The following is a 113,631-nucleotide window of genomic DNA, read 5'->3' on the forward strand; positions in this document are numbered from 1 at the left end:
GACCGGGACGTTCCCCCTAGAAGAGCGGCGACGGCCATCGGCCGATACCCTCAAGCTGTGACCGGATGCCAAGAATGACCTTTCTCCGCCTTGGGATCATCTGCTGCTTTGCCGGTTCGTTGCCGGGGGGTGGCTGGGCCTTGCTGGCACGCCGTGCGCACCCGGCTCAGGGACGCGCCTCGAACAGCAGCTCGCAGCCGGGGAACGGGTCCGATGCTTCGGGATCGTAGTCGAGCCGCGTGATGTCCGGGCGGATCCAGTGGCGCTTGAACGCGCGGTGCACCTCGTCCACCGACAGCGCCGAGGCCGCCATGGCGCGGGCGGCCTGCTCCGGATCGGTGTGGTCCATGACCCCGACGAGGCAGAGCGGATCGCCGGGACAGAGATGCCAGGCCTCGTGCCGGACCCCCTCGCGGCGCAGCGACTCCGCCACCTCGTCCATATGCGCCAGCATGTAGCCGGCCCAGCGGCGGATCTCGGCTTCCCCGCAGGAGAGCGGAATTCTGACGGCACGGTATCCCATGGCCGCATGCTTCGGCCAAAGTGCCGACCGCGGCAAGACGTCTTTCGCGGAACTTGCGGGCGGTGACGGCGTGGCGGCAGTCGGAGGCGCGCCGGAGAGCGGCCAATTTCCGGGCGGCGGGGTGTCCGCTTTCCGCGGCGCGCGTTCCGGCGCCGCCAGGACAGAGCGGGCATCCGAGATGTCTCACCTTTGCGGCCAAAGGCGACGCGGCGTTGCAGGAAATCGCCCTTCCATCCGCCACAGGGTGGCGAAGCCTGTGCGCAGGATCGCCGAGATGATCGGTCCGCCATCCGTCCGAGCCCTGACGGGGCTCGCCGGAGCCGGACGAAATGGCGACCGAAGATGCGCAACGGTCGTCAAGCGCCTAGTCCAGTGCCATCCGCCCGATGATCGCGCTGGGAACCGGGCGGTCGCGCCGCCGCCTTCCCTCCCGGGCTTCACGGCAAGAGCAGAGGCACGGGATCTCTTGGTTCAGCAAATCGTCGCCGGAGCAGCCTCGCGACCTGACGCGGACGGCTTCGCGTCTAATATGTACATATATGTCTGGAAAATGGCCTTCGATGTCCATTTCCCTTGCGGCGATCCGGGGGAGCCCCTAGGCTCCGGCCCCGGATCCGCTGCATCACGACGGAAGGAATGCCCAGATGTCCGACCCGCTCATCGCCCTTGCCGGGGCCTCCGGCTGGCTCGGCCGTGCCATCGGTCCCGCCCTTCTGCGCCAGGGGATCGCCGCGCCGGAGCGGCTGGTCTGCGTCAACCGCTCCGGCCCCGCGCCCGCCTATGGCGACTGGCCGGGGCTGAGCTGGCAGGCCGGCCTGCCCGCCGGTGCGGACGTAGTCATCCTCTCGGTCCGGCCGCAGGATTTCCGCGACGGCGCGTGGGACTGTCCGGGGGCGCTGGTGATCTCGCTGATGGCGGGCGTTCCGGCGGAGGAGATTGCGCGGCGCACCGGCTCGGCGCGGATCGTGCGGGCCATGCCGAATGCCGCGGTGGAGATCGGCCGCAGCTACGCGCCCTGGACCGCCAGCGCGGCGGTGACGGCGGAGGACCGGGCGATGGCGGCGCGGATCCTCGGGGCCACGGGCGGCCAGGACGAGATCGAAAGCGAGGCGCAGCTTGACGTGCTGACCGCGCTCGCGGGCTCCGGCCCGGCCTGGAGCGCGCTTCTGGCGAACGCGCTGAGCACGGCGGCGCTGCAGGCCGGGCTGCCCGAGCGGATCGCGCATCGCGCGGCCGAGGCGGTGGTCTGCGATGCGTCCCAGATGCTGGCGGGCGATATCGGCCAGGCCGGCGCGCTGGTGCAGGAATTCATCGACTATGCCGGAACGACGGCGGCGGCCATGCAGGCCGCGCGCGGGGCCGGGTTCGACGACGCCGTGAAGGAGGCGCTCGACGCGGCAACGGCGAAGGCGCGGGAGATGTCCCGCGCCTCCTGAGGGTCAGTCGATGTCGAAGACCACGCCCTGCGCCAGCGGCAGTTCGCTGGAGTAGTTGATCGTGTTGGTGGCGCGGCGCATATAGGCGCGCCAGGCGTCCGAGCCGGACTCGCGCCCGCCGCCGGTTTCCTTCTCGCCGCCGAAGGCCCCGCCGATCTCGGCGCCCGAGGTGCCGATATTGACGTTGGCGATGCCGCAATCCGAGCCGCGGGCCGACAGGAACGTCTCCATCTCGCGCAGGTCGGTGGTGAAGATCGACGAGCTGAGCCCGCCGCCCACCGCATTGTGCATCTCGATCGCATCGTCGAGATCGGCGTATTTCATCACGTAGAGGATCGGCGCGAAGGTCTCGCGCAGCACCGGGCCGTCATGGACCGGCATCTCGACGATCGCGGGCTTCACGTAGTAGGAGCTGTCCGGCCCCACCGCCTCGCGGCCGCCCTCATGGACGATCCCGCCCAGGGCGGCGGCTTCTTCCAGCGCCTTGGCCATTCCGTCGAAGGCGGCTTTGTCGATCAGCGGGCCGACCAGCGCCGAGGTCTCCAGCGGGTTGCCGACGGTGACCGAGGAATAGGCCTTCTTCAGCGCGGGCACGATCTGGTCGTAGACGCTTTCATGCACGAAGAGGCGGCGCATGGTGGTGCAGCGCTGGCCCGCGGTGCCCATCGCGCCGAAGGCGATGGCGCGCAGGGCCATGTCCATGTCGGCCGAGGGGCAGACGATGCCCGCATTGTTGCCGCCGAGCTCCAGGATGCAGCGGCCGAAGCGCGCGGCGACCTTCGGGCCGACGATCCGGCCCATCCGGGTCGAGCCGGTGGCGGAGATCAGCGCGACCTTGTCGCTCTCGACCAGCACCTCGCCCAGCTCCGGGCCGCCGACCAGCACCTGGCTCAGTCCCTCGGGCGCCTCTGCGCCGAAGCGCGCGATGGCGCGGTCCAGCACCGCCTGGCAGGCCAGCGCGGTCAGCGGGGTCTTCTCGGAGGGCTTCCAGATCACCGGATCGCCGCAGACCAGCGCCAGCGCCGAGTTCCAGCACCAGGGCGCGCAGGGGAAGTTGAAGGCGGTGATGATGCCGACGACGCCCAGCGGGTGCCAGGTCTCCATCATGCGGTGGCCGGGGCGCTCGGTGGCGATGGTCAGGCCGTAGAGCTGGCGCGACAGGCCGACGGCGAAATCGCAGATGTCGATCATCTCCTGCACTTCGCCCAGGCCTTCGGAAGGCGACTTGCCGGCCTCGATCGACACCATGCGGCCGAGGTCCTCCTTGGCCTTGCGCAGCTCCTCGGCATAGAGCCGCACCAGCTCGCCGCGGCGCGGCGCGGGCACCATGCGCCACTTGCGGAAGGCGTCCTGGGCCTTGGCGACCATCGCGGCGGCCTCGTCGGCGGAATGCGTGGCCAGGGTCGCGACCGGCTCGCCGGTGACCGGCGAGATCACCGCCATGCCGCCCTGGGCGTCCAGCGCCGCGGCGACGCCGCAGGCCTCCATGGTCTCGCGGGTGACGGTCGAGAGGGGTTTCGTCAGCATGGTCAGGTCCTTGTTCCTAAGGGGGTCAGGCCGCGGCCCGGGCCAGGTCGGCGCGGGCGCGGGCCAGCGAGGCGGCTTCCGCCTCGGCATAGAGCTGGTGAAGATCGGTGACCGGCGCGCCGAGATCGGCCTCGAACCGCGCGCGGTTGGGCGTGGCGGCAAAGCCCTGCCCGGCCTCGTCGCCCAGATTGGACTGGAAGATCCCCGCGGCCGAGACCGGCAGGAAATCCTCGTAGACGATCGGGTCGGCGCGCAGGTAGCCGGCCGCGACCAGATCGGCGGCGCTGGCCGTCAGGTCGGCCCCGTCTGCGGCCTTCTCCGTGGGGCTGTAGCGGAAATAGCCGTAGCCGCCGGTGCGCAGCGCCTCGGCATCGTCGGGGAACTCGGCAAAGGCCGCTTCCAGCGCCGCCACGTACTCCGCCGCGTTCGAGCCGTCGGGCTTCGGCGTGACCGTCGCGCGGGTCTCCGCCAGCAGCCGGTCATAGAGCGCCTGCCCCTTCGGCGTCAGCGCCAGGCCGCGCTGCTCGATCTCGCCGAAGCGCGCGGTGTGGCTGCCCGGCGCATTGGTGCCGTCGGAGCGGAAGTCGACCGCCTCCTCCAGCGCCTTGAACGAGGTCTGGCGCAGCAGGATCGGCACCTTGCGGGCCGGCGGGCCCTCGATCACCGCCTTGGGCGCGATCCCCTCGGCGGGCATCCGCGCCTGCACCGTGTCGATATCGAGCGTGCGCGGCGTCAGGTGGTTGATATGCGGGCCCTTGAAGCTGACCACGTCGGCGACCAGCCGGTGCGCGTCATGCAACCGGCGGTAGAGCCCGGCGGTGACATTGGCCTCTGCATGCCAGCGGAAGGTCTCCAGCGCCTCGGCGACGAAGGCCGCGGCATCGGCCTCGCCCAGCCCGCCCTCTGCCTCGGCCCTGGCGATCAGCGCCAGGCAGCCTCGGGTGAAGATCTGCCGCGCGGCCAGCACCGCCTCGGCCTCGGCGCGCAGGGCGGCATCGGCGATCAGGTCGAGCCTGAGGAGCGAGGTGAAGACCCGGAACGGGTTCTTCGCCAGCGCGGCCGGATCAACCGGGCGGAAGGCGGTGGAATGGACCGGCACGCCCGCGACCGAGAGGTCGTAATAGCCGACCGGCACCATCCCCATCACCGCGAAAAGCCGCCGCATGGTGGCCAGCTCATCTGCCGTGCCGAGCCGGATCGCGCCATGGCGCTCCTCGCTGATCCGCTCGTATTCGCCGAGGGCATCCAGACGCGCCTTCTCGGCGGGGTCCGCCGACAGCGTTTCGGCATTCACGGCCTCGACCAGCTCGGTCAGCGTGCCATAGGCGGGCACCTCGGCGCGGTACATGCCCGACATGGCGCGGGCGAAGCGGGCCCGGATCTCGTCGGGCGAAACGGGGGAAAGGGTCATGGCGGTCCTGCGGTCCTCTGCCGGTTGGCCTGATCCTAGCGCTGCCCGGGCCCCGCGCACCAACGATGTTTGCAACTCGACCCATTCCCGATTGTCATGGTCCAGGCAAAATGCCATGCCGGGTTAACATGCCCTGCCCGACCGGAAAGGATCCCGCCCATGGTGCTGGAGCGCCGCCACCTGCCCGACCTGAAGCTCCTGCAGACCTTCGAATGCGCCGCGCGGCACCGCAATTTCACCCGCGCCGGCGAAGAGCTCAGCCTGACCCAGAGCGCCGTCAGCCGCCAGATCCGCGAGCTCGAGGCGCAGCTCGGCCGGACGCTCTTCGAGCGGATCCGCGGCCGCGTCGTGCCCACCCCCTCGGGCGAGGTGCTGCGCGGCCAGGCGGCGCGGCTCCTGCAGCTCGCCGAGTCGACCCTGCGCCATGCCAGCGCCGAGCCCGAGCCCGGGCGGATGCTGCGGCTGAACGCGCCGGCGACCTTCGCGACGCGCTGGCTGATGCCGCGGCTGGCGGGGTTCCTCGGCGAGCGTCCGGGGCTGCGCATCGACCTCTCCACGCGCGGGGGCGTCTTCGACATGGGCGATGCCGGCTGCGATCTGGCGGTGCATTTCGGCCATCCGGTCTGGCCCGGCGGGCGCTGCACATATCTGTGCAGCGAGGTGGTGCTGCCGGTCGCCGGGGGCGCGCTGGCGCGGACCGCGCTGCGCGGCCCGGCCGATCTGGCCGAGGCGCCGAAGCTCCATGTCGGCGAGCGCCCCGATCTCTGGCCCGGCTGGTTCGCCCGCGCCGATGTCGAGCCCGCCCATCCGCGCGAGGGCCACTGGTTCGACCAGTTCGCCCCGGCGATCGAGGCGGCCCGCGCCGGGCTCGGCCATGCGCTGCTGCCGCGCTACCTGATCGAGGAGGAGCTCGCCCAGGGCGCGCTCTCGGTGATGCTCGACATGCCGATGGCCACCGAGATGGCCTATTACATCGTCGCCCCCGAGGGCCGGCCCGAGGCCGGGGCCGAGCTGCGCCAGTGGCTGCTCTCGCAGGTCAGCTTCCGGCCGCTGGCGCGCTGACCCGGCCTGCCGCCCCGCGGACCGCCGCGGCGCCCGCGCTGGCCCGATCCGGCGGCGTGCGGGCCTCCGGGCGCGCGGGTCGCCGAGTCGGGCCTTCTGTCGCTCAGGGCAGCAGCACGCCCGGGTTCATCAGCCCTCGCGGGTCGAACCCGGCCTTGACCGCTTTCAGCAGCTCCAGCCGCACCGGATCGACCAGCCGCCGCATCTCCGAGGTCAGCTTGCGCCCCACCCCGTGCTCGGCCGAGAAGCTGCCGCCATGGCGGATCACCACGTCGTGGATCGCCTCCTCGACCTCGATCTCCCGGGCCAGCGGATCGGCATGGCGGTCCCAGGCCTCGCGCGGGAACATCGCGATGTAATGGACATTGCCGTCGCCGATATGGGCGGTGATGGCGCGTTCCGCCTCGGGGAAGCGCGAGGCCAGCACCGCATCGGCCTCGGCAATGAACTGCGCGATCCGGCCCGGCCGCACCGAGGTGTCCATCACCACGCCCACGCCCTCGCGGGCATTGGCCTCGGTGACCGAATGGCGGAAATGCCAGATCTCCTCGCCCTGCCCCTCGTTCTGGGCAATCACCGCGTCCGCGATCAGCCCGTCTTCGAAGGCGGCCTCCAGCGTCGCTTCCAGCAGCTCCTGCATGCCGGCGCCCGCGCGCGCGGAGGCCAGCTCGACCAGCAGCGACCAGGTCGGGATCTCGCCGAAGGGCATCCGCGTGCCGGGAATGTGGCGCACCACGTAGGAGACCTGCGCGCGGTCGAGAAGCTCCACCGCCTCCAGCACGTCGCCCGCCGCATCGCGCAGCCGCTGCGCCAGCGCCAGCCCCGCCTCGACCGTTTCGACCGCCAGCCAGGCATGGGCGCGGTCCTGCATCTTCGGGCTCAGCCGCAGCGTCGCCGCCGTCACCAGTCCCAGCGTGCCCTCCGCGCCCGCCACCAGATGGCGCAGCGGATAGCCGCGATTGTCCTTCGGCAGCGCCGCCAGGTCGTCGAGCACCCGGCCGTCGGCCAGCACCAGCTCCACCCCGGCCACAAGGTCGCGCATCGCGCCGTAGCGCAGCACGCCGGTCCCGCCGGCATTCGTCGAGATCAGCCCGCCGATCTGCGCCGTGCCCTCGCTGCCCAGATGCAGCGGGAACTGCATGCCCTCGGCCGCCGCCAGGTCATGCACCTCCGACAGCGTCAGCCCGGCCTCGACGGTCAGCAGCCCCGAGGCGCGGTCGAAGCCGCGGACGGCGCGCATCCGCGACATCGCCACGACCAGCCCGTCCTCGGGCACCGCGCCGTAGCACAGCCCGGTATTGCCGCCCTGGGGAAAGACCGGCAGGCCGCGTGCCGTCGCCGCGCGCACGGCGGCGGCGGCTTCGGCGGTGGAGGCGGGCAGTGCCACCGCCTCCGCGCGGCCGGTCCGGCGGCCGCGGAAATCGGTCAGCCAGGGCGCCATTCCGGCGCCCGTCCGCACCCCCTTCGGCCCGAGCTGGCCGAGGAGGTCGTCAGAGAGGCTGCGCTCCAGCACGCCGGTCATGCCGCGGCGCGGTCCGCCGCGCCGAAGTCCGCGAAGGCCGCCTCGAGCGCCTCGAGCGTCTCCGCCGAGGGCGCGGTCAGCGGCAGCCGCACCGGGCCGGCCGCGATGCCGCATTTCTCCATGTAGACCTTCAGCGGCCCCGGATTTGTCTCGCGGAAGACCGAGGAGATCACCGGGCCGAGCGCGTTCGACAGCTTCACCGCCGCCTTCAGCTCGCCGAATTTCGCCAGTTCGAAGACCTTCAGCCAGTGGCCGGGATACATGTTCGCCGTCGCCAGCACGCCGCCGGTCGCGCCAAGCGCGACATGGGTGGCGAAAAGCGGCTCCTCGCCGGAGAGGATCGCCATCTTGTCGCCCGCCAGATCGACCGCCCGGATGAATTCCGGCAGGTCGTAGGAAGAGTACTTCATGCCGATGATCGCGCCTTCCTCGGCCAGCGTGGCGAGGGTCTCGGCCTTGAAGGCGACGCCGGTGCGGCGCGGGATCTCGTAGGCCATGACGGGCAGGTCGACCTTGCCGCGATAGGCGCGGAAATAGTCGATCATGCCCTCCTGCGGGCCCGGCGCGTAATAGGGGGTGACCAGCATGACGCCCGCCGCGCCCTCGCGGGCGAAGTCGGTGCCCGCCTCGACGGCATCCTCGAAGCCGGTGGCCAGCACGCCCGGCATCACCGGACGGCCATCCGCGGCCTCGACGCAGCTGGCGACGATGGCGGCGCGTTCGGCACGCGACAGTGCCGGGTACTCGCCGGTGCCGCCGATCGGCACCACGCCCGAGGCGCCGGCCTCGATCTGCAGGCGGACGAGGGCCTTCAGCGCGCCGTGATCCACCGCGCCGCCGGCGTCGAAGGGAGTGACGATGGCCGTGAAGAGCCCGTTGAGATCGTCCTTGGTCAGCATGGGAAGTGTCCTTGAAGTGTCAGATGCGGCGTCACAGGAAGCCCAGGAGCCGCGGGAGGGTGAGGGAGATGGCCGGCACGTAGGTCACGAGCAGCAGCACCACGAGGTTGGAGATCAGGAAGGGCACCGCGGCGCGCACGATCCGCCCGAGCGGCACGCCCGAGATCGACGAGCCGAGATAGAGCGCCAGCCCGTAGGGCGGCGTGATCAGCCCGATCATCACGTTGACGACCATGATGACGCCGAAATGCACCGGATCGACGCCCATCGAGGCGAGAAGCGGCGTGAAGAGCGGCGCGAAGAGCAGGAGCTGTACCGAGTCCGAGACCCAGAGCCCGTTCACCAGGAAGAACAGGTTCAGCACCAGGAGCAGCATCCAGGGCTGCAGGTTCGCGGCCTCGACCATCGCCTGCAGCTCGGAGGGCACGCGCTCGTTCGCCAGCACCCAGGAGATGATCGTTGCGAAGCCGACGATCAGGTAGACCGAGGCCGAGGTCCGCGCCGAGCGGTCGAGGATCGCCCAGAGCTCCTTCAGCGACAGGTTGCGGTAGGCCAGCGCGCCGATCACCAGCCCGTAGGCCACCGCGATGGCCGCGGCCTCGGTCGCGGTGAAGATGCCGCCGACGATGCCGCCGATGATGATGAGCGGCATGAAGATCGCCCAGAAGGCATGCAGGACGATGCCGGCGGCGACCTTCAGGTTCAGCCCCTGGATCGGGTTGCGGGCGAAGTTGCGGCGCTTGGCGATCACGTAGATCACCGCCATCTGGAAGAGCCCCAGCATCATGCCGGGCACGGCGCCCGCCAGGAACAGCGCGGCGATCGAGGTATTGGTCAGCGCCGAGAACATGATGAGCGGGATCGAGGGCGGGATGATCGGCCCCTGGATCGCCGAGGAGACGGTGACGGCGGCGGCGAAGTCCTTCTCGTAGCCGTCCTTCTCCATCATCTTCATCTCGACCGGTCCCAGCGCCGAGATGTCGGCCAGCGCCGAGCCCGAGACGCCCGAGAACATCATCGAGCCGACGACGTTCACATAGGCCAGCCCGCCGCGCAGGCGGCCGACCATCAGCCGCGACAGGTTCACCAGCCGGTCGGTCATGCCGATCGCGGTCATGATCTCGCCGGCGATGATGAAGAGCGGGATGGACAGCCAGATGAACACGTCCATGCCGGTGAAGAACTTGTGGGCATAGACGTCGAGCATGGCGGTCATGCCCGGCTTGACGAAGAAATAGGCCAGGCCCGCAAAGCCGATGGCGAAGATCACCGGGCTGCCCAGCACCATGAGGCCGAGCATTAGCCCCAGGGTAATCAGTAGCGGATGCTCCATGTCAGACCTCGGCGTTCAGGATGGAGGGGCCGGTCCGCGGCGTGCCGCGCACCAGGTCGCGGATCGCCAGCACGACCATGTGGAACATCATCAGCGCGCCGCCCACCGGCACCGCGAGGTAGATCCAGAAGAAGGAGATGCCGAGCGTCACGGAGGTGCGGCGCTGGCCGAAGAGGGCGTTTTCCCAGCCTTTCCAGACCAGCACGAAGAGCAGCCCGGCCAGCAGCAGGCGGAACAGCGCGTTGCGGATCGACAGCGCCCGCTCGGGCCAGAAATGGTCGAAGAAATCGACGCGCACCAGCTGCTCGTCCTTCACCAGCAGGCTGCCGGCCAGCATCACCGTCCAGATCATCAGGTAGCGCGCGGCCTCCTCGGGCCAGGGCAGCGAGGCGTTGAAGACATAGCGCAGCACGACCTGGAGGATCAGGCAGAAGGCGACGCCGACGAGGGTCAGCCGCGAGATGGCCGACGTGACGAGCCCGAGCCCGTCCGCCAGCCGTTCGAGGGTGTTCAGCATGGATTTCTCCGCATCTGGCCGCGGACGGCCGGGTCGAAGGGGAAAGGCGCGCCCCGCGCCGGACCGGGAAGAGAGCGACCGGCGGCGCGGGACGCGCGGGGCATCGGCCTTACTCGGCCTGGGCGTCGGCCACGGCCGATTTCAGCGCGTCGATCATGTCCTGGCCGACGATGTCGGCGAGGATCGCCTCCACCGGGGCCTGCACCTTGTCGACGAACATCTGGAACTCTTCCGGAGTCGGCTGGTAGATCTCGACGCCGGCATCCTCGATCACGGCGAGGTCCTGGGATTCCTTGGCCTTGACGATGCCGAGCAGCGCGAAGGCCGCCTCGTCCGCCGCCTCGTCGATCGTCGCCTTCACGCTGTCGGGCAGCGACTGATAGTAGTCCTCGTTCATCGCCACGATCGGCATGTTGATGAGGTGATGGTCGAGCGTGTAGTACTTCTGCACTTCCTGCAGGTTCGCCATCAGCATGGTGTAGGGCGCGTTCTCCTGGCCGTCGACCACGCCGGTCTGCAGCGAGGAATAGAGCTCGGACCAGGCGATCGGGGTCGGGTTGGCGCCGAGCGCCTCGACCATCGCGACATGGATCGGGATCTGCTGGGTGCGCACCTTCATGCCGACCATGTCCTCGGGCGTCTTGATCAGCTTGGTCGAGCTGGAGAAGTTGCGGAAGGCGGAGGGCAGGTAGCTGATGATGCGGACGCCGGAATCCTCGGCGATGCGGTCGGCCAGCATGTCGCCGAAGGGCCCGTCCATCACCTTGCGCGCGATCTGCGTGTTCGGGAAGACATAGGGCATTTCCAGCACGGCGGCGACGTCGGTATAGGCCTGCAGGTGACCGGCGCTGATCCCGGCCACGACCTGCAGCGAGCCGCGGGCGGTCTGCTCCAGCAGCGACTCCAGGTCGCCGAGCTGGCCGTTGGGGAACACCTGCAGCTCGTACTCGCCGCCGGTCTGCGCCTTCAGGATGGAGTTGAAGACCTCGGTATAGGCCCAGTAGACATTCTCGAGCAGGTCGCCTTCGCCGTCGACGGTGGCGAAGCGGATGGTATCGGCCTGCGCCGGGACGACGGCGCCCGCCAGCGCGATCCCTGCGGCGAACGTGCCGGCCTTGAGGGTGTTGAGAAGCATGGGTCGGTCCTTCCTGTTGTCGGATCGGCGTATCGGTTCGGCCTCGGCCCCGTGGCGGGCTTGGCCTGTTCTTGTCCTTGCCTCTCCAATGCGCGGGGCTTCGGCATTTTCGTCAATGATTTTTCGCAAAGGAAATGGTTTTCCATGATAGTACCTCGATTGGAGGCTAAAATATGGGCAGATGCCGCGGAAGAACGCCCAGAATGCCAGCTTTTCGGCAGGTTCCAGGCAGAATCTGCAATATGCGCTGTTTCGGATAGTGGAATTCCTTTCGCCATCCTCGCTAGTCTCGGAGCAGGCAGGCAGGAAAGGACGCGCTGATGGAGACCAACGGGAACGAGCTGATGGGAGTGGCCGAGCCGGCCCCGGCCGCCCTGCGACGGCGCTCCGGCGGGCCCGAGGACGGGCTGGCGCGGCAGATCGAGACGCTGCGGCGCGACCGCGCGATGTCGCTGCAGGCGCTGGCCAAGGCCTCGGGCGTGGCGGCGTCCACCCTGTCGAAGATCGAGCGCAACGAGCTGTCACCCACGGTCGCCACGCTGCAGAAGATCGTCGCCGGGCTCGATATCGAGATGTCCCAGCTCTTCGAGGAGGTGCCGAAGACCGAGCCGGTGCAGGGCCGCCGCGTAGTGACCCGTGCGGGCCAGGGCACGCCGCATACCTCGCAGAGCTGTGCCAACGTGCTGCTCTGCGCGGAGATGAAGAACAAGAAGATGGTGCCGATACTGACCCGGGTGACGGCGCGCGACCTCGAGGCCGACTACCCTGCCCTGCCGCGCTCGGATGACGAGGTCTTCCTGATGGTGCTGAAGGGGCGGATGCTGCTGCATTCGGGCGCCTACCAGCCGCTGGAGATGGGGCCGGGCGACTCGGTCTACTACGACGCCTCCGCCGGCCATGCCTGGACCTCGATCGGGCCCGAGGATGCCGAGGTCGTCTGGGTCATGACCGCATGACACCGGCGCCGGGCCCGGCGCTGCGCAGCTTCGAGGCCTGGCGCCGCCAGGCCCGCCGCCGCCTGCCGCGGGGCCTTTTCGACTATATCGACCGCGGCGTCGGTGCCGAGATCGCGCTGGCGCGCGACCGCGCCCGGCTGGACGCGGCGACGATTACCCCGCGGATGCTGCAGGGCGACCGGCCGGTCGAGACCGGCTGCGAGATCCTCGGAACGCCGATGGCCGCGCCGGTCGTGATCGCCCCGACTGCCATGGCCGGGCTCGTCGCCCGCGACGGCGAGATCGCGCTGGCGCGTGCTGCGGCAGGGGCCGGCCTGCCCTTCTGCCTCTCCACCCAGTCGATCACCCCGATCGGCGCGATCCGGGCCGCGGTGCCCGAGGCGCGGATCTGGTTCCAGCTCTATTGCTGGGCCGAGATGGACCTGACTTATGCGCTGATGCGCCAGGCCGCGGATCATGGCGCCGAGGTGCTGGTGCCGACGGTCGACACGCCGGTCGCCTCGCGCAAGGACTGGAACATCCGCCGCGGCTTCGGCATGCCCTTCCGCTGGCGCGCGCCGACGGTGATCGACATCGCGCTGCACCTGCCCTGGGCCTGCCGGGTGATCCTGCCGGAGCTGCTGCGCGGCGGCATGCCGGCCTATGGCCACTATCCCGAGGGCAGCCGCCCCACCCTGACCCGCAGCGCCGCCGATCCGCGCGTCGCGCTGCGCCCGGCGCTGAGCTGGGAGGACATCGCCCGGATCCGCGAGCGCTGGCCCGGCCGGCTGCTGCTGAAGGGCATCTGCCATCCCGAGGACGCCGAACGCGCTGCGGCGCTCGGGGCCGACGGGATCGTCGTCTCCTCCCATGGCGGGCGGAATTTCGACCCCTGCCCCGCGCCGATCGACCTGCTGCCGGAGATCCGCGCCGCGGCGGGCTCCCGGCTGGAAGTCATGGCCGATAGCGGCGTGCGCCGTGGCAGCGACGTGCTGAAATACCTCCACGCCGGGGCCGCTGGGGTGATGACCGGGCGGCTGCCTCTCTGGGGACTGGCTGCGGCCGGCGCGCCCGGTGCCGCGGCCGCGCTGGCCGGGCTCCTGCAGGAGCTGGAGGAGGCGATGGCGCTCTCGGGGCTGCGCCGCGAGGATCTGCCAGGGCTCGTGCCGTCGGCCCCGGAGCCGGCCGCCTAAGAAAGCTGCCCCGAAGGCGGCCGCCTGAGAAAGCGGCCCCGGAGGCCGCCGCCTGAAAAAGCAGCGCGCAGGGTCGGGTATTGCCTAAAGGCAACGAAAATTTCCGATCCGACACAGTTTCCCCTTTGCGCCTGCCCCCGGCGGGCGCAGAACGGGGCTAGGACAACAGGAAGGACTGCCGCCATGCTGAGACTCTCCGGCATCATCACCGCCACGCCGACGCCGCTTCTGGCGGATGGCCGCATCGACCGCGCCGCCGCGGCGCGGCTGGCCGAGCGGCTGGTCGCCGCGGGCGCGCAAGGCATCGCCCCGATCGGCGGCACTGGCGAGGCGACCGCGCTGACGCCGGACCAGCGGCTGGAAATGCTGGAGGCGACGCTCGAGGCCGTGGCGGGCCGCGTGCCGGTGATCGCGGGCATCCTGACCCCGGGGATCGGCGAGACGCTGGCCGCGGCGCGCGCCTATGAGGCGGCCGGCGCCGACATGCTGATGGTGGTCACGCCCTATTACGCGCGCCCGACCCAGGCGGGGATCCTCGACTACTACAAGGCCGTCTCGGACGCCTCGGTCCTGCCGCAGATGCTCTATGAAATCCCCTACCGCACCGGCATCGACCTGGAGGCGGAGACCGTCGCCGCGCTGGGGCGCGAGACCCGCGTCACCGCGATGAAGGCGTGCTCGCCCAGCCTGCCGCACCAGATGCGCACGGTCGCGCTGGCCGGGGCCGATATCGACATCCTCTCGGGCGAGGAGAACGTCTATCCGGTCCATGTCGCGATGGGCGCCAAGGGCGGGCTGCTGGCGACCTCCTGCCTCTTCCCGCGGGCCTGGGCGCGGATCCACGCGCTGGCCTCTTCGGGGCAGATGGCGGAGGCCACCGCGCTGCACCGGCGGCTGATGCCCTATGTCGGGACGCTTTTCAGCGAGCACAATCCCGTGCCGCTGCGCGCCGCGATGGAGATCCTGGGCGAGCCGCAGGGCGATCCGCTGCCGCCCCTTCGCCCGGCCTCGGAGGCGACCCGCGCGCGGCTGCGCGCCGAGCTGCCCGAGGCGCTGGCGCTGGAGGAAGACTGCGCCGCGGCGGCGCTGGCCGGAGCAGCTGCATGACCCCGTTCGACGCGCGGCTCGCCGCCATTCCGGATGTCACCGTGCTGACCGGCGAAGAGGAGATGGCGCCGCATTTCACCGACTGGCGCCGCCGCTATTCCGGCCGCGCCCGCGCGGTGGCCTTTCCCGGCACGGTCGAGGCGGTGGCGGCGGTGGTCCGGCTCTGCCACGAGACCGGCACCCCGGTCTGGCCGCAGGGCGGCAATACCGGCATCTGCGGCGGCTCGGTGCCGGGCGGCGACGGGGCGGGGATCGTGCTGTGCCTCGGGCGGCTGAACCGCATCCGCGACGTCTCGCCCGGCGATGACAGCATCACCGTCGATGCCGGGGTCACGCTGCAGGCGGTGCAGGAGGCGGCGGAAGGCATCGGCCGGCTCTTTCCGCTGTCGCTCGGCGCCGAGGGCAGCTGCCAGATCGGCGGCAATATCGCGACCAATGCCGGCGGCACCGCGGTGGTGCGCTACGGCACGATGCGCGACCTGGTGCTGGGGGTCGAGGCGGTGCTGGCCGACGGCACGGTCTGGAACGGGCTGCGGTCGCTGCGCAAGAACAATACCGGGCTCGACCTGAAGCAGCTGATGATCGGCACCGAAGGGACGCTCGGGATCGTCACCGGCGCGACGCTGCGGCTGTTCCCGCGACCGGTCTCGCGGGTGACGGCGCTTCTGCATTTCACCTCGGCCGCGGAGGTGCTGGAGACCGCGCAGGCGATGCGCGCCGCCTTCCCCGGCGAGGTCGATGCGCTGGAACTGCTGTCGGCCAGCCAGGTGGAGATCGTCGCCCGGCATTTTCCGCAGCTCGCCCTGCCCCTGCCCGGGGGCGCGGCCTGGTCGCTGCTGGTCGAGATCGCGGGCGGGCGCGCGGAAGAGGAGATGCTCGACGGGCTGGCCGCGGCGCTGGAGCCGATGCTGGAGGCGGGCACGCTGGTCGATGCGGTGATCGGCCAGAACGCCCGCCAGCGCGAGGCGATCTGGGCGCAGCGCCATACCGTGACCGAGGCGAATGTCCGCGAGGGGATGGGGCTGACCCATGACATCGCGGTGCCGATCGCGCGGATCGGCGATTTCCTGGCGGAAGCGGAGGCGATGCTGGCCGAGCACTATCCGCAGGCCCGCCAGGTGGTGGTCAGCCATGTCGGCGACGGCAACCTGCACTGGATCGCGATGTTCTCGCACGAAGACTGGGCCGGGATTCCCGATCCGGAGGCGGTGCAGGCCGATCTGGACCGGCGCGCCTATGACATCGCCCATGCGATGGGCGGCACCTTCAGTGCCGAGCATGGCGTGGGGTCGATCCATATCGGCGAGATGCGCCGCTACAAGGACCCTGCCGAGCTGGCGCTGATGCGCACGGTGAAGGCGGCGCTCGACCCGGCGGGCATCCTCAATCCCGGGCGGGTGGTCCCGGCCTGAGCCGCGGAGGCCCCGGCTCTGCGGCCGGGGCGGGACGGCTCAGGTGACCCACTGGCCGCCCTCCACCGAGATGTCCTGGCCGGTGACGAAGCAGGGCTCGGAGAGCGCCAGGAAGCTGACCACCTGGGCGACATCGCCGGGCGTGCCGAGGCGGCCGAGGCTGATCCCCGCGGCCAGCTCGGCCTCGCGCGCGCCGATCATCGCGCCGGTCAGCTCCGTGCGGATCACGCCGGGGCAGACGGCGTTGACGAGGATGCGCGGCGCCAGCTCCTTGGCCAGCGCCCGGGTCATGCCGAGGAGCCCGGCCTTGGCGGTGGTATAGGCGAAGCGGCTGACCGCGCTCGTCACCCCGCCGGTATGGGCGTTCAGGCTCGACATCATCACGATCCGGCCCTCGGCCATGACGGGCAGCACCGCCTGCGTCCAGTTGAAGGCGCCCTTGAGATTGACCGCGATGGTGCGGTCGAATTCCTCTTCGGTGATCTCGGCGATGCCCTTCGGCTGGGATTTCCCGGCATTGCAGACCAGGATGTCGAGCCGCCCCCAATGCGCCTGCACCTCGCCCGCGATGCGGGCAGCGGCGGCGTGGTCGGCGACATCGGCCTCGTAGGTCAGCACGCGGGCGCCGAGCGCGGCGATCTCGGCGGCGGTGCGGGTGAGGTCCCCGGGGATCAGGTCGACCAGCACGATATCCGCGCCCTTCGCCGCCAGATCGAGCGCGCAGCCCCGGCCGATGCCGCGGCCGCCGCCGGTGACGATGGCGACTTTCCTCTCAGACCGCATGGTCGCGCGCCCAGGCGGCGATCTCGGCATGGGGGGCGAACCAGCAGTCGCCTTTCGCCTTGATCAGCTTGACCAGCTCCTCGAGGATCCAGATCCGCGAGCGGTAGCCGATGACATGGGGATGCATGGTCAGCTGGAAGATCCCGCCCTCGGCATGGGCCGCCTCGAATTCGCGGCGGAAGATGTCGAGCACGGCCTCGGGCGGCGTGTAGGGGCGCAGCGCCGAGAAGCGGTTCATGTTGAAATAGACCGCGTCGTCGCGGATCCATTCGACCGGCAGCTCGACGACGCCGCAGTCCTCGCCGTCGAGGAGCAGCGCGTGGCAGTCGACATCGGCCATCAGCGAGCTGTCGTAGAGCAGCCCCATGTCGCGGGTGATCTCCAGCGTGTGATGCGAGAAGTCCCAGCTCGGCGTGCGGATGCCGACGGGGCGGATGCCCGCGATCTTCTCCAGCGTGTCGGCGGCGCGCATCTGCAGGTCCCGCTCGGCGGCATGGGGCAGGACCGAGTTGCGCTCGTGGATCCAGCCGTGGATGCCGACCTCGTGGCCCTCGGCGGCGAACATCCGCGTCTCGTCCGGGTAGAGCAGCGCGACCACGGCGGGGACGTAGAAGGTCGCGCGCAGGTCGTGGCGGCGGATCAGGTCCATGATCCGCGGGATGCCCTGGCGGTTGCCGTACTGGCCGCGGCTCATCGCGCCGATCGACTCGCCGCCGTCGCGCAGCTCGTTGGTGTCATGGTCGACATCGAAGCTGAGCGCCACGGCGCAGCGTTTCCCGTCCGGCCAGGCGGCGGGCTTCAGCGGGCGGCCTGCGCGGACCCGCTCCACCTTGCCCCGCCAGATGCTCTCGTCCCATTGCCAGGGTTCCTGCGCGGTCATTCCGCCGCCTCCTTGTGCTTGCCGAAATCGATCTCCGCCAGCCGGCCCAGATAGCGCGTCCAGGCGACCAGCCCCTCCTCCATCCGCGCCAGGCGGAAGAATTCGTTCGGCGCGTGGTAGTCCTCGTCGGCGGTGGAGAAGGAGAAGAAGACGGTGCCCATGCCGAGGACGCGCTGCGCCATCTCGGCGATCGGGATGGTGGCGCCCATGCGGACGCAGCGCGCGGTCTGGCCCGACGTCTCGCCGAGGATGTCGAGCGCGAGCTTCACGCCGGGATGGTCCTCGGCGATGAGCGAGGGATGCGCGCCGCCGGGCTTTTCCTCGAAGCGCATCTCTACGCTGTCCGGGCAGTGGCGGCGCAGATGGTCCTTGAGCAGCCCCAGGACGCGCTCCGGCGTCTGGCCGGGGACGAGCCGGCAGGACAGCTTGGCCTCGGCCTCCGCGCCGATCACGGTCTTGAAGCCGGTGCCGGTATAGCCCGCCTTCAGCCCGTTCACCTCCAGCGTGGGCCTGAGCCAGTTGCGCTCGAGAAAGCCGTAGCCCGCCTCGCCCGCGGGCGCCTTGACGCCCAGCCCGGCCAGGAAGCCCGGTTCGTCGAAGGGCAGCGCGGACAGTGCCGCGCGCTGCGCCGCATCGGGCGGGGTCACGCCGTCGTAGAAGCCCGCCACCGCGACGCGGCCCTGGTCGTCATGCAGCGTCGCGCAGAGCCGGGTGAGCACCTGCGCGGCATTCGGCACGCCGCCGCCATAGCGGCCGGAATGCAGGTCCTTGGCGGCGCCCGTGAGATGGACGTTCAGCGCGCACATGCCGCGGCTCGCCACCGTGACGCTGGGCAGGTCGGCCCGCCACATCGCGCCATCGGCCGAGAGCAGGAAATCGGCGGCCAGTGCATCGGCGCGGGCCTCGACGAATTCCTCCAGATGGGCGCTGCCCATCTCCTCGGAACCCTCGACCAGCAGCTTGACATTGACCGGCAGCCCGCCCGCGGCAAGCCAGGCCTCCATCGCGCCGAGCGCGACGAGGAGCGGCCCCTTGTCGTCCGAGACGCCGCGGCCATAGAGCCGCCCGTCGCGGACCGAGGGCTCGAAGGGCGGGGTCAGCCAGGCCTCCAGCGGATCGGGCGGCTGCACGTCGTAATGGCCGTAGACCAGCACGGTCGGCGCGCCGGGCGCGCCCATCCACTCGGCGGTGACGATCGGATGGCCCGGGGTCTCGTTGACGGTCACCGCGCCGAAGCCGATCTCGCGCAGGTAGCCGGTCAGGAACTCCACCGCCTGGCGCATGAAGGGCGCGTAGACCGGGTCGGTCGAGACGCTGGGAATGGCGGCGAAGCGGGCGATGCGGTCCTGCACGGCCGCCTTCATCGCGGTGGCGGCGGCCTCTGTCTGTTCTGTCTGCGCGCCCATCACTTGCCCCCGTCCACGCGGATGATCTGGCCGGTGATCCACTCGGCCTGCGCGCTGGCGAGAAACAGCACCATGGAAGAGATGTCCTCCGCCCGTCCGGTGCGGCGCATGGCGATGCCCTCGACCAGCCGCGCCTGGCCCTCGGCGCCGTAGGCCTCCCACTGCCTCTCGGTGGTGGGGTTCGAGCGGACGAAGCCCGGCGCGACCGAATTCACGGTGATGCCGTGGGGGCCCAGCTCATGGGCGAGCTGCCGGGTCAGGCCGACCTCGCCATGCTTGGCCGACGCATAGGCCTGGATGCCGGTCAGGCTCGGCCCCAGCCCCGCGCCGGAGGTGATCGTCACGATCCGGCCTGTTCCCTTCGCCTTCATCGCCGGGATCGCCGCCTGGGCGCAGAGGAAGGCGCCGGTCAGGTTCACGTCGAGGATCGCCTGCCAGTCCGCAAGGCTGATCTCCTCCACCGGGCGGCCCGCCTGCCCCTTCACCCCGCCAGCCGAATGCACCAGCACATCGGCCGGGAAACCCGCGAAAAGCGCGGCCACGGCGGCCGGGTCGGTCACGTCGAGCACGGCCGTGGCGATGCCGGGCCCGGCGGTTTCGGCCAGCCCCGCCTCGTTGATGTCGAGCGCCAGCACCTCGGCCCCGTCGCGGGCGAAGTCCTGCGCGATCTGGCGGCCGATGCCGTGGCCCGCGCCGGTGACGGCGACTTTGAGACCGTCGAAACGAATGTCCATGTCTTCTCTTACTCCGCGAAATGGCAGGCGGCCCAGTGGCGCGGGCGGATCTCGCGCAGATCTGGCCGGGTTTCGGCGCAGGCTGCCTCCGCCCGCCAGCAGCGGGTGCGGAACGGGCAGCCCGAAGGCGGGTTCCTCGGGCTCGGCACGTCGCCCTTGAGGATGATGCGCGCCTCGCCGGTCTCGGCCTCGCGGTCCGGGATCGCCGACAAGAGCGCCTGGGTATAGGGCATCAGCGGATTGGCATAGAGATCCGCCGTGTCGGCCAGCTCCACGAGGCGGCCGAGATACATCACGCCGACCCGGTCGGAGATGTATTCCACCACCGAGAGGTCATGCGCGATGAACAGATAGGTCAGGCCGAAGCTGTCCTGCAGGTCCGACAGAAGGTTCAGCACCTGGCTCTGGATCGAGACGTCGAGCGCCGAGACCGGCTCGTCCGCCACCACGAATTTCGGCCGCATGGCGAGCGCCCTCGCGATGCCGATCCGCTGCCGCTGGCCGCCGGAGAATTCGTGCGGGTAGCGGTCGAGATGCTCGCGGCGCAGGCCGACGATCTCGATCAGCTCGCCGACGCGGGCGTCTCGCTCCGCCTTCGGAACGCCGCCGATCACCAGCCCCTCGGCGATGATCCGGCGGATCTTCATGCGCGGATCGAGGCTGCTCATCGGGTCCTGGAAGATGACCTGCATGTCCTTGCGCAGGTCCCTGAGCCCTTGCCCCCGCGCCTTGGCGAGGTCCTCGCCCTCGAACAGGATCGAGCCCTCGCGCGGGTCCTCCAGCCGCATCAGCGCGCGGCCCAGGGTGGACTTGCCGCAGCCGGATTCGCCGACCAGCCCCAGCGTTTCGCCGCGGCGGATGTCGAGCGTCACGCCGTCGACCGCGCGCACCACGTCCTCGCGCCGGGACTTCAGCAGGCCCTTGCCGCCGAAATGCACCTTCAGGTCGCGGATCGAGACCAGCGTGTCATCGGAGACATGCTTACCCATGGACGGTCTCCTCCAGCCAGCAGGCGACGCGGTGGCCGGGCGCCGGCGCGGCCATGGGCGGCGCCTCGGCGCAGCGCGCCATCGCCTGCGGACAGCGCGGCGCGAAGGGGCATCCCGGAGGCATGGCATGCGGGCTCGGCACCGAACCGGCGATGGGCTGCAGCCGCTGGCCGCGCATCCGCCCCGAAGGCAGCGAGGCAAGCAGCCCGGCCGTGTAGGGATGGCGCGGGCGGCGGGTGATCTCGGCGACGGGGCCATGCTCCATGATCCGGCCGCCATACATCACCACCACCTCGTCGCACATCTCGCGCACCACGCCGATATCGTGGGTGATGAGCATGACGGTGGTCCCGGTGAGCCCGCGGACCAGGTCGAGGATCTGCGCCTGGATGGTGACGTCGAGCGCGGTCGTCGGCTCGTCGAGGATCAGCAGGTCCGGCTTGTTCGCCATCGCCATGGCGATGGTCACGCGCTGGCGCATGCCGCCCGAGAGGTTGTGCGGGAATTCCCGCGCCCGTGCCTCGGGATCCGGGATGCCGACCATGCGCAGAAGCTCCACCGCGCGGGCGGCGGCCTCGCGGCGGGGGATGGCATGATGGGCGAGGATGGTCTCCTCCACCTGCCGGCCGATGCGGTAGACCGGGTTCAGCGCCGCCATCGGGTCCTGGAAGACGAGGCAGAGCGACTGGCCGCGCAAGGACTGCCGCTCGCGCTCGGAGAGCTGCGCCAGGTCGCGGCCGCGGAACAGGATCTCGCCCGCCGCGATGCGCCCCGGCGGGTCGATCAGCCCCATGACCGACAGCGACGTGACGGATTTGCCCGAGCCGCTCTCGCCGACGATGCCCAGCGTCCGGCCCTCGGGCACGTCGAAGCTGACGCCGTCGACCGCGCGGACCGTGCCCTTGGGCGTGTCGAAATGGGTGGCGAGACCCCGCACCGAGAGAATCGGGGCCGCCGTCATGCCGGGCAGCTCGCCGCGACCGGGTTCATCGCCGCGCGGCCCGAGGGCGCGACGGAGACGCCGTCCTTCAGGATCAGGTCCAGATCGCGCAGCGCGTCGAGATCGGCCAGGGGATCGCCCGGGGTCACGATGATGTCGGCCGCCATGCCGGGCGCGATGGTGCCGCGGTCCGCCAGATGGATCGCCTCGGCCGCGAAGCCGGTGGCGGCGTGGATCGCCTCGCCCCGGCTCATGCCGATCTTCTCCAGCAGCTCCAGCTCCTGCACTAGGCTGTCGAAGGAGGTGTAGCGCCAGCCGGCATCGGTCCCGGCGACGAAGCGCACGCCCGCCTCGCGCAGCTTGCGCCCGTGATCCATGTTCATGGCCAGCGTCTTCTCCCAGCGGTCGAGGAAGGCCGACTGGTCGGGCGTCGGTGCCTCGAGCGCGCGCAGCGCGTTCAGGATCGTGCCGCAGACGGCCAGCGTCGAGGTGACCGGGATGCCCGAGGCGGCCAGACGCTCGGCCACGGCGGGGTCGTAGCTCTGGGTGCCCGGCCCGGTGATGAAGCCCGCATGCTCGATCTGGTCGACGCCCGCGGTGATGGCGATGTCGATCGCCTCGGCGCAGAGGCAGTGGACCGTGACCATGCGGCCGTTGCGGTGGCTCTCGCCGACGATGGCCTGCATCTCGGGCAGGCTGTAGGCCGGGCGCCAGGCCATCGTGCCGAGCGTGCCGCCGCCCGAGCCCATGACCTTGATGAAATCGGCGCCGTCCTTCAGCATCTGGCGCACTTTCAGCCGCAGCCCGTCCTCGCCATCGGCCTCGCCGCCCATGTACCAGGTATGGCCGCCGGTGATGGTGATCGGCTGGCCGCAGGCGAGGATCTGCGCGCCCTTGGCATAGCCCAGCCCGATCGCGCGCCGCGCCGAGACCGAGGTCGTGCCGAAGGCGCCGAGATCGCGGATCGTGGTGATGCCCGCGCCAAGCGCGGTGGCGGCGTTGCCCATGGTGGTGGCCAGCATCACCTCGGTGCCCTCGCGCATCGCCTCTTCCAGGGTCAGCCCGTTTCCGGGAAGGTTCAGGTGGGAATGGCTCTCGATCAGCCCGGGCAGGATGGTGCCGCCGGGAAATGCCTGCACCGGCGCGCCCTCAGGCGCCGGTCCCTGCCCCACGGAGACGATCTTGCCGCCCGCGATCTCGACCAGCGGATCGGCGAGCGGCGGGGTGCCGGTGCCGTCGATCAGCTGCGCGGCCTTCAGGAAATGGGACATGCGGGTACTCCTGCCTCGGGTCGTCCTGGTGGGCCGGCCCCTCGGGGGACCGGCCGGGGTCATGGTCACTCGGCGATGGAGGCCGCGCCGAAATACTGGAAGCCGCCGCCCGACCAGGTGATGCCGGTCACGGATTTCTCGGCCAGCGTCAGGTCGAGATTCTGGCGGATCGGCAGGATCACCGCATTGTCCAGCAGGATGTCCTGGATCTTCTGGTAGATCGCCGCACGCTTGTCGTGGTCCAGTTCCGAGCGGCCCTGGTAGATCAGGTCGGTCAGCTCGTCATTGGTCCAGTGGCTCCAGTTGAAGTACTGGTCCGGCAGGAACCAGAAATGCAGCGCATCGGGGTCGACGCCGATATACTGCGACGGCGTCAGCGTGGAGCCGCCGTCGATGTTCAGGTCGAGCCAGGCCGGCGAGTTCAGCGCCTCGAACTGCGCGTCGAAGCCGATCTCCGACAGGAAGCCCTGGATCGCCTGGGCCTGCGCCATGTAATGCGCCTTGCCCGAGATCGCGGTGATCTTGATGCTCAGCGTCTTGCCGTCCTTGGTCCAGGTCGTGCCGTCGAATTCCCAGCCGGCTTCCTTCAGCAGGCTCTTCGCCTTCTCCGGGTCGTAGGGGTATTTCTCCGCCGCCGCTTCGTCATGGCCGAGCATGCCGGCGGAAAGCGGCGTATAGCTCGGCGGATAGACCCCGGCCTCGGCCAGCTGGATCAGCGCCTTCTGGTCGACGGCGTACATGATCGCCTTGCGCACCAGGATGTCGTCGGTCGGGAAGAGCGAGGCGTTGATCGGCGCGAAGATGCCCAGGCCGCTGATCTCGACGGGCAGCTCCGTGTACTTGCCGGTCGCGGTCAGCGTCTTCCAGTAGAGGCCGGGGGTCTGCTGCATGACCTGGCTCTGGCCGGACTGGAACTGCTGCACGCGGCTCTGCGGGTTCGGCACGATCTGGAAGGTGATCTTCTCGATCTCCGCCGGGCCCTCATGGCCCAGCGAGGCGGCCATCCAGTGGTAGTCGGGGTTCTTCTCCAGCACGATGCTCTGGCCCGGGGTCCAGGAGACGAACTTGAACGGGCCGGTGCCGGTCGGGTGCTGGCCGAGCTCGGCGCCGTATTCCTCGATCGCGGCGGGCGACTGCATGCCCAGATAGGGCTCGCCCATCTGCGCGAGCAGCGGCGCGTAGATCTCGTCGCAGGTGAAGGTCACCTCGTACTCGCCGGTGGCCTCGGCATGGGCGCAGGGCCCCAGCAGCCCGAGCGAGATCTTCGACTGGGTGTTCTCGCCGGTGATGTAGTCGATATTCGACACCACGGCGGCGGCATCGAAGGGCGTGCCGTCATGGAAGGTCACGTCCTCGCGCAGCTTGAAGACATAGCTCAGCCCGTCCTCGGAGACGGTCCAGCTTTCCGCCAGCAGCGGCTCCACCTCGAACTCGGGGCTGATCCACACGAGCGTGTCGAAGATGTTCGACAGGATCGGGCCGGAATTGCGCTTGCCGGTGGTGACCGGGTTCAGCGTGTCATTGGTCTCGGCCCAGCCGACGACCAGCTCCTGCGCATGGGCCATGCCCGGCAGGGCAAGGCCGAGCGCGGCCAGGAGGGGAAGGAGTCTCTTCGAAGTCATCTTGGTCTCCACTGTTGAACGGGGGTCTTGGCGCCCCTCGGAATTAGTCGGCGATGGTCGGGTCGAGCACGTCCCTCAGCCCGTCTCCCAGCAGGTTCACGCCGATGATGAAAAGGGAGAGGAAGACGCCCGGGAAGACGGTCATCCACCAGGCGAGCGTCAGGAACATCTGCCCGTCATTGAGGATCGCGCCCCATTCCGGCTGCGGCGGCTGCACCCCCAGCCCGATGAAGCCGAGCGCGGTGATCCACAGCGCGGCGACGCCCAGCCAGGTCGTGGTCATCACGATCACCGAGCTCATGACATTGGGCAGGATATGGGTGGCCATGACGCGGACCGGCCCCGCGCCCAGCACGATGGCGGCATCGACGAAGGGCAGGCTGCGGATCTCGCGCGTGGCGCCCTCGACGAGGCGGGCATAGACCGGCACGAGGATGATCGAGATGGCGATGATGCCGTTGACCAGCCCCGGGCCGAGGATCGCGGTGATGGCAAGCGCCAGCAGGATGCCGGGAAAGGCCAGCAGCAGGTCGACGAGCCGCATGATGGCGAAGCCCGCCGCGCCGCCGGCATAGCCCGCGACGAGGCCCAGCACCGTGCCCGCGATCGCGCCCATGACAACCACGGCCAGGCTCGCCAGCATGGTGACGCGGCCGCCATAGAGGACGCGGGCCATCATGTCCCGGCCGAAGGCGTCGGTGCCCATCGGGTGGGCCAGGGACGGCGGCTGGAAGGTCTCCATCGCGCTCTGCTTCGCCGGGTCGAATTCCGTCAGCCAGGGCGCGCAGATCACCAGCAGGGCCAGGACGACGCAGATCACCGTGCCCGCGGCCAGCGAGCGGTGACGGAAGGCGCGCAAGAGCGCGACGGACAGCGGGGTCTTCGCGGCCAGGCCGCTATCGTCGGCGGGGAGGGTCCGGGTGACGTCCATGGATCAGCGCCTCGCGATCCTGGGGTCGAGCAGCGGGTAGCACAGATCGACCACGAAATTCGCGCCGGCATAGATGACGGCGATGATCAGCACGACTGCCTGCACGGTCAGGTAGTCCTTCGACAGGATCGCATCGACCAGCAGCCGGCCGAGCCCCGGGCGGGAGAAGACGGTCTCGACCACCACCGTGCCCGACAGCAGGTTGCCGACCTGGATGCCCACGACCGTCAGGATCGGCAGCAGCGAGTTCCGCAGCACGTGGCGCAGGAAGACGGTCGCGCGGCTCAGCCCCTTGGCGCGGGCGGTGATGACATGCTTCTGCGTCTGCGCCGAGAGCACCGAGGAGCGGATGAAGCGCGCGTTGAACCCCACCGTGCCAAGCGCCAGCGTGACCGCGGGCAGGACCACGCCCTTGAAGCCGGTGCCGCCGACCACGTCGAAGATCGGCCAGGTGACCGCGAAGAGCAGGATCAGCAGGAGGCCCAGCCAGAAGCTGGGGATCGACATCAGCGCCAGCGCCAGCCCCATGCCCAGTGTGTCGGCGGCGCGGTTGCGCTTCAGCGCGGCGACGATGCCGATGGCGAGGCCAAGAAGGACCGAGAGGAACAGCGCGCAGACGGTCAGCTGCAGCGTGGCGGGGAAATTCGCGGCGATCAGCTCCGAGACCGGGCGCTGCTGGCCGTAGGAGAAGCCGAAATCGCCGCGGAAGAGATTGCCGAGCCAGGTCGTGTACTGGACCGCCAGCGGCTCGTCGAGCCCGAGCTGGCGGCGCAGCCGCTCCACGACTTCCGGATTCGCCGCCTGGGTGCCCAGCAGCGCCAGCACCGGATCGCCGGGGATCATCCTGAGCATCAGGAAGACGAGCCCGCTGATGCCGAAGGCAAGCGCGGCGATGGCGGCAAGACGGCCTGCGACATAGCTCAGCATCGGGTTCCGGCCTCTCCCGGCATGACCTCTCCTTTCCCGCCCTTGCCCGGGCAGGCCGGCGCGCCCGCGGCGCGCCGTTATGTTCTGGTTTGATGTAACATCCGCATCGGGATGCCCGGCAGGGCCGGCGCTTTACGTGAGCCTAGCGGCAAATCATGCCTCTGGGGCATATGGATTTGCCCGGATCCCATAGGGCGGGGTTATGGGACCGCGGGGCACATTGCTATACTATGGCAGAACAATCTGCGGCCGGCAGGTGCCCGGCCAGTTCCTCGAGCACGTCCCAGCCCTGCGGCCGTCCCGCCTCCAGCTCGCGGATCAGCCCGGCCAGCGCCCGGCAGAGCGGCACCGCGACGCCCAGCCGCTCCGCCTCGGCGACGACTGCGCCGACCTGGAAATCGACCTCGGTGCGGCGCTTGCGGATGGCGATGTCGCGCCAGATGCCGGAATGGGTCTTGGCGGTGGCCCGGTTGAAGGCGACGAGCGCGTCGAGCGAGGCCTCCGCCGCCTCCGGCGCGGCGCCGGGCATGTAGGCGGCCGGGTCGTAGCCGTTGAAGCCCAGCGGGTTTGCCCCCGCGGCGGCGGCCACCTGCATCACCTCGCGCGCCACCCCGGCAAAGACCCCGCGGAAGCGCGGCGCGGCGAAATTGTCGGACATCGAGGCCGGCGTCAGCGCGGTGGCGAACAGCATCGCGCCATAGCCCATCTTGCCCCAGAGATAGTCCATCACCCGCGGGCTCGCCTCTGCCTCGGGGTCGAGCACGGCGAAGAGCGCCTGCACCCGGGCCAGCCGGTCGGTCATCGCGCCGTCCATCTCGCCCACGGCGATCTTGCCGCGATTGCCGAAGAGCAGCCGGCCGGGCGCGATGTAGTCGCCGGAATAGTTGACAAAGCAGCCGATCACCCGGCCCTGGCCGAAGATCCGCTCGAGCCAGGGCTCGAAGAGCCCGTTCTGCGCCGAGACGCCCGCGCCGTCCGGGGCCAGCACGCGGGCCAGCTGCCCGGCCGCGGCCTCTGTCTGCGGCCCCTTCACGCAGAGGAAGGCCAGATCGAAGCGGCCCTCGACCTCCTCGGGCAGCGCCGCGCGCACCGGCACGGTGAAGGCGTCGACCGGCCCCTCGACCGTCAGCCCGTCGCGGTTCATCGCCGCGACATGGCCGGCATCGGCATCGACCAGCAGCACCTCCTGCCCGGCCCGCGCCAGATAGGCGCCCAGGATGCCGCCGATCGCGCCGGCGCCCCAGATCAGGACCGGCGCGCTCATGCCCAGTCCTCGATCACCTGGCGGGTCTCGGCGACGCCCGCCGCCCAGACCTGCGCCATCTCCGCATCCGAGCGCTGGTAGAAGCCGCCGTAATTGCCGTCGCCCAGCAGGATCCGCGCCGAGACCGGATCGCGGGATTTCAGCGCGTCGATATCGACCATCGGCTTCTGCACGGCGGGCATCTCGACGCCGGGCAGCCGCGTCCAGGGGAAGTTCTCCATCCAGGAGGCATGCGAGGCCAGCGGGTCGATGTTCTTGACGGTGCCCATGGTGGCAGGCGCCGCCCACCAGTTGTGCCAGCGCACCTGGGTATCGGGATGGCCCGCCAGCCATTCCATCGCCGCGGTCTGGCCCGGGTTGTTGCCGCCATGGCCGTTGACGAAGACGATCCGCCGGGCGCCGGCGCGGTGCAGGCTCGACAGGATGTCGGCGAGGATCCGGCCATAGGTCTCCATCCCCAGCGTCACCGTGCCGGGATAGGCGGCGAAATAGGGGGTGATGCCATAGGGCAGGACCGGCCAGACCAGCGCCTCCGACGGCGCCGCCGCCTCTTCGGCCATCTTCGAGGCCAGGATGGAATCGACCGAGAGGCTCAGATAGGCGTGCTGCTCGGTCGAGCCCAGCGGCACCACCGCGCGGTCGTCGCGGGCCAGATGCGCCTCGGCCTGCATCCAGTTCATCTCGGAAATCAGCATCCCTCGTCTCCTGTCGCTGTGCCGCCGGTGCGCCGCGCGCGCAGCGCCTCGATCCGGGGCAGGATGTCCTTGCGCAGCACGCCCAGATCCGGCGTGTAGCGGTATTCGATGGCGGTCTGGTCGGGGCGCAGCCCGTCGCGGACGCTGTCGGCGCGGCTGGCATGGATCACCACCTGCGCCTCGGCCAGCGCCGCGGAAAGCTGCGGATCGTCAAGCGTCAGCGACTGCAGGATCTCGACATGCGGCAGGAAGCGCAGCGCCTCGGCGCGCATCTGCAGCACCAGCTGCGGCTGGGTCGAGACCATGACGACCCGCGCGCCGGGCTCCAGCGCGGCCAGCCGCACGCGGGTCTCGGTCGCGGGCAGGAAGCTCATCGCCAGCACCTCGGTCTCGTCGCCCAGCAGCGCCTGCACCTCGGCGCGGCGCGTCATCGGGCTGAGCGCGATGTCGGGGCGGCGCGCGGGCGGGCGGGCGCGCAGATCCGACAGCACCATGCCCGAGAAGCCGTCGCCGGGATCGAGCAGCGGCCGGATCAGCCGCAGGTAGTCGCCGACCGCGGTGTCGAACATGCCGACCAGCAGGATCTCCAGCCGCGGCCGCGCTTCCTTCAGCCGCGCGCGCAGCCCGACCATGCCCGCGAGCTGGCTGCCGCCGATGCCCAGCTCGCCCGCGCGCAGGAGCAGCCGGTCGATCTCCTCGGCGAGGCCGCGCAGCGTCTCGGCCCCGGCCCGTCCCCCTGCCCGTCCCTCGGCCACGAAGGTCCCGGCCTTGCCGCGGGTCTCGATCAGCCCGTCCTGCTTCATCCGTCCGTAGGTGGCGACCACGGTCATCGGCGCGAGCCCGGCCATCGCGGCCAGCTCGCGCACGGTCGGCAGCCGCTCTCCGGGGCGCAGCGCGCCGGTCAGGATGCCATAGTCGAGAATGCCGCGGAGCTGCTGGGCGGGCGGCATGTCGAGCCCGCGGTCGAGCGCCGCCAGAAGCGGCGCGATCTGTCCCCGCGAGGGGCTTTCCTGTGTCATCCGTCCCCCGAACCGGAAATCTGCCCACAATCGCTAGAACAGAAAATCCGCCCCCGCCAGAGGCAACGCGGCTTTCCCGGTCGATCAGCCCAAAGGATCGCCTGAGAGCCCAATTTTTTTGCGTCCGGTTCGACAGGTTTTGACAGGAAAGGAAACGCCGATCCATGATCGGAAAAATCATCCCCTCAGGTGCCTTAATGAATATCAATGGCTTAGCCGAAAATTCCGCGCGGAAGACCGAAAGTTTCCAATGCCCCATAAGTTTTACTTAAACCCCGCCAAGAAATTTCTATCGCTGTTTCCTTGACGAGTCCGGGGCTTGTCCGAAGACTTGGAGATACCAAAAGGCGCCAGACGCCAGACCGGGCCGGAGCGTGCAACTGGCCGGAAACAACAGGGAAACACAATGACCTACATGAAGCTCGGCGGTCTTTCCGCAGCCGCCCTCCTGGTCGCGTCCAGCGTCTGGGCACAGGACCTGACCATCGCCGTGCGCGGCGGTCCCGAGTCTCTCGACCCCGATTATTCGGCGCTTGGCAGCCATGCCGAAGCGGCGAAGCACATTTTTGATACATTGGTCTGGGCCAATGGCGATCTGCAGATCGAGCCGGGCCTTGCCACCTCCTGGACGCCGATCGACGACACCACCTGGGAGTTCAAGCTGCGCGAGGGCGTGAAATTCCACGACGGGTCGGACTTCACCGCCGAGGACGTGAAATTCTCGATCGAGCGGATCCCGGCCGTCACCGGCCCGACCTCGACCGCCGTCTATGTCCGCCGCGTCGCCAGCGTCGAGATCATCGACCCGCTGACCGTCCATATCCATACCGACGGACCGGCACCGACCCTGCCGAACGACTTCGTCCGGCTCTTCATCGTCTCGCACACCGCCGCGGCCGACTACTCCACCCCCGAGACCTCGGCCGAGGGCTTCAACAGCGGCAAGGCGACGATCGGCACCGGCCCCTACAAGTTCGTCAGCTGGGAGCCGAAGGGCGATCTCGTGCTGGAACGCAATGACGACTACTGGCGCGGCCCGGCGCCGTGGGAGCATGTCACCCGCAAGGAAATGCCCAATGACAGCTCGCGGCTTGCCGCGCTGAAATCCGGGCAGGTCGACCTGGCGACCGACATCTCCTCGATCGACTATCTCGCGCTGCAGCAGGACAGCAGCGTCGACACCGTGGTCGGCGACAGCATCTACATCATGAACCTGCAGCTGAACCAGCGCGCCGACGAATATCCCGGGCTGCGCGCCAAGGACGGCTCGGACCTGCCGGAGAACCCGCTGACCAGCCCGCTGGTGCGCGAGGCGCTCGGCAAGGCGATCGACCGCGACACCATGGTGGAGATCGTGCTCGAAGGTCTCGGCAAGCCCGCCAACCAGCTGATGCCCGAGGGCTTCTTCGGCTCGAACCCCGACATCCCCTGGCCGGACTACGATCCGAAGGGCGCCAAGGCGCTGCTGGCCGAGGCGGGCTTCCCCGACGGGTTCTCGATGGATCTCTACTGCACCGGCGACCGCCTGCCGGGCGACGCGGCGATCTGCCAGGGCCTCGGCCAGATGTTCTCGGCCATCGGCATCGAGACCAACGTGAACGCGCTGTCGAAGACGGTCTACTTCCCGGCCCAGGCGCGCGGCGACTACTCGGTCATGATGAACGGCTGGGGCACGCTGACCGGCGAGGCGGGCTACACGCTGGGCTCGCTGGTGCACAGCGCGGACAAGGAGAAGGGCCTCGGCGCCTATAACCGGACGGGCTATTCGAACCCCGATCTCGACGCCAAGATCGAGGACGCGATGTCCGAGATGGACGAGGACACCCGCCGCGACAAGTTCCAGGAGGCCATGGCCGACACGATCGAGACCCGCGTCCTGACCCCGATCGTGCAGCTGCAGTCGGTCTGGGCCGCCAAGGCCGGGCTTCTCGACTACGCGCCGCGCGTCGACGGCGAGACCCTCGCCTATTTCATCAAGCCCGCCGAGTGACCGGCAGGCCCCTGAGCGGCGGCCGGGTGCCCCTTCCCGGCCGCCGCGCCCATTGTCGGAGCTGATCCCCGCATGCTCGGTTTCATCATCCAGCGCGCCATCCAGGCGGTTGCCGTCATGGTGGTCATGTCGGTCATCGTCTTCGTCGGCGTCTACGCCATCGGCAATCCGGTCGACATCGTCATCCCGCCCGACGCCACCCAGGCGATGCGCGACGAGGCGATCCGCAGGCTCGGACTCGACCTTCCGCTGTGGCAGCAATACGGGCATTTCGCCTGGAACCTGCTGCATGGCGATTTCGGCCGCTCCTTCGTCTACAACATGCCGGTGCTGGAGCTGATCGGCGGCCGCCTGCCCGCGACGCTGGAACTGGTCCTGATCTCCATCATCTTCGCCGCCGTCGCCGGGGTGGGCCTGGGCGTCTATGCCGGGGTGAAGCCCGACAGCTGGATCGCCAAGGCGATCATGGGCCTGTCGATCCTCGGTTTCTCGGTGCCCTCCTTCTGGGTCGGGCTGATCCTGATCCTGACCTTCGCGGTCTCGCTCGGCTGGCTGCCCGCGGGCGGGCGCGGCGAGACGGTGACGCTCTGGGGCGTTGAGTGGAGCTTCCTCACCCTCGACGGGCTGAGCCACATCATCCTGCCCGCGGTCAACCTGGCGCTCTTCAAGCTGGCCATGATGATCCGCCTGGCGCGCGCGGGCACCCGCGAGGTGATGCTGTCGGACACCGTGAAATTCGCCCGTGCCGCGGGCATCCCCGAGGGCGTGATCCTGCGCCGCCACGTGCTGAAGCTGATCTCGATCCCGCTGATCACCGTCTTCGGGCTGGAGCTCGGCTCCACGCTGGCCTTCGCGGTCGTGACCGAGACGATCTTCTCCTGGCCCGGCGTCGGCAAGCTGATCATCGACTCGATCGGCGTGCTCGACCGCCCGGTGATGGTCGCCTACCTGGTGCTGATCGCCTTCCTCTTCGTCATGATCAATTTCACCGTCGATCTGGTCTTCGCGCTGATCGACCCCCGCATCCGGTCCGGAAGGCAGGGCGCATGACCGATATCTCCCCTCCCCAGCGCGCGACCTCGCCGGTCACGCTGTTCTGGCGCGAGTTCCGCCGCAACCGCCCCGCCACCGTGGCGCTGGCCGTCACGCTGCTGCTGTTCCTCGTCGCGATCTTCGCGCCGCTGATCGCGCCGCAGAACCCCTATGACCTCGCCGGGCTGTCGCTGATGGATGCGCGCCGGCCGCCGGGCTTCGTCGGCTCGGGCGGGTACACGCATCTGCTGGGCACCGATCCGCAGGGGCGCGACCTGCTGTCGGCGATCCTCTTCGGGCTGCGCATCTCGATCGAGATCGGCGTCATGGCGGGCGCCATCGCGCTGGCGATCGGCGCGACGCTGGGCGTGGTCGCGGCCTATGCCGGCGGCTGGATCGAGAGCCTGATCATGCGCATCGTCGACCTGCAGCTGAGCTTTCCGGCGATCCTGCTGGCGCTGGTGATGTCGGCGCTGCTCGGCCAGGGCAAGGCGCAGCTCGTCACGGCGCTGGTGGCCGCGCAATACGCCTATTTCGCCCGCACCGCCTATGGCGCCGCCACCTCCGAGCGGCGCAAGGACTATATCGAGGCCGCGCTCGCCACCCCGCTCCATGCCCGCCGGGTCGTGTTCAAGCACCTGCTGCCGAACTGCGCGCCGCCGCTGATCGTGGTCGCCACCGTGCAGATCGCCTCCTCGATCTCGCTCGAGGCGACGCTGAGCTTTCTCGGCCTCGGCCTGCCCGTCACCGAGCCCTCGCTCGGCATGCTGATCTCCAACGGCTTTCCCTACATGATGAGCGGCCGCTACTGGATCTCCGTCTATCCCGGCGTGATGCTGATCATCCTCATCATGGCCATCAACATCGTGGGCGACCAGATCCGCGACCAGCTGAACCCGAGGCTGCGCCGATGACCCCCGTTCTCGAAGTTTCCGGCCTGCGGACCGAATTCCGCACCGGCGCAGGCACCGTCCCGGCGGTGGACGGCGTCTCCTTCTCGCTGATGCCGGGCGAGATCATCGGCCTTGTCGGCGAAAGCGGCTCGGGCAAGTCGGTCACCGGCTTCTCGCTGCTGGGCCTGATCGACGCGCCCGGGCAGATCGTCGGCGGCTCGGTCAGGCTCAACGGCACCGAGCTGGTCGGCATGGCCCCGCAGGAGCTGAGGAAGCGCCGCGGCAAGGAGATCGCGATGATCTTCCAGGATCCGATCGCGACGCTGAACCCGCTCTTGACCATCGGCCAGCAGATGGAGATGGCGCTGGCCGCGCATGAACGGCTTGGCCGCCGCGCCGCCGCCGAGAAGAGCGCCGAGGCGCTCGCCCGCGTCGGCATCCCCTCGCCGCGCGAACGGCTCTCTTCCTATCCGCATGAATTCTCGGGCGGTATGCGCCAGCGCGCGGCGATCGCCATCGCGCTGCTGCACCGTCCGGCAGTGGTCGTCGCCGACGAGCCCACGACCGCGCTCGATGTCTCGATCCAGGCGCAGATCATCGCCGAGATGAAGGCGCTGGCGCGGGATTACGGCGTGGCGATGATCTGGATCAGCCACGACCTGGCCGTGGTCTCGGCGCTCGCCTCGCGGATCCTCGTGATGTATGCCGGGCGGATCGTCGAGGAGGGCCCCTCGGCCCGCGTCCTGCGCGACCCGCGCCACCCCTATACCCGCGGCCTGATCGACAGCCTGCCCTCGGCCACGCGCCCGGGCGAGATGCTGGCGCAGATCCCCGGATCCATGCCGTCGCTGCTGTCGCTGCCGCCGGGCTGCGCCTTCGCGCCGCGCTGCGCCTTCGCCTCGTCCGCCTGCGCCGCGCGCCCCGATGCCACGGCGGCCGGGGACCGCGCCTGGCGCTGCGTCCATCCGCTCGGCCAGGACCGCACCGACCAGAAGGAGCGCGCCGCCTCATGAAGCCCCGCGACCAGTACCTGAAGGTGGAGGGCGTCTCCAAGATCTTCTCCCCGCGGCTCAATCTCGGCGAGAAGATCGCCCGCACGCTGACCCGCAGCGCGGCCCCGCTGGGGCTGCAGGCGGTATCGGATGTCTCGCTGCGCCTGCCCAGGGGGCAGACGCTGGGTCTGGTGGGCGAGTCGGGCTGCGGCAAGTCCACGCTCGGCCGGCTGCTGGCAGGCATCCACGAGCCCAGCTCCGGCGAGGTGCGGCTCGACGGGCTGCCGGTGATGGAGCACGGCAAGAAGACCACGACCGCGGTGCAGACCGTGTTCCAGGATCCCTTCGCTTCGCTCGATCCGCGCATGAAGGTCGGCGATGCCGTGGCCGAGGGGCCGGTCCTGCACGGGCTGGTCGCGCCCGCCCGCGCGCAGAGCTATGTCGAGGGCTGGTTCCGGCGCGTCGGGCTCGATCCCTCGCTGTCGCACCGCTATCCGCACCAGTTCTCGGGCGGGCAGCGCCAGCGGATCGCCATCGCCCGCGCGCTGGCCATGCAGCCGAAGCTCTTGATCTGCGACGAGCCGGTCGCCTCGCTCGATGTCTCGATCCAGGCGCAGGTCATCAACCTCTTCCTGGAACTGCGCCGCGAGCTGGAGCTGACCTGCGTCTTCATCTCGCACGACCTCTCGGTGGTGCGCCATGTCTCGGACCGCGTCGCGGTGATGTATCTCGGCCGCATCGTCGAGCTGGGGGAGACCGCGCAGGTCTTCGACCGCCCGGCCCATCCCTATACCGCCGCACTGCTCGACAGCGTGCCCAGGATCGCCGCCGAAGGCGAGGCGCTGGTCGAGTTCAAGCCGATCGAGGGCGAGATCCCCTCGCCGCTGAACCCGCCGCCCGGCTGCCATTTCGCCCCGCGCTGCCCGCGCGCCACGGCGCGCTGCACGGCCGAGGCGCCGCCGCTCGCGCCGGTCGCGCCCGCGCGCGAGGCGGCCTGCCATTTCGCCCCTGACCAGCTCCGGGAGGCCGCAACCAGACACGTGGCCTGACGCCCTTCCCCTGATCCTGCCGCGCCCCTCGCGCGGCGCCTATGCGCGGCCCCCGCGAGGCGCGGCCGCATTTCCTGACGGAGTATCCATGTCCTATCGTGTCGGAGTCGATATCGGCGGCTCGTTCACCGATTTCGCGTTCTTCAACGACCAGACCGGCGACCTGAAATCGCTCAAGGTCTTTTCCCGCCCTGACGAGCCCGGCGCCGAAGTGACCCGCGGCATCGCCCGCGCGGGCGAGCTCTACGGCATCCAGCCCGGCGATATCGGCTATTTCACCCATGGCACCACGGTCGGCATCAACACCGTGATCCAGCGCAAGGGGCTGAAGCTGGCGCTTTTCGCGACAGAGGGCTTCATCGACGTGCTCGAGCTCGAGCGGCTGAAGATCCCCGAGATGTACAACATCCTCTCGAAGCGCCCCGAGCCGCTGATCACCCGCGACATGGTCTGGGGCATCCCCGGCCGGCTCGACGCCACCGGCGCCGAAAAGACCGCGGTCGACCGCGAGGCGGTGCGCGCCGCGGCGCTGGCGGCGGCCGCTGCCGGGGCCGAGGGCGTGGTGATCGCGCTGCTCCATGCCTACCGCAATGCCGCCCATGAGGAAGAGGTCGCGGCCATCGTCGAGGAGGCGACCGGCCTGCCGGTCTTCCTGTCTTCGAAGACCTGGCCGATCATCCGCGAATACGAACGCACCATCACCGCGGTCATCGGCGGCTATGTCCAGCCGCGGGTCGCGCATTACCTGACGCAGCTGCAGGCCGCGCTGAAGGGCGCGGGCGTCACGCCGGAGCCGCGGCTGACTAAGTCCAATGGCGGGCTGATGACCGCCGAGGAAGGCAAGAGCCAGTGCGTCGACATGATCCTGTCGGGCACCGCCTCGGGCGTGATCGGCGCGGCCTATGTCGCGGGCGTGGCCGGGATCGGCAACTGCATGAGCCTCGATATCGGCGGCACCTCGGCGGATGTTGCGATCATCGAGGACGGCAAGCCCGCCTTCGGCACCGGCGAGCAGATCGGCGATTTCCGCATCTACATCCCCTCGGTCTCGGTCAGCTCGATCGGCGAGGGCGGCGGCTCGATCGCCTGGGTCGACCGCCAGAACGTGCTGCGCGTCGGCCCGGAAAGCGCAGGGAGCACCCCCGGACCGGCCTGCTACGGCAAGGGCGGCACCCGCGCGACGATCACCGACGCCTTCGTGGCGCTCGGCATGGTCGGCCATTCGGGGCTGGGCTACGACACCGTCACCGTCGACCGCGCGCTTTCCGTCGCCGCGATCGAGCCGCTGGCCGCCGCCACCGGGCAGAGCGTCGAGGACACTGCCGAGGCGATCATCGAGATCGCGGTCTCGTCGATGTTCGCGGGCGTCTCGGGCCTCGTCTCGCGCTTCGGCATCGACCCGCGCGACTTCTCAATGCTGGCCTTCGGCGGCGCCGGGCCGATGCTTGCCTGCTTCCTGGCGCGCGAGCTGAACATGCGCGAGGTCGTGGTGCCGACCACGCCGGGCGTGCTCTCGGCGCTCGGCGGGCTGATCGCCGACGTCAAGAACGACTTCCTGCGCACGGTCTATGCCGATCTGGCGCCCGAGGTGCTGCCCTCGCTGGGCGAGGCCTTCGCCGAGATGGAGGCCGCCGCAAAGAAATGGCTGGCCGAGGACCAGGGCCATGCCGGCAGCTTTACGCTCCTGCATTCGGCCGAGATGCGCTATCGCGGCCAGAGCTTCGAGATCGAGACGCCGCTGACCCCCGAGATGCTGGCGGGCGACGGCAGCGCCCTGGCCGGGGCCTTCCACGAGGAGCACCGCCGGCTCTACGGCCATGCCGACAAGGACGCGGCGATCCAGGTGATCGCGCTGCGCCTCGTCATCGCCGGGACCACCGCCAAACCGCAGCTGCAGACCGGCGAGCTGGTGGAGGCCGAGGCCGTCCCGATCGGCCAGACCGAGATCCGCGTCGACGGCGCCACGCGCCAGGTCAATCTCTACCGCCGCACCGATCTGGCGCCCGGCGCCTGGCTCACCGGCCCGGCCATCGTGCTCCAGGACGACACGACCACGGTCGTTCCGCCGGGCTTCCGGCTCGACACCGACCGCTTCGCCAACCTGCGCATCACCGAGGAGGCCTGAGCCATGGCCCGCGACACCCAGGCGCGTTCCGCCAATATCCATGTCCTCGCGAATTTCTGCGCCGCGGCCGCCGAGAGCATGGGCTACACGCTGATGCGCACCGCGCATTCGACCTTCGTCAAGGAGACCGAGGATTTCTCCTGCCAGATCCTCACCCCCGAGGGGCTGACCGTCGCCTCGCCGACCACCATGGGCGCGACCTGGTATACCGGGCTCGACTATTCCGGGGTGATCGGCCGGTTCGACTACAAGGAGGGCGACATCTGCGTCGTCTCGGACCCCTATTCGGGCTTCGTCGCCACCCATGCGCCGGATCTGCACATGTGGCGCCCGGTCTTCCATGAGGGCGAGCTGGTCTGCTTCGTCGGCAACCACATCCACAACACCGATGTCGGCGGCGCGGTCCCGGCCTCGCTGAGCCGCACGCTGACCGAGGTCCACCAGGAGGGGCTGCGCATCCCGCCGATGCGGCTCCTGCGCGACGGCAAGCTCAACGAGGACCTGCTGGCGCTGATCGAGACCAATGTCCGCCTGCCCGAGCAGAACCACGGCGACCTGCAGGCCCAGATCGCCTGCACCGAGGTCGGCCAGCGCAAGATGCAGGACATCGCCCGCCGCTTCGGCACCGAGGGCTTCCGCTCGGGGCTCAACGAGCTGATGGACTATGCCGAGCGCCAGAGCCGCGCGGTGATCTCGGACCTGCCCGATGGCGAATACTTCTTCGCCGACTATGCCGACGAGGACCAGACCGGCGGCTATCCGGTGCGGATCTGCGTGACGCTGCGGGTGAAGGGCGACGAGCTGGAGGTCGACTATACCGGCTCCGATCCGCAGCTGGTATCCTCGCTCAACATGCCGACGGGCGGCAATCCGCGCCATTCGCTGGCGATGGTGGGCGTGATGTATGCGCTCTACGCGCTCGATCCGACGATGATGCTGAACTACGGCCTGGTGCGGCCGGTCACGGCGATCCTGCCCGAGGGCTCGGTCGTCAACCCGGTGAAGCCCGCGGCGGTCGGCATGCGCTCGCTGCTGTCGAACCTGGCGCAGACCGCGGTGCTCGGCGCCTTCGCCCAGATCGTCCCCGAGAAGCTCCCCGCCTCGCCCGGCAACGGCGTGTCGATCCTGAACGTGCGGACCTCCGCCCGCGACGGGCGCACCGTCATGGCCTCGATCGGCCCGGTGGGGGGCGGCGCGGGCGGCGGTCCCTTCGCCGATGGCGCCGAGGGCTGCGGGGCGAACATGTCCTTCCTCAAGAACACGCCCGTCGAGATCAACGAGGCCGAGGTGCCGATCGAGATCCGCCGCTACGGGCTCGTCCCGGACTCGGGCGGCCCCGGCCGCTACCGCGGCGGCTCGGCGCTGGAGATGGAGTTCTCGCTGGCCGCGCCGCAGTCGATGGTCACGGCGCGCAACCGCGACCGCTCGCGCTTCGCCGCCTGGGGGCTCGCGGGCGGCCAGGCGGGCCGGCCCTCGCGCTTCACCCGCAACCCCGACGGCGAGGCCCCCGAAGAGCTCGGCTCGGTCGATATCGTCCATTGCCAGCCGGGCGACGTGATCCGGCTGCAGGGCCCGGGCGCCGGCGGCTACGGCGATCCGCTGGAACGGCCGATCGAGGAAGTCGCGGCGGATGTCGCCAAGGGCTTCGTCTCGGTGGAGAACGCGCGGCTGCAATACGGCGTGACCGTCGATGCCCGGGGCGAGGCCGATCTGGCCGCCACCGCCGCGCTGCGCGCCGAGATGGCCGCGGCACGGGGCCCCGAGACCGGCTTCGGCCCGGCGCGCGAGGCCTATGAGGCGGTCTGGACGCGCGAGCGCTATGCCGCGCTGACGGCGATCCTGGCGGCGATCCCGGTGAACTGGCGCTATTTCGCCAAGCACGCGATCTTCGCCGAACTGGGCGAGAGCCTGCCGGCCGCGCCGGGCGATGTCTCGGCCGTGACCGGGGCCTATGCCAAGCTCTGCGCGCGCTTCCCGGAACTGCCCGAGGTGGCGCTGTGATCCTGGCGCCCGACAGCCTTGCCGGGCAGAGCATCCTCGTCACCGGCGCCACGGGCGGCATCGGCCAGGCGATCACGCTCTGCCTGGCGGCGGCCGGGGCGCGGGTCGGCATCCACTATGCCGCCAACAGCGCGCGCGCCGAGAGCCTCCTGCAGGAGATCGGCGGCGCGGGCTGGATCGTGCAGGGCGATTTGTCGACGCGCGAAGGGCCGACGCAGCTCTGGGAGGATGCGCTGGCCGCGGCCGGGCGGATCGACGGGATGGTGATGAATGCCGGGCTGCGCACCCGCGCCGAGATCGGCGGCGGTCACGCCGCCTGGCGCGATGCCTGGGAGCTGGAGATGGCGGTGAACCTGCTGGCGCCTGCCGACCTGCTGCGCGCGGCGCTGCCGCATTTCCGCGAAACGGGAAGCGGGCGGATCGTCTCCATCGCCAGCCGCGCGGCGCAGCGCGGCTACATGGAGGACTACCTGCCCTATGGCGCCTCCAAGGCGGCGCTGATCAACCTGACGAAATCCGTCGCCCGCAACTGGTCGAAGGACGGCGTCATCGCCGTCACCGTCTCGCCGGGATTCGTCCATGCCGGGATGGCCGACGCCTATATCGCCGAGCATGGCTATGCCGCCACCGCCGCAGACATCCCCACGGGCAAGCTGGTCTCGGCGGAGGAACTGGCCGCGACGGTCGGCTTCTGCCTGGTCCCCGGCAACATGGCCGTGAACGGCGCAACCATCGACCTGAACGGCGGCAGCTACATCCGCTGACCCGCCTTCGTGCGGAAAGGGCGCCCCGGTTTCGCCGGGGCGCCCTTCGTCATTCCGCCGCCTCGGCGAGGCGGATATCGGGGAAGTCGGGGAAATCCTCGCGCACCGCATCGAGCGCGGCCAGGACATCGCCCTGCATCCGGCGGAAGATCTCGGTCTTGGCGAAGAACCGCCAGTGCAGCGGCAGCGCGTCGAGCACCGCGGTGAGCTGGTCATAGGCGGCGGGTGTCCAGACGGCCTCGTAGGCCTCGCGCTCGGGGCCGAAATGGAAATGCCCCTGCCCGGCTTCCGCCGCCATCGCCCGGCGCCGCGCGGCCGTGGCCGCCTCGTCCACTGCGCCCTCTGCCAGCACGACGCCGTATTCCGCCAGCGCCGCCGCCTCGGAGACATAGCCGCGCTCGACATCGAGCTGGACCCGCCAGGCCTCGCGCTCCAGCGGAGAGCCGCGCCCGCCGCCGCCCGCGGAATGGATGTGCAGCACGTCGCCCGGCTGCAGCACCGCGATGTCGGTATTGCCGAGCGCCACCTCGTTGGCCCGGCCGGGATTGATCATCATGTCCGAGGGTCCCGCCGCGCGGCCGCCGAGGATGCCCCAGGGCCGGAAGATCGAGCGGTCGCGGTTGCGCGCGGTGATCCGCGTGCCCGGGGTGAAGACCCGGAACTCCATCGCCGTGGCAAGCCCGCCGCGCCAGCGCCCGGCCCCGCCCGAGTCCTGCAGGAGCCCGTAGCGCTCGAACCGCACCGGGGTCTCGGTCTCGGTGATCTCGATCGGGGTGTTCTTCAGATAGGCGGCATCCGCGCCCGAGCCGTTCGAGCCGTCGCGATGGGGCATGCCGCCGCCGCCGCCCACCACCGGGTTGATCGCGGCGATGACGGATTTGCGCGTGCGCTCGTCGGTGGTCATCACGTTGACGATCGAGGAGGAGCCCGCGGGCGCGGCCGGCATCCGCTCGGGGATGGCCAGGCCGAAGGCGCCGAAGATCAGCGAGCGGAGCCGGGCGCAGGTCAGGCTGCGCATGCCGACGGCGGCCGGGAAGACCGGGTTCAGCACCGAGCCCTCGGGCGCGATGCAGGTGAAGGGCCGCGTCAGCCCGGTATTCAGCAGGATCTTCGGGTTGAGCGTGTAGAGCACGTAGTAGACGCCGACCATCAGGAGCGTGTGGCGCGGGTCGGACCCCGTGGGCACGTTCAGCGACGAGGCCAGCTGCGGGTCGGAGCCGGTGAAATCCAGCACCGCCTCTTCGCCGCGGATCGTCAGCGCCAGCTTCAGCCGCACCGGATTGCCGTCCTGGGAGTCCTCGTCGGCATAGTCGCAGAACGTGTAGGTGCCGTCGGGGACGGAGGCGAGGATTTCGCGCGCCTGCGCCTCGGCATAGTCGAGCATGCCGTCGAGCCCCTGGCGGAACTTCTCTGCGCCGAATTTGGCGATCATCCCCTCGACCTTCTTCGCGCCGGTCTTCAGCGCGCCGATCAGCGCCTTGGTGTCGCCGATATTGAGGTCGGGCTTGCGGACATTGGCGGTCATGATGCGCATGACCTGTTCGTCCATCACGCCTTCGTTCACCAGCTTCATCGGCGGGAAGCGGATGCCCTCCTGATGGATTTCGGTCAGGGATCTGGACAATGAGGCCGCGACCGCCCCGCCCATGTCGGTATTGTGGATGTGGCCCGCGGCATAGCAGACGATCTCGCCCTCGTGGAAGACCGGCATCCACAGATGGGCGTCCGGCGCATGGGTGGCGACGAAGCCCGAATAGGGGTCGTTGGTGAAGCCGATATCGCCGGGGCGGTAGTCGTCGATCATGCCGATCGCGCCGTCATAGGTGATGCCGACATGCCAGGTCGCGCCCAGATCCATCGGCACGGCGATGGTGCGCCCCTGCGGATCGAGGATCATCACGGTGAAATCCTCGGTCTCCTTGACGAAGGTCGAATGCGCGGTGCGGTAGAGCGTGTGGGCCATGTTCTCGGCCGCCGCGCGGGTGTGGTTGGCCAGGATCTGAAGGGTGACCTTGTCGAGCATGGGGCTCACGCCTCCTGTTCCAGCATGATGTTGAGATGGCCGTCGACGCGTGCGGAAAAGCCCGCGGGGATGGCGAAGGTGGTGTCCTCCTGGGCGACCACCGCGGGTCCGGCGAAATGCTGCCCCGCCCCGAGCGCGTCGCGCAGGAAGAGCGGCACCTCGCGCCAGGCACCGTCGAGCCAGACCTCGATCAGCCGCTCGGGCACCGCCGCGGTTTCGGTCAGCGGCGCGGGCGGGCTGTCGAGCCCCGGGCGCTGGCCGATCTTGACGAGCCGGAGGTTGATCAGCTCGACCGGCGTGCCGGGATCGTTGAACTCGTAGACCTCCGCATGGCGGGCATGGAAGGCGGCGGCGATGGCGCCATGGTCGCCGGCGGCGATCCAGGCGGGGTCGAGCGCGGTCTCCAGCTCGAAGCTCTGCCCGGCATAGCGCAGATCGGCGAGGACCTGCGCCGCGGCCGGACCGTCGAAGCCCTGCCCCTGGCGCAGCCAGGCCTCGCCCTCGGCCTCGAGCTCGGCCAGCACGGCCTTCAGCCGCGGCATGGCGGCCGGGCCGACCTCGTCGAAGACGGTGCGGATGAAGTCGCTCTTCAGATCCGCGACCAGCCCGCCGAGCGCCGAGACCACGCCCGGACGGCGCGGCGCCATCACCCGGGCGCAGCCGATCTCGCGGGCGAGGAAGGCGCCCATCAGGGGGCCTGCGCCGCCGAAGGGGACGAGGGTGAAATCGCGCATGTCGATGCCGTAGCGCGCGGCCATCTTCTCGACCTCGACGAACATCTCGGAAACGGCGATCTCGACGATGGCCTCGGCGGTCGCCTCGATGCTGCGCCCCATCGCCTCCGCCAGCGGCGCGATGGCGGCCCGCGCCGCGTCCACATCCATCGAGAGCTGGCCATAGGCGATGTCCGAATGGCCGAGAATGCCCATCACCGCCATGGCATCGGTGATCGTCGGCTGGGTGCCGCCGCGGCCGTAGCAGACCGGACCGGGGGTGGACCCTGCGCTTTCCGGGCCGACCTTCAGCACGCCGAACCCGTCGACCTGGGCGATCGAGCCGCCGCCCGCGCCGATCGAGCTGACCGAGACGGAGGGGACGTGCAGCGGGAAATCCCCGATCATCTCGCCAGTGCCGAATTGCGGCTGGCCCTCGACGATCACGGCGAGGTCGGCGGAGGTGCCGCCGATATCGAGCGTCAGGATCCGCTCCTCGCCCGCCTGCCGCGCCAGCCAGGCCGCGCCGATCACGCCCGAGGCGGTGCCCGAAAGCAGCATGTTCACGCAGGCCGTGCGCCCTTCGGCGGCCTTCATCAGCCCGCCGTTCGACTTGGTCAGCAAGGGCTGTGCCGGGGTGCCGCAGTCCTTGAGCGTCTGGGCCAGCCCGTCGAGATAGCCCGCGATGCGCGGATGGACATAGCCGTTCAGGATCGCCGTCGTGGTGCGCTCGTATTCGCGGATCACCGGCCAGACCTCGGCCGAGGAGAAGGCGTAGAGCTCGGGCGCCAGCTCTGCGATCCGGGCCTTCACCGCCGCCTCGTGGCGCGGGTCGCGCCAGGCATGGAGCATGGCGACGATCACCCCCTCGGCCCCCTTGGCGCGGATCGCCTCGACAATTTCCGGAAGCGCGGAGAGGTCGGGCGCCGCCGCCTCGCGCCCGTCGGCCAGCATCCGCCCGCCGATCCCGAAGACCATGTCGCGGGTGACGAGCTGCTCGGGGCGGGTGCAGAACAGCGAATAGACTTGCGGCATCCGCAGCCGCGCCAGCTCGATCACGTCCTCGAAGCCGGCATTGGTCACCAGCGCGAGCTTGGCGCCCTTGCGCTGGATGATCGTGTTGATCCCGACGGTCGTGCCGTGGGTGAAGCTGTCGATCTCGGACGGGTCGACGCCGTGGCGCTCTTCCAGCAGGCGGATGCCGGTGCCCAGCTCCTGCCCCGGCGCGCCGGGGGTGGTCAGGACCTTGAGGGTGCAGATGCGGTTGGTCTGTGCCTCGTAGGCGCAGAAATCGATGAAGGTGCCGCCGATATCGACGCCCAGTTTCCAGCTCATGGAGGTCTCTCTCTTGATCCTCCCCAGAATGGCCGCGCCGGGCCGGCCGCGTCCAAGCGGAAATCCGCGCCAGCCGATAACCTCAGCTTATCGGCTCAGTGTCCGGACTGGGCATCCTCCAGCCGGCGGCAGGCGGCGCGCAGGTGGTCGCGCATCATCTTGTGGCTGTTCGAGAGCGGCCGCGAGGCGTTGCTGAGGATGGCGATGGGCATGCGCGTCACCGGCCGGAAGGGACGCACCGCGACGCCGGGGAAATCCGCCCAGGGCACCAGCCCGTCGAGGATCGCGATCCCCAGCCGCTGGCGCACGAAGGGGAAGGCGGTCATCGACACGTCGATCTCGATCGCCGGGGCGTAGCTCATGCCCTCGGCGGCGGCGACCCCGGCCAGGGCGCGGCCGGGCAGCGTGTTGACCCGGTAGGAAATCAGCGTCTCTTCGGCCAGATCGGGAAAGCGGATCTCGGCGCGCGCGGCCAGCGGATGGTCCTTCGGCATCAGGCAGACCATCTCGGCATGGCCGACGGTTTCCACCTCAAGGTCATGAACTGCCTGGTTATTCATCGCCACGGCCAGGGTCGCGTCGTTGTTGCGCAGCATGTCGACGATGTTGAGATAGGGCGCGATCAGCGAGCGGACGGTGATCTCGGGATGCTCGTCGCGGAAGGCGGCCATGGCATGGGGCACGATCGACAGCGAAGGCGGCGTGGAGGCGGCCAGCCGCACCAGGCCGGTGCGGCCATGGCGCATGTCGGCGGTCCGGCGGCGCAGCGCGCCGAGCTCCGAGAAGATGCGCTCGGCCTCCGGATAGAGCTCTTCGGCCTCCTGGGTGGGCACCAGCCGCCCCTTGATGCGGTTGAACAGCTTGAACCCCAGCTCGTCCTCGGCATGCAAGAGCACCTGGCTCAGCGCCGGCTGGGAAATGTTCAGCATCGCCGCGGCGCCGGTCACCGTGCCGCAGCGCATGATCATGCAGAAGACCTCAAGCTGGCGTGCGCGCATGTTCCGTCCTCATAGTCCTGGCTTATGGGTTATTAGCCAGGTCGTCTTGGACAAGGCAAGACGCCGGATGGAAGCTCGCGCCGATATGCAACCGGAGACTGACCGATGACCGCCCCAGCGCCCAAATCCGATCCCTACTGGTGGGAGGCCGCGCGGCCCGCGCCCCAGGCCGAGGCGCCGCTGCCGGAGCGCGCGGATGTGGTCATCGTCGGCGCGGGCTATGCCGGTCTGGGCGCCGCGATCCCGCTGGCGCGCGCGGGCCGGTCGGTCGTGGTGCTCGAGGCGCAGGATCCGGGCTATGGCGCCTCCTCGCGCAATGGCGGCATCACCAGCGGCAACCTGCGCCCCTCGCTGTCGGATCTGGCCGCCCGCTTCGGCGAGGCCGGCGGGGCCGCGATCGAGATGGAGAGCAAGGCCGCGCGCGAGGATCTGTGGCGCTTCATCGAGGAAGAGCAGATCGACTGCGACTTCCAGCTGACGGGCCGCTTCTCGGGCGCGCTGACGCCCGCGGAATACGAGACCAAGGCGCGCGCGGCCGAGGCGCTGGCCAAGCGGCTGGGGATCGAGAGCTATGCCGTCCCGAAGGAACAGGTGCGCGGGCATATCGACACCGATTTCTACTGCGGCGGCGAGGTGCGGATGGATATCGGCGGGCTGCATCCGGCGAAATTCGTCGCGGGCATGCTGCGCGTGGCGCGGGCGGCGGGGGCCGAGATCCACGGCCGCACGCCGGTCACGGCGATGACCCCGCAGGAGGGCGGCCATCTGGTCGAGACCGCCCGCGGCTCGATCCGCGCCCGCGAGGTGATCGTCTGCACCAACGGCTATACCGACAAGGGCGATCCCTGGCTGCGCCAGCGCCTGGTCTCGGTGCGCTCGCGGATCATTGCCACCGAGCCGCTGGCGCCCGAGGTGATGGCCCGGCTCTTCCCGACGCGGATGATGATGTCGGACGGGCGCAAGCTCAGCTACTACTACCGCCCCTCCCCCGATTTCACCCGCGTGCTCTTCGGCGGGCGGGACTCGACGCTGGCGGGCGAGCCCTCGGGTCCGACCCGGCATCTGGCGCGGCAGCTCGCGATGATCTTCCCCGAGCTCGAGGGCGTCGGCCTGACTCATAGCTGGCAGGGCCATGTGGCGATGAACCGGGACATGCTGCCCCGCGTCTTCGACCATCAGGGCCGCCACTACGCCACCGGCTTCTGCGGCTCGGGCGTGGTCTGGGCCCGCTGGGCGGGGCAGAAGGCGGCGCTGGCGCTCCTGGGCGAGACGGCAGGCGAGACCGCCTTCCGCTTCCGCGCGCCGAAGCTGGTGCCGGTGATCGGCGGAAAGGCCTGGTTCATGCCCGGCGTCTTCGCATGGTACGGCGCGCAAGACCGCAAGCTGCTGAAAGGAAGGGCATGACCGGCATTCCCCTGATCCGCGCGCATGGCGCGGACATCCCGCAGATCGGGCTGGGCACCTGGCAGCTCCAGGGCGCGGTGATGGAGGGCGCGGTGGCCGCCGCGCTCGAGGCGGGCTGCCGCCATTTCGACACCGCGCCGCGCTACGAGAACGAGGCCGATCTGGGCATCGCGCTGCGCAAGGCCGGGGCGGTGCGCGGCGAGATCTTCCTGACCACCAAGGTCTGGTGGACCGACCTGGCGCCCGCGGATCTGATCCGCTCGGCCGAGCGCAGCGTCGAGACGCTGGGCATGGGCCCGGTCGACCTGCTGCTGGTGCACTGGCCGAACCCGGCGGTCCCGCTCGAGGGCACGATGGAGGCGCTGGCGAAGGCGCAGGAGATGGGGCTGACGAGGCATGTCGGCGTGTCGAATTTCGGCGCGGAGCGGCTTCGCAAGGCGGCGGCCGCCTGCCCGGTGCCCCTCGCCGTGAACCAGTGCGAATACCACCCGCAGCTCGACCAGTCCGCGCTGATCGCCGCCTGCCGCGAGCTGGGCATCGCCTTCGAGGCCTATGCGCCCTTGGGCAGCGGCAATCTGCTGGCCGATCCGGTGCTGGCGGAGATCGCGGAGCGGATGGGCCGCAGCCCGGCGCAGGTGCTCTTGCGCTGGCATCTGCAGCAGGGCGTCATCGCCATTCCGCGCTCCTCGAATCCGGGCCGGGTGGCGCAGAACTTCGCGGTCGGCGATTTCGAGCTGCCGGAGGCGGACATGGCGGCGCTCCATGCGCTCGCCACGCCGGAGGGCCGCCATTTCAACCCGGACTGGGTCGAGAACTGGGATTGATGTCGCGGGGCGCGCAGGCTGCGCGCCCCGGATCGGATCAGGCCGCGCGGTTCACGCCGAGGAAGCTCTGCAGCTCCGGCGTCTGCGGATTGGCGAAGACCTCCTCGGGGCGGCCGATCTCGTGGACGCGGCCCTGGTGCATGAAGACCACGCGCGAGCAGACATCGCGGGCGAAGGCCATCTCGTGCGTCACCATCAACAGCGTCATTCCCTCGGCCGCGAGCCCGCGGACCACCTGCAGCACCTCGCCGACGAGCTCCGGGTCGAGCGCCGAGGTGATCTCGTCGCACAGCAGCGCCATCGGCTCCATGGCGAGCGCCCGCGCGATCGCGACGCGCTGCTGCTGGCCGCCCGAGAGCTGGTCGGGGAAGCTGTCGAACTTCTCGGCCAGGCCGACGCGATCCATCATCTTGCGCGCCATCGCCTCCGCCTCGGCCTTGCCGGTCTTCTTGACGACCTGCTGGGCCAGCATGACATTCTGCCCGGCGGTCTTGTGCGGGAAGAGGTTGAACTGCTGGAAGATCATCCCGACCTTCAGCCGGAGCGCGCGCAGATGCGCCTCGTCCTCGGCCAGCTTCGCGCCATCGACGGTGATCGTGCCGGCATTGATGGTCTCCAGCCCGTTGATGCAGCGCAGGAGCGTCGACTTGCCCGAGCCCGACTTGCCGATGATGGCGATCACCTCGCCCTTCTCGACCTCGAGGTTGATGCCCTTCAGCACCTCGACCTCGCCGTAGCTCTTGCGCAGTTCCTCAATGGCGATGAGCGACATTCATTTTCCTTTCGAGAAGACGGGCGACCTGCGAGAGCGGGAAGCAGAGGGCGAAGTAGATCAGGGCGACGAGCCCGTAGACGGTGAAGGGCTGGAAGGTGGCGTTGGTCAGCACGGTCCCGGCCTTCGACAATTCGGTGAAGCCGATGATCGAGGTCAGCGCCGTGCCCTTCACCACCTGGACCGAGAAGCCGACGGTCGGCGGGATCGCGACTTTCAGCGCCTGCGGCAGGATGATGTGGCGCATCTGCTCCACATAGGACATGCCGAGCGAGGCGGAAGCCTCCCACTGGCCCTTCGGGATCGCCTCGACGCAGCCGCGCCAGATCTCCACCAGGAAGGCCGCCGTCCAGAGGACCAGCGCCAGCCCCGCGGCCAGCCAGGGCGGCACGTCGATGCCGAAGAGGCCGAGGCCGAAGAAGGCCAGGAAGAGCTGCATCAGCAGCGGCGTGCCCTGGAAGAGCTCGGTATAGATTTTCACGACCGGCGGCAGCACGCGCGACTTGCCGATCCGCATGAAGAGCAGGAGCAGCCCCAGCAGCCCGCCGCCGATGAAGGAGACCAGGGACAGGATCACCGTCCATTCGGTCGCGATCAGCAGGTTGCGCAGGATGTCCATGAAGGTGAATTGCGTCATCGCGCGGCCCTCTTGTGCGGGAAGAGCACATGGCCGAGCCGCAGGAGCGCGAAGCGCAGCAGCATGGCCAGGCCCAGGTAGATCGCCGTCGAGATGAAATAGGCCTCGAAGGCGCGGAAGGTGCGCGACTGCACGAAATTCGCCGCGTAGGTCAGGTCCTCCACCGCGATCTGGCTGACCACGGCCGAGCCGAGCATGACGATGACCACCTGGGAGGCCAGCGCCGGCCAGATCTTCTGCAGCGCCGGGATCAGCACGACATGGCGGAAGGTCTGGATCGGCGACATGGCAAGCGAGGCGCCGGCCTCGAACTGGCCCTTGGGCGTGGCCTCGATGCCCGCGCGGATGATCTCGGCGCTATAGGCCCCGAGGTTGATGACCATGGCCAGCGTGGCCGCCTCGACCTCGGTCAGGCGGAAGCCCGCGGCGGGCAGGCCGAAGAAGATGAAGAAGAGCTGGATCATGAACGGCGTGTTGCGGATCAGCTCCACATAGGTCACGACGGCGGGCTTCAGCCAGGCCGGCCCCAGCGCGCGCGACCAGGCGCAGAACGTGCCGAGCGAGATGCCCACGACCCCGCCGACGACGATCAGCCGGATCGTCATCGCGATCCCGTCGACGAAGACGGGCCAGTAGGTCGCCAGCCACGCAAAATCGAACTGGTAATTCAAGGAAGTCCCCTTTCTGGAGGAAGCTCCGCCCTCCCGGAGGGGAAGGACGGAGCAGACAGAGGCTTGACTGAAATGCCGGGGATCAGAGCCCTTCGGGCAGGCCCATGCCGAGCCATTCCTGCGAGATCGCGTCGAGATCGCCGTCGGCCTTGGCATCCGCGATGATCTCGTTCACCGCCGCCATCAGCGCCGGCTCGTTCTCGTTCATGCCGATATAGCAGGGCGAGTTCTTGATCAGGAACTTCATCGCCGGCTTCTTCGGCGGGTTCTGCGCGATGATCGCGGCGGCGACGACGTTGCCGGTGGCGATGGCGTCGACCTGGCCGGAGAGGAAGGCCGAGATCGTGCCGTTATTGTCCTCGTAGCGCTTCAGCGTGGCGCCGTCGGGGGCGATCTTGGTCAGTTCCAGATCCTCGATCGAGCCGCGGGTGACGCCGACGATCTTGCCGTCCAGGTCGGCGGCATCGGCGATCGCCACGTCCTCGGGGCCGAAGACGCCGTTGTAGAAGGGCGCATAGGGTTCCGAGAAGTCGATGACCGCGTCGCGCTCGGGGTTCTTGCCCATCGAGGAGATCACCAGGTCGACCTTGCCGGTCTGCAGGAAGGGGATGCGGTTGGCGGAGGTGACGGGCACCAGCGCGAGGTCGACATTCATCTTGGCGGCGATCAGCCGGGCCATGTCGATGTCGTAGCCCTGGGGCTTCATGTCAGTGCCGACCGAGCCGAAGGGCGGGAAGTCCTGCGGCACCGCCACGCGGAGGATGCCGGCCGACTTGATGTCCTCCAGCGCATCGGCCAGCACCGCCGGGGCGGAGGAAAGGACAGCGGCCGTGGCCAGCGCCGCGGCGAGGAAGCTGCGTTTGGTAATCATCTGGATGTCCCTGAACTTGTGATCGCATTGCCTCCGGCGCATCGTCATGTTGCCCTTCCGTCCTGCACCGGATCGAGACGGAGGGTGTTTCGCAGATCCACGAGCGGATCGGCGGGCTCCTGCATCAGCAGCCCGGATTCGACGTCCTCGAGATGCGACAGCGACAGCTCGGCCGCGGCATCCATGTCGCCGCGCGAGATCGCGTCGGCGATGTCGCAATGGTCGCGATGCGAGGCCAGCGCGCCCGCGCTCGACTGGTAGCGCAGCGAGATCAGGATCGTGCGCGCGGTGAGGTTGCGCATGACCTCTTCCAGCGGCTCGTTGCCCGAAAGCGCGATGATGCGGGTGTGGAAATCGCCCATCAGGAAGGTCAGCTGCGCCTTGTCGCCCTGCTCTATGGCGGCGCGCTCCTCGGCGATATGCGCCTTCAGCCGGGCGATCTGGTCGTCATTGAAGGGCGCGGCGGTCTTGAAGAACCCGTATTCGACGGCCCGGCGCGCGGCGAAGACGGCCGCCGCCTCCTCGGGGGACGGACGGTTGACGAACCAGCCGCGGCGCGGGCGCACCGAGATGATGTGGCGCGCCTCGAGCCGGGCCAGCGCCTCGCGCACCAGCGTGCGGGAGACCTCGAACGCCTCGGCGAGCTGGTTCTCCGACAGGCGGCTGCCGGGATGCAGGCGTCCCTCCACGATTGCCGAAAGCAGGGTCGTCTCGATTCCCCTCTGCATCGTCTCCGCGGCTCCCTTGCTCATCAGGCTTGCGTACCAATCTTGTATGCAAGGCTTGCGTGCAAAGGGCCGCGTCTGGCCAGCAACTTCGCGAAGGGGCGGTCGAAAAATGCCGCTTGCCGAATGTGACGCCGGATTTCCGGCACTTGCGCATAGATTGCAGGCGTTGTGGAAACTTTGTTGCGCGAATCGCGGCAAAAGTCGCATTTCGCAACGCAAAGAGCCCGGTCCGGCTGACCTGGGGAAGCGCGGGCTTCCGGACAGCCGGGCCGGGCCCGGGATGCAGCCGCGGAGGGCGGCGGATCAGGCGGGGGCGAAGCTTTCGCGATAGGCGTCGCGCAGCAGGTTCTTCTGCACCTTGCCCATCGTGTTGCGCGGCAGCTCCTCCAGGATCACGTAGCGGCGCGGGTGCTTGAAGCGGGCGAGCTTCTCGGCGACATCCGCCTCGATCCGGGCGATGTCGGGCTCCGCCCCGGGCTGCGCCACCAGCACCGCCAGCACGGTCTCGCCGAAATCGGGATGCGGCACGCCGATCACCGCGCTTTCCAGAACCCCCGGCTCGTCGTCGAGCACCAGCTCGATCTCCTTGGGATAGATGTTGTAGCCGCCCGAGATGATCAGGTCCTTGCCGCGCCCGACGATGGTCACGTAGCCGTCGGCATCGACCATGCCGAGATCGCCGGTGATGAAGAACCCGTCCTCGCGCAGCTCGGCCGCCGTCTTCTCGGGCATCTGCCAGTAGCCCTTGAAGACATTTGGTCCGCGCACCTCGATCATGCCGACCTCGCCCTGGGGCAGGGCCGCGCCGGTCTCGGGATCGGTGACTTTCAGCTCCACCCCCGGCAGCGGGAAGCCCACCGTGCCCGCGCGGCGCTCGCCGTCATAGGGGTTCGAGGTGTTCATGTTGGTCTCGGTCATGCCGTAGCGCTCGAGGATGCGGTGGCCGGTGCGCGCCTCGAAGTCGCGATGGGTCTCGGCCAGCAGCGGCGCGGAGCCCGAGATGAAGAGCCGCATGCCCTTGGCCAGCTCGCCGGTGAAGCGCGCATCGCCCAGAAGCCGCGTGTAGAAGGTCGGCACGCCCATCATCGCGGTCGCCCGCGGCAGCGCCGCCAGCACCTGGTCGAGATCGAATTTCGGCAGGAAGATCATCGCCCCGCCCGAGGCCAGCATCACGTTCGTCGCCACGAACAGCCCGTGGGTGTGGAAGATCGGCAGCGCGTGGATGAGCACGTCCCCGTCCGTGAAGCGCCAGTGCTCCACCAGCGTCAGCGCGTTCGACAGGAGGTTGTCCTGGGTCAGCATCGCGCCTTTCGAGCGGCCCGTCGTGCCCGAGGTGTAGAGGAAGGCGGCCAGGTCGCCGCCGGTGCGTTCCACGGTCTCGAAATCGGCGGGCATGGCGCGGGCGATCTCGGCAAGCGTGCCCGACCCGTCGGCATCGAGCGTCTCCAGCCGCGCGCCGCAGCGCGCCGCCATGGCCGAGAGCGCCTCTTCCTTCGTGCCGTCGCAGACCAGCAGCTTGGCCCCGGAATTCGTCACGAAATAGTCGAGCTCGTCGGCGGTATAGGCGGTGTTCAGCGGCAGGAAGATCACCCCGGCCTGCACCGCGGCGGCATAGAGCGACAGCGCCTCGGGCGATTTCTCCACCTGCACGGCCACCCGGTCGCCCGGGACAAGCCCGCAGGCGGTCAGCGCATGGGCCATCCGCGCGGCGCGGCGCAGGAAGTCGGAATGGCTCAGCGTGCTGCCATCGGCGAGATGGAGGAAGGGACGGCTGCTGCCCTCATGGGCGCCGAAGAGCGTGTCGTAAAGCGGATTAGCCATCTGTCTTTCCCCTGGCTCTTGTGGTCTCGGTCTGGGCGGCGAGCGCCCGGACGGGCTGCGACGCGGCGATCTCGCCCCGCTGGGCATAGGCCTCGTGGTTCGGCGTCACCTTGGCAAGGTCGTAGAGGTAGTTCACCATCGCGCCTCCCGATTGCGCCAGCCCGTTGGGCGAGATGTCGGCGCCGCCATGCACGGCATGGACCTGCGCGCCGTTGCCCAGGTGGAAACGCGCGACCGGGTCCGCAGGTTTCCCGTCGGGGCGCCGCGCATGCAGAAGATAGCGCGCGGCCAGCGCCCGCATCCTGGGATGGTCCTCGGGATCGGCGGCCAGCCCCTCCGCCTCGATCCAGCGCATCAGCCCCGGGATCGGCGAGAGGGTGACGAAGGTCTTCAGCCCCGGCAGCTCGGCCGAGAGATCCGCGGCCACCTGCTTGATGAGGAAATTGCCGAAGCTGATCCCGGCCAGCCCCGCCTGGCAGTTCGAGATCGAGTAGAACACCGCCGTGTCGGCCTCGCCCGAGGGCATCTCGGCGCGGTCGTCGTCCAGCAGCCCCTGGATCGAGCCCGGGATGCCGCTGGTCAGCGCCACCTCGACGAAGATCAGCGGCTCTTCCGGCATGGCCGGGTGGAAGAAGCCGAAGCAGCGCCGGTCCGAGGGGGCAAGCCGAAGCCGCAGGTCGTCCCAGCTCTGGATCGCGTGGACCGCCTCGTAGGCGATGATCTTCTCCAGCACGCTCGCCGGGCTGTCCCAGGTCACCGGGCGCGAGACCAGGAAGCCGCGGTTGAACCAGGAGCGGAAGAGATGGCGGAAATCCTGGTCGAGCGGCGCCAGCTCGGGCGCCTCGCGCAGGAGCCGCAGCAGGTCGGCGCGCATGTCGACCAGCCGCCGCGTCGCCCCCGGCGCCTGGTTCAGCCGCCGGATCAGTTCCTGCCGGGGCGGCTCGGCGGCGGAGATGAAGGCGCGGTAGCTGTCGCCCGAGCGCGCCGCCGCATAGCCCTCGAGCGCGGCGCGCACCGCCTCGGGGTCGATGTCCATCTTCTCGCCCAGATGGCGGAAGAAGGCCGCCCGCTGCCGGGTGTCGAGGAACTCGTAGCGGTCGAGCATCTGCCGCGCCAGCGCCAGCCCCTCGGTCTCGGCGGAGGCGCCCATCAGCGCCGCCGCCAGCTCGGCCATGCCGCGCCCGTCCGGCTTGGCGGCGGGACCGCGGCCCCGGCGCTCGAAGACGGTGGAGAGGAGATCGGCGAGAAGCGTCATGGCTCCGCCCCCATCACCAGGTCGGGCAGCCAGGTGGCGATGCCCGGGAATAGGCACAAGAGAACGATCCCGGCCACCATGCAGGCCACATAGGGCAGCGAGCCGTAGAGGATCGTCTTCAGCTTGATGTCGGGCGCGATGCCGTTGATGACATAGAGGTTCAGCCCCACGGGCGGCGAGATCAGCCCGATTTCCATGTTGATGGTCAGCACCACCGCGAACCAGACCGCGTCGAAGCCCGCCGTCTCGATGATCGGCATCAGGATCGGCGCCGCCATCAGGATCACCGCCACCGGCGGCAGGAAGAAGCCCGCGACCAGCAGGAAGACGTTGATCGTGCCCATCAGCACCCAGCGGTTGACCTCGAGCTGGCTGATCCATTCGGCGATCGACTGGGTGATGTAGAGCGAGGACAGCATGTAGGAGAAGACGCCGGCCGCCGCGATGATGAAGAGGATCATCACCGACTCCTTCGTGCTGTCCCTGAGCACGGTCCAGATCGCCCGCGGCGACCAGAGCGAGTAGATGATCATTGCGATCAGGAGGCACAGGATCGCGCCGACCGCGGCCGTCTCCGAGGGCGTGGCGATGCCGCCGTACATGGCGTAGAGCACGCCCGCGATGATGATCAGGAAGGGCACGACGCGGGGCAGGATCTCCAGCTTCTCGCGCCAGGAATAGCTGCCTGCGGATAGCGCCAGCGCGTCGCCCGAGCGCCAGGTCGACCAGATCGACCAGGCCATGAAGAGCGCCACCAGCATCAGCCCCGGCAGGAGCCCGGCGAGGAAGAGCCGCCCGATCGAGGTTTCGGTGGCGATGCCGTAGACGATCATCGTGACCGAGGGCGGGATCAGGATGCCGAGCGTGCCGCCCGCCGCGATCGAGCCCGCCGCCACCCCGTCGGGAAAGCCGCGCTTGCGCATCTCGGGGATGCCCATCTTGCCGATCGCCGCGCAGGTCGCGGGCGAGGAGCCGGACATCGCCGCGAAGAGCGCGCAGGCGCCCAGGTTCGAGATCACAAGCCCGCCCGGGATGCGCGTCAGCCAGCGCTCCAGCGCCTCGTAAAGGTCGGCCCCCGCCCTCGTGGAGGCGATGGCCGCGCCCATGATGATGAACATCGGGATCGACAGCAGCGCGAAATTGTCGAGCTTGCCGAAGAAGATCTCGGGCAGCAGCTCCAGCGAGCGCGGCCCGTCGAAGACGATCAGGAAGCCCGCCGAGACGATCAGCAGCCCGAGCGCCACGGAGACGCCGGAGAAGAGCACCAGGATGGTGGCAATGGCCACGATCGCGGCGAGAAGTAGCGGATCCATCAGTCGCTCTCCAGGTTGAAGGGCCGGTCGACGCCGGTCACGAGCGCCACCATGTCGGCGACGAGCTGCAGCAGCAGCAGGCCGAAGCCCACCGGGATCGACAGGTAGGGGATCCACAGCTTCACCCCCCAGACGCTGTCCGAGCGCCAGCCGCGGTCCCAGGCGAAATGCCAGAACTCGTAGCCATGCCAGAACATCACCGCGACGATGGCGATCGAGAGGCCGAGCGTCACGATGCACAGCACCCGGCGCGCGCGGCCATGCAGGGCCAGCGGGATCAGGTCGACATTCACATGGCCGCGCAGCCGCTGCACATAGGGCAGCCCGACCAGCGTGGCGGCGATGACGAGGTAGATCACCGCCTCGGTCTGCCAGACGGTGGAGCCGTTCAGAACGAAGCGGATGAAGATCATCTGGCAGGTGATGATGACGGCCGCCACGACCATCGCCGCCGAGCACCAGCCCGCGACGGTCGAGAGCGCGGCGACTGCGCGCAGGAATCCGTTATCGCCCGTGCGCGCGGTCACGGCGAAGGAATGGGTTGCCATGGGTCAGGCTCCGGTTTCCGGGTCAGGCGGGGGGCGGACGCGGCCGCCCCCGGCGGTCACTCGACGGCCAGCGCCATGTCGAGCAGGGTCTGGCCGTCATCGTCGGTCTCCGCGACGAAGGCCTTGTAGGAGGTCTCCTGCGCGATGGCGCGCCAGGCGTCGAACTCCTCCGCGGTCATGTCCTTGATCTCGACGCCGTTCTCCTCGAAGACCCGGCGCGATTCCGCGTCCTCCTTCTTGGCCTCCTCCAGGTAGAAGGCCTGGGCCTTGGCGGAGGCGGCCAGAAGCGCCTCCTGCTGCGGGGCGTCGAGCTTCTCGAAGGTCGTCTTGTTGATCAGCAGAGGCTGGTACATGAACCACAGCGCATAGTCGCCGGGCGGGGTGTAGCAGGCGACCTGCTCGTAGATGCGGTAGCTGACGAAGGACGAGGACGAGGTGTTCGCCGCGTCGAGCACGCCGGTCTGCATGGCGTTGTAGATTTCCGACGACGCCATCGAGGCGATCGAGGCCCCTGCCCCGGCCAGCATCTGCTCGAAGGCCTTGCCGGCCGCGCGGGTCTGCAGCCCTTTCACGTCGTCGGGCGCGGTGATGCAGCCTTCCTTGCCCGCGAAGCCGCCCGCCAGGTAGCCATGGACCAGCACCATGACGTCATCCCCGGCCATGATCTTCTCGAGCTCGTCCATGAAGGGGCTCTCGGTCAGCCGCGCGGCATGGTCGTGGTTCTTCACCAGCCCGGGCATCAGCGTCAGGTTGTAGGCCGGCTGCTGGCCCCCGGCATAGCTCAGCGGCAGGACCGTCATGTCGAGCTGGCCGCGGCTCAGGGGCTTGTACTGCTCGCGCGCCTTGAACAGCGACTGGCTGGGAAATATCCTGATGTCGAGGTCGACGCCGGCGGCCGAGACCTCGTCGGCGACGATCTGCGCCACCTGGTGGCGGACATCCTTGTCGGACCATTGATGCGACAGGCGCAGCTCGGTGGCCCCGGCCGCGGTCATGCCCGCGAGGACGGCCATCGTGGCGATGGCCGTGGTCAGCTTGAGCTTCATGTTTTCCTCCCTTGGAACGGCGGATGTGCCTCCGCTCGCCTTTTACGCTAACCGAGTCTTGTTTTTCAGGTCAACCTCCTTGTATACAAAAAAAGCCGGGTTGAATCCGAAAGAAGGGGTCACCGCCATGGAACCACGCCGCGCCGACATCATCGCCGCCGAGCTGGAGGAACGCATCTGCGACGGCACCTTCGCCGATGGCGAACGGCTGGACGAGGTGCGGCTGGCCGAGCAGTTCGGCGTCTCGCGCACGCCCTTGCGCGAGGCCCTGCAGAAGCTGGCGCTTTCGGGCCTGGTCGAGCAGCTGCCGCGCCGCGGTGTCTTCGTCCGCCAGCCGGGGCCGGTCGAGCTGATGGAGATGTTCGAGGTGATGGCGGAGATGGAGGCGGTCTGCGGCCGTCTCGCCGCCGGGCGGATCAGCGATGCCGCGCTGGCCGAGCTCGACGCGGCGAATGCCATGTGCCGCCGCGCGGTGACGACGCAGGATGCCGATGCCTACTACCTGGAGAACGAGCGCTTCCACCACATCATCTACCGCGAGTCCGGCAATGCCTTCCTGGCGCAGGAAACCGGTGCGCTCCACCGGCGGCTGAAGCCCTTCCGGCGGATGCAGCTCAGGCTGCGCGGGCGGCTGCCGCAATCCATGGGCGAGCACGAGGAGATCGTCGCGGCGCTGCGCGCGGGCGACGGCGAGCGTGCGGCGGCCGATCTGCGCGCCCATGTCGCCGTGCAGGGCGAGAAGTTCCGCTTCCTGATGGCCCAGCTCAAGTCTGCCGCAGAGTGAGGCGCTCTTCCGGGCTGTATGCTGAATGATTGGGCGAAAACCGGATTGACTTTTTCCGCGCTAGGAAACACTTCCGGGCATGGCCGTGGGGCCATGCCGCCTGTGGCGGCAAGCGCTGGGTTGAGGACATGGCGAAGGAAATCGAACGCAAGTTCCTGGTGACCGGCGACGGCTGGAGAACGGCCGTCCTGCGCAGGCAGCGGCTGCGCGACGGGCTGCTGTCGCATGTCGAGGGCCGCAAGATCCGCGTCCGCTTCTATGACGGGCGGGCGACGCTGACCGTCAAGGGACCGCGCACCGGCTATAGCCGCGACGAATTCGAATACGACATCCCGCCCGCGGATGCCGAGCAGATGCTGGCCGCGCATTGCCCGCACGGGGTGCTGGAGAAGACCCGCCACCATGTCGCCTTCGGCGGCTTCGAATGGACGGTGGACGAATTCGAGGGCCTGCTCGAGGGCACGGTCTTCGCCGAGATCGAGCTGCCCTCCGAGGGCGCCGACTTCGCCCGCCCGCCCTGGCTCGGCCGCGAGGTGACCGGGCTCGAGGAATTCCGGCAGGTCAACATGATCCGCGCCCGCCGCCGCGCCGCGGCCGAGGCCGCCGCCGGACGGGGCGGGACGCAACCCATGGATGACGCCATTCCGATCTACTGCCGCCAGAGCTGATCCGGGCCCGCAGCGCCCGTCAGATCCGGCCCGGTTGCGGCGAAAATGCCGGCCGGGCGCGCTTTCCCCCGAACGGACGCTTGGCTATCCAGTGCCCGCACCGAAGAAGGAAAGCGCCCATGACATACGGCAGGCAGATCCTGATGGCCGCCATCGCCGCGCTGGCCCTGGCGCTGGCGCTGCGCCCGCCCGCGGCGCTCGATCCGCTGCAGGCGCGGACCCTGGCGGTGGTGATCGTCACGCTCGGGCTCTGGGCGACCTCGCTCGTGCCGCCCTTCCTGACCGCGATGGGCTTCTTCGCCGCGCTGCTGATCTCGGGGCTGGCCCCGCCCGAGCTGGTCTTCTCGGGCTACACCTCGGCGGCGATCTGGCTCGTCACCTCGGGCTTCGTCATCGGCAAGGCGATCCAGGTCACCGGGCTGGGGCAGCGGCTGGCCGAGGCCGCCGCGCCGCACCTGTCGCGCAGCTATCCGATGCTGATCGGCGGGCTGATGCTGATGGGCACGGTGCTCGGCTTCCTGATGCCCTCCTCGGTGGGCCGCGCGATGCTGCTGGTGCCGATCGGCATGGCGCTTGCCGACACGCTGGGGCTGGAGCCGGGCAGCCGGGGCCGCACCGGTGTCGCCGTCTGCATCGCCTTCGCCGCCAATATCCCGGGCTTCGCCATCCTGCCCGCGAACCTGCCCAACATGGTGCTGACCGGGGCCGCCGACAGCATCCTCGACGTCCATTTCGGCTATGCCGACTACCTGATGCTGCATTTCCCGATCCTCGGTCTCGGCCGCTGCGTGCTGCTGGTCGCGCTGATCCTGCGGCTCTTCCCGGCCGAGACCGTGCCGCACCAGCCCGCGCCCGCTGCCGGGATGGAGGCCGGGCGGCGCCAGCTCTGGCTGATGGCGATCCTGCTGGTGACGCTGCTCTTCTGGACGACCGACCGGGTGCACGGGATCAACCCCGCCTGGGTCGGGCTTGCCGCGGCGGTGGTGCTGCTCCTGCCGAAGACCGGCTTCGTCACCCCGGCGCAGTTCCGCGAGTCCGCCGATTTCCCGACGCTGCTCCTGGTCTCGGGCGTTCTGGGCCTCGGCGCGGTGGTCAGCCATGCCGGGCTGGGCGCGGTTCTGGCCGATCTGGTCAGCTCGGTCCTGCCGATGGCGCCGGGGCGCGACTTCCTGAATTTCGTCTCGCTGTCGCTGCTGTCGACGCTGACGGCGGTGATCGCCACCATGCCGGGCGTGCCGGCGGTGCTGACCCCGCTGGCCGGGCAGCTGGCCGAGCAGACCGGGCTGCCGGTGGAGACGGTGCTGATGACCCAGGTCATCGGCTTCTCCACCGTGCTCCTGCCCTACCAGGCGCCGCCGGTGCTGATCGCGCTCGGCCTCGCCAAGGAGCCGCCGCGGGTGATCGTCAAGGCGCTCCTGATCCTCGCCGCCTTCACCTTCCTGGTGCTGGTGCCGCTCGATTTCCTCTGGTGGCGCCTGCTCGGCTGGATCTAGCTGCGGCTGCCGTATTCGCCCAGCCAGGGCTCTTCCGGGTCGAGATCGCCGTAATCCAGCCCCTCGGCCGCCAGCCAGGGCCCGAGCAGCCGCAGGAAATCCGCCGGGCCGGTCTGCACCGGGCGGAAGCGGGGATGCCAGGGTGCGGCGCGGTAGCGCCCCTCGGGATCGCGGTCGCCGCCATTCCAGTCGCCCCAGGGCGCCGTGGCATGGACATGCGCGCCGATCCGCGAGTTCAGCACCACGCATTTGCCGACGGATTCCAGTGTCTCCCGGCTGATCGTGCCCGAGGGCGGATCATAGGCGGAGGCATCGCCAAGCCGGCAGGAGAAGCCCGCGACCGGCGAGCTGCCATAGGGCGTGGCGCGCACCCCCTCGAACCATTGCCGCCCGAGCTGGAACCGCCCCGCCAGCGCCCGGTCGCTGCCGTCATGGGCGAAGTCGCAATCGTCGAAGACGAAGCCGTAGGCCGCGCGGATATTCGTCGCGGGCGCGGTCGCCCAGGCCATCTCCGCCCGGCTGCCGCGCGAGCGGATGGTGCAGCCCTGGAACCAGGCCGTGGCCTGGCCGAAGATGAAATCGACATCGCCCTCGATCTCGCAACCCTCGAGGCAGGCGCGCACGGTGCCGTGTTTCGGGCCCTGCAGGTAGAGCGTGTCCTGGAAGCTCGAGAGCCGCAGCCCGGTGGCATGCAGCCGGTCCGCCCCGGCCGAGAGCAGCGCGACCGCCTGGTGCTGGCCGCTGCCGGCCTGGCCCAGGGCGTTGAAGGAGGTCGGCTTGTCCATCGCCTCGGGACGGTCGCAATTATAGCCGTTCGACACCGCGAAGCCCGAAAGCCGCGTGCCGTCCGCCTCGACGCGCAGTACCGAGGCATTGGCGGTGGTGATCTTGTCCCGCGCCGCGATCCGCTCGAAGATCGCGCGGGTCTCCGCGCCCGCCCCCTCGAACTGGGCGGCGAAGCGGCGGCGGTATTCTTCGCCGGTCATCTCGGCGTCGATCACGTCCGCCAGCTCGGCGCCCTCGCCCTCGATCGCGAAACTCAGCCAGCCCGTGCCGACCCGCACTTTCGGCAGGTAGACAAGGCCCGGATGCGCGCCGGGCGCCAGGCGGAGGACGATGCGGCGCGGCTCGCCCGCGGCCTTCGCCGCGGCAATCGCCGCCTCCACCGCGCGCTGCACCGTGCCCGGCGCGCCCGGCGTGACGGTGATCGCGGGCGGGGCGTAGGCCAGGGCCGCCGGATCCCAGTGATCGGCGGTCTCCGCGCCGAAGCGGCCCGCCCGCGCCAGCACCTGGCCGCGGGTGAAGCGCGCCGCCTGCGCCTCGCTCAGCACGGGGCGCGCCGGGGTCTCGTCCAGCATCAGGCCACCTGCGCGCGCGCCGCGCCCGCCTGGCGGTCGAGATGGGCGGCATAGCTCATCATCAGCGGCCCGACGCCCTTGATGTCATCGGCCACCCGCCGCTCGGTCAGGTAGTACTCGGCCGAGCCGTCGCGGAAGCGGTTCTCGAAATAGCCCAGCCCCGCGACCTCGCAGATCTCGGCCATCTCCTGGCCGCCATCCTCGCGTTCGCGCACCACCTTGGCGGCGAGGATGTCGAACAGCCCCTCGGGCGGCTCGGCGGCAAGGCCCAGCCCCGCGCCCTTCTCCAGCGCATAGACGAACATCGCCGAGGCCGAGCTTTCCTCGTAATTGCCCTCCAGATCGGGGCGGTCGATCACCTGCAGCCAGAGCCCGCCGGGCACGCGCAGCTCGGCGATCCGCGCCAGCAGCGCCCGGGTCCGCGCCTCGAGCGGGCGGAAGCGCTCGGGTCCCGCCAGATCGGCGATATCCACCAGCGCCATCGCCAGCCAGCCGAGCGCGCGAGACCAGTGCGCCTTGTTATGGCCGGTCTCGGGGTCCGACCAGGGCTGCTTGCGCGCCTCGTCCATCGCATGGGCATAGAGCCCGGTCGCCGCGACCTGCGTCATCTCCAGTGCGGTGGCCACCTGCGCGATCGCGTCCTCGACCAGCGCCTCCTCGCCGGTCTTCAGCCCGTAGCCGATCTGGAAGGGCGCGCCCATGTAGAGCCCGTCGAGCCAGACCTGCCATGGATAGCGCAGCTTGTGCCAGTAGACGCCGGAGCGCGTCCGCGGATGGGTCGCGAGCTGGTCGATCAGGATCGCCGCGGCCTTCATGTATTTCGGATCGCCCGTCACCTCGTCGAGATAGAGCAGCGCCTTTCCCGACATGACGTTGTCGATATTGTAGTCCGACAGGCTGTAGCCCGCGAGGCCCGTGCCGTCGCCGATCTGGGCGTCGACGCGCGCCTGCAGCTCGTCGAGCCAGCGCGCCTCGCCGGTGGCGCGGTGCAAGAGCTCCAGCCCGCGGTAGAGGCAGCCATCCTCGTAGCACCACGGCCCGCCCTTGTAGGGCGTGTAGCGGGCGGTGAAGGCGGCGAAATAGTCGGTCAGCATGGCTCGGAGTCCTTCGTCGTCTCAAGTATCTCGATCTCGCCGGTCACCTCGGCGAAGTCCGCGCGGATCGTCTCGTGGCGCGCGGGCGCCTGTCCCAGCGCCATCAGCGGCACCTCGGCCACCGCCTCCGGGTCGAAGCTGGCGCGGACGCGTTCCAGCACGATGCCGCGGATCGGCCGCTCGGGCAGGCCCAGGAGCGCCACGACCGCCAGGCGGACACCGGTCGCGGTCACGTCGCGGAAGGTGATGTCGCCGATCAGCGGCGTGGTCTCGTCGACCGTCGCGGGGGCGCGGCTCTGCACCCAGTCGTCGCGGCCGTCGGGGTCGCAGAAATAGAAGGCATTGGCGGCAAACGGCGTGGGCACGTCCTGCATCGCCACATGGTCGAGCGTCACGCGGGCGACCTTGCCGCCCCGGCCGCGCCGCGTCTTGATCCTTAGCCCGCGATCGGTGCCCTCGAAGCTGCAGGCCGAGATCGTCACGTCGGTGATCTCGCCCGACATCTCGGATCCGAGCACCACGGCGCCATGGCCGCGCTCCATATGGCAGTGCGTGATTGCCAGCCGGCGGGTCGGCGCCAGATGGTCCGCCTGCCCCGGCGCGCGCTTGCCGGCCTTGACCGCGATGCAGTCGTCGCCGACCGAGAAATGCAGCCCCGCCAGCGTCACGTCCTCGCAGCTTTCGGGATCGAACCCGTCGGTATTGGGGCTGTCGGGCGGGTTCTGGATGAAGAGCCCCGCGGCGGTCAGCCGGTCGCAGCGGAAGGGATGCACCGTCCAGCTGGGCGAATTGCGGATGGTCAGGCCCGAGAGCTCGACATCCGGGGAATGGGCGAGGAACAGCGTCCGCGGACGGCGGGCGCCCTCGCGGGTCTCCTTCGGCCAGCTCCACCAGTCGCCGCGGTCGCCGCCGCCGTCGATGGTGCCGCGGCCGGTGATCTTCAGCCCCGCGCAGTCGATCGCGGTCACGACCGAGGCGAAGGAGGTTGCGGGCAGGCCCTCCCAGGTGCCGACGACCCGGCCCTGCGCGTCGCGCGCGGGCAGCTGAGGCCAGCCGGCGCGCTCGCCCTTGCCGGCAAGCTCGGCGCCTTCGGGCAGCCAGAAGGTGATGCCGGGCTTCAGGAAGATCGGCCCCGTAAGATAGCGGCCGCGGGGCAGCATCAGCGTGCCGCCCTCGGGCGTCGCGGCGACCGCCGCGGCCAGGGCGGCGGCATTGTCGGGCGCGGCTTCGTCCAGCCCATGATCCCCGGCATCGACCAGCCCCGCGCAGCGCGGCGTCGCGAAATCCAGGTCGCCCAGGTCGCTGTCGAAAAGGTAGTCATGGCCGGGCAGCAGATCCTCGAGGAAGACCGGCGCGGTGGTGGCCGTGCCCTCGTAGTAGATCACGCCGTCGCGGCTGAGCCGCCAGGCGACGGGATGCTGCAGCCGGTAGAGCGCGCCCGGAGGCGACAGCAGGATCGTGGCCGTGCGGCCGGACAGGGTGGCAAGGCGGGGAGCGGTCATCGGGAGCGCCTTCTGGAAGAAAGAGCGGGGCGCGGCAGCGGACCGCCGCGCCCCCGGGGAGGAACCTCAGGACTTGATGTCGTCGAGCGCTTCCTGGATGGCGTAGATCATCTCGTCGGCGGCGGTTTCCGCGTCGATTTCGCCATAGGCGAAGAGCTCGAGATTGTCCTCCATCGCGGAGCGGACATCGGGGTGTTCCATGTAGGGGTGGATGGCCGGGCCCTCGGCGTCGATCACCAGCTCCTGCGCCTCGATCTGCATCGGCTTCAGCACGCCGGACTCGGTCAGCTGCGTCAGCGCCGCCTTGGAGGCGGGGACGCCGCGGGCGGAGCCCATGGCGGCGATGCCCTCGGGCTCGTTCAGCAGGCAGTTGACGATCTCGGCCGCGGCTTCGGGATTGTCGGAATGCTTGGAGATGGCGAAGACCATCGAGGCCTTGCGGTAGACGCCTTCGGTCTTCTCGCCCGCCTGGTCGATGATGCCGGTATAGACCAGCTCCTGCCCCTCCTCCATCGGATCGGAGATCTTGAAGTAGGTGCTGTCCCACTGGTAGCTGCCGCCGATCTCGCCCTTGGTCCATTTCGGGTATTCGTGGATCGGCAGGTTGCCCGCGGCCAGCACGTCCGACCAGGGCTGGATCACGTGGTTGTCGACCAGCTTCTGGTAGAAGGTGATCGCGTCGGCGAGCTCTTCGACCGACCACAGGATCTCGTTGGTTTCGGGGTCGATCAGCGGCTTGCCGGTCTTCTGCGTGCCGTAGAGCGTCACCAGCAGCGTGCCGTCGAGCGCGATGCCCTCGAACGGGTAGTAGGCGTCGCCCAGCTTCTCCTGGAAGATCGGGCCGGCGGCCAGCAGGTCGTCCCAGGTCTTCGGCAGCTCCAGCCCGGCCTTGTCATAGGTGGTCTTGTTGAAGACGAAGAGCCGTCCCGTGGTCGAGACCGGCAGGCCGTTCAGCACGCCGTTGCGGCGCCCGGCTTCCAGCTGCTCGGGGGTCCAGTTCGACAGGTCGATCGCGTCGAACTGCTCCAGGTCGGCGAAGCCGTCGCCGCGCGCCGAGAAGATCGGCAGCCAGGGCCAGTTGATCTGCATGATGTCCGCCTCGGTCCGGCCCGCGATCTGGGTCGCGACCTTCTCGAAATGGCCCTGCCAGCCGGTGAATTCCGGCTTGATCGTGTGGCCGTGCTTCTCGCCGCAGACCTTGAGCGCCTCCTGCGTGGCCAGGTGGCGGCTGTCGCCGCCCCACCAGCTCATCCTGAGCTCTGCCGCCTGGGCGGACCCGGCGAGGGCCGTGGTGGCAAGGGCGAGGCCCATCAGTGCCGTTTTCATCCTGTTTCCTCCCTTGGATGGTCAGTTGAGCTGTCCCCTGAGCGAGACATTCTCGCCCGAGGAGACATCGAAGACATGCGCATGGCCGCCCGAGACGGTCAGCCCGACCTTGTCGCCGCGCTGTGTCGCGCGGTCGAAAGCCTCGGAGGGCACCACCGCGACGAAGGCGGCGTTGCCGACCTTGGCGTGCAGGTTCACCTCGTGGCCCATGAACTCGATATTGGTCACGGTGCCGGTCAGGCTGTTGGGGCTGCCCGCGGGGACGACGCCCAGATGCTGCGGCCGGATGCCGAGCGTGACGGGTCCGTCCTGGCAGTAGAGCCTGCGTGCCAGCTCGTCGCCCGCATCGATCGTCTGCCCGTCGAGCGTCACCTGCGCGCCGAGCCCGCGGGTCAGCACGACCGGGACGAGGTTCATCTCGGGCATGCCGATGAAGCCCGCGACGAAGGCGTTTGCCGGCCGTTCGTAGAGCGTCACCGGATCGGCGACCTGCATGATATGGCCGTCCTTCATCACGCAGATGCGGTCGCCCATGGTCATCGCCTCGACCTGGTCATGGGTCACGTAGACCACCGTCGCCGGGCGCCCCTCGGCCTTCAGCCGCTTGTGCAGGTCGGTGATCCTGACCCGCATCGCGGCGCGCAGCTTGGCGTCGAGGTTCGACAGCGGCTCGTCGAAGAGGAAGACATCCGGGTGCTTGATCAGCGCGCGCCCCACCGCGACCCGCTGCGCCTGCCCGCCGGAGAGCTGCTTCGGCAGCCGGTCGAGAAGCTTCTCGATCTCGAGGATTTCCGACACCTCGCCGGTCGCCGTGGCGATCTCGTCCTTGGGCTTGCCCCTGAGCTGCAGGCCGAAGCCCAGGTTGCGGCGCACTTTCATATGCGGATAGAGTGCGTAGTTCTGGAACACCATGGCGATGCCGCGCTTGCCCGGGACGAGGTCGTTGACCACGTTGTCGCCGATGCGGATCTCGCCGCCGGTGACGGTCTCGAGCCCGGCGATCATCCGCAGCGTGGTGGACTTGGCGCAGCCCGAAGGCCCCACCAGCACCATGAATTCGCCTTCCTGGACATCGAGGTTGATCCCGTGGACCGCCTTGAAGCCGTTGCCGTAGGTCTTCTCGACCCCTTTGAGTTGAAGTTCAGCCATCAGCCTTTGACTCCTCCGGACGAGATGCCTTCGATGAAGTATTTCTGTGCCATGAAGAACACGATGAGAGACGGGGCGAGCGCGAGGACCGACATTGCGAGGATCTGGTTCCAGGCAAAGGCCTCGGTCGTGTCGATGGAGAGCTTGAGCGCCAGGCTCACCGGGTATTTCTCGACCGACGAGATGTAGATCAGCGGCCCGAGGAAGTCGTTCATCGTCCACATGAACTGGAACAGGCAGACCGAGATCAGCGCGGGCATCAGCATCGGCACCACGATGTAGATCAGCGTCTGCAGCGTGGTCGCGCCGTCGACCCGGGCGGCCTCCTCCATGTCGCGCGGGATGGCGCGCAGGAACTGGATCACCATGAAGACGAAGAACGCGTCGCCCGCCAGTGCCGAGGGCACCCAGAGCGGCAGGAAGCTGTCGAGCCAGCCGATGTCGCGGAACAGCAGGTACTGCGGGATCCGCGTGACCACGTTCGGCAGGAGCAGCGTCGCGATGACGGTCATGAACAGGAACTTCTTGCCCGGGAACTCGAAGCGGGCGAAGCCGTAGGCCACCAGCGTGCAGGAGATCGCCGTGCCGATGGTCTTGGGGATGATGATCCACATCGTGTTCACGAAGAACCGGCCGAACGTGTAGGGCGTCGAGGTCTGCCAGCCTTCGATATAGCCCGAGATCGTCGGGTTCTTCGGCCAGAACCCGGCCGAGGAGAACATCTCGGCATTGGTCTTGAAGGAGGCGCCGACCAGCCAGATCAGCGGGTAGATCATGATCAGCCCGACGATGGTCAGCAGGCTGTAGCGCAGGATCGAGGAGCGCAGCGCCTTGCGGCGGTGCTTCAGCTCGATGGCGGTCGGCGGCTCGGAGCCTTTCCGGACGGGGATGTCGGTAATGGCGGCCATGGATCAGCTCCTCTTGTCGCCGGCGTAGTAGACCCACTTCTTGGACGACCAGAAGGCGATGAGGGTCAGGACCATGATGATGGCGAAGAGCACCCAGGCGATGGCGGAGGCATAGCCCATGTCGAAGCTCTTGAAGGCCTTGTCGTAGATGTAGAGCGGCAGCAGGTAGGTGGATTTCATCGGGCCGCCATCGGTGATGATGTAGGGGCCGTTGAACTCCTGGAACGCCTGGACCGTCTGCATGATGAGGTTGAAGAAGATCACCGGGGTGATCAGCGGCAGGGTGATGTGGCGGAAGATCTTCCACGGGCCCGCGCCGTCGATGGCCGCGGCCTCGTAGAGCGACTTGTCCACCGATTGCAGCGCGGCGAGGAAGATCACCATGGCCGAGCCGAACTGCCAGCAGCGCAGCAGCGTGATGGTGAAGAGCGCGTTGGTGGGATCGCCGAACCAGTTGATCGGATCGATCCCCAGGCTGCCCAGCATGATGTTGACCAGCCCGGTATCGGCGAAGATGTAGCGCCACAGCACCGCGATCGCCACCGAGCCGCCGAGGATCGAGGGCACGTAGTAGGCGGTGCGGAAGAGGTTGATCGCCTTCAGCCGGTAGTTCAGCACGACCGCGATGAAGAGCGCGAAGGCCAGCTTCAGCGGCACGGTCGAGAAGACGTAGATCAGCGTGACCTTCAGCGACTTGTCGAAGGTCCGGTCGCGGGTGAAGAGCTTCTCGTAGTTGTGCAGGCCCACCCATTCCGGCTTGTTGAGCAGGTCGTAGTCGGTGAAGCTGAGATAGAAGGATGCGAGGAACGGGAACGCCGTGAAGAGCAGCAGCCCGATCACGTAGGGCGATACGTACCACAGCCCCATCCATTTGCTTTCGCCACCCATCATGCGGCTCCTTTCAGGGTCTCGGGAATCCAGGCGCCGGTGGCGGCGATCATCTCCTGGAACAGGCTCCGCGCCCGCGCCTCGCCGAGAGGCGCCACCAGCGGATCGGAAGAGAAGAGCGGGAAGAGCGCGCCCGCCTCGCCTGCCATCACGGCATCGAGAAGCGCGCTCTGGCGGGCCGCGTGATCCGCGGCGACGGCCTCGAGCGCGGGCGGCAGCCGTCCGGCCATGACCGGCGTCGCGCCGAGCCCGGAGAAGACCGCATTGGTCTCCACCACCGCGCCCTGGGGCAGCCCCGCGATCTGCCCGCGATTGGGCAGGTTGACGTTCGACACGAAGGGCTCGCCGGCGCAGAGCGCGACGATCTGGTCGACCAGCGCCTCGTCCGAGCGCTCTGGCGCCGGAACGCCCCCGCCCGCGGCCAGCGCCTCGGCGCGGGTGCGCTTGGCGGCCTGCTCGCGCTGCCGGTACTCTACCGGGGTCAGCCCGAAGCTCCAGCGCGCGGCATCATCGAGATACTCGGCGGCGGGCAGGAACTCCGCCAGGTGCCGGTCGCCTGCTGCCGCGGGGATGCCGAAGCGGCGGAAGAGGTCGAACTTCACCTTCGAGCGGTCGCCGAAATAGCGTTCGTGCTCGTCCGCCGGATCGGGCTCCGCCGCGACCCAACCCGATGCGGCATGGGCGCGGGCGAAGTCGCGATAGGCCGGCAGCATGTCCCGGCCCCTCAGCGCGATCCGGTCGGCGAAGGTGAAATGGTTGATCCCCAGGACATTCGCCTCGACATCGCGATGGCTGTAGCGCTCTGCGCCCGCCTCGCGGTTGGCGATCCAGGCGACCTGCTTTCTCAGCTTCGTCACCTCGTGGCATTCGCCCCAGGCGCGGATCCCGGGGAAGGCGCGGTAGAGCGCGCCGGTCAGGACGCTCATCGGGTTGGTCAGGTTGCAGACATGGGCCTCCGGCGCGTGCAGCGCGATGGCGCGGCCGATCTCCGCCAGCATCGGGATGGCGCGCATCGCCCGCAGGAAGCCGCCCGGCCCCACCGTGTCGCCGACCGACTGCGCGATGCCGTAGCGCGCCGGGATGCCGATATCCTGCGCCATGTCCTCGAACCGGCCGGGCAGGATCGAGACCACGACGATCTCCGCCCCGGCCAGCGCTTCGGCCAGACTGCCGCTGGCCAGGTAGCGCGCGGGCGTTCCCGCCGAGGCGGCGCCAAAGCGGGCGCCCATCGCGGCATTGCGCCGGGCGGCGGCGCCGTCGAGGTCGTAGAGGCGGACCTCGGCCGCGAGGCGCCGGTCCTGGGCCAGGTCGGCCATCAGCTTCGGCGCCCAGTTCAGCGAGCCGCCGCCGATATAGGCGATCCGGACGGGAATTCTGTCTTCGCAATGGGTCATGGCAACGGTCTGCGGCTGCACGGACGCGCGGCCCGGCCGAAACGGCGGGCGGTCCTGCACCTGAAGCTCCTCCCTTGTACCGGGCTCCCCCGCCCGGGCTTCATGGTTATGATTCCATGAACAGAGGCTAATATGGCTTGCCATGACGGTCCCATGCCGGGTATCGGATAAAAAGATGGAGAAAACCGAACATTTCCCGCTCTCGCTCATGCCGATGCGCTCATTGTCGCTCCGGCTGGCACGATCGGCGATCAAGATGCGGCACAATTCGCGCTGGCGCATCGACAAGCTGAACCCGGTGCATGACCTGGTGATGCCGCTCACCGGGCGCGGCCGCTACTGGATCGGCGAGGACGAATTCACGCTGGAGCCCGGCGAGGCGATGCTGGTCCCGGCCTATCTGCGCTTCCGCGGGCGGCATGACTGCGGGGCGGAGGAATATACCGGCGTGGCGCAGCATTTCATGCTGGATCTCTTCGGCCGCGGCGACGTGATCGCGCAGATGCGGCTGGCGCGGAAGGCGCGCTTCGCCGACTGGGAGGCGCTGCAGCCGCTGGTGCGCCACTACCGGGAATCGACCTCGCGGGCGAATACCACGCTGAGCCAGCACCACGCCTTCATGGTGCTGCTTCTGGCCCATCTCGAGGCCGCCTTCGAGGGCTGGAAAACCGACGACACCGCGCCCGAAAGCCAGGACCAGCTGTCGCTCCACATCATGTTCGTGGCCTCGCGGCTGAGTTCGGACCCGCTCGGCGCGGGCGTCGAGGACGCGCTGGCCAGCGTGCCCTACAATGCCGACTACTTCCGCCGGGCCTTCCGTGACCGGATGGGCATGACGCCGAAGAAGTTCCGCGAACTCAAGAGGATGGAGTTTGCCGCCAACCGGCTCGGCATGGGGCTCTCGGTCAAGGAGGCGGCCCTGGAGCTCGGCTTCGCCGACCCGTATTTCTTCAGCCGCATGTTCAAGCAGTATATCGGCGACAGCCCCTCGCGCTACCGGCTGGCCAAAAGCGCGGTGCCGCCGCCCGGCTCGGACGCCTCGGGCGAGCCGGTCCGCCCCTGACCCTGCCGCCTTAACCATTTGGCAAGGATGTGATGGCCCGTGCGACCCCGGAAGGTACAATTCAGGGAGAATTTGATCTTCCGGAGCCGAGCCATGCATGTCCAGACCCTGTCGAGCGTCCTGATGCGCGATCTGCTGCGGCCCGCCGGGCTGACGCCCTGCTTCGGCGAGGAGGCGCGCGCAGGGCTCCTGCTGGAGCATTTCGACCGCGAGCGCCGCATGGCCGGCGAGGTGCTGCAGAATATCGAGGCGCTGGCCGACTGCCTCGGCGAATACCTGGCCGAGTACCAGGCGGGCCGCCGCAGCGCCGAGGCGCTCGCCGCCGAGCTCCGCTGCATGCTGGAGGTCATCGACATGGAGCTGCGCTATGACGAGGCCGAGGCGATGACCCGCCGCTAGCGCTACATCACCGCGCCGATCTGCCAGGGCAGGAACTCGTTGTCTCCGAGCCCCAGGAGTTCGCTCTTGGTCTTCTGCCCCGAAGCGGTGGCGATGACGGCCTCGAGGATCTCGCGGCCCTTCTCCTGCAGGGCCACGCCGCGGCTGACGATATCGCCGCAATTGAGGTCCATGTCCTCGGGCATTGCCTGGTAGAGCGCGTCATTCGTTGCCACCTTGATCGTCGGCGCGGGTTTCGACCCGAAGGCCGAGCCGCGCCCCGTGGTGAAGACCAGAAGCTGCGCGCCGCCGGCGATCTGCCCCGTCGCCGACACCGGATCATAGCCCGGCGTGTCCATGAAAACCAGGCCCGGGGTCCGGATCTGCTGGCCATAGGCCAGCACGTCGCGAAGGGGGGTCGATCCCGCCTTCGCGACGGCCCCCAGCGATTTCTCCAGGATCGTGGTCAGCCCGCCCGCCTTGTTGCCCGGGCTCGGATTGTTGTCGAGCGAGCCGCCGTTCATCGCCGCGTACTCTTCCCACCAGCGGATCCGCTCCAGAAGTTTCTCCGCGATCTCAGGGCTTTCCGCCCGGCGCAGCAGCAATTCCTCGGCGCCGAAGATCTCCGGTGTCTCCGACAGGACCACCGTCGCGCCGAGCCCCACCAGCATGTCGCAGGCCACGCCGAGCGCCGGATTGGCCGATATCCCGGAATATCCATCCGAACCGCCGCATTGCAGCGCCAGCGCCAGGCCCGACACCGGGCAGTCGCTGCGCTCCGCGCGGTTCACCTCGGGCAGCATCTCGCGGATCTTCTCCGCGATCAGCGCCACCGTCGCGCGGGTGCCGCCATTCTCCTGGATGGTCAGCCCGTGGAAGCGTTCGCTGCCGGTCGCCTCGAACATCTGCTTCATCCGGGCGATCTGCATCACCTCGCAGCCGAGCCCGACGAAGATCGCCGCGCCGACATTGGGATGGGTGGCATGGCCCCAGAGCACCCGCTGCAGGTTCTCCCAGCCCGGGCCTTCATTGTTCATGCCGCAGCCGGTGCCATGGGCGAAGGCCACCACCCCGTCGACATTGGGATAGTCCGCGAGGATGCCGGACCGCATCACCTCGTCCGCCGCCTGGCGGATCACCGTGGCCGAGCAGTTCACCGTCGCCACCAGCGCGATCATGTTGCGCGTGCCCACCCGCCCGTCGGCGCGGCGGTAGCCGCGGAAGGTCCGGGGCGCCATCTCCGGCACCGCCTTGCGGGCGGCCTCCAGCTCGGCGCCGATCTGGTAGTCCCGCCCATGCGCCCCGATCTCGCAATTATGGCTATGGACATGGGCACCTTCGGGAATGTCCATGGTTGCGTAGCCGATCACCTGCCCGAATTTCCGGATCGCGTCGCCTTTCGCGATCGGATGGCGCGCCAGCTTGTGCCCCGGCGAGACCGGCGCCCCGAGCGCCGCGCCGCGGCCCAGAGGGGTCTCTCCCGCCTTGGCGCGGGTGGTGACGATGGCGACATCGTCGCGCGGATCGAGCAGGATCGGATCGGACATGGGTCGGGTCTCCGGTTATGGCAGGGCGCGCCTCCGCGCCCTGCCGGAAGGGTCAGCGCGCCAGCCAGCCGCCATCGACATTCAGCACGGCGCCGGTGACGTATTTCGCGGCCGGCGAGGCCAGGAAGCAGACGGCGCCGGCGATATCCTCGGGCTCGCCCCAGCGGCCTGCCGGGATGCGCTCGAGGATCTGGCGCGACCGGTCCTCGTCCGCGCGCAGCGCCGAGGTGTTGTTGGTCGCGATATAGCCCGGCGCCACCGCGTTCACGGTGATGCCGTCCTGCGCCCATTCATTGGCGAAGATCTTGGTCAGGCCCGCCACGCCGTGCTTCGACGCGGTATAGCCCGGCACCCGGATCCCGCCCTGGAAGCTCAGCAGCGAGGCGATATTGACGATGCGCCCGCCCTCGCCCTTGGCGATCGCCTGCTTGCCGAAGGCCTGGCAGAGCAGGAAGACCGCCTTGAGATTGACGTTCATCACCTCGTCCCAGTCCAGCTCGGAATGCTTGACCGAGTCCTCGCGGCGGATGATGCCGGCATTGTTGACCAGGATGTCGAGCGGCGCGACGCTTTCCAGCGCGGCCACCCCGGCATGCGGGTCCGACAGGTCGACCAGCAGCGTCTCGCCGGTGCCGCCGATCCCGGTGATCATTTCCACGGTCTCGTCGCAGGCCCGGCGCCCGGCGGCGATGACATGGGCCCCGCGTTCCGCGAGACCCACGGCGATCGCCTGGCCGATGCCGGTATTCGCGCCCGTCACCAGGGCGCGCTTGCCGTCGATCCGGAAAGGGTCTGCCGCCATCAGCGCAGCTCGTCCATGGCGACCATGTCCATGTCGGTGAAGTCGGTATTGTCGCCGGCCATCGCCCAGCAGAAGGTGTAGCTGCCGGTGCCCGCGCCCGAATGGATCGACCAGGGCGGCGAGATCACGGCCTCTTCGCTCGACATGACGATATGGCGGGTCTCGTTCGGCTCGCCCATGAAGTGGAAGACGCGGGAGCCCTCGTCGAGGTCGAAATACAGGTACGCCTCCATCCGGCGGTCATGCAGGTGGGCCGGCATGGTGTTCCACAGGCTGCCCGGCAGGAACTGGGTGTAGCCCATGGTCAGCTGGCAGGTCTCCTGGACGTCGGGATGCAGGAACTGGATGATGACGCGCTCGTTGGCGGTGTCCTTCGAGCCCAGCTCGACCCGCTTTGCGTCCGCGGGCTTGATCAGCCGGGTCGCGATGGCGCGGTGCGCCGGGGTGCAGACCAGGTAGAAGCGGCCGGCGCCCGAGAACTCGACCGGGCCCGCGCCCATGCCGATATAGAGCACGTCGCCCTTCTCCATCTCGTAGCTTTCGCCGCCGACGGTGACGGTGCCGGCTTCGGGGCCGATATTCAGCACGCCCATCTCGCGGCGCTCCAGCACGGTCTTGGTGCCGGTGTTCTGCACCTCGTCGATCACGATCGGGCTGCCCGCGGGCACGACGGAGCCGAGGATCATCCGGTCGTAATGCGAATAGGTCAGCTTGGCCTCGCCGGGGACGAAGAGCCCGCCGACATGGAACTCGTCGCGCAGCCCGTCGGTATCGAGCGTCTTGGTGGTGCGGGGGTCGATCGCGTGGCGGATGTCGACTTGGGTCATTGGGAGAGTCTCCTCCTTACAGGAAATCGTCACGTCGGGGGGTGAAGCAGTCGATCAGCTCGCCGTCCTCGAGGCAGACGCAGCCATGCGTCGCCCCGGACGGGATCACGAAGCTGTCGCCCGGCCCGATCTCTGTGGTCTCTTCGCCGATGGTGAAGGCGAAGCGGCCGGTTTTCACATAGGTCGACTGCACATGCGGGTGGCTGTGCAGCGCCCCTTCCGCATCCTTGGAGAAGCGGAAGGAGACAACCATCAGTTCAGGCGCGTCGGCCAGAACCTGTCTGGTAACTCCGCCGAGGTCGACGGGCGGAAAGACATTAGTCATCGGACACCTCCATTGATCTGTATGACAGCCTTTACCGGAAAACCGCGGGAAGCCAAAGCGAAAGTGCCGGGACATAAGTGACCAGGATCAGCGTCGCGAAGGCGGCGAAGTAGAAGGGCCAGATCGTCCGCATCGCCTGGCCGATGCCGATATTGCCGACCGCGCAGCCGACGAACAGCACCGATCCGACCGGCGGCGTGCACAGCCCGATGCCGAGATTGAGGATCAGGATGATGCCGAACTGCACCGGATCGACCCCGAAGGCCTGTGCCACCGGCAGGAAGATCGGCGTGGTGATCACGATCAGCGGGCTCATGTCCATGAAGGTGCCCAGCACCAGCAGGCTGATATTGATCAGCAGCAGGATCACCAGCGGGTTGTCGGAGAAGTTCTGCAGGAACTCCACCATCGAGGCCGGGACCTTCAGGAAGGCCAGCAGCCAGCCGAAGGCCGCCGCGCAGCCGATCACCAGGAGCACCATCGCCGTGGTGCGCACCGCGCCCAGCGTCGCCTCGACGAAGTCGCGCCAGGACAGCGAGCGGTAGGCGAAGAGCGTCACGAAAAGCGCGTAGACCACCGCGATGCAGGAGCTCTCCGAGGCGGTGAAGATGCCCGAGCGCACGCCGCCGAAGATGATCGCGACCAGGATCAGCCCCGGCACCGCCGAGAGGAACAGCGCCCCCAGCATCCGGCCGCCCGGGAAGGGCTCCGTCGGATAGCCGCGGCGCTTGGCCACGAACCAGGCGGCGACCATCAGGCTCAGCGCCAGCAGCAGCCCCGGGATGATCCCGGCGGTGAAGAGATCGGCGATCGACAGCCGCCCGCCCGCCGAGATCGAGTAGATGATCAGGTTGTGCGAGGGCGGCAGCATCAGCGCGATGATCGACGAGGTCACGGTGACATTGACGGCGTAGTCGGTGTCGTAGCCGCGCTTCTCCATCTGCGGGATCATCAGCCCGCCGATGGCGGAGGCATCCGCCGCGGCCGAGCCGGAGATGCCGCCGAAGAGGCACGAGGCCAGGATGTTCACCTGCCCCAGCCCGCCCTTGAGATGGCCGACCATGGCGCCCGCCAGCGCGACGAGGCGCCGCGCGATGTCGCCGCGGACCATCAGCTCGCCCGCGTAGATGAAGAACGGGATCGCCATCAGCGCGAAGACCGAGACGCCGGAATTCAGCCGCTGGAAGACGATGACCGGCGGCAGGCCCATGTAGAGCACGGTGAAGAAGCTGGAGACGCCGAGGCAGAAGGCCACGGGCGTGCCGATCAGCAGCAGGAAGGTGAAGCTTCCGAAGAGAATCCAGAGTTCCATGTCAGTGTTCCGCCGTTTCGCCGAAGCGCGAGGTCGGAAGGCCCGCGGCGCGGCGCGCCAGGCGCTCCACCGAGAAGAGCACCACCAGGACCCCGCCCGATATGATCGGCAGGAAGCTGACCGCGCCCGAGAAGCCCAGCGACGGGATGGTCGTCCCGGCGGTCTTCGCGGCGAGCTGCCAGCCATAGATCACCATCCCCGCCCCGAAGGCGGTCACGACGATGTCGGAAATCGAGTAGAGGACCAGCTTGACCCGGTCGGGCAGCAGGTAGAGCAGCACCTCGAAGCTCAGATGGTAGCCCTCGCGGATGCCCACCGCGGCGCCGAGCAGGATGAACCAGCCCATCACCAGGATCGCGGCCGGCTCGGTCCAGATCAGGCTGTCGTTCAGCACGTAGCGGAAGAACACCTGGGCGGCGATCATCGCGGTCATCAGCACCAGGCCGATGCCCGAGATCCACAGCCCGATCCGGGCGATGATCCCGGTTATTCTTGCAACAGTTTCCATCCCCTGCCCCTTAAGGAAGGGGGCCGCCGTGCTGGCGGCCCCGGTCTGGCTCACTCGGTGGCCTGGATGCGCTCGACCAGATCCTTGAGCTTGTCGGAGGTCACGTGCTTCTCGTAGACCGGCTTCATCGCCTCGATGAACGGGGTCTTGTCGATGTCGGTGATGACCTCGACGCCGGCGTCGATAACCTTCTGCTCGGAGGCCGCCTCGCGCTCTTCCCAGAGCTCGCGCATCACCGGCACGCTGTCCTTCGCCGCCTGGCGGACCAGCTCCTGGTCCTCCGGGCTCAGCTTGTCCCAGGTCAGCTTCGACATCACCAGCACTTCGGGCACGATCAGGTGCTGGTCGAGCGTGTAGTACTTGGCGACCTCGAAATGGCCGGAGGATTCATAGGAGGGCCAGTTGTTCTCGGCGCCGTCGATCACGCCGGTCTGGATCGAGGAATAGACCTCGCCATAGGGCAGCGGCGTCGCGTTGGCGCCAAGCGCCGAGACCATGTCGACGAAGATGTCGGACTGCATGACGCGGAACTTCATCCCCGCCAGATCCGCCATCGAGGTGATCGGCTTCTCGGAATTGTAGAAGCTGCGCGAGCCGCCGTCGTAGAAGGCCAGGCCGACCAGGTCATGCGCTTCGAAGGCGGCCAGGATCTCGTCGCCGATTGGGCCGTCCATCACGTGGTGCATGTGCTCCACCGAGCGGAACACGTAGGGCAGCGAGACGACCTGGGTTTCCTCGATGATGTTGTTGAACGGACCCATCGAGACGCGGTTCATGTCGATGACGCCGAACTGGGTCTGCTCGATCGTGTCCTTCTCCTCGCCCAGCTGGGCGGAGTGGAACACCTCGACGCACAGGCGTCCGTCGCTGCGCTCTTCGAGAAGCTTGCCCATCTCCTGGACGGCCAGCACGGTCGGGTAGCCTTCGGGATGGGTGTCCGACGAGCGGAACGTGGTCTCGCAGGCCGTTGCGGCGGTTGCGATCGCGGAGCCGGCCAGAAGCGCGGCAGTCAGTGTCAGTTTCATGGTCTTCCTCCCCTGATGAAACTGCGGGAATGCGGGGCCGGACGGAAGCTCTGCTCCCTCTCCCGTCCAGCCCGCGCGGATCACTTCAGGCCATAGGCATCCTTGGCCAGATTGTAGGTCAGGTCCTTCGCCACTTCGAAGGCGTCGGCCTCGCCCAGCCGCCCGGTGGCGACCAGCCCGGCCAGGTAGGAGCAGTCCGAGCGGCGCGCGACATCGTGGCGGGCCGGGATCGAGCAGAAGGCGCGGGTGTCGTCGTTGAACCCGGCGGTGTTGTAGAAGCCCGCCGTCTCCGTGGTCATCTCGCGGAAGCGCTTGATGCCCTCGTAGCTGTCATGGAACCACCAGGGCGGGCCGAGGCGCAGCGCCGGATAGACCCCGGCCAGCGGCGCCAGCTCGCGCGAATAGACGGTCTCGTCGAGCGTGAAGAGGATGATCCGCAGCTTCGGATCCATGCCCACCGCGTTCAGCAGCGGCGAGAGATGGCCGACATAGTCGGTGCGGCCGGGGATGTCGAAGCCCTTGTCGCGGCCATGCTCGGCGAAGACGCCAGCATGGTGGTTGCGGCGGCTGCCCGCGTGGATCTGCAGGGTCAGCCCGTCCTCGAGGCTCATCCGCCCCATCTCGGTCAGCATCTGGCCGCGGAAGGCATCGGCCTCTTCCGGCGTGCAGGTCCCGGCCAGCGCCTTCTGGAACAGCGCCGCCGCCTCGTTCTGCGGCAGATCCTCGGTGCGGGCCGAAGGGTGGCCGTGATCCGAGGCCGTGGCGCCGCCGAATTCCTTGAAATAGGCGCGCCGCGCACGATGGGCGTTCAGGTAGCCTTCCCAGGTCGAGGTGTCCTCGCCGGTCAGCGCGCCGAGCTGCTCGACATTGCCCGCGAAACCCTCGAATTCGGGATCGACCACGGCATCGGGACGGTAGGTCGTCACCACCTTGCCGCCCCAGCCCGAAGCGGTGATCGCCTTGTGCCATTTCAGGTCGTCGAGCGCGCCCTCGGTGGTGGCGAGAAGCTCGATGCCGAAGCGCTCGTAGAGGGCGCGCGGCGTGAATTCGGGGGTGGCCAGCTTGGCGTCGATATGGTCGTAGTACTCATCGGCCGTGGCCGCCGAGAGCGGCGTGTCGAGGCCGAAGACGAACTGGAAGGAGTGGTTCAGCCACATGGCCGAGGGGGTGCCCCGGAACAGGTGGAAATTCTCGGCGAAGAGGCGCCAGATCTTGCGAGGATCGGTCTCGGTCTGGCCGCCGTCGACGCGCGGCACGCCCAGATCGGTCAGCGGGATCCCCTGGCTGACCAGCATGCGGAAGACATAGTGGTCGGGGATGACGAACAGCTCGGCCGGGTTGGGAAAGCGCTCGTTCTCGGCGAACCAGCGCGGGTCGCAATGGCCGTGCGGCGACACGATCGGCATGTCCGCCACGCTTTCGAAAAGGCGGCGTGCAAGTCCGCGCAGGCCGGGCTCTGCCGGAAACAGGCGGTCGGGATCGGTCAGGCTCATCTTCTGCCCCTTTGAATCGGATCTTCTAGCTCACTGATATGCTAGTCTGATAGTTGTGTCAAAGCGCGAATGCCGTATACTGGCGGCAAGAGGAGCAGCCGGACCGCCATGCCAGACACGATCGCCCCCCTATCCGCCATACAGACCGCGACGGCCACAGATCAGGTCTTCGAGGCGCTCTACCACGCGCTCATCACCTTCGGGCTGCCGCCCGGCACCAAGGTGTCCGAGGCGGAAATCGCCAAGCAGCTGGGCGTGTCGCGCCAGCCGGTGCGCGACGCCTTCTTCCGGCTCTCGCAGCTGGGCTTCCTGTCGATCCGCCCGCAGCGGGCGACGCTGATCACCAAGATCTCCGAGAAGGGCGTGCACCAGGCCGCCTTCGTGCGCGCCGCGCTCGAGGCCGCCTGCATCCGCGACGCGGTGAAGCACATCACCGAAGAGGACCTGGCCGAGCTCTCGACGCTGATGGCGCGCCAGAAGCTCGCCACCGAGACCGGTCCGCGCAGCGTCTTCCACGAGCTCGACGACCTCCTGCACAAGCGCATCTGCGAGATGTCGGGCCATGGCTATGCCTGGTCGCTGATCCAGGAGCAGAAGGCGCATATCGACCGCGTGCGCTTCCTGTCGCTTTCCTTCGGACAGCAGGACGCCTATGACCAGCATGTGACGATCGTCGCGGCCCTGGCCGCGCGCGATCCGGATGCCGCCGAGACCTGCCTGCGCGACCATCTCAGCCGGATCCGCAATATCCTACCCGTGGTGCGCGCCGAGCATCCGCAGTATTTCGAGGACCCCGACCAATGACCCGCTTTCTCGCCATCGGCGAATGCATGATCGAAATGTCCCCCACCCCGGAGGGCACCTACGCGATGGGCTTCGCCGGCGACACGTTCAACTCCGCCTGGTACGCGAAGCGCCTCGGCGGGCCGGATCTGGACGTGGCCTATCTCTCGGCCGTCGGCGATGACGGCCCCTCGGCGCAGATGGCCGACTTCATGCGCGCCGCCGGCGTCGCGCCCGAGCTCGCGGTCCGCAAGGGCGGCACGGTCGGGCTCTACATGATCTCGCTGAAGAACGGCGAGCGCAGCTTCTCCTACTGGCGCTCCACCGCCGCGGCGAAGAGCCTGGCCGACGATCTGGAGGCCCTTCCCGCGGGCGCGGGCGACTTGGCGCTCTTCTCGGGGATCACCATGGCGATCCTGCCCGAGGCCGGGCGGCAGCGCCTGCTGGACGTGCTGGCAAAGGCGCGCCGCGAGGGCGTGCGGATTGCCTTCGACCCGAATCTGCGGCCGCGGCTCTGGGCCTCCACCGAAGAGATGTGCCACTGGGTGAGCGAAGCGGCGAAGGTCGCGGATATCGCACTGCCCTCCTACGAGGACGAGGAGGCGTATTTCGGCGATGTCTCGAAGCGCGCCACGGCTGATCGCTATGCTGCCGCGGGGGCGTGCCTGGTGGTGGCCAAGGACGGGCCGGAGCCGGTGCTGATCCTCGAGAACGGCGCCGAGACCCTGGTGCCGCCGCAGATCGTCGCCGAGATCACGGACACGACCGCGGCAGGCGACAGCTTCAATGCGGGCTTCCTGACGGCCCTGGCGCGCGGCGCCAGCCCGGCGGAGGCCGCCGATCTGGGATGCCGCGTCTCGGCACAGGTGGTGACGAAGCGCGGGGCACTGGTCTCGATCGATCTTCCGGGCATCGGCATTCCGGCCTGAGCCGCCCCCTCACCCCGGCCCTCTCCCCGGCGGGGAGAGGGAGTGCGCTCGGGTCCGGGGCGGGGTGAGGGTGCGGGAGAGGGTGTCCCTCTCCCGCCCTGCCCTCAGGCGAAGCAGTCTTCGGGCAGCGCGGCGACCGCCTCGGTGCCTGCGACCACCGCGTCCCGGCGCGCGGCGGCTTCCGGGAAGATCTGGCCGCGGAAGAACTCGGCCAGCCGGATCCGTCCCTCGCGCTCGCCCTCGTCCATGCCGGATTTAAGCGCCGCGCGATGGGCGCCATAGCCCATCTGCCAGCCGCCGAGCGCCACGCCGAAGCCGTGGAGCACATTGACGGCGGCCGCGTTCTGCATCGCGGGCTCGTCCTTCATCGCCAAGAGCCAGTCGACCAGCTCGCTGATCAGATCGGCGGCGGTGTCGATCATCTCCGCCATCGCCGCCCAGTCGGCCTGGTTGCCCTGGGTGGCGCGCACCGCATCGGCATCGGCGCGCATCTGCGCGACGATCTCGCCCGCCGCCCGGCCGCCGTCGCGGGTGATCTTGCGCCCCGCCAGGTCGAGCGCCTGGATGCCGGTCGTGCCCTCGTAGATCGTGGTGATCCGCGCATCGCGGTAGAATTGCGCCGCGCCGGTCTCCTCGACGAAGCCCATGCCGCCATGGACTTGCACCCCGGCAGAGGCGACATCGACCGCCATCTCGGTGCCCCAGCCCTTCACCACCGGGATCAGCAGGTCGACCCGGCGCTGGTGATAGCCGCGCGCCTCCGCATCCGGGTTCCGCGCGGCATGGTCCAGCGAGGCCGCGGCGAGGCAGGCGAGCGCGCGCGCCGCCAGCGTCTTCGCCCGCATCGCGCCGACCATGCGGCGGACGTCGCCATGGAAGAGGATCGGATCGCCCGCCTGCCCGCCCGAGGGCGTGCCCTGGCGGCGCTCCCGCGCATAGGCCAGCGCCACCTGGTAGGCATGCTCCGCCACGCCGATCCCCTGCACGCCGACATTGAGCCGCGCGTTGTTCATCATGGCGAACATGTATTGCAGCCCCTTGTGCGGCTCGCCGATCAGCCAGCCCTTGGCGCCGCCCGTGTCGCCGAAGGCGAGCGTGCAGGTCGGCGAGGCATGGATGCCGAGCTTGTGCTCGATCGAGACGCAGCGCACGTCGTTCCCGGTGCCGTCCTCGAGGAACTGCGGCACGAGGAAGAGCGAGATCCCCTTCACCCCCGCGGGCGCGTCCGGCAGCCGGGCCAGCACCAGGTGGATGATGTTGTCGGTCAGGTCATGCGTGCCGTAGGTGATGAAGATCTTCTGGCCCGAGATCCGGTAATGGTCGCCCTCGGGTTCCGCCTTCGAGCGGATCGCCGCCAGATCCGAGCCCGCCTGCGGCTCGGTGAGGTTCATCGTGCCGGTCCATTCGCCGGAGACGAGCTTCGGCAGGTAGGCCTCCTTCAGCGCGTCGGAGGCGTAGCCCTCCAGCGCCTCGATGGCACCCTGCGTCAGCATCGGGCAGAGCTGGAAGGACATGTTGGCGCCCTGGAACATCTCCTGGATGCAGGTATTCACCGCTTGGGGCAGGCCCATGCCGCCATGCTCGGGGCTGGCGGAGGGGCTGTTCCAGCCCATCTCGACAAGCTGGCCATAGGCCGCCTTCCAGCCCGCGGGCGTGGTCAGCTTGCCGTCCGCGAATTTGAGCCCCTCGATATCGCCCGGGCGGTTCAAGGGGGCCAGCACCTCGCCCGCGAACTTCCCCGCCTCCTCGAGGATCGCGGCCACCGTGTCGGGGGTCGCGTCCTCCAGCCCCGGCAGGGCCGCGATGGCGTCGAGACCGCAGAGCTCCTCGAGGATGAACTGCATGTCTCTGAGGGGGGCGGAATAGGTCATGGGGGGATCCTTTCACTCGGGAACGGTTCAGAACGATTTCTGGAGGAAGGCGCGCAGCTCGCCGATCACGCCGCGGCGGAAGCTGAGCACGCAGATCACGAAGATCACCCCCAGGACGACCGGGACCCAGGCCGATAGCGGACCAGACGCAAGCAGATTCTGCAATGCGACGATGATGCCCGCGCCGACGGCCGGACCCGCGATCGTGCCCACGCCGCCCAGAAGCGTCATCAGCACCACCTCGCCCGACATGTGCCAATGCGCGTCGGTCAGCGAGGCGAGCTGGAAGACCACGGTCTTCAGCGCGCCGGCCAGCCCGGCGAGCGTCGCGGACAGCACGAAGGCCTGCAGCTTGTAGCGCTCGACATCGTAGCCCAGCGAGACCGCGCGGGGCTCGTTGTCGCGGATCGCCCGCAGCACCTGGCCGAAGGGCGAATGCACGGTGCGGGCGATCAGCCAGAAGGCGGCGAGGAAGATCGCGAGGGTGAAATAGTACATGGCCATGTTGTCCTGCAGGTCGATCATACCCAGCAGGCGGCCGCGCGGCACGCCCTGCAGGCCGTTCTCGCCCCCGGTGAAGGGCGCGGAGATGAAGAGGAAATAGGCCATCTGCGCCAGCGCCAGCGTGATCATGGCGAAGTAGATGCCCTGGCGGCGGATGGCGAGCATCCCCGCGGCGAGCCCCATCACCCCGGCGGCGGCGGCGCCTGCCAGGATGCCCAGCTCCGTCGGCAGGCCCCAGACCTTGATCGCATGGCCCGCGACATAGGCGGCGCCGCCGAAGAAGGCGGCATGACCGAAGCTCAGGAGCCCGCCGAAGCCGAGGATCAGGTTGAAGGCGCAGGCGAAGAGCGCGAAGCAGAGGAACTTCATCAGGAGCACCGGATAGACGAAGAACGGTGCGGCGATGAGCAGGAGAAGGGCGGCGGCATAGCCGAGTTTCGTGGTCATGGCGCCCTCCTCACGCGGTCCGGCCGAAGAGGCCCGCAGGCCGCAGCACCAGCACGATGGCCATCACGAAGAAGATCACCGTCGCCGAGGCCTCGGGCCAGTAGACCTTGGTCAGCCCCTCGATCAGCCCCATGCCGAGCCCGGTGACGACCGCGCCCATGATCGAGCCCATGCCGCCGATCACCACCACGGCGAAGACGACGATGATCAGGTTCGAGCCCATCAGCGGCGAGACCTGGGTGATCGGCGCCGCCAGCACGCCGGCGAAGGCGGCAAGCCCCACGCCGTAGCCATAGGCCAGCGTGGTCAGCAGGGGCACGTTCACCCCGAAGGCCTGCAGGAGCTTGGGGTTCTCGGTCCCGGCGCGCAGATAGGCGCCGATCTTGGTCCTCTCGAAGATGTACCAGGTCACGCCGCAGGCGATCAGCGAGGCGACGACCACCCAGCCGCGGTACCAGGGCAGGAACATGAAGCCCAGGTTGATGCCGCCGGTCAGCGCCTTCGGCGTCGGATAGGGCTGGCCCGAGGCGCCGAAGAGCTTGATGAAGACGCCCTCGATCACCAGCGCCAGGCCGAAGGTCAGCAGGAGCCCGTAGAGATGGTCGACCCCCGCCAGGCGGCGCAGCAGGAAGCGCTCGATCAGCATGCCGAAGCCGCCGACGAGCACCGGCGCCACGATCAGCGCGGCCCAGTAGTTCAGCCCCAGGAAGGTCGCCAGCCCCCAGGCCGAGAAGGCGCCGAGCATGTAGAGCGCGCCATGGGCGAAATTCACGATATTGAGCAGGCCGAAGATCACCGCGAGCCCGAGCGACAGGACGGCGTAGAACGCCCCGTTGATCAGGCCGAGCAGGAGCTGGCCGAAGAGCACCTGCGGCGGAAAGCCCAGAAGGTCAGTCAGCATGGCATCATCCCGGTAAGGTCAGGAGACCCCCCGCGCCACGCGCGGGAGGCCGGGAAAGTCACTTGGTCGGGCAGGTGCTTTCCTCCAGCGTGCCATAGGCTTCTTCGCCCGGGATGGTGCGGACGATGTCGTAGTAGTCCCAGGGGCCCTTCGATTCCGCGGGCGACTTGACCCGCGCCAGGTACATGTCATGCACCATCCGCCCGTCCGAGCGGATCACCCCGCCCTTGGCGAAGAAGTCGTCGATCGGCCGGTCGCGCATCCACTCCATCACGGTGTCGGTGTCGTCCGAGCCCGTCGCCTCGATCGCCTTGAGGTAGAAGCTGACCGAGGAATAGACGCCGGCCTGCACCATCGAGGGCATCGAGCCGGTGCGCTCCATGAACTTCTCGGACCAGGCGCGGGTCTCGTCATCCATGTCCCAGTAGAAGCCGGTGGTCAGCTGGATGCCCTGCGCGGTCTCCAGCCCCAGCGCATGCACGTCGGTGATGAACATCAGCAGCGCCGCCAGCGACTGCCCCGCCGCCACCAGGCCGAATTCGTTCGCCGCCTTGATCGCGTTGGTCGTGTCGGCCCCGGCATTGGCCAGGCCGATCACCTTGGCGCCCGAGCCCTGCGCCTGCAGCACGAAGGAGGAGAAGTCCGAGGCCGGGAAGGGATGCCGGATGGAGCCCAGCACCTTGCCGCCCGCCGCCTCGACCACCTTGGTCACGTCGGCTTCCAGCGCCTGGCCGAAGGCGTAGTCGGCGGTCAGGAAGTACCAGGTGTCGCCGCCCTCGGCCACGACCGCCTTGCCGGTGCCGTTGGCCAGCGCGGTGGTCGAATAGGTGTAGTGGATGCCCGAGGGGATGCAGGCGTCGTTGGTCAGGGGCGAGGAGGCCGCGCCGGAGACCAGCACCACCTTGTTCTGCTGCTTGGCGATCTCGAAGACCGCCATCGCGGTCGAGGTCGTCACCAGCTCGGCGAAGGCGTCGACCTGCTCGTTCTCGCCCCATTCGCGCGCCTTGTTGGCGGCGATGTCGGCCTTGTTCTGGTGGTCGGCCGTGACCAGCTCGACCGGCACGCCGGCGACCGTGCCGCCGATGTCCTCGATCGCCATCTTCGCGGCCTCGACCGCGCCCGGCCCGGCCAGGTCCGAATAGGTGCCGGACATGTCGGTCAGAAGGCCGATCTTCACCACGCCGTCGGAGATCTCCGCCGAGGCAGAGGCCGCCATGGCCAGGGTCGATGCGCCAAGCGCAAGCGTTTTCAGGGTTTTCATGTGTCTCCTCCCAGTCACATTCGTCAGACGCTCAGGTATTCGTCGAAGACGTGAGCCTTGGTCTCCAGCTCATCGGCGGCCACGGTTTCTGCGATATGCCCGTGATCCATGATGAAATGCCGGTCCGCGAGCGGCGCCGCGAAGCGGAAGTTCTGCTCCACCAGAACGATCGTGTAGCCGCGCGCCTTGAGCACGCCGAGCACGTCGGCGAGCTTGTCGACGATCACCGGGGCGAGCCCTTCGGTGATCTCGTCGAGCAGCAGGATGTCCGCCCCGGTGCGCAGGATCCGCGCCATGGCCAGCATCTGCTGCTCGCCCCCCGAGAGCCGCGTGCCGGGGCTGCGGCGGCGCTCGGCCAGGTTGGGGAACATCTCGTAGAGCTCCTCCACCGTCATGCCGCCTCCCGCGACGACGGGGGGCAGCAGCAGGTTCTCCTCCACCGAGAGCGAGGCGAAGATGCCGCGCTCTTCGGGGCAGTAGCCGACGCCGAGATGGGCGATGGCATGGGGCGGGCGGCCGATCACCTCCTCGCCTTTGAGCATGATCGAGCCGGTGCGCCGCCCGATCAGCCCGACGATCGAGCGCAGCGTCGTCGTCCGCCCGGCGCCGTTGCGGCCCAGCAGCGTGACCAGCTCGCCGCGGTAGACGCTCAGGTCGATGCCGTGCAGGGCGTGGCTCTCGCCGTAGAAGGCATGCAGGTCGGAGATGCGGATCTCGGTGATCCTCTCGGCCGCATGCGCGCCGCCGAGCTCGTGGTTGTGGCCGTCGCCGGGCAGATCCAGGAGGGTCATGCCGCCCTCCCCATATAGGCTTCCTTGACACGCGGATCGGCGGAGACCTCGGCATAGGTGCCCTCGGTCAGGATCGCCCCGCGCTGCAGCACGGTGATCCGGTCGCACAGCGCCGAGACCACGCCCAGGTTGTGCTCCACCATCAGCACGGTGCGGGACTTCGCGACCTCGCGGATCAGCTCGGTGATCCTGGCGACATCCTCGCGGCCCATGCCCTGGGTCGGCTCGTCGAGCAGCATCAGCTTCGGCTCCTGCGCCAGCGTCGTGGCGATCTCCAGCGCGCGCTTGCGGCCATAGGCCATCTCGTGGACCTCGGTCTCGGCGTAGCGCTCCAGCCCGACCATGGCGAGAAGCTCCAGCGCGCGGGCGTCGAGCACCTTCAGCGAGCTCTCGGAGCGCCAGAAATGGAAGGAGGTGCCGAGCTTGCGCTGCAGCGAGACGCGGACATTCTCCAGCGCGGTCATGTGCGGGAAGACGGCCGAGATCTGGAAGCTGCGGACCATGCCCATCCGGGCGATCTGGGCGGGCTTGGCGCGGGTGATGTCCTGCCCGTCATAGCGCATCGTGCCGCGGGTCGGCTGGTGGACCTTGGTCAGGAGGTTGAAGACGGTGGTCTTGCCGGCCCCGTTCGGGCCGATCAGCGCATGGATGTCGCCCTTGCGCACTTTCAGGGTCACGTCGTCCACCGCGGTGAAGCCGAGGAAATCCTTGCTCAGCCCGTCGGTGACGAGGATATGCTCATCGCTCATGGGAAATCCGTGATTGCAGTTGCATCGGGGCGGCGGCACCGCCGCCCGGCGGGCTCAGGCCTTGGCCTTGTCCCGCGCCTGGTCGCGCAGCACGTATTTCTGGATCTTGCCGGTCGAGGTCTTGGGCAGCTCGGTGAAGACGACCGAGCGCGGCGCCTTGAAATGCGCCATGTGGTCCCGGCAGAAGGCGATGACCTCCTCCGCGGTCAGCGTGACCCCGGGCTTCAGCGTGACGAAGGCGCAGGGCGTCTCGCCCCATTTCTCGTCCGGCTTCGCCACGACCGCGGCCTCCATGATGCCGGGATGCTTGTAGAGCACGTCCTCCACCTCGACCGAGGAGATGTTCTCGCCGCCCGAGATGATGATGTCCTTCGAGCGGTCCTTCAGCTCGACATAGCCGTCGGGATGAATGACGCCCAGATCGCCCGAGGCGAACCAGCCGCCCTTGAAGGCCTTGGCGGTTGCCGAGGGGTTCTTCAGGTAGCCCTTCATCACGTTGTTGCCGCGCATGAAGATCTCGCCCATGGTCTGGCCGTCCGAGGGGACCGGCTCCAGCGTGTCGGGATCGGCCACCATCAGCCCGTCGAGCGCGACGTTCTTGACCCCCTGGCGCGATTTCAGCCGCGCCTTCGCCTCGGCCGAGAGCCCGTCCCATTCGTCGCCCTTCCAGGCGCAGACCACCGAGGGCCCGTAGGTCTCGGTCAGGCCGTAGACATGGGTGACCTCGACGCCCATCGCCTCCATCTTCTCGATGACGGCGGCGGGCGGGCTGGCCCCGGCGGTCATCACCTTCACCTCGTGGGAGAAGTCCTTCAGCTCGTCCGGGGCATTGGCCAGCAGGTTCAGCACGATCGGCGCGCCGCAGAAATGGCTGACCTTCTCCTCGCGGATCAGCTCGAAGATGCGATCCGCGCGGACCGCGCGCAGGCAGACGCAGACGCCCGCATTCGCCGCGATCGCCCAGGGAAAGCACCAGCCGTTGCAATGGAACATCGGCAGCGTCCAGAGATAGCGCGAATGCTGCGCCATGCCCCAGGTCACGATCATCGAGAGGGCGTTGAGATGCGCGCCGCGGTGGTGGTAGACGACGCCCTTCGGGTCGCCCGTGGTGCCCGAGGTGTAGTTCAGGCTGATCGCGTCCCATTCGTCGCCGGGAGGGGCCCAGGCGAATTCCGGATCGCCCTCCTCGACCAGCGCGTCATAGCCGATGCTGCCCACCGGCGCGCCGCCCTCGAAGGTCGGATCGGCGATGTCGATCACCAGCAGATCCGCGGCATGGCCGGTCATCCGCACCGCGCGGGCGGTGACGTCGGCGAATTCGGGATCGACGATCACCGCGCGGGCCTCGCCATGGTTGAGGATGAAGGCGATCGCCTCGGCATCGAGCCGGGTGTTGATCGTGTTCAGCACCGCCCCGGCCATCGGCACGGCGAAATGCGCCTCGAACATCTCGGGGATGTTGGCCGCCACGATGGCGACCGTGTCGCCCTTGCCGATCCCGCGCGCGGCAAGCGCCGAGGCCAGCCGGCGGCAGCGCGCATAGGTTTCCGACCAGGTGCGCCGCACCGGCCCGTGCACCACCGCCAGGTTGTCGGGATAGATCGCGGCCGTCCGCTCCAGGAAGCTCAGCGGCGTCAGCGCCGCGTAATTCGCCCCGGTCCTGTCCAGACCCGTCTCGTAGATATTGACTCCGCCCGTTCCGGACATCTGTCACCTCCCCGCAGAAATCCCGATTAGGGCATGTGTGGCGCGGCGATGTTTCCCAAGATTTGCGCAAATCTTACGAATTGTAACGGGGTCTTCGCGGCCGTTAAAAAAGGCCTAGACTGGTCTGACCCGAGGGAAGAGGGGCGATGTATCACGCGACACAGGCCGATTCCAGCGCTGACGAGCTGTTCCAGGCAGGGCTGGACCATATCGACCAGGGGATCACCATCTTCGACCGCAACCTGCGGCTGGTCGGCTGGAACCGCCGGTTCCTCGACCTGCTGGGCTTCCCCGAGGACCTGGCCTATCCCGGCGCGCCCTTCGAGATCTTCATCCGCCACAATGCCGAGCGCGGCGAATACGGCCCCGGCGATGCCGGCGAGCAGACCCGATTCCGCGTCGAGCGCGCCCGGCTCTTCGAGCCGCATCTCTTCGAGCGCCAGCGCCCCGACGGGCGCATCCTGCGCGTCGAGGGCGTGCCGATGACCACCGGCGGCTTCGTCACCGTCTATACCGACATCACCAACGAGAAGAGCCGCGAGGTGGTGCAGGAGCACCTGATCCGCGAGCGGACCGCGGCGCTGCGGCTGAGCGAGGAGCGGCTGCGGCTGATCGCCGACGAGGTGCCCGCGGGCATCGCCCAGGTGGGCAGCGACATGCGCGTCAGCTTCGCCAATATCCGCTTCGCCCGCGCCTACGGCCTGTCGCCGACCGAGATCCTGGGCAAGAGCTGCGCCGACATCCTCAAGCCCGAGACGCTCAGCTTCTCGCGGCCCTATTTCGAGCAGGCGCGCCAGGGCATCCCGGTCGATTACGAGATGACCGTCACCCTGCCCTCGGGCCGGGTGATCGAGATCCGCACCTTCCTGCGCCCCGACCGCCCCGGCGACGGCACGCCCTGCGGCTTCTACCTGCTGTCGGTCGACATCACCCGGCTGAAGAAGGCGACCGCCGCGGCGCTGCAGGCGCAGAAGATGGATGCGCTCGGCCAGCTCTCCTCGGGGATCGCGCATGATTTCAACAACCTGCTAACGGTCATCATCGGCAATCTGGTGCCGCTCTGCGACCGGCTGGGCGACAGCGAGATCACCCGCGAGCTGGCGCAGCCCGCGCTTGCCGCCGCGCGGCGGGGGGCGAATTTCACCCGGCGGCTGCTGGCGGTCGCGCGGCGCCAGGCGCTGCAGCCCTCGGCGGTCGATGTCGAGGACGCGATCGGCCAGCTCGTCAAGCTGCTGCGCCCGTCCCTGCCCGACAATGTCGAGCTCTCCACCCGGCTGCGCGGCGGATCGAAGCCCGCCTTCGTCGATCCCGGCCAGCTGGAAATGGCGCTCTTGAATCTCGCGATCAACGCCCGTGACGCGCTGAAGGAGGGCGGGCGGATCGAGCTGTCGACCATGCATCACCGGCTGGGCCCGGCCGAGGCGGAGCCCCTGAAGCTGCGCCCGGGCGACTATGTCCGCGTCTCGGTGGCCGATGACGGCCCTGGCATGCCGGCCGCCACCGCCGCCCGCGCCTTCGAGCCGTTCTTCTCCACCAAGACCGATGGCGGCGGCTCGGGGCTGGGGCTGGCAATGGTCTACGGCTTCGTCCGCCAGTCCGAGGGGGCGATCCAGCTCGACACTTCCGAGGGCGGCGGCACGCGCTTCGACATCTTCCTGCCCGCCGCGCTGCGCGACGCGCCGCCGCCCGAGGGCGCCGAGGACGAGATCCTGCTCAGCGGCGAGGCGCCGGGGCTGGCGCTGCTGGTGGAGGACAATCCCGAAGTGCGCCGGGTGATCCGCCGCCAGATCGCCGATCTGGGCTATCCGATCATCGAGGCGGCCTCGGCCGAGGAGGCGGAGGAGACGCTGGACGCGGTCTCGGACATCCATCTGGTCGTCACTGACGTGGCGATGCCCGGCGGCATGGACGGGCGCGAACTGGCCGCGCGGATCCGCGCCGCGCGCCCGGGCATTGCGGTCATCGTCATGACCGGCCATAGCGAAGTGCCTTCGACCGAGACCGGCGCCGCGGCGATTCCCTTCCTGAGGAAGCCCTTCGAACGCCCCGCGCTTGCCGCCGCCATCGCGGCCGAGGCCGCCCGCATCGCCTGCCTGGAGGAGAAGGCCTGATGGCCCAGCTGGTATTCCTGCTCGAGGACGACGCCGATGTCGCCGCCGTGCTGCGCCGTTCGCTCGAAGAGCACGGCTTCGAGGTGGAGCGCTTCGCCCGCCGCGCCGATATCGTCGCCCGGCTCGGCCGCGTGCGCCCCGATGTCTGCCTGGTCGATCTCGGCCTGCCCGACGGCGACGGGCTGAGCGTCGTCGGCCATCTGATGCGCGACCTCTCGATCCCGACGATCATCGTCTCGGGGCGCGGCGAGGTCACCGACCGCGTGGTCGGGCTGGAGCTCGGCGCCGACGACTACCTGGTCAAGCCCGTCGAGCCGCGCGAGCTGGTGGCGCGGGTCCGCTCGCTCCTGCGCCGCGCGGCCGCCGCCCAGGCGCCCGACCGCACCCGCCAGGTCGCCCGCTTCGACGGCTGGATCGCCGATTTCAGCGCCTGCACTCTGACCGATCCGGGCGGCAGCACGGCCTCGCTCTCGGCGGCGGAGGCCTCCTTGCTGCGCGCCTTCGTCCATGCCGCGGGCCGGGTGCTGAGCCGCCGCTTCCTGCTGGATATCGAGGGGCCCTCGGATCTGGAGACCTTCGACCGGGCGATGGATGTGCGCATCTCTCGGCTGCGCCGCAAGCTCGGCGACGACCCCAAGAAACCGCGCGCGATCAAGACGGTCTACGGCGCCGGCTATGTCTTCACCCCGCGGGTCGAATGGCTGCAGGGCGCGGCCCAGACCGAGGCACCGTGACGCGGTCGCAGGTATTTGATCGAAACAGTCGGAATTAGCCTGTACTCTCCATCGGGTTGACCCTAGTGATCACGGAAAAAGGAGCCAGCCGCCGCAAGCTCTCGTGATGTCCCCGCTTTCCAGGAGCCTGCCCATGGAGATCCTCCCCTCTCTTGCCGTCTTCGGCCTTGCGGCGCTCGCCGCCTCTGCCGCCGCTGCCGACCCGCTGAGCATCGACACCGCGCGCGGTCCGGTGGAGCTCGACGGCCGTCCCGCCGTCATCGCCGCCTATGACACGGCCGCCATCGACACGCTCGAGGCGCTCGGCGTCGAGATCGCGGGCGCGCCCGATCCGCTGCTCGTGCCCTATCTGCAGGATGTGGTGGCCGAAGCGGAAGGCGTCGGCACGCTCTTCGAGCCCGACCTGGAGAAGCTGGCGCAGCTCGCGCCCGACCTGATCATCGTCGGCGGCCGCTCCGCGGCGCAGCTCGACTCGGTGGCGCGCGTCGCCCCGGCGATCGACATGACCATCCCGACGGAGAACCTGGTCGAGACCGCGCTGGCGCGGGTCGAAGCCTATGGCGCGCTGACCGGCCACGAGGCCGAGGCCGAGGCGCTGGAAGGCGAGCTGCAGGCCAAGCTGGCCGCCGCGCGGGCCGCGGTCGAGGGCAAGGGCAACGGGCTGGTGATCCTGACCAACGGGCCGAAGATCTCGGCCTATGGCGCGGGCTCGCGCTTCGGCTGGGTCCATTCCGCCGTCGGCCTGCCGGAAGCGCGCGAAGGGCTCTCCACCCAGACCCATGGCGAGGCGGTCTCCTTCGAGTTCATCGCCGAGGTGAACCCCGACTGGCTGCTGGTCGTCGACCGCGGCGCGGCGATCGGCGCCGAGGGCGAGAGCGCGGCACAGACGCTGGACAACGCGCTGGTGCGCGAGACCACCGCCTGGAAGACCGGCCAGGTCGTCTACCTGGACCCGGCGCGCATGTACATCGCGGGCGGCGGCGTGCAGGCGCTGGACGGCGTGCTCGACCAGATCGAGCAGGCCTTCGACGCAGCCGACAGCTGATCCCGGCCTCTAGCCGCCGCCATGAGCCGTCCCCTCCTCCTGACCTGCCTCGCGCTTGCGGGGCTGGTCCTCGCCTCGGTGTCGATCGGGGCCGCCTCCGTCTCTCCCTGGCACCTGCTGAGCGATCCCGAAGGCACGAAGCTGCTGTTCCTGAGCCGCTTGCCGCGCACCGCCGCGGCCATGCTCTCGGGCGCCTCGATGGCGGTCGCGGGCGTGATCATGCAGCTCCTGGTGCGCAACCGCTTCGTCGAGCCCTCGACCACCGGCACGGTGGAGGCGGCGATGCTGGGGCTCCTGGCCGTGACCATGCTGGCCCCGGGCGTGCCGATCCTCGGCAAGATGGGCATCTCCGCGGCCGCGGCGCTTCTCGGCATGGCGGGCTTCCTGGCGCTGATCCGGCGCCTGCCCCCCGAAGAGCCGCTGATGGTCCCGCTGGTCGGCATCATCTATAGCGGCATCATCGGCGCGGGCACGACCTTCGTCGCCTACCAGGCCGACCTGCTGCAATACCTGGGCACCTGGATGAACGGCGAGTTCTCGGGCGTGCTCGCCGGGCGCTACGAACTGCTGTGGCTCGCGGGGCTCGTCGCCGGGCTGGCCTATCTCTATGCCGACCGCTTCACCATCGCCGGGCTGGGCGAGACCGCCAGCATCGGGCTGGGGCTGAACTACGCCCAGACGCTGTGGATCGGGCTCGTGACTGTCTCGGTCGTCACCGCCATGGTCGTCGTGACCGTCGGCGCCGTGCCGTTCGTCGGGCTCGTGGTGCCCAATATCGTGGCGCGGATCATGGGAGACAACCTGCGCGCCTCGCTGCCCGTGATGGCCGGGATGGGCGCCGGGCTGGTGCTGGCCTCCGACGTGCTGGGCCGGATCCTGCGCTTCCCCTACGAAATCCCCGCCGGGACGATCTTCGGCGCCGTCGGCGCGGCGGTCTTCCTGTGGCTCCTGCTGGGACCCAAGCGCCGTGCCCGATAGACGCCTGACGATCCTGGGCCTCGGCCTTCTGGCGGCCTGCGCCTTCTTCCTGTTCTGGGGGCTGAAGGGCCCCGCCGGCTTCATCCTGGAGCTGCGCGCGACCAAGCTCGCCGCGCTCCTACTCGTCGGCGCGGCGGTGGGCATCTCGACGGTGGTGTTCCAGACGGTCACCGGCAACCGCATCCTGACGCCCTCGATCATGGGCTTCGACTCGCTCTTCCTGCTGGTGCAGAGCCTGATGGTGCTGACGATGGGCGGGCTCGGCTACGTGATGACCGACGGGCCGGCGAAGTTCCTGCTCGATACCGGGCTGATGATGGCCGCCTCGCTGATGCTGTTCACGCTGCTGATGGGGCGCGGCCGCGGCGACCTGCACCGGATGATCCTGGCGGGCGTCATCATCGGCCTCTTCTTCCGCTCGATGACCGCCTTCGTGCTGCGGCTGATCGATCCCAGCGAGTTCTCCGTCGTCCAGCAGGTGATGTTCGCCAGCTTCGGCGCGGTCGACACCACGCAGCTCGCCATCGCCGCCGTGCTGTTCCTCGCCGTCTTCGCCGCGATCTGGAAGCTGGCCCCTGCCCTCGACATCGTCGCGCTCGGCCGCGACAGCGCGGTCGGGCTGGGGCTGCGCTATGACCGATTGGCAATGGTCCTGCTGCTGCTGGTCTCGGCGCTGGTGGCGGTCTCGACCGCGCTGGTCGGGCCGATCAGCTTCCTCGGGCTCCTCGTCGCGGCGCTGGCCCATGAGGTCGTGAAGACGCCGCGCCATGTGCTGCTGCTGCCGGCCGCGGCGCTGATCGCCGGGCTGGTGCTGGTGATCGGCCAGGGCGTCTTCGAGCGCCTGCTGGGCCTGCAATCCACGCTCGCCGTCATCATCGAGTTCTTCGGCGGGCTCCTCTTCCTCTATCTCGTCATGGGAGGCCGCCGCCGATGATCACCGTCCGCAATCTCAGCCACCGGATCGGCAGCGCGGAGATCCTGCACGATCTGAGCCTCGATTTCCCGAAGGACGGGATCACCGCCATCATCGGCCCGAACGGCGCGGGGAAATCGACGCTGATGGGGCTGATGGCGCGGCTGGTGCCGATCCAGACCGGCAAGGTGGAGATCGACGGCCATTGCGTGGCGAAGACGCGGACCGAGGCGCTGGCCCGGCGCATGGCGATCGTCACCCAGCGGGTCGGCGTGGCCAGCCGGCTGCGGGTCGGCGACCTGGTGGGCTTCGGCCGCTGGCCGCATCACCATGGGCGGCCGCGGGACGAGGACCATGCCGCGGTGGAGCGCGCGCTTGCCGCCTTCGACCTGACGGAGCTGCGCGACCGCTTCCTCGACGAGCTCTCCGGCGGGCAGAACCAGCGCGCCTTCATCGCCATGGGGCTGGCGCAGGAGACCGACTGGCTGCTGCTTGACGAGCCCTTGAACAATCTCGACATGTACCATGCCCGCGCGCTGATGGCGCGGATCCACGCGCTCAGCCGCGAGGGCGGGCGTTCGGTCGTGATGGTGGTCCATGACATCAACTACGCCGCCGCCTGGGCCGACCATATCGTCGCGCTGGAGAACGGGCGGCTGGCCTTCGAGGGCGCGCCGCGCGAGGTGCTGACCGCCGAACGGCTGTCGCGCCTCTTCGGCATGGAGATCGGCGTGGAGGAGATCGGCGGCCGCCCGACTGTCCTCCACCACGCCTGAGGGGCTCAGCGCATCCGCGCCAGGACGTCGGTCTTCCACCAGAACTGGTGCACCAGCGCCGCGGCCACATGCAGGATGACAAGCGCCATCAAGAGGTTGGTCAGCGTCTCGTGCAGCCCGGCGGCCGGTCCGATCTGGCCGAACCAGGCGGCGAGCCCGGTCAGCGGCAGCACGAAGAGCAGCACGTAGATCGCCGCATGCGCGATCTTCGAGGCGAGCCTGGCAAGCGCCGGTTCGGCCTCGGGCTCGGCCGGGCTGCCATGGCTCAGCCGCAGGACCAGCCGCCAGGCGGCCAGCGCGAGGACGAGGATACCGATGGCGATATGCAGGACCGGCACCGCCGAGTAGCTGGCCGTGCCGGTTTCCATCAGCTGGTGGAAGGGGCGGCCCATGCCGTCGAAAAGGAAGTACTGCGCGGCGAGCAGCACGACCACCGCCCAGTGAAGCGCCTTCTGCGTGACCGTGAAGCGCTCGGCTTGCTTGAAGAAATCCATGTCCGTCTCCGGGGTTGGCAAACGTCTATGGATGTCTAACGTGCCGGGCGCGATTTCCGTCGCGCCCGGGCGTCGCTGCGGCCGCCTGCCGCGCGGGTTCAGCCGAAGCTGACCGCGATGCTGCCGAGCGGCCCGAAATCGGCGAGGACGGAATCCCCCGGCGCCACCGGAACCGGCCGGGTGAAGCTGCCGCTGAGGATGATGTCGCCCGCGCGCAGCCCCTCGCCCGCCGCGGCCAGCCGCTGCGCCAGCCACAGGAGCCCGGCCAGCGGATCGCCGCCGAGGCCCGCCGAGACGCCGGTCTCCTCGACCACGCCGTTGCGCGCCAGAACGGCGGCGATCCAGCCGAGATCGAGCCCGCCGAGCGGCCGCTTCCTGCCGCCGGTCACCACCGCGCCGAGGCCTGCATTGTCGGAAATCGTGTCGAGGATCGTCGCGGGCTCCTCGGTGCGGCTGTCGGCGATCTCCAGCGCCGGGGCGACGCAGGCGATGGCCGCCAGCAGATCGCCGCGGGCGATCTCGGGCCCGGAAAGATCCGAGCCCATGGTGATCGCCAGCTCCGCCGTCACCAGCGGCCGGGCGAAGGTGCCGCGGCCGAATTCCGCGCCGTCGGAGAACAGCGCATCCTCGAAGATCACGCCGCAATCGGGACCCGAGACCCGGGCCGCCGCCTGCATCGGCCGCGCGGCCAGGCCGATCTTGCGGCCCGCGATCCGCGCGCCCTCGCCCAGCCTCAGCCGGGCCCAGCGGTCCTGGATGTCATAGGCATCCTCCAGCGTCATGCCGGAGAAGATGCGGGAAGGCTGGGCGCAGGTCTCGCGGGTCCTGCCCGCCTCCCAGATGGCCTCGGCCGCGGCCTGGCGGTCGTCTTCGGTCAGCACGTGTCTTGTCCCTCTCGATCCTGCCCGCGCCGGGATGGCGCGGGGTCGATCTGTCCAAGCACGTGCTCTGCCACGCGCGGAGGCCTACTTGGCGAGCTTCGCCTCGACCATCCTGGTCGCGCCCGAGAGCTGGCCCAGATGGGTGCCCGCGGTGACCTTCGGCTCGTTGACCTTGCTGGCCGCGGTCTTCTGCTCGCCGATCTCGATCACCTCGTCGAGGTCCTCGGGGGCGATGAAGAGGATGCCGGTGTCGTCCGCCAGCACCGCATAGCCCGGCAGCGCCGCCGCCCCGCCGATCGAGACCGGCACGTTGAAGCCGCCGCCGGAGTCGTAGAGGCGCGTGGTGACCGGGGACGGACCGCGCGACCACATCGGGAACTGCTGCTCCTCGATTTCCAGCGTGTCGGTATGCGGACCGTCGACGCAGCCGCCGTCGAGCCCGATCATTGCCGCCATCCGGGTGACGCCGCCGCCCCAGCAGGCGTACTTGGTGTCGCCGAGACGGTCGACGGCCAGGAAGTAGCCCGAGCCGCACTGGCTGAGGCAGTGGTGCAGCAGCGTGGAGTCGAGCCCGGGGATCGCCAGCGTCACCAGCGTCGAGGCGACGGTCTTGCCGCGCAGCACCGGCTGGATCGTGGGGGCCGCGAAGCCGAAATGGTAGAAATGGCCGATGGTCGCCGTTTCCAGCTTGGCCAGACGGTCGAGCTTCTCCTGCGGGATCGGCGCGGGCATCGGGTTCAGCTTGTAGACGAGATTGGACATGGGGACTCCGTTACTGTGGTCCGAGGATCAGGTCGGGCAGGAAAGTGACCACGCCCGGCACATAGGTGAGCAGGATGAGCACCGCGAAGAGCGGCAGCAGGAAGGGCAGCACCGCCATCGTCACCTTCTCGAAGCGGACGCGGCCGACCTCGGAGACGATGTAGAGGCCGATGCCCATCGGCGGCGTGGCGATGCCGATCAGCAGGCCCAGCTGGATGATGATGCCGAAATGCACCCGGTCGATGCCGTAGGCGTCGATCACCGGCAGCAGCGTCGGCACGAGGATCAGCTTGGCGGGCACCCCCTCGACGACGCAGCCGACGAGGATGATGAAGACCAGCAGCAGCGCCAGGAAGACGTTCTTGTTGTCGGTCAGCGCGAAGGTCGCCTCGGCGAGCTTCTGCGGCGCCTGGTCGATGGCCAGGAGCCACCCCATCGCGATCGAGAAGGCGATGATGATCATGATCACGGCGGTCATCATCGCGCTGTCCGACAGCGCGTCGAGGAACTTGCGGAAGGTCAGCTCCTTGTACCAGATGCCGAGCGCGATGCAGTAGATGCAGGCCAGCACCCCCGCCTCGGTGGCGGTGACGAAGCCGAACATGATGCTGCCCAGGATGATCGCCGGGGCGACGAGCGCGAGGAAGCCGTGCCGCGCCGAGCCCGCCACTTCGCGCACCGTGGCCCGCTTCTGGGTCGGGAAGTCGCGGAACTGCGCCACGAAGCGGACATAGAGCATCAGCGCCAGGCCGACGACGATGCCCGGCACGAGGCCTGCGAGGAACATCCGCTCGATCGACTGCTGGGCGAGGAAGGCATAGAGCACGAGCCCGATGGAGGGCGGGATCAGCGGACCGATGACCGAGGAGGCGACGGTGACGGCGGCGGCGAAATCGCCCTTGTAGCCGGCTTCGCGCATCGCCTTGATCTCGATGGCGCCGAGGCCCGCGCAGTCAGCGACGGCCGCGCCCGAGATGCCCGCGAAGATCATCGAGCTGAGGATGTTCACCTGGGCCAGGCCCGCGCGCAGGTGCCCGACCAGCGAATTGGCGAAGGCGAAGATGCGCTCGGTCACGCCGGTGACGTTCATCAGGTTGCCGGCCATGATGAAGAAGGGCACGGCGGTCAGCGACGCCTTGTTCACGCCTTCCAGCATCTGCTGCGGGATGATCTGCAGCACGCCGGAGAAATCCGAGGTCAGGAAGGTCACCAGCGTCGAGACGCCGATGGCGATGGAGATCGGCACGCGCAGGAGGATCAGCGCGAGGAAGGAGCCGAAGAGGATATAGGCCATGTCAGATCTCCGGGTGGTGCTCGGTGAGGTTTTCCGGCAGGCCGGCCGCCATCTTGCCCATGTCGATCAGGGCGGAGAGGCAGATCAGGAAGGCGGAGACGAAGAGCGGGACCGAGAGCGCCTGGCGCGGCAGTTCCTGGCCGTCGGGGAAGATCGCGCCGTCGACCACGCCCGAGGAGGTGGCGAGCACGGTCGGCAGGAGCTTCAGGAGCACCGCGCAGAGGATCAGCGCGCAGAGATCCGACAAGAGCCGGGTCGCCGGATAGCCCCATTTGCCCAGATGGTTGGCGAGGAAGTCGATGCGCACGTCCTTCAGCCGCGCGAAGACGGCGAAGAAGCCGAAGAAGCTGAGCCAGACGAAGAACACCATCGTCCAGGGCCAGATCCAGTAGGCCGAGAAACCGAAGGGACGGCCGACAATCGTGACGGTGGTCAGCGCCAGCATGACGATCAGGCAGCCATTGGCGATCCACATGAACACGCCGCCCAGGCCCCAGCTCAGCCGGTCGGCAAGAAGGAGGGCTGCCTGCAGCCCTCCCTTGGGAGAAATCTCCTGGAACGCGATCATTCGGTACGCGCCGCCTCGACCGCTTCCATGTAGCCCTCGGGCAGCTCGCCGGAGGCGGCCATCTCGTCGTAGAAGGGCTTCATCGCCTCGACGAAGGGCGCGGTGTCGAGTTCCACATAGGTGGCGCCCTCGTCGGTCATCCGCTTGATGCTTTCGTCCGCGACCTTGAACATCAGGTCCTGGCTGAATTCGCCGGCCTCGTTATAGGCCTTCAGCAGCCCGGCCTTCACGTCCTCGTCCAGCGCGTCATAGGCCTTGAGGTTCATCATGAAGCCGATCGACTGCCAGTATTCGTCATGGCGCGAAATGTAGGGGGCGACCTCGTTGAAGCGCATGGATTCGACCAGCGCGATCGGCGAGTTCACCGCCTGCACGATGTTCTTCTGGATCGACTGGTAGACCTCGGTCCAGGGCAGCGTGATGACTTCGGCGCCCAGATGCGACCAGGAGGCGATGGCCAGCTTGTCGGGATGCATGCGCAGTTTCAGGCCCTGGACGTCCTCCAGGCTGTTGACCGGCTTGTTCGACACCATCACGCGGAACGGGCCGCGCAGCACGGCGGTCGGGTCGCCCAGCGGGCCGACGCCCGAGACCTCGGCGGCCTTCTCGAACCAGCCCTTGACCAGGTCGGACCCCATGAAGCGCTGCCAGTGGGCGTAGTCGTCGAAGACGAAGGCCGGCGAGATCCAACTCAGCTCCGGCGCCCATTTGCGCATGTAGCCGAAGCCCTCGGCATAGATGTTGACGACGCCGGCCTGCATCTGCTCGAGGACCGCGTCCTCCTTGCCGAGCTGCTCGTTCGGGAAGACCTGGATGGTCAGCTTGCCGTCGGTGTATTCGTCGGTCAGTTCGGCGAACTTGGCGAAGACCTGGCCCTCGGGGCTGTCGACCGGCATCTTGGTGGCCATGCGCCAGGTCTCGGCCGAGGCGCTGCCTGCAGCGAGGATCAGCGCCACGGCGCTGAGGGTGCGGAAGAGCTTCATCGGGATCTCCTTGTCGGTGGGTGCGGGTCTGGAGGCCGCCCGCTTTCCGCAAAGTCTGGGCGCGAGGGGGCGCCGGGAGCAAATCGAAAGAATTTTCGCTCCGATCAGCAGAATTTTGGGCCGGGCCGGATCCGGGCGGCGGCGGCCCGCGGCCAGAGCGCTCCGGGCCCGCTGCGCGGCACGGCGCGGCGGGATCGGCCCGGGGCGCGGGCAAGGGGCCGCCCGCAGGCGGCCCGGTCTGCTGATGCCAATGGGGCCGGGCCCGATCAGGCGCCGGCCCGAAGGGCCGTCCGGCTCAGCCGGCGAAGCCCTTCGCGACATGGTCGCGGATCAGCCCGGCGCCGATTTCCGCCAGCCGCGCGGACAGCTTCGCGCCCGTGTCGGCCGAGCTGTTCTTGGGATGGCCGCCGCGGATGCCGTGGGGCGCGGCCTCGGCCGCCTCGATCGGCATCTGCACCGGCACGCCCTCGTAGGAGGTCTCGGTGAAGCCCGCGACCTTCATGCCCATGAAGGTCAGGTCGGCCGGCGCCGGATCGGTCATCAGGTCCAGCCGCAGGATCTCGGGGTAGTAGTGCAGCCCGATCGAGGTCAGCGGGTCGCCGCCATGGCCCGAGCTCGCCGCCGCGGCCTCGGGGCCGAGGATGTCCTTCAAGAGGCCGTAGGCGGCTTTCCACAGGTAGAAGGCGGGCAGGATCACGCCCTTGTCGCGCCAGCGCAGCGCCACCTCGTTCAAGGGCGCGACATTGCCGCCATGGCCGTTGACGAAGAGGATCTTGGTCAGCCCCTGGCGGGTCAGCGACCAGATCATGTCGTCGAGAACGGCGCAGAGCGTGCCGTGGCTCAGGCTCATGCCGCCATGGGCCGACTGGAAGGCGTCGCGGCCGCCGAAGGGGATCGGCGGGGTGACGAAGGTCGGGACGCCGAATTCGCGCGCCTTGCGGGCGATGTCATGGGCGACGCATTCCGCGCCCAGATAGTCGCCCATCGGCGCGTGGACGCCCTGGTCCTCCAGCGAGCCCATCGGGATCAGGATCACCGCCTCTTCGGTCAGCAGCTCCTTGGCCTCGGCGGAGGTCAGTTCCGCGAGCTTGATCTTGTCAGTCATTTCACTTCCTTTCAGCCGCGCCCCGCGCGGGTCTTCCGGTCCCGGGCACTCTGGCCGCCGGGACCCCCGTCCTGTCCAATCGAATTAATTTCGGGCGGGGATAAATTTCTCCGACCGGGCCCGCTCAGGCGGACGCGGCGAAGAGCTTCTGCGCGATCATGTCGCCGATCGGCAGCGCCGAGGTCGCTGCCGGGGACGGCGCGTTCAGCACATGCAGCATCCTGCCGGTCTGCCCGAAGAGGAAGTCGTGCTGCATCGCCCCGTCGGCCATCACCGCCTGGGCGCGGATGCCGCAGTCCATCGGCGTCAGGTCGGCCAGTTCGAGCGACGGGCAGTAGCGGCGGCAGGCCTCCAGGTAGCGGCGGCGGAAGACCGAGTTGCCGATCTCGTCGAGCCCGGGACGGAGGTTCTGCGCGATCGACTTCCAGAAGCCGGGGAAGCTGAACGTCTCGGCCATGTCCTTGAAATCGAGCGACCATTTCGGATAGCCTTCGCGCGCGAAGCCGAGCATGGCGTTCGGGCCGACCGTGACCGAGCCGTCGATCATCGGCGTCAGGTGCACGCCGAGGAAGGGCAGGCCCGGTTCCGGCACCGGGTAGATCATCGCCGAGACGATGCTGCTGCAGCGCGGGCCGAGCCGGTAGTACTCGCCGCGGAAGGGCACGATGCGGTGGGCGATCTTCAGCCCCGCCATCCGCGCCACCCGGTCCGATTGCAGCCCGGTGCAGGCGACGAGCCGTGCCGCCGTCACCGTCTCGCCGCCGGTATCGATCTCGACATGGGCGCCGGTCTCGCGGATCGCGCGGGGCTGGGTGCCGAAGCGGATCTCGGCACCGGCGCGGCGCAGCTCGGCGGCCAGCGCCTCGAGCACGGCGGAATAGCTGACGATCGCGGCGGCCGGGACCCAGATCGCGCCCAGCCCGGTGATCGAGGGCTCGCGCGCGCGGATCTCGTCCGCGCCGAGCCGCTCGGTCTCGATCCGGTTCTCCTTCGAGCGCTCGAAGAGCGCGTCGAGCCGCGGCAGCTCCTCCTCGCGGGTCGCGACGATCAGCTTGCCGCGGGTCTCGAAGGGGATGCCGTGCCCGGCGCAGAATTCCTTGGTCCGCGCCGCGCCCTCGCGGCAGAGCTGCGCCTTCAGGCTGCCCGGGGCGTAGTAGATGCCGGAATGGATGACGCCGGAATTGTGCCCGGTCTGATGGCGGCCGAGCCGGTCCTCCTTCTCGAGAAGGAGCAGCGAGGCGCCCGGGCGCTCGGCCAGGATCGCCCTTGCGGTGGCCAGCCCGACAATGCCGCCGCCGAGGATGCAGAAATCATAGGTCATGGCGGAAGTCTTGCCGCGGCGCGGGCGCTACGGGAAGCGGATTCTCGCGCCGCGGAGCGACGGAAGCGCGCAGAAGCGGCGTTTCCCGCATGGACATGACACGGAGACGCCGATGCCCCGCCTCATCCTGTTCCTGCTCGCCGCGGCTCTGCTGGCAGGCGATCTGGCCACGCTGTCGGGATTGCGCCTGGCCTGGGCGGCAGAGGGCCTGTCCGGCTACCCACTGCCCTGACTGCCGCTGTGCAGGCGGGCGGGGCCCCGGCGCGGGGGCCGGGGCGGGACAGGGAGGCCGGACGGGCCGGTCCCCCTGCCCTATGCGGTTCAGGCGCTGTAGCTCTTGGCCATTTCGGCCAGCGACTTCACCTTGATCTTGTCGGCATGGCCTGCGGTGCCGAAGGCCTCGTAGCGGGCGACGCAGATCTTGACCATTTCGGCGCGGGCCGGGCCGAGATACTTGCGCGGGTCGAATTCGCCGGGGTTCTCTGCGAAGGCCCGGCGGATCGCCGCGGTGGCCGCCATGCGGTTGTCGGTGTCGATATTGACCTTGCGCACGCCCGACTTGATGCCGCGCTGGATCTCCTCGACCGGCACGCCCCAGGTCGGCTTGATCTCGCCGCCATAGGCGTTGATGATCTCCTGCAGATCCTCGGGCACCGAGGAGGAGCCGTGCATCACCAGGTGGGTGTTCGGCAGGCGGCGGTGGATCTCCTCGATCACGTTCATCGCCAGGATGTCGCCATCGGGCTTGCGGGTGAACTTGTAGGCGCCGTGGCTGGTGCCCATGGCGATCGCCAGCGCGTCGACATTGGTCGCCTCGACGAATTTCACCGCCTCGTCGGGATCGGTCAGCAGCTGGTCATGGCTGAGCTTCTCGGTCGCGCCATGGCCGTCCTCCTGGTCGCCCATGCCGGTTTCCAGCGAGCCCAGCACGCCCAGCTCGCCCTCGACCGAGACGCCGCAGGCATGCGCCATCTGGGTGACCGAGCGGGTGACGTCGACATTGTAGTCGAAATCGGCCGGGGTCTTGCCGTCAGCCTTCAGCGAGCCGTCCATCATCACGGAGGTGAAGCCGTACTGGACCGCGGTGGCGCAGGTCGGCAGGCTGTTGCCGTGGTCGAGATGCATGCAGACCGGGATATGCGGATACATCGCCACCAGGCCGTCGATCAGGTGCTTCAGCACGATGTCGCCGGCATAGGAGCGGGCGCCGCGGCTGGCCTGGATGATGACCGGCGAGTTGGTCTTGTCCGCGGCTTCCATGACGGCCAGGCCCTGCTCCATGTTGGAGATGTTGAAGGCCGGAATGCCGTAGTCGTTTTCGGCGGCATGGTCGAGAAGCTGTCTCAGGGTGATACGGGACATCAGGACGATCCTTTCGCTAGTCGGCGAGATACTTGTCAATCGTGGCGACCTCGTCCGCGGCACCGAAGACGAGGGCTGTGTGCTGGTGATGGTCCGACGGCACGAGGTCCAGGATGTCCCGCGACCCGTCGGTGGCCCTGCCGCCCGCCTGCTCTAGCAGAAGGGCGACGGGAATGGCTTCGTAGCAGAGTCGCAGCCGGCCGTTTTCATAGCCCTTGCGGCGGTCCGCCGGATAAAGGAAGGCGCCGCCCTGCAGCAGGATGCGGTGGAGCTCGCCCACCGCGGCCGCGAGCCAGCGCATGTTGAAGTCCTTGCCGCGCGGCCCGTCCTTGCCGGCGCGCAGATCGGCGGCATAGCGCTGCAGCCCCGGCGCCCAGTGGCGCTCGTTCGAGGCGTTGTAGGCGATGGTCTTCGTCCCGGGCGCCACCTTGACGTCGTGGCGCGTCATCAGGAAGGCCTGGGTGAGCGGGCCCCAGGTGGCGATATGGACGCCGTCGCCCAGGGTGAAGCCGAAATCGAGCGAATGGCCGAAGGAGGCGTAGCCCGCCGCCACCGCCTCGCGGCCGGGGCGGAAGAAGCCCTTCTCCGAGGCCGGGAAGATGGCGAAGAGAAGGCCCAGCGGCGCGCCGATGCCGATCGAGCCCGAGCCGTCGATCGGGTCGATCGCCACGTCCCAGGCGCCGTCCTCGTTCAGCGTCGCGACTTCCTCGGCCTCCTCGGAGAGCACGCGCCGCGCGCCCGCGGCCTTCAGCGCCAGCAGCAGGTGATCATGCGCGCCGACATCCAGCGCCTTCTGGCGGTCGCCGCTGTCATTGGTGCCCACCAGCGCTGCCGGATCGCCCGGCAGATGGCCCGCGGCCAGCCGCAGCGCCAGGGGCGGCAGGGCCGCGGCAATCGCGGCGACAAGGCCGGAGGGACCGGGACGGACGGACAGGAACTCCTCCAGCGTCTCGGACGCGGAGGGACCATCATGGGACAGGACGAGCATCTCACCTCGGATTTCGGCGGGCGGCACGGCCCGGATCATGGAACGGAAATATCCTTAAGGCACCGGCTTGAAAAGATCGCAAGGCGATACGTCACGCCCCCGTCGCCGCAGGGCGGCGTTAACCGGTTGTTTCCAGTGGTGCGCCACCTTCTGCGGCGACGGGAACCGGTCAGCCGGATCCGGCCGGCCGCCTGCCACCGGCGCCCGCAGGGCGCGGGCCCGGCGGTCCGGCGGCGGCACGGCCCCGGCATGCACGGCAACGCGGCCCAGGCCGCACCAGGGAAACTTCACGGCTCGGGCCCATCACGGATACGGACCACTGACACGGACAGTCGCGACATGACGCCCGCGCCGCAGGGCACGCCCGGATCCCGCTGCCGCCACGCCCTGGCCCGGGCCGCGGCGCTCTGCCTGGCGGTGGCCTGGATCGCGGGCTCCATGGCCGCACCCGCCCGCGCCGAGGACGCGCCCTCCCATCTGGTCGCGGGCTGCATTTCGGTGGCAAATCTGTGCAGCCACGTCCCCGGCGGCGGCTTCAAGGGCTTCGCCGCCGACCTGTCGCGCCGTCTGGCCGAGATGACCGCCTCGGAGCTGGAGTTCCGCACCGCGCTCTCCAGCCTCGCGATCGGCGCCCAGACCCGCGGCGAGACCCAGATCCTCGCCGCTGTCCCCGAGCTGGAGCAGCTCGGCCAGACCAGCATCGCCTCGGTGCCGGTGGCCAGCAACCAGGTGCGGCTCTTCGCCCTGCAGGAGCGGCTGGACGAGCTGGCCGCACGGCCGCTCGAGGGGCTCTCCATCGCCTATATCGAGGGCGGCACCGGCGCGAAATTCCCCGGGCTCTTCGCCGCCAACGAGGGCATCGCCACCCGCACGCCGGAGGAGCTGATCGCGTTCCTGCTGGGAAAGCGCGCGGATCTGGCGGTGATTTCCGAACGCGCGGTCTTTCCGACCTCGCGCGGCATGGGGGTCGACCACAGGATCGCGGTCTTCGGACCGCCGCTGGCGCGGGAGTCGCGCGTCGTCTACATCCATCGCAGCCGCGAGGCGCTGATCGGGCCGGTCAACAGCGCCATCGCCGAGATGGAGGCGACCGGCGAGCTCGCCGAGCTGCGCCGCCGCTGGCGCATCGATCCGCCCGCCCCCGAGCCGGCCGTGCTGCGCGTCGGCATCGCCCATTCGCCGCCCTACGGGATCATCGATCCCGAAAGCGGCGCGGTCTCGGGCTACGCGGCGGAGTTCTTCCGCGAGCTCGCCACCCGCGCGGGCCTCAGCTACAGCTTCGTGCCGATGTCGCTCGACGAGTATTTCGGCTTTCCCGAGAACGGGATGGCCGACATCCTGCCGGTCTATGTCGTCTCGGAGGCGGCGCAGGAGGCGATGGATTTCACCCTGCCGACCGAGCTGACGCAATTCGCCGCCTTCGTGCGCGCCGACGGGCCGCCCTATGCGACGCTCGGCGATCTCGACGGGCAGCCCGTGGCGATGCGCCGCGACACGATCGGCGTCGCCGCGCAGACCGGCGCCGGCGGGATGGTGCCGCTGGAGATCGACGACGACCGCGCGATGCTCGAGGCGCTGCTCTCGGGCCGGGCCGAGGCGCTGGTGGAGATGCCCGAAACCGTGCTGCGCGTGGCGGAGGAGACCGGGACCACGGGGCAGATCCGGCGGCTCGAGGCCCCGGCCTTCGAGCTGCGCAACGCTATCGCGCTGCGCTTCGGGCTCGGCGCGGTGCGCGAGAAGCTCAATGCCCAGCTGCCGGGCTTCGCGCTGTCCGACGAGTTCCAGCAGCTGCGCCGCGCCTATTTCGGCGCCCCGGTCTTCTGGACGCCCGAACGCCAGAGGCTGGCGGTGCTCGCGGCGCTGGCGGCGGCGGTGCTGCTCCTGCTTTTCGGCACGGTCACGGTGCTCAGCCTGCGCGCCAAGCGCCAGGCCGAGGCGCTGACCCGGCGCACGATCTCGGTCTCCTCGCGGCTGCAGGCGGTGATGGACTCGGTCCAGAGCGGCATTGTCGGGCTAGATGCGGCGCGCAACATCCTGCTTCTGAACCCGTCGGCGCGGCGCATGCTCGGCGCCTCGGCCGGGGCCCTGCCCTGCCCCTGGCCGCCCGATGTCGGCTTCCTCTCGCCCGAGGATCTGCGGCCCCTCGGCGGGCGCGAGGATCCGGTCGCCCGCGCCCTGGCGGGCGAGCGGCTCGGCGGGGTCACCCAGATGATGTCGCGCGACGGGGCGCAGGAGGACAGCCTCTATGTCCGCCTCGCCTCCGCGCCGATCGAGGTGCCCGACAGCGCGATCCGCACGGTGATGAGCATCGACGACATCTCCGAGCAGGAGCGCAACCGCCAGCAGCTGGAGCGCTCGGGCCGGCTCGATGCGCTCGGCCAGCTGACCGGCGGGGTGGCGCATGATTTCAACAACCTGCTGGCGACGATCGAATACGGCATCCAGCTTGCCGAGCAGGAGGCGGAGCCCGGGGCGCGCAGCGGCTACCTGGCGACCGCGCTGGCCTCGGTGCAGCGCGGCGCGGCGCTGACCAAGCGGCTGCTGGCCTTCGCGCGGCGCCAGCCGGGGCTGGCCGTGTCGCGGCCGGTGGAGGAGATCCTGCGCGATTTCGAGGCGCTCGCCCGGCCCTCGATCGAGGCGCGGGTGGCGCTGGATTTCGCCGCGGTGGCGCCCGGGCTCTGGGTCTACTGCGATGTCGCCCAGCTGGAGAACGCGCTTCTGAACCTGGTGCTGAACGCCCGCGACGCAGTGATCGAGAGCGGCAAGGGCGACCGCATCACCGTCGATGTCCGCGCGGTTTCGGATGCCGAGGCCAGCAGCCGCGCGGTCGATGGCAGCTTTCCCGCAGAGGCGCTGCGCGACCTGAACCGCCACGAGGCGCAGCGCGGCGACGCGATGCGGTTCCGCTTCGTGGAATTCTCGGTCACCGATAACGGGCCGGGCATGACCGAGGAGGTCAAGCGCCGCGCGCTCGATCCGTTCTTCACCACCAAGCCCACCCATGCCGGCACCGGGCTCGGCCTGTCGATGGTCTACGGCTTCATCCAGCAGTCGGGCGGCGCGCTGCGGATCTATTCCGAGCCGGGGCTGGGCACCACGGTGCGGGTGATGCTGCCGCGCGGCACGCCGGCGGGCACGCGCGAGGCCCCGGTCGAGCTGCCGCCGAGCCCGCCCGGCGCGGGCGAGCGGGTGCTCGTGGTCGAGGACGAGGAGGCGCTGCGGCAGATGACCGGCAACATGCTGCTGTCGCTGGGCTACAAGGTCGAGACCGCCGCAGATGGCAGCGCGGCGCTCGGCCTGCTGGAGGCGGGGCTGGTGCCCGACCTGTTGCTGACCGACATCGTCATGCCGGGCCCGCTCGACGGCTTCGCGCTGGCGCGCGCGGCGCGGCAGCTCATTCCCGCGCTGCCGGTGATCTACATGTCGGGCTATACCGGCATCTCGGCGGAGGAGATGGGCGAGGTGCGCGCGCCGCTCCTGCAGAAGCCCTGCCCGCCCTCGCAGCTTGCCGAAACGGTGCGCGGCGCCCTGTCCGGGGATCCCGGCTGAGGCGGGAGGCGCCGGATCAAGTCCGGCGCGGCCCTGGCCCGGACCGGGCGCCGCGCGCCTGATCCGCGCCCCGACGCCGCAGACCGGCTCTCTGCGCGAAATAGCGTTTCGTTAACTAGGACACCACTGCTACGGTCCGGCCATTCTCTGACGTGACATGCTTGGCAGACCGACATGACCAGATTTCGCAAGAAGGTGCTGCGCGCCTCGCCCTGGACCGAATACGCGCGCACCGAGACCGGGCTCCTGTCCTATTCGGCGGAAGCCCTCGCCGCGCTCGAGGCCCGCCTGGCGGGCGATGTCCAGCAGCCGGGCTATCCGGGCTACAATGACGACCGCATGGTCTTCATGCACACCTACCAGCCCTATCCGCAGCTGATCATCCACTGTGCCTGCGAGACCGACGTGATCGCCGCGCTCGACTTCGCCAAGGCGCAGAAGCTGAAGGTGGCGGCGCGCTCGGGCGGGCATTCGACGGCGGGCTATTCCTCGAACGACCAGATCGTCGTCGATACCAGCCGGATCGACCATGTGCTGGTCGATCCGGTGCACCGCACCGCGCGGGTCGGCGCCGGGACGATCTTCCACAAGCTCAACCGCGTGCTCGACCATTACGGGCTTCATGTCCCCGGCGGCGGCTGCGAGACGGTGGCGGTCGCGGGCTACATGCAGGGCGGCGGCTACGGCTTCACCTCGCGGCTCTTCGGGATGAACTGCGACAATGTCCTGTCGGTGCGCATGGTCACGCCGGACGGCCAGATCCGCCGCTGCAACCCGGAGGAGAATGCCGATCTCTACTGGGCGGTGCGCGGCGGCACCGGCAACCAGTTCGGCGTGCTGACCGAGATCGAGTACCGGCTGGTGCCGCTTGGCGATGTCTGGGCCTTCGGGCTGCGCTTTCCGCTGGAGACCGAGGCAGACCGGGCCCGCGCGGCGCGGATCATGGCGCAGCTGCAGGCCGACTATGCCGTCACCGGCCCGGCGAAGATGGGCCACCAGGCGATCCTGATGTACCTGCCGACCGCGGCGGAGCCCGAGGGGCAGATCGCGGGCCTGTTCCTGCGCGGCCTCTATGACGGGACGGAGGCGGAATGCGCCGCGGCGCTCGGCCCGATCCTTGAGCATGTCACCGACCGCGAGACCCAGGTCGAGATCTGGCGCGCCGGACGCTATCTGGACGTCAACGAGGCGCTGCTCGAGACCGCCGATCCTCCGGGCCAGGAGATGCCCAATGTCTCGATGAACACCAAGCCCCTGGTCGACGGCCGGATCATCGCCGAGACCCATCCGGCGGAGCGCTGGCGCGAAGTGATCGACCATTTCCTGAAGGCGCCGGATCTGACCTGTTTTATCACCGCGGAATTCTACGGCGGCGCCATCAACGAGCCCCTGCCGGACGCGATGGCCTACCAGCACCGCGATGCCAGCCTCGACCTCTTCTCCTGGGCGTTCTGGACCTTCGACACCCACCGCCAGGCCAGCACCGACTGGCTCGACGGCTTCGGACGGATCGCCGGGGCGATGGGCAACGGCCACCGCTACCAGAACTATCCGCGCCGCGGCAATCCGGGCTTTCTGCGCCAGTATTTCGGCGCCAACCTCGACCGGCTGGTCGAGGCCAAGCGGCGGCACGATCCGGAGAACCTTTTCGAATACGAGCAGAGCATCCCGCGGGAGATGCCCGAAAGCGAGGGCACGGCATGAGCGGGACAGTGGCAGAAACGGGGCGGATCATCGGCATCTTCTTCGATCCGCCGATGGCGATCGCGCGGGTCGGCGCCTCGCCCGAGCCGATGGAGGCCTATCGCTGGAAGGTCGACGAGAACCCGCATCGCGGCGTGCAGACCAGGATCGAGCCCGCCCCGACGCTGGTTCCGGTGCCCGCGAGCCCGGCGGGCGAGCCGCCCTTCCGGCTGAAGGTGGAGATGCCCGAGCGGATCGTCTTCAAGGACGGCAAGGAGCGGGTGAAGCCGGTCGCGCCATTCTTCGAGCTCTGGGCACGGGTGCAGGCGCGCTCGGGCAAGGTCACGGCCGAGCCGGTGACCCCGGCGCTGCTGGCGCGCTTCGGCACGCGGATCCACGACCTGCAATTTATCGTCACCGCCGCCAACCGCAAGGCGCAGGCCCGCACCAAGCGCGCCGCCGATGCCGCCATCGCCCGCGTGGTCTTCCGCGCCGACAGCTACGCGCGCCACATGCTCGACGCGGTCAGCCCGCATACCGAGGGCGAGGTGCAGCTGGTGCGCCCCGACGCGCCGCTGCCGCTGGGCCATGTCCAGACCTTCCTGACCGAGCCGCCCGAGCCCGGCGACCGCTACCGGCTGGACCAGGTGCGGCTGCGCTTCACGCCCGGCAAGGGCGACAGCTTCGGCCCGCCCGAGGCCTCCGAGGCGGTCGCCTCGCCGCTGGCGCCCGGGGATTTCGTGCCCCATGTCACCGAATACGGCCGGATCCACCGCATGACCCGGCCCGAGAACCGCATCCTGTCGAGCGGCTCGCCCTGGCTCGGCTACAGCTTCGGCGCCGACACCTCGCCGAAATGGCCGACGCCGATGGACAGCTATGACGGCGCGCGGATCGATCCGGGGCGCAGCTGGGGGCTGATCGACGACACTTGCGACCTGGTGATCGAGGCGCGGATCGCGGTGGCGGGCCATCTGCTGTCCACCCATGCCCGCGCCTTTGCCGGGCCGCCGGATTTCGCTCCCGACCGCCGCCCGATGTACTCGATCCGCGACGAGCTGGAGGACCGCGAGCTGCCGCCCGCGCCGGTCGACCTAGAGACCACGCCGAACGAGATCCTCGACCTCTTCCGCCGGGTCTTCGAGACCGCGAGCCTGGTCAATCTGGACCAGCGGCGGGACTGGGCGCTGTCGGGCAATGCCTGGATGCACGGCGCGCGCAACAAGAACGACCCGAACTGGGACGAAGGCATCAGCCCGCGGCTGGGCCCGGCCTCGATGCGCCGCGCGGATGCGCCCTATGCCGACCTGACGCCCGACTACACCCCCGGCCAGGGCGAGACCCTGGCCCCGGCCTCGGGCGCCTCCGAGCGGCTGCCCTACACGACCGTGGTCCAGCAGGTCCATGCCCGCATGGCCGACAGCCCGGTGCTGCGCGCCTATCTGGCGCGGCGGCCCGACCGGGTGCGCGACCTGGTGCGCCCGCCCTTCGGCTGGGTCTCGGAACTGCCCGCGCGGGTCGGCGTGACGCCGCCCGCCGAGGTGCCGGTCGGCCGCCACCATGCCGAGGGCCACGCGCCTGCGCCGCGGGGCGCGCCCTTGCGCTTCCGCGATCCGCGCACCCTGCCCGACACCTCCTACGACATGCGCATGCCGCCCTTCATGCGCCATTCGATGGGCGTGCCACTGTCGGTCACGCGGCGGCAATACGACCTGCTGATGGCCTATCTCGACAAGCTCGAAAGCGATCCCGCCTGGCGCGCAGAGCCCGGCACAGACGAAGGAGGCGCGGCATGACCGGGACGCCCGACCGCAAGATCCGCCCGCTGAACCTCTCGGCCCGGGCCGCCGGGCCCGAGATGCCCGCCTATCCCGAGCCGGTGCTGGGCAACCCCGCCGCCACGCTGATGGATTCGGGCGTCGGCAACTGCTTTCCGGGGCTGGAATTCGACCTGCGCCAGCTCGACGTGCGCTTCTTCCCCGGGCTCGTCTTCTCCTTTCCGGGCGTGACCCCGGCGGGACCCGACGGCACCCAGGGCGCGCAGCTCGTCTATGCCGACACGACCGGCGATCCGGTCTTCGCCGAGGACTATCCCTGGGTGGCCGACCTGGCGCTGGCGCTCGGCGGCCCGGCGGGCGACGCGCTCTCGGACGGGCAGTGGTACCTGCATGCGGTCGAGCAGAAGGGCCGCCGGATCGAGCTCTACGACATTTCGGTCTGGCAGAACGCGCTGCTCTACACCCCCTACGAGGGCGAGATCGCCTGGTGGATCATCCGCCTGATCGAGCGCGACCCCGACCCGGCGCTGGCCGACCTGACGATCGAGCTGACGCAGCGCGATGCCCAGGGCCAGCCGACCGGCCAGCCGGTGACGCTGCGCGGCAAGCGCCGCGCCTATCTCGACGACGAGGGCATGATCTCGGGCGTCTACCATCCCGGCGAGCTTACCGCCTCGATGTGCAGCCCCTGGACGCATGACTTCCGCGACTGCGCCTGCCAGTACTGGGCCTCGAACCATCCCGACGTGGTGCTGGGCGAGATGGACGACCCCAATGACGCGGGCAGCCTGCAGGCCGGGCAGGAACCCGCGCCGGGCGATCCGCTGCAGCCCGCCAGCTTCCTCGACTGGATGCGCCGCCGCACCGATCCGGCGCGCGACGTCCAGGCCCAGACGACGATCGACGGCGCGCGGCCCTTCCGCTACGACCCCTACGAGATCAACCTGCGCTGGCAGGAGCTCGATTTCGTCCTGCAGGGCCAGGAGGCGAAGGCGACGCCCGCGGGCGGCACCCTGCCCGATCGCAAGCCGCCGGAGACGCCGCAGCAGGTCTATGACGACCTGCGGCTGAACCTCGCGCCGCTCGAATACATCCTGGCGCTGCGCTATCTCTACGCCACCTTCTCGATCCGCGCCCCCGAAGAGGTCACCCCGCAGGAAGAGCGCGCCTGGCCCGGCCTCGCCGCCGATCTGAGGGCGGCGCGGCAGATCCTGCTCTCGGTGGCGATCAGCGAGATGACC

The 113,631-nt window shown here is 69.2% G+C and carries 100 protein-coding genes (1 of these 100 only partly in view); 33 read left to right on the forward strand and 67 right to left on the reverse strand.

Translation table 11 applies throughout. The features are described from left to right. Positions 1–166 precede the first annotated feature (166 nt). Complete coding sequence (locus FGX59_RS13395) at positions 167–523, reverse strand: DUF6176 family protein (protein WP_138467088.1); 357 nt, start codon at positions 521–523, stop codon at positions 167–169. A gap of 644 nt (positions 524–1,167) precedes the next feature. Between FGX59_RS13395 and FGX59_RS13400 the strand changes: the two genes are divergently transcribed. Then, the gene (locus tag FGX59_RS13400) at positions 1,168–1,959 is read left to right on the forward strand and encodes a pyrroline-5-carboxylate reductase (RefSeq protein ID WP_138467089.1); all 792 of its coding nucleotides are present in this window, start codon (positions 1,168–1,170) and stop codon (positions 1,957–1,959) included. A 3-nt stretch (positions 1,960–1,962) separates the two neighbouring features. Here FGX59_RS13400 and FGX59_RS13405 read toward each other — a convergent pair whose 3' ends face one another. Then, positions 1,963–3,486: an aldehyde dehydrogenase family protein gene (locus FGX59_RS13405; protein ID WP_138467091.1), complete on the reverse strand. Its 1,524-nt coding sequence runs from the start codon at positions 3,484–3,486 to the stop codon at positions 1,963–1,965. A 25-nt stretch (positions 3,487–3,511) separates the two neighbouring features. Beyond that, complete coding sequence (locus FGX59_RS13410; RefSeq protein ID WP_138467093.1) at positions 3,512–4,897, reverse strand: VOC family protein; 1,386 nt, start codon at positions 4,895–4,897, stop codon at positions 3,512–3,514. A 159-nt stretch (positions 4,898–5,056) separates the two neighbouring features. Here FGX59_RS13410 and FGX59_RS13415 point away from each other — a divergent pair, with 159 nt between their 5' ends. Beyond that, on the forward strand, positions 5,057–5,959 hold the full coding sequence (locus tag FGX59_RS13415; RefSeq protein WP_138467095.1) for a LysR family transcriptional regulator: 903 nt from the start codon (positions 5,057–5,059) through the stop codon (positions 5,957–5,959). A 103-nt stretch (positions 5,960–6,062) separates the two neighbouring features. Here the strand turns inward: FGX59_RS13415 and FGX59_RS13420 are convergent, their stop codons facing one another. The 5 genes from FGX59_RS13420 to FGX59_RS13440 form a co-directional block, all read right to left on the reverse strand. Continuing rightward, on the reverse strand, positions 6,063–7,481 hold the full coding sequence (locus FGX59_RS13420) for an FAD-binding oxidoreductase (RefSeq protein ID WP_138467097.1): 1,419 nt from the start codon (positions 7,479–7,481) through the stop codon (positions 6,063–6,065). After that, positions 7,478–8,380, reverse strand: coding sequence for a 4-hydroxy-tetrahydrodipicolinate synthase (gene dapA, locus FGX59_RS13425; RefSeq protein ID WP_138467099.1), 903 nt, complete (start codon positions 8,378–8,380; stop codon positions 7,478–7,480). Before dapA (FGX59_RS13425) ends, FGX59_RS13420 begins: the two co-directional genes overlap by 4 nt. Before the next feature lie 31 nt (positions 8,381–8,411). Beyond that, on the reverse strand, positions 8,412–9,713 hold the full coding sequence (locus FGX59_RS13430; RefSeq protein ID WP_138467101.1) for a TRAP transporter large permease: 1,302 nt from the start codon (positions 9,711–9,713) through the stop codon (positions 8,412–8,414). 1 nt (position 9,714) lies between these two features. Beyond that, entirely contained in the window at positions 9,715–10,230 is a 516-nt protein-coding gene (locus tag FGX59_RS13435; RefSeq protein ID WP_138467103.1) for a TRAP transporter small permease, read from the reverse strand. A gap of 109 nt (positions 10,231–10,339) precedes the next feature. After that, positions 10,340–11,365 (reverse strand): TRAP transporter substrate-binding protein, encoded by a 1,026-nt coding sequence (locus FGX59_RS13440; protein ID WP_138467105.1) that lies wholly within the window; start codon positions 11,363–11,365, stop codon positions 10,340–10,342. A gap of 320 nt (positions 11,366–11,685) precedes the next feature. Here FGX59_RS13440 and FGX59_RS13445 point away from each other — a divergent pair, with 320 nt between their 5' ends. From FGX59_RS13445 to FGX59_RS13460, 4 genes are all read left to right on the forward strand, one after another. Beyond that, positions 11,686–12,321 carry a helix-turn-helix domain-containing protein gene (locus FGX59_RS13445; protein WP_138467107.1) on the forward strand — a complete coding sequence of 212 codons (636 nt, stop codon included), beginning with the start codon at positions 11,686–11,688 and terminating at the stop codon, positions 12,319–12,321. Next, on the forward strand, positions 12,318–13,493 hold the full coding sequence (locus FGX59_RS13450; RefSeq protein ID WP_138467109.1) for an alpha-hydroxy acid oxidase: 1,176 nt from the start codon (positions 12,318–12,320) through the stop codon (positions 13,491–13,493). The genes FGX59_RS13445 and FGX59_RS13450 overlap by 4 nt, the downstream gene beginning before the upstream one ends. A 183-nt stretch (positions 13,494–13,676) precedes the next feature. Then, a complete protein-coding gene (dapA, locus tag FGX59_RS13455) occupies positions 13,677–14,600 on the forward strand; it encodes a 4-hydroxy-tetrahydrodipicolinate synthase (protein ID WP_138467111.1) in 924 nt (307 codons plus the stop codon). Next, a complete protein-coding gene (locus FGX59_RS13460) occupies positions 14,597–16,012 on the forward strand; it encodes an FAD-binding oxidoreductase (protein WP_138467114.1) in 1,416 nt (471 codons plus the stop codon). The genes dapA (FGX59_RS13455) and FGX59_RS13460 overlap by 4 nt, the downstream gene beginning before the upstream one ends. Before the next feature lie 39 nt (positions 16,013–16,051). Here the strand turns inward: FGX59_RS13460 and FGX59_RS13465 are convergent, their stop codons facing one another. From FGX59_RS13465 to FGX59_RS13525, 13 genes are all read right to left on the reverse strand, one after another. After that, positions 16,052–16,795 carry an SDR family NAD(P)-dependent oxidoreductase gene (locus tag FGX59_RS13465; RefSeq protein WP_138467116.1) on the reverse strand — a complete coding sequence of 248 codons (744 nt, stop codon included), beginning with the start codon at positions 16,793–16,795 and terminating at the stop codon, positions 16,052–16,054. Next, a complete protein-coding gene (locus FGX59_RS13470) occupies positions 16,785–17,675 on the reverse strand; it encodes a polysaccharide deacetylase (RefSeq protein ID WP_138467118.1) in 891 nt (296 codons plus the stop codon). Before FGX59_RS13470 ends, FGX59_RS13465 begins: the two co-directional genes overlap by 11 nt. Next, the gene (locus tag FGX59_RS13475) at positions 17,672–19,081 is read right to left on the reverse strand and encodes a dipeptidase (RefSeq protein WP_138467120.1); all 1,410 of its coding nucleotides are present in this window, start codon (positions 19,079–19,081) and stop codon (positions 17,672–17,674) included. The genes FGX59_RS13470 and FGX59_RS13475 overlap by 4 nt, the downstream gene beginning before the upstream one ends. Beyond that, positions 19,081–19,815 (reverse strand): SDR family NAD(P)-dependent oxidoreductase, encoded by a 735-nt coding sequence (locus tag FGX59_RS13480; protein WP_138467122.1) that lies wholly within the window; start codon positions 19,813–19,815, stop codon positions 19,081–19,083. The genes FGX59_RS13475 and FGX59_RS13480 overlap by 1 nt, the downstream gene beginning before the upstream one ends. 8 nt (positions 19,816–19,823) lie before the next feature. After that, a complete protein-coding gene (locus tag FGX59_RS13485; protein ID WP_138467123.1) occupies positions 19,824–20,804 on the reverse strand; it encodes an ABC transporter ATP-binding protein in 981 nt (326 codons plus the stop codon). After that, complete coding sequence (locus FGX59_RS13490) at positions 20,797–21,765, reverse strand: ABC transporter ATP-binding protein (protein WP_138467125.1); 969 nt, start codon at positions 21,763–21,765, stop codon at positions 20,797–20,799. Before FGX59_RS13490 ends, FGX59_RS13485 begins: the two co-directional genes overlap by 8 nt. Further along, the gene (locus FGX59_RS13495; protein ID WP_171060641.1) at positions 21,762–23,015 is read right to left on the reverse strand and encodes an amidohydrolase family protein; all 1,254 of its coding nucleotides are present in this window, start codon (positions 23,013–23,015) and stop codon (positions 21,762–21,764) included. Before FGX59_RS13495 ends, FGX59_RS13490 begins: the two co-directional genes overlap by 4 nt. A 65-nt stretch (positions 23,016–23,080) precedes the next feature. Continuing rightward, positions 23,081–24,637, reverse strand: a complete 1,557-nt coding sequence (locus tag FGX59_RS13500; RefSeq protein WP_138467129.1) for an ABC transporter substrate-binding protein — start codon at positions 24,635–24,637, stop codon at positions 23,081–23,083. A gap of 43 nt (positions 24,638–24,680) precedes the next feature. Continuing rightward, on the reverse strand, positions 24,681–25,568 hold the full coding sequence (locus FGX59_RS13505; protein WP_138467130.1) for an ABC transporter permease: 888 nt from the start codon (positions 25,566–25,568) through the stop codon (positions 24,681–24,683). A gap of 3 nt (positions 25,569–25,571) precedes the next feature. After that, entirely contained in the window at positions 25,572–26,495 is a 924-nt protein-coding gene (locus tag FGX59_RS13510; RefSeq protein WP_138467132.1) for an ABC transporter permease, read from the reverse strand. A 223-nt stretch (positions 26,496–26,718) separates the two neighbouring features. Beyond that, positions 26,719–27,759, reverse strand: a complete 1,041-nt coding sequence (locus FGX59_RS13515; protein WP_138467134.1) for a ketopantoate reductase family protein — start codon at positions 27,757–27,759, stop codon at positions 26,719–26,721. Further along, entirely contained in the window at positions 27,756–28,454 is a 699-nt protein-coding gene (locus FGX59_RS13520; RefSeq protein ID WP_138467136.1) for a creatininase family protein, read from the reverse strand. Before FGX59_RS13520 ends, FGX59_RS13515 begins: the two co-directional genes overlap by 4 nt. After that, the gene (locus FGX59_RS13525) at positions 28,448–29,473 is read right to left on the reverse strand and encodes a GntR family transcriptional regulator (protein WP_138467138.1); all 1,026 of its coding nucleotides are present in this window, start codon (positions 29,471–29,473) and stop codon (positions 28,448–28,450) included. Before FGX59_RS13525 ends, FGX59_RS13520 begins: the two co-directional genes overlap by 7 nt. Positions 29,474–29,879: 406 nt before the next feature. Here FGX59_RS13525 and FGX59_RS13530 point away from each other — a divergent pair, with 406 nt between their 5' ends. The 8 genes from FGX59_RS13530 to FGX59_RS13565 all read left to right on the forward strand — a co-directional run bounded on the left by FGX59_RS13530 (position 29,880) and on the right by FGX59_RS13565 (position 40,319). Next, positions 29,880–31,463, forward strand: a complete 1,584-nt coding sequence (locus tag FGX59_RS13530; RefSeq protein WP_138467140.1) for an ABC transporter substrate-binding protein — start codon at positions 29,880–29,882, stop codon at positions 31,461–31,463. A gap of 72 nt (positions 31,464–31,535) precedes the next feature. Continuing rightward, positions 31,536–32,513, forward strand: coding sequence for an ABC transporter permease (locus FGX59_RS13535; RefSeq protein ID WP_138467142.1), 978 nt, complete (start codon positions 31,536–31,538; stop codon positions 32,511–32,513). Next, positions 32,510–33,409: an ABC transporter permease gene (locus FGX59_RS13540; RefSeq protein ID WP_138467144.1), complete on the forward strand. Its 900-nt coding sequence runs from the start codon at positions 32,510–32,512 to the stop codon at positions 33,407–33,409. The genes FGX59_RS13535 and FGX59_RS13540 overlap by 4 nt, the downstream gene beginning before the upstream one ends. After that, positions 33,406–34,401 carry an ABC transporter ATP-binding protein gene (locus tag FGX59_RS13545; protein ID WP_138467146.1) on the forward strand — a complete coding sequence of 332 codons (996 nt, stop codon included), beginning with the start codon at positions 33,406–33,408 and terminating at the stop codon, positions 34,399–34,401. The genes FGX59_RS13540 and FGX59_RS13545 overlap by 4 nt, the downstream gene beginning before the upstream one ends. Beyond that, on the forward strand, positions 34,398–35,429 hold the full coding sequence (locus FGX59_RS13550) for an ABC transporter ATP-binding protein (RefSeq protein WP_138467148.1): 1,032 nt from the start codon (positions 34,398–34,400) through the stop codon (positions 35,427–35,429). The genes FGX59_RS13545 and FGX59_RS13550 overlap by 4 nt, the downstream gene beginning before the upstream one ends. Before the next feature lie 88 nt (positions 35,430–35,517). Next, positions 35,518–37,554 carry a hydantoinase/oxoprolinase family protein gene (locus tag FGX59_RS13555; protein ID WP_138467150.1) on the forward strand — a complete coding sequence of 679 codons (2,037 nt, stop codon included), beginning with the start codon at positions 35,518–35,520 and terminating at the stop codon, positions 37,552–37,554. Positions 37,555–37,557: 3 nt separating this feature from the next. Further along, positions 37,558–39,555 (forward strand): hydantoinase B/oxoprolinase family protein, encoded by a 1,998-nt coding sequence (locus FGX59_RS13560; RefSeq protein WP_138467152.1) that lies wholly within the window; start codon positions 37,558–37,560, stop codon positions 39,553–39,555. Further along, positions 39,552–40,319, forward strand: a complete 768-nt coding sequence (locus tag FGX59_RS13565; protein WP_206078358.1) for an SDR family NAD(P)-dependent oxidoreductase — start codon at positions 39,552–39,554, stop codon at positions 40,317–40,319. Before FGX59_RS13560 ends, FGX59_RS13565 begins: the two co-directional genes overlap by 4 nt. 49 nt (positions 40,320–40,368) lie before the next feature. Here FGX59_RS13565 and FGX59_RS13570 read toward each other — a convergent pair whose 3' ends face one another. The 3 genes from FGX59_RS13570 to FGX59_RS13580 all read right to left on the reverse strand — a co-directional run bounded on the left by FGX59_RS13570 (position 40,369) and on the right by FGX59_RS13580 (position 45,388). Beyond that, positions 40,369–42,342, reverse strand: coding sequence for a hydantoinase B/oxoprolinase family protein (locus tag FGX59_RS13570; RefSeq protein WP_138467153.1), 1,974 nt, complete (start codon positions 42,340–42,342; stop codon positions 40,369–40,371). A gap of 5 nt (positions 42,343–42,347) precedes the next feature. Further along, positions 42,348–44,390 (reverse strand): hydantoinase/oxoprolinase family protein, encoded by a 2,043-nt coding sequence (locus FGX59_RS13575; protein ID WP_138467155.1) that lies wholly within the window; start codon positions 44,388–44,390, stop codon positions 42,348–42,350. Positions 44,391–44,485: 95 nt separating this feature from the next. After that, a complete protein-coding gene (locus FGX59_RS13580; RefSeq protein WP_138467157.1) occupies positions 44,486–45,388 on the reverse strand; it encodes a LysR family transcriptional regulator in 903 nt (300 codons plus the stop codon). A gap of 105 nt (positions 45,389–45,493) precedes the next feature. On the opposite strand from FGX59_RS13580, the gene FGX59_RS13585 reads away from it, so the two are divergent. Together FGX59_RS13585 and FGX59_RS13590 are read left to right on the forward strand one after the other, a co-directional pair. Further along, the gene (locus FGX59_RS13585; RefSeq protein ID WP_138467159.1) at positions 45,494–46,792 is read left to right on the forward strand and encodes an FAD-binding oxidoreductase; all 1,299 of its coding nucleotides are present in this window, start codon (positions 45,494–45,496) and stop codon (positions 46,790–46,792) included. Then, positions 46,789–47,616, forward strand: coding sequence for an aldo/keto reductase (locus FGX59_RS13590; protein ID WP_138467161.1), 828 nt, complete (start codon positions 46,789–46,791; stop codon positions 47,614–47,616). The genes FGX59_RS13585 and FGX59_RS13590 overlap by 4 nt, the downstream gene beginning before the upstream one ends. A 37-nt stretch (positions 47,617–47,653) precedes the next feature. On the opposite strand, the gene FGX59_RS13595 is transcribed toward FGX59_RS13590, so the two are convergent. From FGX59_RS13595 to dctP, 10 genes are all read right to left on the reverse strand, one after another. Next, a complete protein-coding gene (locus FGX59_RS13595) occupies positions 47,654–48,388 on the reverse strand; it encodes an amino acid ABC transporter ATP-binding protein (protein ID WP_138467163.1) in 735 nt (244 codons plus the stop codon). Then, a complete protein-coding gene (locus FGX59_RS13600; protein ID WP_138467164.1) occupies positions 48,369–49,025 on the reverse strand; it encodes an amino acid ABC transporter permease in 657 nt (218 codons plus the stop codon). Before FGX59_RS13600 ends, FGX59_RS13595 begins: the two co-directional genes overlap by 20 nt. Further along, positions 49,022–49,696: an amino acid ABC transporter permease gene (locus tag FGX59_RS13605; RefSeq protein ID WP_138467166.1), complete on the reverse strand. Its 675-nt coding sequence runs from the start codon at positions 49,694–49,696 to the stop codon at positions 49,022–49,024. Before FGX59_RS13605 ends, FGX59_RS13600 begins: the two co-directional genes overlap by 4 nt. 82 nt (positions 49,697–49,778) lie before the next feature. Continuing rightward, complete coding sequence (locus tag FGX59_RS13610) at positions 49,779–50,567, reverse strand: transporter substrate-binding domain-containing protein (protein WP_138467168.1); 789 nt, start codon at positions 50,565–50,567, stop codon at positions 49,779–49,781. A gap of 44 nt (positions 50,568–50,611) precedes the next feature. Next, complete coding sequence (locus tag FGX59_RS13615) at positions 50,612–51,319, reverse strand: GntR family transcriptional regulator (protein ID WP_138467170.1); 708 nt, start codon at positions 51,317–51,319, stop codon at positions 50,612–50,614. 279 nt (positions 51,320–51,598) lie between these two features. Continuing rightward, entirely contained in the window at positions 51,599–53,116 is a 1,518-nt protein-coding gene (locus FGX59_RS13620; protein WP_138467172.1) for a malonyl-CoA synthase, read from the reverse strand. Continuing rightward, positions 53,109–54,371 carry a malonyl-CoA decarboxylase gene (locus tag FGX59_RS13625; protein ID WP_138467174.1) on the reverse strand — a complete coding sequence of 421 codons (1,263 nt, stop codon included), beginning with the start codon at positions 54,369–54,371 and terminating at the stop codon, positions 53,109–53,111. Before FGX59_RS13625 ends, FGX59_RS13620 begins: the two co-directional genes overlap by 8 nt. Continuing rightward, positions 54,368–55,684 (reverse strand): TRAP transporter large permease, encoded by a 1,317-nt coding sequence (locus tag FGX59_RS13630; RefSeq protein WP_138467176.1) that lies wholly within the window; start codon positions 55,682–55,684, stop codon positions 54,368–54,370. Before FGX59_RS13630 ends, FGX59_RS13625 begins: the two co-directional genes overlap by 4 nt. Then, positions 55,684–56,232 carry a TRAP transporter small permease gene (locus FGX59_RS13635; protein ID WP_138467177.1) on the reverse strand — a complete coding sequence of 183 codons (549 nt, stop codon included), beginning with the start codon at positions 56,230–56,232 and terminating at the stop codon, positions 55,684–55,686. The genes FGX59_RS13630 and FGX59_RS13635 overlap by 1 nt, the downstream gene beginning before the upstream one ends. Before the next feature lie 56 nt (positions 56,233–56,288). After that, the gene (gene dctP / locus FGX59_RS13640; protein WP_138467179.1) at positions 56,289–57,278 is read right to left on the reverse strand and encodes a TRAP transporter substrate-binding protein DctP; all 990 of its coding nucleotides are present in this window, start codon (positions 57,276–57,278) and stop codon (positions 56,289–56,291) included. Between the two features lie 127 nt (positions 57,279–57,405). On the opposite strand from dctP, the gene FGX59_RS13645 reads away from it, so the two are divergent. The 3 genes from FGX59_RS13645 to FGX59_RS13655 all read left to right on the forward strand — a co-directional run bounded on the left by FGX59_RS13645 (position 57,406) and on the right by FGX59_RS13655 (position 60,223). Further along, entirely contained in the window at positions 57,406–58,062 is a 657-nt protein-coding gene (locus FGX59_RS13645; RefSeq protein ID WP_138467180.1) for a GntR family transcriptional regulator, read from the forward strand. 128 nt (positions 58,063–58,190) lie between these two features. Next, positions 58,191–58,730 (forward strand): CYTH domain-containing protein, encoded by a 540-nt coding sequence (locus tag FGX59_RS13650; RefSeq protein ID WP_138467182.1) that lies wholly within the window; start codon positions 58,191–58,193, stop codon positions 58,728–58,730. Positions 58,731–58,849: 119 nt separating this feature from the next. Then, positions 58,850–60,223 carry an SLC13 family permease gene (locus tag FGX59_RS13655; RefSeq protein ID WP_138467184.1) on the forward strand — a complete coding sequence of 458 codons (1,374 nt, stop codon included), beginning with the start codon at positions 58,850–58,852 and terminating at the stop codon, positions 60,221–60,223. Here FGX59_RS13655 and FGX59_RS13660 read toward each other — a convergent pair. The 8 genes from FGX59_RS13660 to FGX59_RS13695 all read right to left on the reverse strand — a co-directional run bounded on the left by FGX59_RS13660 (position 60,220) and on the right by FGX59_RS13695 (position 69,842). Beyond that, positions 60,220–61,581: a pectinesterase family protein gene (locus tag FGX59_RS13660; RefSeq protein WP_138467186.1), complete on the reverse strand. Its 1,362-nt coding sequence runs from the start codon at positions 61,579–61,581 to the stop codon at positions 60,220–60,222. The genes FGX59_RS13655 and FGX59_RS13660 overlap by 4 nt on opposite strands. Next, entirely contained in the window at positions 61,581–62,675 is a 1,095-nt protein-coding gene (locus tag FGX59_RS13665) for a glycoside hydrolase family 105 protein (protein WP_138467188.1), read from the reverse strand. Before FGX59_RS13665 ends, FGX59_RS13660 begins: the two co-directional genes overlap by 1 nt. Beyond that, positions 62,669–64,177, reverse strand: coding sequence for a glycoside hydrolase family 28 protein (locus tag FGX59_RS13670; protein WP_138467190.1), 1,509 nt, complete (start codon positions 64,175–64,177; stop codon positions 62,669–62,671). Before FGX59_RS13670 ends, FGX59_RS13665 begins: the two co-directional genes overlap by 7 nt. Before the next feature lie 66 nt (positions 64,178–64,243). Beyond that, entirely contained in the window at positions 64,244–65,503 is a 1,260-nt protein-coding gene (locus FGX59_RS13675) for an ABC transporter substrate-binding protein (protein ID WP_138467192.1), read from the reverse strand. Between the two features lie 21 nt (positions 65,504–65,524). After that, positions 65,525–66,652 (reverse strand): ABC transporter ATP-binding protein, encoded by a 1,128-nt coding sequence (locus FGX59_RS13680; protein WP_138467194.1) that lies wholly within the window; start codon positions 66,650–66,652, stop codon positions 65,525–65,527. Next, positions 66,652–67,500, reverse strand: a complete 849-nt coding sequence (locus tag FGX59_RS13685) for a carbohydrate ABC transporter permease (protein WP_370296008.1) — start codon at positions 67,498–67,500, stop codon at positions 66,652–66,654. The genes FGX59_RS13680 and FGX59_RS13685 overlap by 1 nt, the downstream gene beginning before the upstream one ends. A 63-nt stretch (positions 67,501–67,563) precedes the next feature. Next, positions 67,564–68,448, reverse strand: coding sequence for a carbohydrate ABC transporter permease (locus FGX59_RS13690; protein WP_138467198.1), 885 nt, complete (start codon positions 68,446–68,448; stop codon positions 67,564–67,566). Continuing rightward, entirely contained in the window at positions 68,448–69,842 is a 1,395-nt protein-coding gene (locus FGX59_RS13695; RefSeq protein WP_138467200.1) for an alpha-galactosidase, read from the reverse strand. Before FGX59_RS13695 ends, FGX59_RS13690 begins: the two co-directional genes overlap by 1 nt. A gap of 175 nt (positions 69,843–70,017) precedes the next feature. Here FGX59_RS13695 and FGX59_RS13700 point away from each other — a divergent pair, with 175 nt between their 5' ends. Beyond that, a complete protein-coding gene (locus FGX59_RS13700; protein WP_171060642.1) occupies positions 70,018–70,905 on the forward strand; it encodes an AraC family transcriptional regulator in 888 nt (295 codons plus the stop codon). Between the two features lie 93 nt (positions 70,906–70,998). After that, positions 70,999–71,304 (forward strand): hypothetical protein, encoded by a 306-nt coding sequence (locus FGX59_RS13705; protein ID WP_138467203.1) that lies wholly within the window; start codon positions 70,999–71,001, stop codon positions 71,302–71,304. A gap of 2 nt (positions 71,305–71,306) precedes the next feature. Here the strand turns inward: FGX59_RS13705 and FGX59_RS13710 are convergent, their stop codons facing one another. The 8 genes from FGX59_RS13710 to uxaC all read right to left on the reverse strand — a co-directional run bounded on the left by FGX59_RS13710 (position 71,307) and on the right by uxaC (position 79,122). Next, positions 71,307–72,830: a UxaA family hydrolase gene (locus FGX59_RS13710; RefSeq protein ID WP_138467205.1), complete on the reverse strand. Its 1,524-nt coding sequence runs from the start codon at positions 72,828–72,830 to the stop codon at positions 71,307–71,309. 52 nt (positions 72,831–72,882) lie between these two features. Then, the gene (kduD, locus tag FGX59_RS13715; protein WP_138467207.1) at positions 72,883–73,632 is read right to left on the reverse strand and encodes a 2-dehydro-3-deoxy-D-gluconate 5-dehydrogenase KduD; all 750 of its coding nucleotides are present in this window, start codon (positions 73,630–73,632) and stop codon (positions 72,883–72,885) included. Further along, positions 73,632–74,459 carry a 5-dehydro-4-deoxy-D-glucuronate isomerase gene (gene kduI, locus FGX59_RS13720; protein ID WP_138467208.1) on the reverse strand — a complete coding sequence of 276 codons (828 nt, stop codon included), beginning with the start codon at positions 74,457–74,459 and terminating at the stop codon, positions 73,632–73,634. The genes kduD and kduI overlap by 1 nt, the downstream gene beginning before the upstream one ends. A 16-nt stretch (positions 74,460–74,475) precedes the next feature. Continuing rightward, the gene (locus FGX59_RS13725) at positions 74,476–74,784 is read right to left on the reverse strand and encodes a cupin domain-containing protein (protein WP_138467210.1); all 309 of its coding nucleotides are present in this window, start codon (positions 74,782–74,784) and stop codon (positions 74,476–74,478) included. Between the two features lie 31 nt (positions 74,785–74,815). Then, positions 74,816–76,096 (reverse strand): TRAP transporter large permease, encoded by a 1,281-nt coding sequence (locus tag FGX59_RS13730; RefSeq protein WP_138467211.1) that lies wholly within the window; start codon positions 76,094–76,096, stop codon positions 74,816–74,818. Position 76,097: 1 nt separating this feature from the next. Then, positions 76,098–76,604 (reverse strand): TRAP transporter small permease, encoded by a 507-nt coding sequence (locus FGX59_RS13735; RefSeq protein WP_138467213.1) that lies wholly within the window; start codon positions 76,602–76,604, stop codon positions 76,098–76,100. A 50-nt stretch (positions 76,605–76,654) separates the two neighbouring features. Further along, positions 76,655–77,629 (reverse strand): TRAP transporter substrate-binding protein, encoded by a 975-nt coding sequence (locus tag FGX59_RS13740; protein WP_138467215.1) that lies wholly within the window; start codon positions 77,627–77,629, stop codon positions 76,655–76,657. A gap of 80 nt (positions 77,630–77,709) precedes the next feature. Next, entirely contained in the window at positions 77,710–79,122 is a 1,413-nt protein-coding gene (uxaC, locus tag FGX59_RS13745; RefSeq protein WP_138467217.1) for a glucuronate isomerase, read from the reverse strand. A gap of 108 nt (positions 79,123–79,230) precedes the next feature. Between uxaC and FGX59_RS13750 the strand changes: the two genes are divergently transcribed. Beyond that, positions 79,231–79,926, forward strand: a complete 696-nt coding sequence (locus FGX59_RS13750) for a GntR family transcriptional regulator (protein ID WP_138467219.1) — start codon at positions 79,231–79,233, stop codon at positions 79,924–79,926. Further along, a complete protein-coding gene (locus tag FGX59_RS13755) occupies positions 79,923–80,834 on the forward strand; it encodes a sugar kinase (protein ID WP_138467221.1) in 912 nt (303 codons plus the stop codon). Before FGX59_RS13750 ends, FGX59_RS13755 begins: the two co-directional genes overlap by 4 nt. Before the next feature lie 104 nt (positions 80,835–80,938). On the opposite strand, the gene FGX59_RS13760 is transcribed toward FGX59_RS13755, so the two are convergent. The 7 genes from FGX59_RS13760 to FGX59_RS13790 all read right to left on the reverse strand — a co-directional run bounded on the left by FGX59_RS13760 (position 80,939) and on the right by FGX59_RS13790 (position 89,065). Then, positions 80,939–82,705, reverse strand: coding sequence for an acyl-CoA dehydrogenase (locus FGX59_RS13760; RefSeq protein ID WP_138467223.1), 1,767 nt, complete (start codon positions 82,703–82,705; stop codon positions 80,939–80,941). 27 nt (positions 82,706–82,732) lie between these two features. Continuing rightward, the gene (locus FGX59_RS13765) at positions 82,733–83,656 is read right to left on the reverse strand and encodes a branched-chain amino acid ABC transporter permease (protein WP_138467225.1); all 924 of its coding nucleotides are present in this window, start codon (positions 83,654–83,656) and stop codon (positions 82,733–82,735) included. 10 nt (positions 83,657–83,666) lie between these two features. Beyond that, positions 83,667–84,557 (reverse strand): branched-chain amino acid ABC transporter permease, encoded by an 891-nt coding sequence (locus FGX59_RS13770; protein ID WP_370296004.1) that lies wholly within the window; start codon positions 84,555–84,557, stop codon positions 83,667–83,669. A 58-nt stretch (positions 84,558–84,615) separates the two neighbouring features. Beyond that, a complete protein-coding gene (locus FGX59_RS13775; RefSeq protein WP_138467226.1) occupies positions 84,616–85,818 on the reverse strand; it encodes an ABC transporter substrate-binding protein in 1,203 nt (400 codons plus the stop codon). A gap of 23 nt (positions 85,819–85,841) precedes the next feature. Next, on the reverse strand, positions 85,842–86,540 hold the full coding sequence (locus FGX59_RS13780) for an ABC transporter ATP-binding protein (RefSeq protein WP_206078360.1): 699 nt from the start codon (positions 86,538–86,540) through the stop codon (positions 85,842–85,844). A 65-nt stretch (positions 86,541–86,605) separates the two neighbouring features. Then, entirely contained in the window at positions 86,606–87,358 is a 753-nt protein-coding gene (locus FGX59_RS13785; protein WP_138467231.1) for an ABC transporter ATP-binding protein, read from the reverse strand. 54 nt (positions 87,359–87,412) lie between these two features. Then, the gene (locus FGX59_RS13790; RefSeq protein WP_138467233.1) at positions 87,413–89,065 is read right to left on the reverse strand and encodes an acyl-CoA synthetase; all 1,653 of its coding nucleotides are present in this window, start codon (positions 89,063–89,065) and stop codon (positions 87,413–87,415) included. Positions 89,066–89,211: 146 nt separating this feature from the next. On the opposite strand from FGX59_RS13790, the gene FGX59_RS13795 reads away from it, so the two are divergent. From FGX59_RS13795 to FGX59_RS13820, 6 genes are all read left to right on the forward strand, one after another. Continuing rightward, positions 89,212–91,176 (forward strand): PAS-domain containing protein, encoded by a 1,965-nt coding sequence (locus FGX59_RS13795; protein ID WP_138467235.1) that lies wholly within the window; start codon positions 89,212–89,214, stop codon positions 91,174–91,176. Further along, positions 91,176–91,910, forward strand: coding sequence for a response regulator transcription factor (locus tag FGX59_RS13800; RefSeq protein WP_138467237.1), 735 nt, complete (start codon positions 91,176–91,178; stop codon positions 91,908–91,910). Before FGX59_RS13795 ends, FGX59_RS13800 begins: the two co-directional genes overlap by 1 nt. A gap of 133 nt (positions 91,911–92,043) precedes the next feature. Next, positions 92,044–92,955, forward strand: a complete 912-nt coding sequence (locus tag FGX59_RS13805) for a siderophore ABC transporter substrate-binding protein (RefSeq protein ID WP_138467239.1) — start codon at positions 92,044–92,046, stop codon at positions 92,953–92,955. Between the two features lie 21 nt (positions 92,956–92,976). After that, positions 92,977–93,933 carry an ABC transporter permease gene (locus FGX59_RS13810; RefSeq protein WP_138467241.1) on the forward strand — a complete coding sequence of 319 codons (957 nt, stop codon included), beginning with the start codon at positions 92,977–92,979 and terminating at the stop codon, positions 93,931–93,933. Then, complete coding sequence (locus FGX59_RS13815; protein ID WP_138467243.1) at positions 93,923–94,867, forward strand: iron chelate uptake ABC transporter family permease subunit; 945 nt, start codon at positions 93,923–93,925, stop codon at positions 94,865–94,867. The genes FGX59_RS13810 and FGX59_RS13815 overlap by 11 nt, the downstream gene beginning before the upstream one ends. After that, positions 94,864–95,622, forward strand: a complete 759-nt coding sequence (locus FGX59_RS13820) for an ABC transporter ATP-binding protein (protein ID WP_138467245.1) — start codon at positions 94,864–94,866, stop codon at positions 95,620–95,622. The genes FGX59_RS13815 and FGX59_RS13820 overlap by 4 nt, the downstream gene beginning before the upstream one ends. Before the next feature lie 5 nt (positions 95,623–95,627). Here the strand turns inward: FGX59_RS13820 and FGX59_RS13825 are convergent, their stop codons facing one another. From FGX59_RS13825 to FGX59_RS13870, 10 genes are all read right to left on the reverse strand, one after another. Further along, the gene (locus tag FGX59_RS13825; protein ID WP_138467247.1) at positions 95,628–96,116 is read right to left on the reverse strand and encodes a cytochrome b; all 489 of its coding nucleotides are present in this window, start codon (positions 96,114–96,116) and stop codon (positions 95,628–95,630) included. Between the two features lie 98 nt (positions 96,117–96,214). After that, positions 96,215–96,997 (reverse strand): 2-keto-4-pentenoate hydratase, encoded by a 783-nt coding sequence (locus tag FGX59_RS13830; RefSeq protein ID WP_138467249.1) that lies wholly within the window; start codon positions 96,995–96,997, stop codon positions 96,215–96,217. A gap of 84 nt (positions 96,998–97,081) precedes the next feature. Continuing rightward, positions 97,082–97,759, reverse strand: coding sequence for an RraA family protein (locus FGX59_RS13835; protein ID WP_138467251.1), 678 nt, complete (start codon positions 97,757–97,759; stop codon positions 97,082–97,084). A 10-nt stretch (positions 97,760–97,769) separates the two neighbouring features. Beyond that, on the reverse strand, positions 97,770–99,053 hold the full coding sequence (locus tag FGX59_RS13840; protein ID WP_138467253.1) for a TRAP transporter large permease: 1,284 nt from the start codon (positions 99,051–99,053) through the stop codon (positions 97,770–97,772). A 1-nt stretch (position 99,054) separates the two neighbouring features. Beyond that, the gene (locus FGX59_RS13845) at positions 99,055–99,621 is read right to left on the reverse strand and encodes a TRAP transporter small permease (protein ID WP_240722439.1); all 567 of its coding nucleotides are present in this window, start codon (positions 99,619–99,621) and stop codon (positions 99,055–99,057) included. Beyond that, the gene (locus tag FGX59_RS13850) at positions 99,618–100,604 is read right to left on the reverse strand and encodes a TRAP transporter substrate-binding protein (RefSeq protein WP_138467255.1); all 987 of its coding nucleotides are present in this window, start codon (positions 100,602–100,604) and stop codon (positions 99,618–99,620) included. The genes FGX59_RS13845 and FGX59_RS13850 overlap by 4 nt, the downstream gene beginning before the upstream one ends. A 295-nt stretch (positions 100,605–100,899) precedes the next feature. Beyond that, positions 100,900–101,709 (reverse strand): creatininase family protein, encoded by an 810-nt coding sequence (locus FGX59_RS13855; RefSeq protein WP_138467256.1) that lies wholly within the window; start codon positions 101,707–101,709, stop codon positions 100,900–100,902. Between the two features lie 124 nt (positions 101,710–101,833). Then, a complete protein-coding gene (lhgO, locus tag FGX59_RS13860) occupies positions 101,834–103,030 on the reverse strand; it encodes an L-2-hydroxyglutarate oxidase (RefSeq protein ID WP_138467258.1) in 1,197 nt (398 codons plus the stop codon). A gap of 321 nt (positions 103,031–103,351) precedes the next feature. Further along, positions 103,352–104,392, reverse strand: coding sequence for a class II fructose-bisphosphate aldolase (gene fba / locus FGX59_RS13865; protein ID WP_138467260.1), 1,041 nt, complete (start codon positions 104,390–104,392; stop codon positions 103,352–103,354). A gap of 16 nt (positions 104,393–104,408) precedes the next feature. Further along, positions 104,409–105,419: a class 1 fructose-bisphosphatase gene (locus tag FGX59_RS13870; RefSeq protein ID WP_240722441.1), complete on the reverse strand. Its 1,011-nt coding sequence runs from the start codon at positions 105,417–105,419 to the stop codon at positions 104,409–104,411. A 300-nt stretch (positions 105,420–105,719) separates the two neighbouring features. Between FGX59_RS13870 and FGX59_RS13875 the strand changes: the two genes are divergently transcribed. From FGX59_RS13875 to FGX59_RS13890, 4 genes are all read left to right on the forward strand, one after another. Next, positions 105,720–108,929 (forward strand): transporter substrate-binding domain-containing protein, encoded by a 3,210-nt coding sequence (locus FGX59_RS13875; RefSeq protein ID WP_138467262.1) that lies wholly within the window; start codon positions 105,720–105,722, stop codon positions 108,927–108,929. Positions 108,930–109,103: 174 nt separating this feature from the next. Continuing rightward, on the forward strand, positions 109,104–110,633 hold the full coding sequence (locus FGX59_RS13880) for an FAD-binding oxidoreductase (RefSeq protein WP_138467264.1): 1,530 nt from the start codon (positions 109,104–109,106) through the stop codon (positions 110,631–110,633). Then, on the forward strand, positions 110,630–112,408 hold the full coding sequence (locus FGX59_RS13885; protein WP_138467266.1) for a hypothetical protein: 1,779 nt from the start codon (positions 110,630–110,632) through the stop codon (positions 112,406–112,408). The genes FGX59_RS13880 and FGX59_RS13885 overlap by 4 nt, the downstream gene beginning before the upstream one ends. After that, positions 112,405–113,631 carry the 5' portion of a ferritin-like domain-containing protein gene (locus FGX59_RS13890; RefSeq protein WP_138467268.1) on the forward strand. 624 nt of this gene lie beyond the right edge of the window, so 1,227 of the gene's 1,851 nt are visible here — the first part of the coding sequence; the start codon lies at positions 112,405–112,407; its stop codon lies beyond the right edge, outside the window. Before FGX59_RS13885 ends, FGX59_RS13890 begins: the two co-directional genes overlap by 4 nt.

This window comes from Poseidonocella sp. HB161398 (assembly GCF_005870025.1).
Classification (GTDB): Bacteria; Pseudomonadota; Alphaproteobacteria; order Rhodobacterales; family Rhodobacteraceae; genus Mangrovicoccus.

Coding starts and splice junctions, on each gene's coding strand:
- FGX59_RS13445 (WP_138467107.1), top strand. CDS start 11,686: ATGGAGACCAACGGGAACGAGCTGATGGGAGTGGCCGAGCCGGCCCCG.
- FGX59_RS13550 (WP_138467148.1), top strand. CDS start 34,398: ATGAAGCCCCGCGACCAGTACCTGAAGGTGGAGGGCGTCTCCAAGATC.
- FGX59_RS13600 (WP_138467164.1), bottom strand. CDS start 49,025: ATGACGCAATTCACCTTCATGGACATCCTGCGCAACCTGCTGATCGCG.
- FGX59_RS13570 (WP_138467153.1), bottom strand. CDS start 42,342: ATGCTCGACAAGGTCACCCTTCAGATCCTGGCCAACCACACCCGCGCG.
- FGX59_RS13465 (WP_138467116.1), bottom strand. CDS start 16,795: ATGCGGTCTGAGAGGAAAGTCGCCATCGTCACCGGCGGCGGCCGCGGC.
- FGX59_RS13625 (WP_138467174.1), bottom strand. CDS start 54,371: ATGACGCTTCTCGCCGATCTCCTCTCCACCGTCTTCGAGCGCCGGGGC.
- FGX59_RS13515 (WP_138467134.1), bottom strand. CDS start 27,759: ATGAGCGCGCCGGTCCTGATCTGGGGCGCCGGCGCGATCGGCGGCATC.
- FGX59_RS13410 (WP_138467093.1), bottom strand. CDS start 4,897: ATGACCCTTTCCCCCGTTTCGCCCGACGAGATCCGGGCCCGCTTCGCC.
- FGX59_RS13845 (WP_240722439.1), bottom strand. CDS start 99,621: ATGATCGCGTTCCAGGAGATTTCTCCCAAGGGAGGGCTGCAGGCAGCC.
- FGX59_RS13825 (WP_138467247.1), bottom strand. CDS start 96,116: ATGGATTTCTTCAAGCAAGCCGAGCGCTTCACGGTCACGCAGAAGGCG.
- FGX59_RS13870 (WP_240722441.1), bottom strand. CDS start 105,419: ATGATCCGGGCCGTGCCGCCCGCCGAAATCCGAGGTGAGATGCTCGTC.
- FGX59_RS13755 (WP_138467221.1), top strand. CDS start 79,923: ATGACCCGCTTTCTCGCCATCGGCGAATGCATGATCGAAATGTCCCCC.
- FGX59_RS13435 (WP_138467103.1), bottom strand. CDS start 10,230: ATGCTGAACACCCTCGAACGGCTGGCGGACGGGCTCGGGCTCGTCACG.
- FGX59_RS13760 (WP_138467223.1), bottom strand. CDS start 82,705: ATGACCTATTCCGCCCCCCTCAGAGACATGCAGTTCATCCTCGAGGAG.
- FGX59_RS13770 (WP_370296004.1), bottom strand. CDS start 84,557: ATGCTGACTGACCTTCTGGGCTTTCCGCCGCAGGTGCTCTTCGGCCAG.
- FGX59_RS13470 (WP_138467118.1), bottom strand. CDS start 17,675: ATGACCGCGCAGGAACCCTGGCAATGGGACGAGAGCATCTGGCGGGGC.
- FGX59_RS13660 (WP_138467186.1), bottom strand. CDS start 61,581: ATGCTGGACGAGACCCCGGCGCGCCCCGTGCTGAGCGAGGCGCAGGCG.
- kduD (WP_138467207.1), bottom strand. CDS start 73,632: ATGGCGGCAGACCCTTTCCGGATCGACGGCAAGCGCGCCCTGGTGACG.
- FGX59_RS13705 (WP_138467203.1), top strand. CDS start 70,999: ATGCATGTCCAGACCCTGTCGAGCGTCCTGATGCGCGATCTGCTGCGG.
- FGX59_RS13875 (WP_138467262.1), top strand. CDS start 105,720: ATGACGCCCGCGCCGCAGGGCACGCCCGGATCCCGCTGCCGCCACGCC.
- FGX59_RS13655 (WP_138467184.1), top strand. CDS start 58,850: ATGACATACGGCAGGCAGATCCTGATGGCCGCCATCGCCGCGCTGGCC.
- FGX59_RS13395 (WP_138467088.1), bottom strand. CDS start 523: ATGGGATACCGTGCCGTCAGAATTCCGCTCTCCTGCGGGGAAGCCGAG.
- FGX59_RS13665 (WP_138467188.1), bottom strand. CDS start 62,675: ATGCTGACCGACTATTTCGCCGCCTTCACCGCCCGCTACACGCCCTAC.
- FGX59_RS13475 (WP_138467120.1), bottom strand. CDS start 19,081: ATGGGCGCGCAGACAGAACAGACAGAGGCCGCCGCCACCGCGATGAAG.
- FGX59_RS13700 (WP_171060642.1), top strand. CDS start 70,018: ATGGAGAAAACCGAACATTTCCCGCTCTCGCTCATGCCGATGCGCTCA.
- FGX59_RS13460 (WP_138467114.1), top strand. CDS start 14,597: ATGACCCCGTTCGACGCGCGGCTCGCCGCCATTCCGGATGTCACCGTG.
- FGX59_RS13450 (WP_138467109.1), top strand. CDS start 12,318: ATGACACCGGCGCCGGGCCCGGCGCTGCGCAGCTTCGAGGCCTGGCGC.
- lhgO (WP_138467258.1), bottom strand. CDS start 103,030: ATGACCTATGATTTCTGCATCCTCGGCGGCGGCATTGTCGGGCTGGCC.
- FGX59_RS13800 (WP_138467237.1), top strand. CDS start 91,176: ATGGCCCAGCTGGTATTCCTGCTCGAGGACGACGCCGATGTCGCCGCC.
- FGX59_RS13405 (WP_138467091.1), bottom strand. CDS start 3,486: ATGCTGACGAAACCCCTCTCGACCGTCACCCGCGAGACCATGGAGGCC.
- FGX59_RS13495 (WP_171060641.1), bottom strand. CDS start 23,015: ATGTCCCATTTCCTGAAGGCCGCGCAGCTGATCGACGGCACCGGCACC.
- FGX59_RS13400 (WP_138467089.1), top strand. CDS start 1,168: ATGTCCGACCCGCTCATCGCCCTTGCCGGGGCCTCCGGCTGGCTCGGC.
- FGX59_RS13585 (WP_138467159.1), top strand. CDS start 45,494: ATGACCGCCCCAGCGCCCAAATCCGATCCCTACTGGTGGGAGGCCGCG.
- FGX59_RS13540 (WP_138467144.1), top strand. CDS start 32,510: ATGACCGATATCTCCCCTCCCCAGCGCGCGACCTCGCCGGTCACGCTG.
- FGX59_RS13620 (WP_138467172.1), bottom strand. CDS start 53,116: ATGGCTAATCCGCTTTACGACACGCTCTTCGGCGCCCATGAGGGCAGC.
- FGX59_RS13750 (WP_138467219.1), top strand. CDS start 79,231: ATGCCAGACACGATCGCCCCCCTATCCGCCATACAGACCGCGACGGCC.
- FGX59_RS13555 (WP_138467150.1), top strand. CDS start 35,518: ATGTCCTATCGTGTCGGAGTCGATATCGGCGGCTCGTTCACCGATTTC.
- FGX59_RS13580 (WP_138467157.1), bottom strand. CDS start 45,388: ATGCGCGCACGCCAGCTTGAGGTCTTCTGCATGATCATGCGCTGCGGC.
- FGX59_RS13635 (WP_138467177.1), bottom strand. CDS start 56,232: ATGGCAACCCATTCCTTCGCCGTGACCGCGCGCACGGGCGATAACGGA.
- FGX59_RS13610 (WP_138467168.1), bottom strand. CDS start 50,567: ATGATTACCAAACGCAGCTTCCTCGCCGCGGCGCTGGCCACGGCCGCT.
- FGX59_RS13690 (WP_138467198.1), bottom strand. CDS start 68,448: ATGGGTGGCGAAAGCAAATGGATGGGGCTGTGGTACGTATCGCCCTAC.
- FGX59_RS13765 (WP_138467225.1), bottom strand. CDS start 83,656: ATGACCACGAAACTCGGCTATGCCGCCGCCCTTCTCCTGCTCATCGCC.
- FGX59_RS13430 (WP_138467101.1), bottom strand. CDS start 9,713: ATGGAGCATCCGCTACTGATTACCCTGGGGCTAATGCTCGGCCTCATG.
- FGX59_RS13850 (WP_138467255.1), bottom strand. CDS start 100,604: ATGAAGCTCTTCCGCACCCTCAGCGCCGTGGCGCTGATCCTCGCTGCA.
- FGX59_RS13530 (WP_138467140.1), top strand. CDS start 29,880: ATGACCTACATGAAGCTCGGCGGTCTTTCCGCAGCCGCCCTCCTGGTC.
- FGX59_RS13695 (WP_138467200.1), bottom strand. CDS start 69,842: ATGACCCATTGCGAAGACAGAATTCCCGTCCGGATCGCCTATATCGGC.
- FGX59_RS13525 (WP_138467138.1), bottom strand. CDS start 29,473: ATGACACAGGAAAGCCCCTCGCGGGGACAGATCGCGCCGCTTCTGGCG.
- FGX59_RS13885 (WP_138467266.1), top strand. CDS start 110,630: ATGAGCGGGACAGTGGCAGAAACGGGGCGGATCATCGGCATCTTCTTC.
- FGX59_RS13855 (WP_138467256.1), bottom strand. CDS start 101,709: ATGACTGACAAGATCAAGCTCGCGGAACTGACCTCCGCCGAGGCCAAG.
- FGX59_RS13790 (WP_138467233.1), bottom strand. CDS start 89,065: ATGTCCGGAACGGGCGGAGTCAATATCTACGAGACGGGTCTGGACAGG.
- FGX59_RS13510 (WP_138467132.1), bottom strand. CDS start 26,495: ATGCTGAGCTATGTCGCAGGCCGTCTTGCCGCCATCGCCGCGCTTGCC.
- FGX59_RS13810 (WP_138467241.1), top strand. CDS start 92,977: ATGAGCCGTCCCCTCCTCCTGACCTGCCTCGCGCTTGCGGGGCTGGTC.
- FGX59_RS13650 (WP_138467182.1), top strand. CDS start 58,191: ATGGCGAAGGAAATCGAACGCAAGTTCCTGGTGACCGGCGACGGCTGG.
- dctP (WP_138467179.1), bottom strand. CDS start 57,278: ATGAAGCTCAAGCTGACCACGGCCATCGCCACGATGGCCGTCCTCGCG.
- FGX59_RS13675 (WP_138467192.1), bottom strand. CDS start 65,503: ATGAAAACGGCACTGATGGGCCTCGCCCTTGCCACCACGGCCCTCGCC.
- FGX59_RS13505 (WP_138467130.1), bottom strand. CDS start 25,568: ATGGACGTCACCCGGACCCTCCCCGCCGACGATAGCGGCCTGGCCGCG.
- dapA (WP_138467099.1), bottom strand. CDS start 8,380: ATGCTGACCAAGGACGATCTCAACGGGCTCTTCACGGCCATCGTCACT.
- FGX59_RS13710 (WP_138467205.1), bottom strand. CDS start 72,830: ATGTCCGATCCGATCCTGCTCGATCCGCGCGACGATGTCGCCATCGTC.
- FGX59_RS13535 (WP_138467142.1), top strand. CDS start 31,536: ATGCTCGGTTTCATCATCCAGCGCGCCATCCAGGCGGTTGCCGTCATG.
- FGX59_RS13490 (WP_138467125.1), bottom strand. CDS start 21,765: ATGACGGCGGCCCCGATTCTCTCGGTGCGGGGTCTCGCCACCCATTTC.
- FGX59_RS13420 (WP_138467097.1), bottom strand. CDS start 7,481: ATGACCGGCGTGCTGGAGCGCAGCCTCTCTGACGACCTCCTCGGCCAG.
- FGX59_RS13805 (WP_138467239.1), top strand. CDS start 92,044: ATGGAGATCCTCCCCTCTCTTGCCGTCTTCGGCCTTGCGGCGCTCGCC.
- FGX59_RS13735 (WP_138467213.1), bottom strand. CDS start 76,604: ATGGAAACTGTTGCAAGAATAACCGGGATCATCGCCCGGATCGGGCTG.
- FGX59_RS13500 (WP_138467129.1), bottom strand. CDS start 24,637: ATGACTTCGAAGAGACTCCTTCCCCTCCTGGCCGCGCTCGGCCTTGCC.
- FGX59_RS13740 (WP_138467215.1), bottom strand. CDS start 77,629: ATGAAACTGACACTGACTGCCGCGCTTCTGGCCGGCTCCGCGATCGCA.
- FGX59_RS13415 (WP_138467095.1), top strand. CDS start 5,057: ATGGTGCTGGAGCGCCGCCACCTGCCCGACCTGAAGCTCCTGCAGACC.
- FGX59_RS13590 (WP_138467161.1), top strand. CDS start 46,789: ATGACCGGCATTCCCCTGATCCGCGCGCATGGCGCGGACATCCCGCAG.
- FGX59_RS13670 (WP_138467190.1), bottom strand. CDS start 64,177: ATGACCGCTCCCCGCCTTGCCACCCTGTCCGGCCGCACGGCCACGATC.
- FGX59_RS13595 (WP_138467163.1), bottom strand. CDS start 48,388: ATGTCGCTCATCGCCATTGAGGAACTGCGCAAGAGCTACGGCGAGGTC.
- FGX59_RS13545 (WP_138467146.1), top strand. CDS start 33,406: ATGACCCCCGTTCTCGAAGTTTCCGGCCTGCGGACCGAATTCCGCACC.
- kduI (WP_138467208.1), bottom strand. CDS start 74,459: ATGACCCAAGTCGACATCCGCCACGCGATCGACCCCCGCACCACCAAG.
- FGX59_RS13730 (WP_138467211.1), bottom strand. CDS start 76,096: ATGGAACTCTGGATTCTCTTCGGAAGCTTCACCTTCCTGCTGCTGATC.
- FGX59_RS13835 (WP_138467251.1), bottom strand. CDS start 97,759: ATGTCCAATCTCGTCTACAAGCTGAACCCGATGCCCGCGCCGATCCCG.
- FGX59_RS13560 (WP_138467152.1), top strand. CDS start 37,558: ATGGCCCGCGACACCCAGGCGCGTTCCGCCAATATCCATGTCCTCGCG.
- FGX59_RS13480 (WP_138467122.1), bottom strand. CDS start 19,815: ATGGACATTCGTTTCGACGGTCTCAAAGTCGCCGTCACCGGCGCGGGC.
- FGX59_RS13575 (WP_138467155.1), bottom strand. CDS start 44,390: ATGAGCTGGAAACTGGGCGTCGATATCGGCGGCACCTTCATCGATTTC.
- FGX59_RS13440 (WP_138467105.1), bottom strand. CDS start 11,365: ATGCTTCTCAACACCCTCAAGGCCGGCACGTTCGCCGCAGGGATCGCG.
- FGX59_RS13880 (WP_138467264.1), top strand. CDS start 109,104: ATGACCAGATTTCGCAAGAAGGTGCTGCGCGCCTCGCCCTGGACCGAA.
- dapA (WP_138467111.1), top strand. CDS start 13,677: ATGCTGAGACTCTCCGGCATCATCACCGCCACGCCGACGCCGCTTCTG.
- FGX59_RS13485 (WP_138467123.1), bottom strand. CDS start 20,804: ATGGGTAAGCATGTCTCCGATGACACGCTGGTCTCGATCCGCGACCTG.
- FGX59_RS13775 (WP_138467226.1), bottom strand. CDS start 85,818: ATGAAAACCCTGAAAACGCTTGCGCTTGGCGCATCGACCCTGGCCATG.
- FGX59_RS13725 (WP_138467210.1), bottom strand. CDS start 74,784: ATGACTAATGTCTTTCCGCCCGTCGACCTCGGCGGAGTTACCAGACAG.
- FGX59_RS13785 (WP_138467231.1), bottom strand. CDS start 87,358: ATGAGCGATGAGCATATCCTCGTCACCGACGGGCTGAGCAAGGATTTC.
- FGX59_RS13520 (WP_138467136.1), bottom strand. CDS start 28,454: ATGCTGATTTCCGAGATGAACTGGATGCAGGCCGAGGCGCATCTGGCC.
- FGX59_RS13630 (WP_138467176.1), bottom strand. CDS start 55,684: ATGGATCCGCTACTTCTCGCCGCGATCGTGGCCATTGCCACCATCCTG.
- fba (WP_138467260.1), bottom strand. CDS start 104,392: ATGTCCCGTATCACCCTGAGACAGCTTCTCGACCATGCCGCCGAAAAC.
- FGX59_RS13645 (WP_138467180.1), top strand. CDS start 57,406: ATGGAACCACGCCGCGCCGACATCATCGCCGCCGAGCTGGAGGAACGC.
- FGX59_RS13615 (WP_138467170.1), bottom strand. CDS start 51,319: ATGAGCAAGGGAGCCGCGGAGACGATGCAGAGGGGAATCGAGACGACC.
- uxaC (WP_138467217.1), bottom strand. CDS start 79,122: ATGAGCCTGACCGATCCCGACCGCCTGTTTCCGGCAGAGCCCGGCCTG.
- FGX59_RS13840 (WP_138467253.1), bottom strand. CDS start 99,053: ATGGCCTATATCCTCTTCGGCTCCTTCCTCGCGCTGATCCTCCTGCGC.
- FGX59_RS13795 (WP_138467235.1), top strand. CDS start 89,212: ATGTATCACGCGACACAGGCCGATTCCAGCGCTGACGAGCTGTTCCAG.
- FGX59_RS13680 (WP_138467194.1), bottom strand. CDS start 66,652: ATGGCTGAACTTCAACTCAAAGGGGTCGAGAAGACCTACGGCAACGGC.
- FGX59_RS13820 (WP_138467245.1), top strand. CDS start 94,864: ATGATCACCGTCCGCAATCTCAGCCACCGGATCGGCAGCGCGGAGATC.